This window comes from Paenibacillus sp. J22R160 (assembly GCF_059692135.1).
Window position 1 is genome coordinate 56,966 of sequence record NZ_JCAUAU010000004.1, and the last position, 115,343, is coordinate 172,308.

Sequence of the window (115,343 nt, forward strand, 5' to 3'; positions counted from 1 at the left end):
CAGCAAACCAATATATGTGATGAGCAGCGTTCGTAAATGTGGTGGACAGCTCAGCTCCTTCACTTCACTGAATCTTGGATCATTCGGTCGACTAGCAGCAAACTGCAGATCCCCTGTTCTAATCAGCTTTTCATGCAGGACCTTTTCCTGATCTTCATGGTCTAATGCGAATAAGAGTGGAACAAATCCTCTTGATTTACCGATAGCTAAAATCGATTCTGTTCGTTCCCGGTCAAGAAAGTAACCGTCTAACACGTGTTCATGCACAGGGTCGAATAGTAAGGCCCCATTGTAAAGTACAAGCGGGTATCGCCAAGGAATTTGAGAAACAACGGCCGTTGAGCTTTGATAACTCCTTGCTGTTGCGTAGCTGATGACCGTTCCAGCATCTAATGCTTCAGTGATGACACGGACACTGTAGCCGGATATGGTGGCATTTGAGCGAAGCAAAGTTCCGTCTAAGTCAGTCAAATAATAATCCATGTTCATCATACCTCCTCAAATAGACTTTCTTGACACGTCACCCATTGAATTGATAACCTACTCAGCGAGAGGTGATGGATCGTGAAAGCTTTCAAACGCCACTGGTGGAAAGGTGGGTTAGCCCTGCTTGTCATTCTGGCGGGATTAATCTACTGGTATTTGAGACCCTACCAACCTAGTCTTACTGCTTTGTCTGCCATGCAATCGACGGGCGAGATAACGGTCAGTGATGAGGTACAGGTTATACGTTTTGAACCCAAAGTACCTGTGCAACCCAGCATCATTTATTATCCCGGCGGTCTCGTGAAGCCCGAGAGCTATGCAACCTATGCCCAAGCATTTGCGCAAGCAGGTCATCGTGTTTATATTGTGAAAATGCCAATGAATCTGGCGATTTTCGGCGGAGACCGCGCTCAGCCGATTATTGACTCGAAGCATGCGGATGAGACTTTTCTGCTTGGCGGGCACTCCCTTGGCGGCGTGATGGCCGCTCGATATGCCGCTGCGCATGCCAGCGAATTAGAAGGCGTGTTTTTACTTGCTTCCTATCCTGATCCAAAAGGAAGCTTAGTTTCGTCGAATTTGCCTGTGTTCTCCATCGTTGGTTCCAATGATGGAGCTGTTAATATGGCTGCGTTAACAAAAGCAAAAAGCGATTTACCCAGTACGGCTGAATATCATACGATCCGAGGCGGGAATCATTCGCAATTTGGCAGCTATGGCTTTCAAAAAGGAGATCATCCTGCAGACATTTCTGCGGAACAACAATTGGATGAGACCATCAAGCTGCTGCTGGATTGGGAAAAAACGGCTGTTCATCCTGCCCAGCGATCACAATAATAGGAATGTACCGTATAAAAAAGGGGTTGTCCATCAGGTTGTCATAACCTTATGAGACACCCCTATTTTTTTCGCTATTTACGAGATGTTCACCATACGTTAGGCTTGTCTTAGGAATTACTACCATAATGTATTATACTTTGGTCAAATACGAAAACAGGAGACAAGCAATGATGGAAACTCTCCCACCAACTAATTATGAAATCGCTCAAGTTTGTTTGCTCGCCGGTAAAATTATGCTCGAAAATGGCGGAGAAACCTATCGTGTTGAAGATACCATGACCCACGTTGCAGAAGGCTTTGGCATCCCTAACTCGCATAGCTTCGTCACACCCACCGGCATCATCTTCTCTATCGATGGGCCTGCGCAAACGACAAGACTGATTCGAATTTCGACGCGATCAACCGATCTTCATAAAGTAACCGTCGTGAATGCCATCTCCAGACGCATCAGCAAAGGAGATTTAACGCCTCAAGAAGCCTATCGCCTGCTTTCAGAGATCGATGCAGCCAATACCAGCTTTCCGACTTGGGTGAAAATACTTGCCGCCGCGATTGCGAGTGGTTGCTTCTTAATCATGTTCAAAGGGATGTGGCATGACTTCCTGCCGGCATTTGTTACAGGAGGGGTAGGTTTAACCTTCCTCGGTTATTTTAATCGCTTAGTTCGGATTAAATTTTTTGCTGAATTCCTGGCCTCATTATTCATAGGAGCGTTGGCTTTTTTATTCGTACACATAGGGTTTGGCCATGATTTGGATACGATCATTATCGGCTCAGTGATGCCGCTAGTTCCAGGGCTTCTCATTACGAATGCGGTGCGGGATTTAATGGCAGGGCACTTTGTGTCAGGCGTTTCCAAGGGGGCTGAGGCTTTTTTAACGGCTTTTGCCATCGGGGCAGGCATCGCCTTCGTATTATCCTTTTACAACGGGGAGGGCATGGTGTGAATATGCTTGGACAGCTCGTCACTAGCTTCATCTCAACGGCAGCATTTGCCATCTTATTCAACGTGCCAAGAAGTACTATTATACAATGCGGATTCATAGGAATGGTTGGTTGGATGATGTACATCTCTTCACAATTGATTCCAATAGATCCAATTTTGGCAACTCTTATAGCGTCTTTCTTGGTCACTGTCATTAGTCAGTTTTTCGCGAGACTATACAAAACTCCGGTCATTGTGTTCAGTGTCGCGGGCATTATTCCCTTAGTACCAGGCGGCCTAGCCTATGACGCGATGAAAAATGCCGTCCTCAATCATTACGATCTTGCCGTGCAGCTGGCTGCCAAAGCCTTCATGCTCTCTGGCGCAATCGCGATCGGACTTGTCTTCTCCGAAGTGTTGAATCAGCTTTTTCGCCGCCGGGCAAAATAACCCATTTCTGACCTATCACAATAGGTCGCAGAACCTTCATAGGTGTAACCTATAAAGATGATCGGATTTATATCTTAGATTTTTCCTTCTTTTCCCTATAAAATAGTCCCAAGAAGCAAGTACCGCCAAACAATGATACGGAGATGATCCCCATGATTGAGAGAAGCAATGACCAGCTGATAACGAAGTTCGATGAGATCGCCGAGAAATATGACGGCCAACGAAGGAAGCTCATTCCCTGCTTTGATGATTTTTACAGGACAGCCACTTCACTTGTTCAGCCGCAAGCTGCTTCACCGCGTATTCTAGATCTTGGCGCTGGAACGGGACTCTTCTCCTCTTTTATCCTGGACAATTATCCGGATGCAAATCTAACGTTAATTGATCTCTCCCAAGGGATGCTAGACATCGCAAAGCTGCGATTTGGTGAAATGAGCGCAAATTTGACGATCCAAGCAGGAGATTATACCGCTTTTGATTCGGATGAACCTTTTGACTGTGTCGTATCGGCCTTGTCCATTCATCACCTGGAGGATCGCGCCAAACAGAACCTATATGAGAGGATTTTTAAGCTGCTCAAACCTGGGGGCATCTTCGTAAATGCGGACCAAATCCAAGGGGGATCTCCTTTTCTTGATCACTTGTACCGCGCGGATTGGGAAGCGAAAATAGAGGCCACTGACTTAACACCCGAAGCGCTTCAAGCTGCCTACGAAAGAACCAAGCTGGATAAAATGGCACCTCTTGATCAGCAGCTTGCTTGGCTTAAAGCCTGCGGCTTCGCAGATGTAGACTGTGTCTATAAATATTACAATTTTGTCGTCATGTTTGCTCGGAAACCAGAGGCTTAACCTTACCAAAACGAAGGTTTCGCCACCATGAACCACATCATCGACAGCGTAATGATCACATACCAGATTAACGCGCTGCGTAATTGGTTCACCAATACATTCCGATCATCATGTGGTGCACGAAGCTTTCGCAGCAGCGGTGAAAATGCCCGCGCAATAAAATACAAGGAAGCAACCATGATAAGCACCGTGAAAACGATCCATGATGTTTTCCATGTCCATGCGGTTAGCCAAGTAAGCAATATTCCGGTTGCTACCAATACATGTCCAGCATGTTTCGTCAGCCGTACCGTAATGCGGAAGGGCTCCAAAAACTCAGGCAGGAGCTCAAACGGCGCTGATCTTATTTTAGCCAATAACGGAAATAACACAAAATAAGGGCCAATGCTGAGTACAACACTAAAAATATGAATATATAAAAGCAATATGTACCAGGACAACTCCATCATCCATTCTGTCGAAAAATTCAATAAAACAGTGTAGATTCTACGATCCACACTGTTTTTTTCATCTCTTATTCGGCTTTTTGAAATTCGTGTACCCAAACTTTCATTTGCGGCAGCCAAGGCATACCGGGATGAATGGATAAGATACTGTCGCGATATTCGTCAATGGTTTCATGTCCTTCAGCTTTAGCATCTTCCACTGTCAGATCGCCAAGCGATTGCTGGTAGACCTTTGTTACAGTAAAAGAAGTACCTTGCAGGTCCATCGTTTCACCGATGTCAGCATAACGTCCGTTGCGTCTGCAAGCCGTTTTTTGGCCGGCTAATACTTTGCCAACCTCAGCTTCTTTGGTCACAAGGCGGTCAATGGTACAAGTTTTTGGCGGTAATGTTTCGTTCATCGTTGTTTCCCTCCTTTTTCCAGTACTCATTATAACGAATGAGATCCGATTTGTCGAACGACCCGGATTCCTACTCTACTCCCTGAGTGCTTCCTTAAGTTTCGTAGACATGCTGTCCATCGATCCGGCTGTGTGCCGTTTAACTCCGCGAAGCTTGGTTATTTCCTGCTTAAGCTTCTCGTTCTCCAATTTCAATCGTTCATTTTCTGCGATTAATTGTTCTTTTTCCATGATGTTCACCTGAGCTTTCGATAAAAATGCCCCCTCCCCGCTAGCAGAGCATCACGCCTGATTCTCTCCATGCGTCAAAAGGGGGCTGACTTATTGCCTTATTTCTTCAATTCAATCGTATAAAGGCGGGCTGACTCGCTCCAAACTTCGCCCGGCTCCAGACTCACTAGACCAATTTGATCAGCTGGCAAGTCGATATTAGGAGCATTAACCAAATTCATTTGTGGCTCCGGACAGAAGAAGCCTTCTGTAGCGCCATTATTCCAGATCATCCATTGTTTATAGGTTGTGCCCACGTCATACACAAGTTTGACGCCTTCGCGAGCGTCTGTCAATTCCATGTAGTTACGTCCATTTTGTGGAGCTGTCGTGTAGTGATTGTCCATCGACTCGAAGAATGGGGATAAGCCCCCGACTTTCATCTTCGCTTCCTCACTGGATAGCGGTTGATACTCGCCAGTCGGCAGCATTCTCTCGCTCATTTCCCAACGGTTGCCGATGGTCATTTTGAAGCTGTAATCCGATGCTTGCGAATTCGGCGCAAAAGGCGCATTGATCGTCGTATGGTAAGCAATTAGGCAAGGCATCGCTTCTTGACCTTCATTATGGACAGAAATATGCTGTTGCAAACCGAATTGATTCAGCACATAAGTCAGGCGGATCGTGAACTCGAACGGTAAATACGTGTATACGGAATGTCCTTCTCTTACTTTAAGCGCTAAAGTGACGCTGCTGTCGCTTTCATTAGCGCCAAATCTCTCCACTTCCCAAGGGATATCATGGACAAAACCATGCAGATGATTGCCCGTTTTCGGCTCGTTGACTGGAAATTGAAAAACGTTTCCCTTCCAAGGGAACTTCCCGTCTTCGTAACGGTTTGGCGGAAATAAAACAGGAATACCATGTATAATAGGACGTGCTTTAAACGCTTCCATTTCATCTTGGGATGGCTCACGCAGAAAGCGGTATTCCTTCTCATTGTCTCTAAAAGCAATCAGGTTCGCGCCAATTTCCGGCAAAACGGCTGCTTCATAACGGCCCGCTTGCAGCCAAACCGCTTTCTCACCTTGGAATGTTCCTTCGTAGGCTTTCGTTGTCATCTGTGTAATCCTCCTAATGCGATGCCCATAATTTGGACAGGCTCATATGATTTTACTTTAAAGCATGAGAAACAAGGAAGTCAATGGATGAAAATTGTATCGATATCGACAAAAGTGACTTCTTTATTCAGGCGGAAAAAGAAAACCGTCTTCCCTCAGGGGAAGAACGGTCCTCATTGTACGTACATTTGAACGGCTTGTTAGCCTAGCGCTTCCAAGCCGCTTCGCCCCAACGCAGTTCGTTCCGGAACTGCATCGCGGATGTGTTTTTATTAATAATCACAACTTCAATACCAACCAATTCCGCCCAATCTACAAGCTGCTCCGTACTTACCTGATAGGAGAAAACGGTGTGATGAGCCCCGCCTGCATAGATCCACGCTTCTGCTGAATCACGAAGGGACGGCTGCGGTTTCCAAAGAACGCGCGCCACTGGCAGCTTAGGCATCGCTTTCACTGGTTGTACGGCATCCACTTCGTTTATTAACAACCGGAAACGGTTGCCCATATCGATGAGGGATGCATTCAGCGCTGGACCGGAAGCTCCGTCGAAGACAAGGCGCGCTGGATCTGCTTTCCCGCCGATGCCAAGCGGATGTACTTCGATTGTTGGACGTGTCGCCGCAATCGTCGGACAAATTTCCAACATATGAGCGCCAAGTACAAGCTCCGCACCAGGCTCCATATGATAGGTGTAATCCTCCATGAAGGAAGTCCCTTTATTGCCTGCGATAATCTTCATGACACGAGTGAGCGCTGCTGTTTTCCAGTCGCCTTCGCCGCCGAAACCGTAGCCTTGCGCCATCAACCGCTGAACAGCAAGCCCAGGCAGCTGCTTCAGACCGTGAAGATCCTCGAACGATGTCGTAAACGCACCGAATCCGCCCTCTTGCAAAAAGCTTTTCATACCAAGCTCAATGCGCGCTTGCTCACGTATCGCCTCACGCACTGGCCCTGCCGAACGTCCCTCGGGTGTAATATCATAAGCTTCATTGTATTCATCCATTAATTGATCCACTTCTGATTCGGAAATGTCTCTTACGCGCTGAACCAGATCGCCGACGCCATAACCATTGATAGACCAGCCAAATTTAATCTGCGCTTCGACTTTATCCCCTTCCGTCACAGCCACTTCGCGCATGTTATCGCCAAAACGAGCTACTTTCAAGCTGCGGCCTTCAACAAAAGCAACCGCTGTGCGCATCCATCCCGCAACACGGGAGAGGACGGCTGGATCTTCCCAGTAACCAACAACAACTTTACGGGAAATGCCCATACGAGCTCCAATAAAGCCATACTCGCGATCGCCGTGCGCCGCTTGATTGAGGTTCATGAAATCCATATCAATCGTTTCCCATGGGATATCACGGTTGAATTGGGTATGTAAGTGGAGCAGCGGCTTGCGGTACTCAGCAAGGCCGGCTATCCACATTTTCGCTGGAGAAAATGTATGCATCCAAGTAATGATACCTGCACAGTTGTCATCCGCATTGGCATCCAAACACAGTCTGCGAATCGCATCCGGCGTCGTCAAAACTTGTTTGAACAAAAGCTTACTAGGTATCGAGGGATCACGGTCAATTCCTTCCGTAATCTGTTTCGAATGATCCTCTACTTGAAGTAATGTTTCAGGTCCGTATAAGTGTTGACTTCCGGTTACAAACCAAAACACCTTTTCTGCTGAAGCTTTCATGGCAATTTGCCTCCTTGGATAATGGGATGGATGAATGTGAATTAGTGCCGAGCTTCCTCACGGATTGCACGAAGGCGCTTCATGACATCGTTCTCTCCGCGTCCGAAATAATCGTGCAGCTTGCTGTACTCTTGGTAAAGCTTCTCGTAAACTACGACATTTTCTGGGATAGGTTTAAATGTATCTGTACGTACACGCGCCATTTTTTGTGCGGCATCGACGATATTATCGTAACCGCCCTTAGCTGCGCCTGCGGCAACGGCACCGAACATCGCAGCTCCTAGCGCCGGCGTTTGTTTGGAATCTGCGACTTTGATCTCGCGATTCGTTACGTCCGCATAGATTTGCATCAGCAAGCGATTTTTTTGCGGTAGCCCGCCGCATGCGTACAATTCCTGTACCTCAACCCCATTATTGTGAAAAGCGTCGACAATTTTACGAGTTCCATAAGCTGTAGCCTCAAGCAGCGAACGATAAACCTCTTCCGGCTTTGTCAAAAGCGAGTAACCAAGAATAAGGCCATTAAGCTCCGTATCTACCAGCACGGATCGATTTCCATTCCACCAATCCAACGCAAGCAAACCTGTTTCACCTGGTTTGTAAGCGGATGCATGACGTTCCAGCCATTCATGCACATTCGTTCCTTCTTGCTCAACCGCAGCTTGCACATAAGCAGGTACTCCCTGTTCCACGTACCAGGCAAAAATATCACCAACAGCTGACTGCCCAGCTTCATAACCCAAATACCCCGGGATGATGCCGTCTTCAACAACACCGCACATGCCTTCAACTTCCCGCTCCTCTGTCCCAAGAAGCATATGGCAAATCGAAGTTCCCATCGCCATCACTAATTTTCCCGGCGTTACAACACCAACACCCGGTACAGCCGCGTGGGCATCGACATTCCCTACAGCAATGGCGATGCCTGGCTGCAAGCCCATCATTTTAGCCATCGCTTCTGTTAATTCACCGGCTTTGGTGCCAAGTGCTACAACCTCGCCGCGCAGCTTCGTCTCTGTTACATTTTCCAAACGCGGGTCCAACGATTTGAAGAACTCGTTGCTTGGAAAGCCCTTCTTCTTATGCCAAATTGCTTTATAACCAGCCGTGCAGCTGTTACGCACAATATCCGAAGCGCCTGTCATTTGCGATACAACCCAGTCTGTCGCTTCTAAGAAACGATCCGTCTGCTCATAAATGTCAGGAGCTTCATTTAATATTTGCCAAACCTTCGCAATCATCCACTCCGATGAAATTTTCCCGCCGTACCGAGGTAGGAAATCTTCGCCTCTGCGCTCAGCTATTTCATTAATCAGGTTCGCCTCGTCTTGAGCGGCATGATGTTTCCACAGCTTCACCCAGCTATGCGGATTTTTCGTCAACTCAGGATTGAAGCAAAGCGGCTGACCTTGTGTATCCACAGGAAGCATCGTGCATGCTGTGAAATCAATGCCAAGACCGATGATATCGGCTGAATCTACACCGGAAGCTTGCACAACCGCAGGTACTGATCGCGTAAGCACATCCAGATAATCTTGCGGATGCTGAAGCGCCCAGTCATATTCAAGTTTAATGCCGGAAATCGGCAGTTTCTCGTCAATCACATTGTGCGGATAGGGCGTAACATGATCTGCAACCTCTGTGCCGTCACTCAAATCAACGAGAACGGCGCGTCCGGATTCCGTTCCGTAGTCAACGCCAATTGCATACTTCTTAGACATAGAGAACCTCCTTTGATTTTCCAATCTCTATGTCCAGTATAGCACTTGTACGTACAAGTTGACTAGATTAATTTTCTCCTCCACGAAGGCGGATCGTAGACTCCCTGACAATGAGTTCGGGCTTATAAATTTTGCCTGTCTCTCCGCCCGTTACTCGCTTATTTTCAATCATATCAATCAAAAGCTCAGCAGCATCTGTGCCTAACTCGGTTTTGGGATGCGAGAGTGTCGTTAACTTCACCTCGGTCGCCATCGCTAAAGATGAATCGTCAAAGCCCACTAACGAGACATCTTGAGGAACTTGAAGCCCTAACGTACGTACAGCTTCAAGTAAATGCACAGCGAGCTCATCGTTATAGCAGACGAAAGCTGTTGGACGCTCGTCCTCATGAGCTAGCAACGCGAGTGCATGCTCGTAAGGCTTCTGCCTTTTTTCTTCTGTTGTGTAGTGGGTGACGAGTTCCGGTAATAATGGGATCTGGTAGTGGTGGTGGGCGCGAATAAATCCTTTTAGGCGATTGACCCCTTGCAAATCATCCGTCTTGAAAAACCCGGCAATCTTGCGATGTCCCAGCTCAATCAGATGCTGCGCCGCCTTGAAGCCGCCCTCTTCATCGTCAACTACCAAAGACGGACAGTTCATCTCAGGATAGCGTTCATTGATCATCAAATACGGAATATGCTGATAGTCGAGCGAAAGATAATAGTTGATATTCGGGTTGCCTTCCGCGCTTTTGGTAGGCTCTATAATCAGACCGCTTAGGGGCTGGCTTAACATCATAGTTAAGCTTTCCTTTTCCTTGTCCTTATCATTGTCTGTTGACGACAAGACGAGTCTGTAGCCTCTTGCACGTAAAGCCGATTCTGCCCCTCTCACAATATGAGGAAAAATATAATCGGATATGTATGTGGTCAGGATGCCGATTGTCTGTACATCACGACCTTTTTGCGTTTGGGGCGTAGATACGAACGTTCCTTTTCCCTGCATCCGGTACAACCAGCCCTCTTGCTCAAGTTCGCCAAACGTCTGGCGCACCGTTTGGCGGCTCATCTGAAACTGTTCAGCAATTTCGTTTTCCGAGGGCATTTGATCGTTCGGCTTCAGTTTCCCCGTGTGAAGCCACGTTAAAATTTCCTGTTTAAGCTGCAAGTATTTCGGCATTTGCTTTTCTTTCATGGTTCCGTTTCACCTCAGGCGTTTGATTCTGAACGTATTATAACACTCGCTTAACTTGTATGTACATATTGTGAGGATGTGTAAATGCATGACTGGCATGACGGATTAAACCCCATCATAGGGTGTTAGCTACTTTCACATGGATGTAGCCTCAGCCTAAATTAGAGGGAAAATACGGCGTTAATCGGAGGAACTTCGATCCTGGGAATGATATAGCGGGAGAAACTACCTTTAAATTGTCGCTAGTGGACGAAATTCTTTGGAGAAAGTTGAAATTAACTGGAGAATGTACAGCTAACTGGGATAAAGTGGATAATTTAAAGGAAATAGCTGGAGTAATCGGCGTTAATCAGAATGACAACTACAAGTACAATGACAAGTACCATCCACTCAACAAAAAACCCGTGAAATCACGGGTTGAGTTGCTTGCTCTTCGCGATGATCGATTGGTAATCGGGCTGCAGATCCGGCATCCGGAGCACGTTGAAGCGCTCAATATCGAACACCTCACTCACTTTCTGCTGAATATGCTCATCCTCATAAAAAGCGAAAAACCTATGTGGACTGTAAGAGTCGTCCTCCCAGATCCCTTCGCTTTCGTACCCTCCATAGAGTCCCAAATAGAAGAAACCGTCAGGCTTGAGCACGCCTTCTACGTTCCTGAGTACTTGCAGAAGGTTATCTTTCGGTACATGCAGCAGGGTATTCATTGACCAAACCGCATCAAACGACGCAGGCTGCAGTTCCAAGGCGAAGAAATCCATCACGTACGCTTCGAGTCCTTTTTCACGACAAATGACAATCATCTCTTCAGACAAATCGATGCACACCACCTCGCAGCCGTGTTCCCGCAAATAGTCAGCTTGATGACCCGGACCGCTGCCAAGATCTAACACACGCTTGCTGCTGCCACCAGCCTTTTCCAATCTTGCTAGGAACCCGTCAAGCTCGTCTATTTTCCAATACGACATCGTCTCCCCGTTGCGCCTTCTAGCCTGCTGGTCATAACTTGCCTTCAGCACCAGTTTGACTCCAGAATCAATCGATGAATCCAAGCTCATCATCCCCTCATGTCTGAGTCTCGCATGCCAACTATTTTTCTAAAACCTGAAGTCCCGTATTCACGAGCAGATCGAACCACTCGTCTTCTTCCAAAAGCTCTTCTACTGCTTCAATATCCTCTTCTTTACCGGATTCACTCAAAAAGTTCAGCGCGTAACTCCAATCGTCCTTGTTGCGCATGCTTTGCAGCGTAATTTCATAAGGATGCTCGTGCCCTTCTACGCTGAACTGAACATGGCCAAGGTATCCCTCCGCTTTGCTGTGTTCCATGTTTGCTTTTAAAATAGTAATCATCTTAATTTTCATCTTCCTTTTCTATAAAGTGTTCCTGCCTTTGTGTCAACCACGACCAAATTGAATCAATTGTCGTTTGCAGATTCGTTGTATCCTGCCATATGTAGGGATTGTGATCTCTAAAATAATCAGCATGTCCGCCAATCATTGGCAAGGTTTTCCTGTGAATGGGTGCATGCTTCAAGCGATGCCAGCGTAATACGCCAAAACGAGACTTGATCCAGCCTCCCCACGTACCCAGCCGCGGAATTGGGTCCACCTTATGGTCCATTTGATTGACTCCGTTTACATATAACACCCGATCTTTCAATTCGGGAGGAATCGCACATTTCGGCGATCCGATTTGGATCACCCCAAGAACTGGGATGCCTGCCTTCATCAAAGCTTCTGCTGCCTGGACAGACGCCACAGCACCTGCACTGTGTCCAACAAAAAGCAAGGTCTGACCTGGGCGCAAGTGGCCTGTGATCAACTTTGTTAAGCTTTTGCCGCCATATCGCGAAGGCTTCTTGTGAGCATTATTCCACAGATCACTCATAATTTCGCGAAGCTGCTTTTGGCGTTGCCGACTCCAATCCCCATACGGAAAATGAATGACAACACGGGCACGCGCACCCGCCTTTTCAAAGCAAGCCGCGAGAGCCGCGCCAAACCTGTCCAAAAAATCAGGAGCCGTAGCAAAGCCGGCCGTTATATAGATGACGATTTCCTCCGATTCGGAGTGAACGGTCATGGATCACTCAGTTCCCTTCAAGGCACAATGTGTGCCAAATAAGTCAAACTCGCGGTTTCGCCCGATTGGTCGGCATAGCGGCCATCGGATCGTCCGGCCAATAATGCTTGGGATAACGGCCTTTGAGATCTTTTTTCACCTCAAAATAGGCCTCGCGCCAAAAGCTCGCCAAATCCTTCGTCACCTGAACGGGACGCTGTGCCGGCGATAATAGATGCAAGGTAAGCGGCACCCGTCCTTTTGCAACTCGCGGGGTGTCAGCCAAACCGAACATTTCTTGCAGACGCACGGATAAAGTCGGCGATTCTGCTACGCTATAATCAACGGGAATGCGCGAACCGCTAGGTACCTGAATGTGCGTTGGCGCCCAATCATCCAACCATCGCCGCTGCTCCCATGTTAGCATTTCTTCTAATATAGTTGTCAAGTTAAGCCGCCCAAGAGCTCCCTTACTTGTCATCCCGTATAGATTCGGCGCCAACCAATCTTCTAATGCCTCGAGCAGCGCTTCTTCGCGCATATCCGGCCATTCGCCTGCATGACTATGATGCAGAAAAACAACTCGCTCCTGCAGCTGACGCGCACTGCGACTCCATGGCAGCAGCCCGAGCGACTCCGCCCGAATGCCTGTAATCAAAGCTTGTACGAGCAGATCAGGATTAGGCTCCTGCAAGGGCTTCTCTTTAAGAATTATTGCGCCTAACCGAAGGCGTTGTCTGGCTTTAACGGCTCCAGCCGCTGAATCCCAAAGTACTTCCTGTTCCTGCAAGAGGCGATCTCCGAAGGCTTGCAGCAGATCTTCCTCTTGCACGGGGGCGGCTAAAAAAATGCGGCTTTCCGCCCCGTTGTCATCCAGCTCGGCCGCGACGAGATATCGCTCATTCGAGAGCTCCTGCAGCTCAGGCAGCACGGCGCCACGCCCGCTGCTGAGCAAGAACCGCCCGGTCGATCGCCGCTGCGCGACGCGATCGGGGTAGGCGAAGGCGAGCAGCAAGCCGCTCGCCGATACCCGCTGCTCGCCCCTCCGTATGCCGAGCAACTGCATCAAACCTTTGGCCTCCGCCGTTATCCGGCGGCATAAGCCAAAGTCAACGTCCGCGCGCTGCTCGCCCTGCGCAGCGCGCCAAAGCACTTCGATGCGGGTGCGTACATCCGCATCACGGCCCCGAGCGCCCGCCAGGATGTCGCGCTCGCTCAGCATCACAGCGAGCTCGCACGCCTGCGCGCCGAGCTCAAGCGGCATGGCTTGCAGCACCATGTGCGCAAGCCTCGGGTGCAGGCCTAACGCCGCCACACGCTTCCCGTGCGGTGTTAGGCCGCCGTCCTCGTGCAGCGCGCCGAGCTGCACGAGCAGTTCCCGCGCCTGCTGATAAGCGGCAGCAGGCGGCATGTCCAGCCAGACCAGCTCCGCTGGGTCTGTCACGCCCCAGGCGGCCAGCTCGAGCGCAAGCGGCGCCAGATCCGCTTCGCGGATCTCTGGCGTGGAGCTTGGCGCCAGCTGCCGCTGCTCGGTCTCGGTCCACAGGCGGTAGCACACGCCTGGACCGAGACGGCCGGCCCGGCCTCTGCGCTGATCCGCAGAGGCTGCGGACACGGGCACCGTCGTTAGGCGAGTCATGCCGGTGCGCGGTGAGAAGCGCGGCACCCGCATGAGACCGCTGTCGATCACAACCGTGACCCCTTCGACGGTTAAGGAGGTCTCGGCGATCGAGGTCGCGAGCACGACCTTTCGGTGCCCTGGAAGACTTGGCGTCAGGGCACGATCCTGCGCTTCCTGTGCCAGATTCCCGTAAAGAGGTGCGATTTCCACCTCTTTACCTAGCTGCAGCGCCGCAAGACTGCCAGCCACTCGATGGATTTCTGCTGCGCCCGGGAGAAATACGAGCAGGCTGCCTTCATCCATTTGTAAAGCTTGGCGAATACTTTTGACCACCGTGATTTCTAATTTTTCCTCTTGTTTCGTATGCAAGTAATGCGTTGTAACGGGATAAGCGCGCCCTTCACTTTCAATAATCGGAGCCTGATCCAGCATCTCCGCTACAGGCTCTGCTTCAATTGTCGCCGACATGATGAGAATTCGCAGATCTTCCCGCAGAAGCGTTTGGGATTGCCGGCTAAGCGCCAAGCCCAAATCTGCATGCAGGCTTCGCTCATGGAACTCATCAAAAATGACAATCCCTACCCCTTCCAGGGCAGGGTCTGTTTGAAGCATGCGGGTAAGGACTCCCTCCGTGATGACTTCAATCCGTGTGTTCGGACCGACACAGGTATCATTTTTCACGCGATATCCAATGGTCTGTCCAGCAGCTTCACCCAATAGTCTCGCCATATAACGCGCCGCAGCGCGGGCTGCCAATCTCCTAGGCTCCAGCATTAAGATCTTCTGGTTATGCAGCCATGCTTCTTGCAGAAGGGCCAGCGGTACTTGCGTTGTTTTCCCTGCACCCGGCTGAGCAACCAGCACTGCGCACGCATGGGTTCGCAATGCCTCTTTCAATTGCGGCAGCACCGATTCTATCGGTAATGTCATCATTTCCTTCACTCCGAGCTGTCAATAAGTCTTAAAATCGCTTGCTCTGCACGCTTTTATTTGTTTCCAAGTCCATCTCTCCAAAATGTCTGGATATTGTCGAATATTATTCGAAATTACGCTTGTAAAAACTGTTCCTGACCCACTCAATCGTGTATACTGTAGGAATATCTGGTCACGAAAAGGAGAACTTGAAGATGAATGTACACGAAGCAATAACCAAACATTCGACTGCACAGCATCTGCACCTTGTGCGCTTTGCAGAACTGGATGCGCAGCGCGAAAGTGCGATTGATGCAGCTGTTGAACTGTGCAAAAGCGGACAGCCGTTTACCGTTGATGCGATCAATGCGGTTACGGCTCTAATCATCGCCCATGCCAAAGAAGGTATTTCTCCTCTGCGTTCTTATGTAACCGAGGACATGGTACGTGATTACGTAAACAAAGGGTAGGGAGATAAAGATCGATGGGAATTCTCACATTTATTGCAATGCTAGTTATAGGATCGGCCTTTAGTGCCGGATTCTTGCTTTTGTTTAAACGTAAAATCGCGTTTGGAATTGTTTGTTTCGGGCTCTCCATCGCAGGTTATATCGTTTACTCCTACATAGCGCATAAATACTTCGTCTAAATCGTTTTGGAGAACCGGTCGGCTTAACCGATCCGGTTCTTTTTCATAGGAACAGCTCGTTTTTCTTTAACGTTTGAAAAACAAGATCATAATAAGCGGCTGGATGTGGGACCAAATCCTTCAGAGACACGAGCAAACTCGCTTCTTCAAGCTGTCCGTTTCGTCCTGTTTGATAACCTGCAGCTTCTAATTGCCCGATTTCCCCATGCACCAAACGCTCTAACCCCGCTGCACTCACTTTAAATAAACCCGTTACCTCATCCGCTTGTAAAACATAATTGTCCAGAGATTGGTCGCAGCGATAGATAAAAACATGGCAAAACTCACGATCAATGAGATGCTCGGACATCAGATCTTCTTCCGCAAACAGCCCGCAGGGTATCAGCTCATTGAACTCCACAGTCAAGCCCAGCTCTTCCTTCAGCTCGCGAGCGCCATCTTCTACGGTTTCCCCCGCTGCCAGATGTCCAGCGCAGGAAATGTCTAGCAGATTCGGAAACAAATCCTTATCTGGATGTCTTAGCTGAAGCAGCAGCGCTGGATCTTCGTTTTCCAAACTTATAATCCAACATTGAAAAGTAGCATGCCATAAACCTTTCGCATGAACTTCGGAACGTGCCGCTTGTCCAAGCCAATTCATTTTCTCATCATAAATATCAAACGTTTCTTCTGACTTATTCAACGTGCTCCGTTCCTCCTCAGACCAACATGACAAACACGCTATCTGCGCGTTTTTTTCGAGATTTTCATCGCGTACAGATCGTCTTCCAATACACTCATTCTATCCAATAAGGTTTTGCTAGCATCTTCTATCGCCTGATTATAAATTGGTGCCGCCAATTGTTGGATCATATAATCTAACAATTGTTCAGCCGCTAAATTTCCCATAGTAACACCGTGATCCGCTTCCATGTGTTCCTGCAAATCACTGATCAGCATGTCTTTCTCTTCCTTCGGTAATTTCAATGATTTCATTGTGAAGTTCAGCTCCTTACTCAAATAAGGTTAAATCAATTTCTTGAAAACGGCTGACTTCTTTTACCCAACGCTCTGCCACATATTTCGTATGTACGGGATGAACATTGTACGCGTCATAGGCCGCTTGATCTGCAAATACCATTGAAAATCCAAAATCGTAATCTGTCCTGGCACTCACTTGACGAAATACTTCAAATTGCTCCACGCCAGGAATTGCCGCAAGCTCTAGCGCGCTTCCTCTGAGAAATTGCTCCGCTTCCGGAGTGTCCTTGCCAACTTGCAAATTAAAAACAACCATATGTTTAATACGCTTTGAATTCATCGTCTCATGTCTCCTTTTTTATCCAACTTCACTTATTATAGCGGATTTTGCTGGAGCGAACTACTCAACCCTGAGATCAGCTTTCATGGACAGCTCCAGAGAGTTTTTTCGCATCGCTTCCTCATTATGGGGAATAAAATAACCCGCAAGTGTACACGTTAAGGCTGAACGTTAATCTGACGCAGAAAGGGTGACAATCGGTGGAAAATAAAAAACATACAGGCAACTACAAAGGAACAACGAATATGAATGCTAAAAATCAGGACATGGAGTTCGTGAATGACACGTTAGAAAATGCACCTAGCATAACCCCCGTCAATCTAGCTAAAGACGATATTAGCGAAAGCGATGAGGGGCACCAATTGAATCAAAAGTAAGTCAGGCAGCTTAAATGAAGAGCAGAGTGCTTTTCCGAAACTTATTCGGTCAGCACTCTGCTCTATTTTGCTTGCCCGAACTTGGCATCCCCCTCAGCTTGCGATACTATAGGATGAGTGAAATGCTAAGAGGAGGTTGTCATACTTTGGAACAAGTTATCGTCATTGGGGCAGGGCCTTGCGGATTGTCCGCCGCTGTCGCTTTGCAGCGCGAAGGGCTTTCCCCTTTATTGATAGAAAAAAGCTGCATCGTGAACGCCATCTATTTATATCCTACGTATTTACAGTTTTTCAGCACGCCGGAACTGCTCGAAATTGGTGGCTACCCTTTCTCCACCCCTCACGAAAAGCCATATCGCCAAGAAGCATTGGTTTACTATAGAGAGGTCGCCAGAAGAGAACAGCTGCGCATTAATTCCTATGAGGAAGTTGTTTCTATTGAACAAGTAGAGACAGGATTTAGCGTCCTTACAGCAGATCAATTTGGCAAAAAGAAGGTCTATACGGCTAAGAAAGTTGTTATAGCTACTGGCTATTTTGATCATCCTAATATGCTCGGAATTCCGGGTGAGGATCTGCCGAAAACGACGCCCTATTACAAAGAAGCTCATCCCTATTCGGGTGCCAAGGTAGCCATAATCGGCGGAAACAACTCCGCTGTCGATGCCGCTATGGATTTACTCCGCGTAGGCGCTGAGGTCACGGTTATTTATCGGTGGAAAGATTTCTCAGCCAATATCAAACCATGGGTCCGCCCTATTTTTGAAGGTATGGTGAAGAAAGGCAGAATCCAGATGTGGTTTGATTCCCAGGTTGAACGTATTGAAGAGCATTCGATCCTGGTGCGAAAAGTAAACGACCGAGTCACGCTTGATAATGACTTCGTTCTTGCCCTTACCGGCTTCCGACCTGATCGAGGGCTGCTGACTTCGCTAGGCGTCGGTTTTCACGAAGAAACGAATGCTCCGATTGTTAATCCCGAAACGATGGAAACGAGTATTCCTGGCTTGTATGTTGCGGGTGTGGTGGCTTCATCCAAATACGATGCGAACGAAATTTTCATTGAAACAGGCCGCATGCATGGTTTAGCGATTACTAAACATATCATGTCCACAAGAAACCTTCAATCTAGCTGATTGAAGGTTTTTTTCTATGAAAATATTTCCTGTTTTTCAGAGATTCCTCTTCCAATGCGAACATTTGTTTGTTATAATGAAAGCAAGAACAAATGTTCCATTTAGATGAGGAGGTAGTTACATGATGAACGCCAGTCACAATTTCCGGTTTATTGAGAGAGATTATTGGTACCATAAGGCATTGTGTGACACTGACCATCTTCTCCCTGGACAGATTGACGCCATGCTGGATGAAGCACATTCTCACTATGCCGATTACACGTTCAAGTTTTATGACGACGGCTCCGTGATTATCATAGACAACGACACGAATAATCGCATCAAACCAAGAGAATTAACCGGTGCCGTTTATGATTTTTATGTGCGCAAACGGATCTATTTAATTAAACATAATTTGATGGAGAAGCAACTTCAATATGCCTGAGTGAAGCACACAAAAGGCCATCAGCTAGGGACTTTGGTCCTTAACCGATGGCCTTCTCCTTTTAATTCACGCCGTGATACCGGAAGCACTTTTGGTTATGATCGTTCACCATGCCAACGGCTTGCATGTATGCATAGCAAATCGTCGAACCTACGAACTTGAATCCACGTTTCTTCAAATCCTTGCTCATGGCATCTGAAATCTCCGATGTAGCCGGCACATGACTCATATCCGTCCAGTGATTCATAATCGGTTGGCCGCCAACAAATCCCCAAATATATGCGTCGAAAGATCCGAATTCTTGCTGCACTTTCAGGAAAGCTTTCGCATTCTGGACCACAGCTGCGATTTTCAATCGATTGCGCACGATCCCAGGATGCAGCAGTAGCTCAGCCAGTTTCTTGTCATCATACTGAATGATGATTTCCGGATCAAATCCGTCAAATGCTTCGCGATAGCCTTCGCGCTTCTTCAATATCGTGTACCAGCTTAAACCAGCTTGTGCCCCTTCCAGATTCAGCATCTCGAACAATTTTCGATCATCATGGATTGGAACTCCCCATTCATGATCATGGTAATTGACATATAACGGATCCTCATTGACCCAAGAGCATCTGACCGTCATTTTATATATTCACCTCATCTAGAAATCGAACATTTGTTCTATTTTATTATAAAACCAATGCGAACAGATGTCCAGCTTCAATTAACCATAGGTAAGGAGGCTGTAAAATTGTTTCGTATTATGCAAGATCGTTTCAGCCACGATGTCTGCCTCCACATCGTGCAGAATCGAAATTTGCTCAATGACAGCATGAATCATTCGCGGATGCGTCTCTTGCCCCTTGAAGATTCCCACGAACGGCCAAGGTCCGTCTGTTTCGACCATAAGCAGCTCAAGTGGATAGCTTCGAACGAGCTCACGGATTTCTTCTTCATAGAGAACATCCAGTGTGATAGAAATATAATATCCAGCCCGAATCATACGCTGTACAGTCTGAGGCGACCCTTTAAACCAGTGAAAATGCGCCTTCTGAATACCATGCTTCTGAAGAAGATCGCAAACAATATCAGCATCTTCATATACCGCATGCAGGACGACAGGTTTTGCTAACTTCGCTGCGAGTTCCAAGAAGCGCTCGAGAAGTTGAACATAAGGGGTATAATCAAGTTGTTCCCCTCTTTCTTCCGCTTCGAGCTTCCGATAGTATGGCAAGCCGATCTCACCAACTGCGACCATGGCATTCGCGCGCTCGCTTATCCATCCTAACAGTTCCTGCAGCTCAGTCTCACGCGGAATCTCTTGCTCGGGATGAAAGCCATAAGCCGCGTAAACCTGCTTGGGCGATTGTAAGCTCAGCTTTTCCGTTGCCAAACAGGAGGTAAAATGTCTGGATACCGCAATCAGCGCCTCGACTTGAGAGTGATCTAACTCCGATATGATTTTCTGAGCTTCAACTTCTTCATACATATCAAGATGAATATGTGCATCAATGGCTTTATTATTGTTCATGATAGGATCTCCTGACGCAATAAGCCCTGAATATGCTGGCGCAGCTCATGAAATTTCGGGTCCATCATCACTTTTTCGTGCCGTGGCCGCTCAAATGGTACAACAAACTCCTCGATCACTTGTGCAGGTTTATTGGAGAGAACATAGATGCGGTCTGATAGGAATATCGCCTCTTCAATACTGTGAGTCACAAATAGAATGGACCGTTTGTTTTGTTCCCAGATATTCAGCAGCCATGTCTGCATCGCTTGCCTTGTTAGTGCGTCCAAAGAGCCGAACGGCTCATCAAGGCACATTACTTCTTGCGGGCTCAACAATGCCCGTAAGAACGAGACGCGCTGCTGCATGCCACCTGACAACACATGCGGCAGTTCGTGCTCATAGCCCCCTAATCCAACCTTAGGCAGCCAATCTCTAGCTTTTTCCAAAGCGGCAGCACGCGATACTCCTGCAACCTCCTGCGAGAGTGCTACATTCGCTTCAATTGAGCGCCAAGGGAATAACGCTGACTGCTGCGGCATGTAGCTGATAAGCCCTTTGGTTCCGGTCACATTGGCCCCATCTAGCCAAACCTCGCCTCCGGAAGGAGCGATGAGCCCGCCAATGATGTGAAACAGTGTGCTTTTCCCGCTTCCGGATGGACCGATAATGGACACGAACTCGCCCTCTTTGACATGCAGCGAGACATTAGTCAGCACGGGGACACGCTGTTTTTTGCCAGCGAACGTGTGATGTATCGCTTTTAGCTCTAATTTGCTCAAGTTCTTCTCTCCCCTTCCTTAAGACGACCGTTTCGCGTTCCACCGGACAACGAGCTTTTCAAGCCCGGCAATAAGCCAAAAGAACAACAAACTAAGCACAACAATGATAATAATAGCGACAAATTCGCGATCTGCGCGAAAGCCCGATTTCTGCAAAATCATATAATACCCTAGGCCGACACCACCGCCCAGCCATTCTGCGATAACAGCGCCCATTACGCTGTATGTAGCGGAAATTTTGAGCCCAGTAAAGAGAAAGGGGAGTGCATGCGGCAGCTCTAATTTATAAAATATCTGACGCCTGCTAGCGCCAATCATTTGCATATAGTTGTACATGTTTCGGTCTGTCTGCATAAATCCGTCCAATGTCGACATGGTGACAGGAAAGAAACAAACAAGCGCGATTAAGATGATTTTAGGTAAAATGCCGAAACCAAATAAAATAATCAGCAGCGGCCCCAGCGCGATAACCGGGACATTTTGCGACAGAATGAGTAGCGGATAAAATCCAGCCTTTAGGAAGGGCACACGATGCAAGCAGCTTGCTACGATAACGCCTCCCGTTACACCAACAATAAACCCTATTAGCATTAAACGTACTGTAGCAAACGTATGCATCCATACTCGTGCCATGTCCGTAGTGCCGTCCTGCCAGATCTTGAGCGGACTCGGAAGCAGCCAGCTTGCCGCTCCTCCCCAAGTCACCGCAAGCTGCCAAATAAGCAAGAGAAGGATGACCACAACAATCGGTGGCCACCCTGCTTTCAATCCGTTCTTCAGTTTCATTATCTGTATTTCTCCGTCAGCTTGTCCATCGATGCGCCAGACGGGTTAAAATATATTTTCACTTGCGAGATAACGTTAGGACTGCCCATCTCAATCATCGCTGCATTCATATCTTGAATGATGAGCATAAGCTGATCTAATTCCCCTTCCATCGTCGTCTCAAGCGGGGAAACAAAATATTTCACGCCTGACTTAGCGATGACTTCAATTGCGCGATCCACATACGGGATAACATCTTCATTGTTTTTTGTTTTAGGAATAATTTGAATACTTACAAGTGCGTTAGCCATCGTAAATGCCCCTTTCGAATAATAAAGTTATTTCGTGCTTGCAGGTAAGAAATTGTTGGTAAACGCTGCGTCTACTTCGAGATTCTTCTCTAAAAGCTTATGCTCCAACATCCAGTTCGCATAATTTTCCCATACTTGACGCTTTTGTTCGCCCCAACGAGGTGCATCATCTTGATAACGCGGACTTAGCCATTTTTGACTTGCCATGACGAGTTTTGCATCCAAATCAGGAACAGCTTTAATCAAAATATTTGCGGCATCCTCCGGCTTGCTGATTGCGAATTGATAACCCTTGGCTGCTGCGGCCGTGAATGCTTTAACTAGTTCTGGCTTCTCTTTGATCAGCTTTTCATTCGTAGCCAAAACGGGTGTATAGTAATCCAGTTTATCCGAATATTTGTTCAAATAAATCATGTTCAGCGGTTCTCCACGAAGCTCGGCATCCACACCTGTCCAAGCATAGTAGATCCACGCGAAGTCGATATCTCTTTTGACCGCTGTGAAGTAATCGGCATCACCGATATTCACAATGTTCACTTTGCTAGGATCGGCTTTCTCAGATTGCATCAGAGAGTCGATCATTGCACTTTCAGCAGGTGCTCCCCAGCCACCGTACGTTTTTCCTTGGAAATCCTTAGGTGTCTTAATATTTTTTGCCACTGGAGAAGCAAAACCGGATGTATTATGCTGAATAACTGCAGCAATGGAAACCAGTGGTACGCCTTGGATGCGTCCTTGTGTGATGCTTTCTTGGTAGGAGACGCCGAATTCAGCCGCCCCCGAAGCAATCATCGCATCCGCTCCGGCTTCTCCAGGCGCAATGATTTGTACATTCAGTCCTTCTTGTTCAAAAAAACCTTGGTCTTTCGCTACATACAGACCCGTATGGTTGGTGTTCGGCGTCCAGTCCAGGACAACCTTCACATCCGTAAGCGGTTTGGCCGAAGTAGCCGGGCTAGCAGGATTGGCTGGTGTAGCCTCTTGTTTCCCGCATCCTGCTGCAAGAACAGTCAAGCTCACGAGCATGAGTGGTGCAATTTTTTTCCAGTTCATTTCTTGTTTCCCTCTCCCTTATTTCTATGTAACCACAAGAAAAAGCTCCCGTTATCCGGGAGCGCCATTGGTAGAAAAATGATAAACCCATACAAAATAAAAAATGGACAGGTATTTTGTGTGAATTCTCTACGCTGGCATTACCCAGATCAGATTAACGGTTAGTGACATTTCGGTCACAATCTCAGCCTGACTACTCAAGCTCCCGTGGGTTCTTATTGGTTTGATATTACCATACCGCATGTTCGCTATGAATGCAAACAAAAACCGCTATTCCATATCACGGAAATCTCGGTAGTTGACAACAACCGGTTACTTTTTCAGCAAATTTAATTGCCAGGACACACGCCAAACCGGTCTCCTAATCAACCGAATCTCTCACTAAATGGATAAGCGGTAAGTGGCATGTATCCCTCGGTCAATTAACAAGCCAGTCTTTCAATTGCGAGCCCATCCGCTTCGCATCCTGATAGCCAAGTTCATGTAATTCTTCGAGCTTCTTAGGATTCTTCTCCATCCGTCCTACGAGTACTTTGGACGAAGGACGAATCACGATCGCGCTGCCATTGGATTCCATTTCCCTAACGAGTTCTAGCGTACCATTATATATTTCACTGCGATTAACTAACACATTTACGAGGCCATCGTACTGCGGGTAAAAGCTCTTAGCTAACCAGCGTTGTTTAAAAGGGGTCTTGCGATAGCCCATTTCTTTGGTTAACACGATGATATGTTTTCTGTTTCCATCTGCGACTGATTTCTTCACAGGAATAGGATCTACCAAGCCGCCATCAAATAATGTACGGCCGTCATAATGAATAGGTTGCGCTACGAACGGCAGCGAACTTGATGCTTGAACGATCGGCATCGTTTGTTGGTCGAGCTGATGCTTCGTATAATAGACCGGTTCTCCTGTATGCGCATCGGTAGTTCCGATGGCGAATTGCTGAGGTGAACGATAGAACGCGTCGTAATCAAATGGCACTAACTTATTAGGGAGCTCATTGAAAATAAAATCCATTCCAAATATGCTCTTATGGCGCAATAAATTGCGATAACTTAAATATCGATGATCCCCAATATAGTCAATGGTTACTTTCTTATTACGACCAGGCTGTTTGGAAATATATGAAACCGCATTGCAGGCCCCCGCTGATACACCAACCACATACGGGAAATACAAATCTTGCTCCATAAAGTATTCCAAGACTCCCGCGGTATATACGCCTCGCATACCCCCGCCTTCCAGTACGAGTCCAATTCCTTCCATGGTGACACCTTCTTTCTGTCTGTCTCTAGCCCCCTTTTAGCATACAGGAAATGTCAATTAAAAGAAATGCTCCTCCATCTCCGAAAAGGAGACAAAGAAGCAGGTTCATGGCATTTTTTTATACGGATTCGGGAATTACACCAGATAATCCGCGTTTTTGACGAATTTTCCGAACGATTACTCCATTTATTGGGGATAAAAGGAAGGCTAGGACAAACATGGCACCAGCTACACTTATCATGCAACCTGCAATCGAAGCATCAAGCAAGTAGGCAACGTAATAACCAACCACCGAACTGATAATGCCAACCGTCATACTGAGTATAATCATAACGCTAAGCTTCTCAGTCAACAGATATGCCGTTGCCGCCGGCACAATCAACATGCCTACAACAAGAATCGCTCCAACACTTTCAAAGGAAGCTACTGTTGTAATCGAGACTAAGCCCATTAAGAGATAGTGGAATAATAGAACAGGAATTCCAACTGCAGCTGCAAGAGCCGGATCAAATGAACATAATTTGAACTGTTTATAGAAAAGCCCGATAACAAGACCACTAAGCATAAGGGCAAAGCCTACTGCCCAAACTGCTTTAGGCCCAATACTAATGCCACCGATCTCAATCGTGTTCCAAGGTACATAGGCAATTTCACCATATAGGACACAATCTAAATCAAGATCAATTTGCCTTGTATACAAAGAAACAAGAACGACCCCGATAGAGAACATGGCAGTGAACACCACACCGATGGAAGCATCAGATTGCAAGCCGCTCTGTTGAAACAACTGAATTAAGAACACCGTAATGAGACCAATAACCGCAGCCCCGATCAGCATAAAGATAGAACCTCTAGAACCGCTAATCAGAAAAGCAATCACGATTCCAGGAAGTACGGAATGACTGATAGCGTCGCCGATCATGGCCATTTTGCGCAGGACGAGGAAACAACCAACCAACGAACAGGCTGCTGCAACAAGAGCCGCGGTTATGATAATCCAAAGATCATTCAACTTGGCTCACCCCTTTGGCTTTGATATAAGGCTCCGAATCCTTGAGTACCTGCTGTTTCATTGAAGTTTGGCGGAACATTTTAATAAGAAGCCCGCGTTTTGGCGCAAACATGAGAGAGAAGACGAATAACCCCGTTGCTGCCAAAACACTTAGTGGTCCCGTTGGCAAATTGCTACCCATCGTGCTTAAATACGTACCTACGAAGCCGCTGAACGCCCCGAACACACCTGACAAAATGACCATCAAACCGAGCTTTTCCGTCCAGTATCTCGCAGCCACAGCCGGGGTAATTAGCAAGGCTGCCATCAGAACGACTCCAACGGCTTGAATGCCGACAACGACGGCAACTACGATCAGAAACATTATAAAATGATCTAAGATCGCTACCGGAAAGCCGAGTCCCCTGGCATACCCAGGGTCAAAACTGAGTAGTTTAAACTCTTTGAAGAATAATGTACATATACCGACAAGGAAAAAAGAAATGATAGCCATGGTAATGACATCGGAATGCACCATGGATGCCGCTTGCCCAAACAGAAATTTATCTAGACCACTTTGATTGCCACTGGAGCTATGCTGGATTTGCGTTAACAATACAATACCTACTCCGAAAAAAACAGACAAAACAATGCCTAAAGCTGAGTCCTGCTTGATTTTGGAATGCCTCGTTATCCAGCCGATGCTAAGTGTGGCAAGCAAACCCGCGACGGCAGCACCAATGAGGAAGAATAGTATAGACTTAGAGCCCGTGATCATAAAGGCTACGCACACCCCTGGGAGCGCTGCATGTGACAAAGCATCGCCCATCAACGATTGCTTGCGCAAGTATGCGAAACTTCCTAATACACCGCTGCTTAAGCCGAGCAGCGAGCATCCAAGTAATATCCATCGTGCATTCGGATCCAGCCATAAGTGAAGCAAGGAGTCCAACATGTTGATCACCTCATCCTATTCGCGTGTTGGAATCTTCCCGATCCCAGATCGCCAGTTTACCGCCGTAAGTTTGCTGTAATTTTTCCTTGGTAAATACTTCACGCGTCGGACCAATATCCACGATCCCTACATTGAGCAGGATAACCCAATCAAAATATTCTTGGACCGTGGATAAATCATGATGGACCACTAGAACCGTCTTCCCTTGCTTCTTTAGCTCACTAAGCAAAGTAATAATAGCTTTCTCCGTTGCGGCATCAACGCCGACGAAGGGTTCATCCATAAAATATAAGCTGGCATCCTGAGCAAGCGCTCTTGCTAGAAATATACGCTGCTGCTGTCCCCCAGATAGCTGGCTGATTTGGCGCTCGGCGAAATCAGCCATCCCCACTTTCTCTAAACAAGACATGGCCATTTGTTTTTCTTTATTTCCTGGTCTGCGGAACCAACCCAAGTGACCGTAGCGCCCCATGGTGACAACATCCAGCGCATTCGTCGGAAAATCCCAATCGACGGATTCCCTCTGGGGTACATAACCAACTAGCTTGCGCTGTTCTTTATAGGGCTTGCCGTATATTGTCACTTCTCCGGATAAGCTTGGAATTAGACCCAGTGAAGCTTTAATTAAAGTAGATTTCCCTGCGCCGTTCGGGCCTATAATCCCGATCAGCTTGCCTTCCGGTATCGTTAAGGTTATTTGTTCTAGTACAGGTTTCTTATGATAAGCTACCGTCATATTTTGAATGGACAGCGGTGCTTCTGAATGTTTCATATTGATTCCTCCTTAATGTTCCTTATTAAATCGAACCGGCTGCTATGTGTTTTCTATTTCAACGCCTTCACAATCGTATCCACGTTGTGACGAACCATCCCTACATAAGTTCCTTCTACCGTTCCCGTTGCTCCCATCGCATCTGAAAATAATTCTCCGCCAATTTGGATGTCATGGCCTTTTTCCTTCGCACCTTGGATGACGGCTTCAATCGACTTTTTCGGAACACTGGACTCCACGAATACAGCTTTGATCTTTTTCTCAACTAAAAAATCACGAAGCTGACTCACGTCCTTAGAACCATATTCGGAAGCGGTGCTGATCCCTTGAAGACCTTTTACTTGGATCTGATAGGCATCTCCGAAATAACCGAATGCATCGTGCGCAGTAACAAGTACACGTGTTGCCTCTGGAATTAAAGCAATTTGCTCACGCGCATAACGATCTAATTCTTCGAGCTTCACTAAATAAGCTGCTGCATTTGTACGGTAGTCTTCTTTGTGAACAGGATCCAATTCGCTCAAAGAGTCACGTACTTGCTCCGTCGCCTTCATCCAATGCTTCACATTAAACCAGATATGCGGATCAAATTCCGTTTCCATTTCCGCACCGGACCGCAATGACTTACGATCAATTTTGTCCGACACAGCAACTGTTGGTTTTTCATTCCCCATCTTTTCCAGAATCTCAACCATCTTGCCTTCCAAGTGCAGACCATTATAGAAAATGATTTGCGCATCATCCAGCTTCTTAATATCACCCTGTGAAGCTTTATATAAATGCGGGTCAACTCCAGCGTTCATAAGTCCAGTTACCTTGACATGGGTGGAACCCACATTCTGAACGATGTCCGTTATCATCCCAATCGTCGTTGTTACTTTAATTTCCTTCCCCGTCGCAGATGCAGGTATTTTCTCTGTTTTCCCGCAGGCAGTTATGGTCAACATGATGCCTAGTAAGGCCATCGCGGCAGCCTTCTTCCAAATCCCTCTTCTCGTCTTTACCTTCATACGTTTAATCCTCCCCGATTGGTTCACCTTTAAATTTTGTACAAGCCCACATTTGTTTGCTCAGGGAAACATATTCCCAAGTACATTATTGCCCAAAATCGGAAAAGTTGCAATAAGGAAAAATATTTTCCTTGATACATTATTTTTATCCGAATCCACAAAATATGAACGAACTTCGATCAAGCTGTACATGCACACAAATAAGACTATCCTCAAGTAGATTATCTACTTGAGGATAGTCTTAAGAACGATCCTTAATGCCATTAACGTTGCTCTCTGTAGAACTCCTTAATCACCAGAAACTCGTCCAAGTGCTCCAGGAAAAGATCCACGACCACAGGATCAAAATGGCGGCCGCGTTCTGTTTTCAATAAATCCAACACGCGATCCAGCTCCCATGCTTTTTTGTAGACACGATCGCTGCAAAGTGCGTCAAAAACGTCTGCTAGCGCCGTTATACGCCCATAGAGATGAATATCCTCGCCGCGAAGTCCATGGGGATACCCCGAACCATCGAACCGCTCGTGGTGCTGCTGCGCAATGATTGCCGCAGCGTTCAACACTTGCTTATTCGAATGCTTCAGCATTTCGTATCCCAAATTCGAGTGGGTTTTCATAATTTCGAATTCGTCCTGTGTCAGTGGGCCTGGTTTATTCAGAATCGCATCCGGTATCCCGACTTTTCCCACATCGTGCATAGGGGAGGCTAGACGAATAACCTCTGCTTCTTGCTCCGATAGCCCGTATTTTATCGCCAGCAAGCGCGAATACTCCGCTACTCTTTTCACGTGGTGTCCCGTTTCCCGGGACCTTGTTTCCGTGATTTCACCCATTGTATAAATGATTTCTTGCTGCGTACTTTCCAACTCTTCGTTCAAATATATATTCTCAAAAGCAACTGAAACGTTCGTGCAGTAGATATCAATCAAATACCGCTCCCATTCGCTGAGCGCTTTGAAACCGTTCATATATATGACATTTTCCATACCCATCTTGCTTTGAAAATAAATCACGAAACGGTCTGAGGCGAAGGAGCTTTTTTTCGTTAAAAAAGCTTGCTCAATCTCACCGAGAACCTGCTCGGGTACAACATCACGCGCTCTTTCGTCCTGATTGGACGCATAGTCGCCGCTTGCCGCCAAAATATAAATATCCTCAACGCCCTTTGTTACTGCGAAACTGCAATGAATGGCATTTTTATGCAAATTAACAATAGAGGTCATTTGTGTTAAAACACCTGAGGCAAATTTCTTCATAGACTGAAGCTCAAACAGCGTTGCCGAAGATTTAATGATTTCCTCCAAGCCTGTTCTGCTCTTCTCAATCGTCTTCAAATCCCGATACGAGCGCAGCGCGGTAACGACGGTCGTGAATAGTTTCTGAGTCGTTAGCTCGGTTTTCTCTTTATAATCATTAATGTCATAATCCATGATGACTGTACGCTCTGGAGCTTGACCCGGCTGGCCTGTACGCAAAATAATTCGTATCGCTGTATTTTTTAATTCCTCGCGTATGTATCTTACAATTTGAAGCCCAGCATCTTCCTGCTCCATAACAACATCGAGCAAAACTAATGCCGCATTAGGCTGCTGCAGTAGGACTTGTTTAGCTTCAGCAGCGGAAAAAGCACCGTGAAACTCCAACTTCCTGCCATCAAACTCAAAATCCTGCAAAACCATCTTCGTCACTTGATGAATCTGTTTCTCGTCATCGACAATTAAGATAATCCATGGATCCTGTTCCATCACTACATCATTTGTGGGAACGTTCTCTTCCTCATCGGCAAAAAGAAGCTCATCCAGGTCCATTAACCCATCCTGTCTCGTCATAGCTCTGACTCCTCCTCTATCGGAATCGTGATCATAAACAAACTACCCTGTCCCAGCGTACTAAAGCACTGGATGCCGCCATTCAGCGATTGCGTGACCAGATTATAAACGATATTCATCCCTAAACCGGTACCGCCTTTGCCGCGGCTCGTTGTAAAGAATGGATCAAAGATATGATCCAGCACCTCTTGCGTCATTCCCTTCCCATCATCGGAATAAGCGAGCAGAATATGATCATGGTGCTCTGTGACACGAATGCTTAAACTGCCTTCATCTTCTGGCATATAGGCATGATTCAATGAGTTCATTACTAAATTCGTAAGAATTTGCGATAAAGCTCCGGGATATGTATATAGATTAAGACGATTATCACAATAGATGTCTACACGCAGTCTTGTTTTCTTCAGTGATGGCTTTAAGCTGGCAACGATTCCTTCTAAATAATCCTTCAATTGAAAAGTACGTTTCACTTCCACGCTCTGGTCGACGGAAATTTGCTTAAAGCTGCGCACTAACGAAGAGGCTCGTTCCAAATTCGTCTGTACCATAGCATTCGTCTCTCCGATAATGGAAAGAAACTGTTCCAAGTCAGATTTTTTCATTTTACCCGTTTCATACAAGCTACGGAAATCCTTGTTCTTTTGATCCAAATAGGTGATTGCGGTAATACCGATGCCAATTGGTGTATTGATTTCATGCGAGACACCCGCAACAAGGTTCCCCAAGGCTCCCATTTTCTCGGATTGAACCAGTTGATCCTGCGTAATCTGCAGCGTGTTCAGCACCTGCTGGAGTTCCTGATAACGCTCATCGAGATTTTTAACCATATCATTAAAGGCTTCGGATACCTCTGTAATTTCGGGAGAAGTCTGAAATTGCAGAATCGGAAGCTCCCCTCCCTGCTTGACAATCACAGCGGCTTCGCGAAGCTTGCTTAACGGACGAATAACAATTGTACGTAAGATGAGCCAAAGCAAGACAGATAAGATGATAGCAATGCTAATGCCTACAGCTAATATGAGTTTCGTACGCTTTTTAAGCAGCATGGTCTCCTCAGATGAGTCGAAAATGACTTCCACCGCCCCAACAACTACCCCATCTTCCTGCAGCGGCGCAATCAAACGGACAACCGGTTTCTCGCTTTGGGCCATAGGTAATCGATCTACAATCGTTTTGTCCTGCTTTGGAATAATGATGTTTGCCGCATTTAGACGTTTACCGACTTCCTCGCGATCAGAAGCGGCCAGAATAGCACCGTCCTTGCTATAAAGCTTCATTTCAAGAACCCGATTATTCTTATACTGAATATAGTCAAAAATTTGCTGTACATCCGAAATCGAGCGGGACTCTTCGTAACGCCCATTAATGGCGATGGTCATGCCGCTAATTTGGCTCACATAAGCTTCCTTGATCGATTGATTTAGACTCATCGTGTCGAACACCATCATCGTCGAAATCATAATGACCGTCACGGATGTAATCAGAAATACGATTCGTTTCTGTAAACTGAGCTTCATTCGCGGTATTGACATATGCATGTGGCTCCTATTTCACATCAAACGTTATCGTTTTGCTAACGTCGTAAGGCGTATGATCGTTGTTATGTAAGGAAACTTTGACTTCATGTGGCCCTTTGGTTAAATGGTCTAGCACTTTTTGCTTGTCTGTCACGACAATTTTCTCGCCTTTATCGAGCGAAATATGCACATGCCCTTCACCTTCAACACGTTGTTGATCATAATGCTCTTTGGAAATCTTCAAATCCGTCGTCATCTGCAGCGTAACAGCATCCCCATTAACTACCGCGCTGACCTCTAAAGTTGGCGTATATGCATTTGCCGGCGCCGTGCTCTTTTTTGCTGACCCACATCCGGAAATCAAGATGGCCATTGCAGCTGCCAGACACATACTTTTACAAATTTTCATCTTTTCATCCCCTATTTAATCGCTAATTGTCTATTCATGTCAAAAAAAGCCATCCTCCTTAGCTTATGAATATTCATAAGGTTTGTCCACTTATATTTTGGAAACAAAACCCTTTATCCGCGCACTATTCTATGTATTCTTAATTTTCAGAATTCTTATGTCGAATAATCATGAGAACGCTCACATTTTGCGCTTACCCAGGAAATAATTTCATTTCCCGAATCAAGAATGATTTCCCCAGCTTTGGAGCAATGTAGTAAAGTCACTGTTCATTTTAAAATAACTCGATCCTTAGGAGGCTCTCCCCTATGTCCGACACCCGTGAGTTTTCGATGCAGGTCCAACATGCCATTGACGCAGCAGATCAAGCCATACGACTGGCTTCAGATGCTGAGTATAAACTGCAAAGAGCCATTATGCAGGCTCACCCTCAAGATATACAATCCGCTCAAGCCGCTCTCACACAAGCCAAGCACAAAGTCAGAGATGCGCATGCGCAGCTTCAAACCTACAATAATGAGCAGTATGGGCAGCAAATCCAGCAAACGATGGAGCAGTTGATCCAAGCTTCTCAGGACGTCGACGCCAATCAGGTGAAATTTCACACCCCTAAGCAAATTCGATAAACGTCGGTTCTATGTAAAAAGTGATCGAAATTCGATCGCTTTTTCTTTTTATATAGACAATATGTTAAACTACTGGGGAAGGTTTTCATGTTATTTGGGGAGGCACTACATTTCATGCTCGTTATCGGAATTGCCGGAGGTACCGGTTCAGGAAAAACTACAGTAGCCAGATCGATCATTAACAAGCTTGGATCCACGAACGTGACATTAATTTCACAAGATAATTACTATCTTCATCATAGTGGTCTTACTTTTGAAGAGCGGGAACGCATTAACTACGATCACCCGCGAGCGTTTGAGAACGAGCTGCTGCTTAAGCATCTTAATGAATTGAAGAACGGAAACGCGGTCAATATCCCCGTCTATGATTTCTCAAAGCACGCTCGTTCGCAAGAAACGATCCGAATTGAAGTCAAACCAATTGTATTGCTAGAGGGCATCCATGTATTAACCGATGAAGATCTTCGCAGCGCGTTGAATATCAAAGTGTTTGTCGATACAGATCCGGATGTACGTATCCTTCGTCGTCTTTCCCGGGACATTAATGAACGGGGTCGCACGCTGCAATCGGTCTTCGACCAGTATTTGACGACAGTGAAGCCGATGCACGATGCTTTCATCGAACCTTCCAAGAAATATGCAGACATTATTATTCCTGAAGGCGGAGAAAACCAGATCGGTATCTCCATGCTGACGATTCTGACGGAACGCTATATGACGGATCAGGCTGCCGATTACGAAATAGGCTAATTAAAGAAAGACACTCTTTGCCATTCACAGGCAAGAGTTTCTTATTTTATACCGTAGTTTCACGACGAAACATAAGGCCAGAGAGTGCGAATATAACATAAATGAGGCTGAGCACATAAAAAATACTTGCCACGTTCGAATAACGAATGGCCATGCCTCCGATTAAAGGGCCAGCTATGCTCCCTACACTATACTGAATAGAGGCCAGTACGTTGGCCGTAGGAAGCAGATGTCTGGGTAATATATCGGCCGCGTAGGCAAGTCCAAGCGAAAAAAACGATCCGACCATACCTCCGGCAATGCCGAATAATAAGCCAATCAACCACAAATTTGTGCCCGCAAACGGGATACAAACAAAGACAATGGCACCTATAAGTCCGGATGCAATAAGGATCTTCTTCCGCCCGATGCGGTCACTCCAAATGCCCAGCGGCAGCTGCATGATGAGACCGCCAACCCCCATGACAGGCAGCAGAACTCCGATACTAGCCTCTGACAGACCAATGCGTAAACCGTAGAGTGGAAAGTTGCTGTTCATAGAGGCTTCCATATACCCATATAGCAGCGAAGTAATTAGCGGGAACCATGCCATGGCTGCCACTTTAGACGCACGCTTATGTACAGCTTCCACGCGTTCGCCACGTTCAGGACGCTCATTTTTCAGCCTTGTCAAAAGCAGCAGAATGAGAAGAAAAAAACTACCTGTGGTCAAAAAAGGCCCCCAAATCCCCACTTTTAAAAGCGTAATCCCGACTGGCCCTAAACTAAATCCGATGCCGTATGCCATACCATACAAAGTGATATTACGTCCTCTGCGCTCTTTGGGGCTGGACGTTACAATCCATAGCTGCGTGGCATAATGAAGAGCGCTATCTCCTATTCCAACCAACAAACGAAGTACAAACCAAAATCCAATTTGCTGCCATGCAGGGAATAAGCAGTTTGCCATGATGACCAGTCCCATCCCAACCATAATGACCGGCTTATAGCCAAATCGCCTGACAGGCTTTTCGATGAAGAACATCGTCGAAAAGATGCCGATGTACAGCGCAGCAGCGTTCAGGCCATTGGCATCCGTAGATACCCCCGAGCGATCCAGCAAAATCGTTAACAGCGGCAGAAGCATGCCTTGACTCATACCTGCTACGACGATCACCATAATTAATATGGTTAATTTCTTGGGGGCAAGTCCCTCTTTAAGAGCCCTTTCCAAAACGAACGGTTTCCCATCTTTGAGCGTATTCGTTCAGCTTGCCATGGAGTGGGACATGGAACTGCTCATTAATATAAAGTCTTAGATTTTTAATCCATTCCTTGAATGACGGATAAGTAACGAACAGGTTGGCATAACGATCGCTTAGGCATAAAAAATAAGGACCTGATGATTTCTCCGTTAAAAAATGCAAGGAAGTGTCCATAGGCGTATACTTCTTGCGCTTTCCCTCCCATGTGTCAACGTCCAGTTGAACCGTGGTGTTCACTTGTTTCACTAAGCTCTCCAAATGCTTCACTCTGGCATAATAGGGCATGCTGCTCGAAATGTCCATTCTACGAAGCGTTTCTTCATGCTGCGGATAAAAGATGGCTCTGACGAATTTCTTCTCTTCTGCCCATGCGGTAAATGCATGCATGTCGGACTCTGTCCAGTCCTCAAAGGTTTCGAACACAAAAACCGTGCCTTTGTGGGTCTGTGCAGGCTGTTCATACCCGAAAGGCACTTTGATCTGCTCTCTTGCCATGCGTGTCCTCCTCTTGTTGTTATGATTGCTCAAGCATCTCTTGTTCTTCACAATTCTCTATTGTAGCATACCCTTTAAAATTCTATGAAATGAGGTCTCAATTGGCTTTAAAGCTTCCATTGCGATATACTTTCTAAGTAATAATTTTCAATTAAGGGAGACCTACAGAATGAGAGATCCGCGACTTCAAACATTTGCCCGCAACATTATCCGCTATTCGGTTAGTCTTCAACCCGGAGAGAACATTTTGATCGAGATGATTGGCGTCAAAGATCCTGAGCTCGCCAAGTGCTTCATCGAAGAAGTATATGCCGTAGGCGGCAAGCCATTCATTGAGCTGCGTGATCCTATGATCATGAGAAGTTTACAGATGAAAGGCACGCAAGAGCAGTTCAGCGAATGGGCTGATTTCGAGCTTGCCCGCATGAAACAGATGGATGCTTATGTAGCCGTTCGCAGCGGAGATAACATCACAGAATCGTCTGATGTGCCAGATGAGCAAATGCGCCTTTACTTGAAATATTTCCAACGTCCGCTCTTTGACGAGCGCATTAACAATACCAAGTGGTGCGTCATGCGCTACCCGAATCCTTCTATGGCCCAGTTAGCTGGCAAAAGCACCGAGGAATTCGAAAACTTCTACTTTGATGTATGCAACCTCGATTACAGCAAAATGGCGACAGCTATGGAATCGTTAGTAGACCTAATGAAGCGAACAGATAAAGTTCGTCTTGTTGCCAAAGGTACGGACATCTCCTTCTCCATCAAAAATATTGGCGCAGTTCCTTGCTCCGGGCTGAGGAATATTCCGGATGGCGAAGTGTACACAGCGCCAGTGAAAGACTCTGTCAACGGTGTAATCAGCTATAATACACCAACGATCTACTCGGGCACTTCCTTCGAAAACATCGTGCTTCGTTTCGAAAACGGCCATATTGTGGAAGCGACCAGCAATGACACCAAGAAATTGAACGATATCCTGGATACGGATGACGGCGCGCGTTATATCGGTGAATTCGCCATAGGCGTGAATCCTTATATTCAGCATCCAATGAAGGACATTTTATTCGATGAGAAGATTGACGGCAGCATCCACTTTACACCAGGTCAAGCCTATGAAACCGCGGATAACACAAACCGGTCATCCGTTCACTGGGATATGGTCCTGATCCAACGTCCTGAATACGGCGGCGGAGAAATTTACTTTGACGATGTGCTTATTCGCAAAGACGGACGTTTCGTCCTAACGGAGCTTGAGAAGCTTAATCCGGAAAACTTAATGTAATCAAATAAGCAGTTGAGGCATCCATTAAGAATCGGATAGCTTCAGCTGCTTTTTTATGTAATGGCATTAAGTTCTGCATAATGACTTAACCAAGCCAGTGGAATATGACGCCTTCTGGCGATTCATCTAATGCTGGCCGCGTGAGAGGGATAAGTAGATTTGTGTTCTTCACCTGCTCACGGCTTGCCGCCGTCCATGTTGAGGCCTGGATCTGCACTTCTGCGCCCTTAGGTACAAATGGAAACAGCTCCTGCACGTCCCCATTCGTTAATCGTACACATCCAAGCGACTTGTCTGATCCGATGGAGCTCTCATCGTAAGTGCCGTGAAGCGCAATTGCTCCCAGCCCCAAGCCGGCTTCTCCGTAACTTTGCGTACGGCTTCCCTGAGGATTTTGCACGCGGTCCTTTACGAGGAATTGACCTTGCGGTGTACGATCATTCGCACCAAGGCCGATTTCTTTATCCCATAAAATATAATCTCCGCTTACGAGTTTGAGTTGATGCTCCTCTTTATTGATCTCGATATGAACCGGTTCGTACGGAATATCCTGTACATCCGTGGAATTTGCATAGAACATCTGCACCGGGTTCGTCGCATCTGGCGCATAAACCCAGCCACCTTTCCCCGTGAAAGCCTCAGAAATGCCATTTGAGCCCGTTGTCGCTTCCAGAGGGATAAAGCTTAAATAGTTGTTCGGATAATCCTGCAGCAGCGCATCTAGACGGGCTGGTGGGCTGCCATTGTCTTTGGTGTATGCCGCAAGTGCGGTGCGAACTAAATTAGCACCAATCGCACTAAGCGGTTGGTGCTTTCCAAATTCGGTATTCAAGAAACGGATTTTGACAACTTCATCTGTCGCGGGATGATATTGTGCGACGACCATAGCGCTCTTCGTCAGCTCCTCATCCCTGAGCAGCATGGTTTTCCCCTGATTAGCGTTATCCTGCGAAATAACTCCGTAAATCAGGATGTTCGCCTTCGGCATTTCCTTAGCGAGTTCTAGCGCCTGTTTGTGCAAGGCTGTTTCAATCGCTTCATTCTCCGTCTCAGGCGCAATGTACATCACGAAAGGGGCATCAACTGTTTCGTAGGTGACGTCGCTTCCAGCGCCCCACACCTTCATCGTAGAAATTGTTTTGTACAGAGGATTACTCCCTGCAAATAAAACAATTAATAAGAGATTAAGGACGAGTAGAACGATAAGCATCGTTTTCATAAATTGCGGCAATATTCCCTTCGCTTCCTCCGGGAAAGCATGCTGCAAGTTCATCGCATGTGCGGCTTTCTCCTCTTCCATGTCACGAATCGCTCGATTCGCGGCGGAATAGAACGGCGATGGGTAGGTGCGTAGAACTTCCTTGTAATGAAAAATAGCTCGCTTGAAATTCCCTCTTCTTTGAAATTTTTGCCCGATCTTATAATGAGCTTCCGGTGAGGTAGCGTCTAGATACCGGATGACCTTCTCATAGTACATAGGATCGGATGGAGAAATGAAGAGGTTTTTGTGCAAATGAATGAGATTGTCATCGAGATGGTTACGAAATCGCTGGTTACGGCGTATCATTCGGCTCCTCTCCATTCAATAAATTAGCTTGTCTATACGCGATGTCCGATACGTTTAGTATCTCTGATACATAATGTATCACGATAATCATCCTGATGACAACCCTTTTCTTGCTTCCTGAAAGCACCAGCATGAACCCTCCCCATTTAGCAAAAGCTGAATCTCGGAGGTGATAAAGATGAGTGGGAGAAACAGCAAACCGAAAAACAATGGACCATCCGGCAGCCCTTCTCGCCTGGATCAATTTGGAGATAAAGCCGTCCAACAAGATAAACGTGAAATGAAAGAGCGCAACAAAAAATCGTCTTGCTAAGCCGATGATACGAAAAGACGCCCCTTCCCGCCAGTTCGCGCGGTTTTGAGCGTCTTTTCGTTTAAACCTTTAGATTAATGAGCCACTTGGTTGTAAGTCATGATCCAAATGGAACCGCCAACGATGGTCACCAGGATAATGAGACCAAAAATCAGCGTCATAATGTTCCAACGCGCATTCTCGCCTTCTTTCACATGCATGAAGAAGAACAATTGCACCGCAAACTGAAGGACAGCCATGATGAGAATCAAAACCAGTGTTCCTGTCTTATTCATCATGTGATTCATAACGACAACCAGCGGAATGATGGTTAGGATGATGGAGAGCGCGAAACCGATGATATAAGATTTTAACGACCCATGTGCATGGTTATCATGAGAACCTGTATGGTGTTGACTCATCTTACATCACCCCCATCAAATAAACGATTGTAAAGACGAAGATCCAAACGACATCAAGGAAATGCCAGTAAAGAGAAATAATTTCCACTTTGCGCTTTGTCACAGCTGTAATGCCTCTTCGTTTAAGCTGCAGAATTAATCCGATCATCCAGATCAATCCCACTGAAACGTGAAGCCCGTGTGTCCCAACCAGTGCAAAGAAGCCAGACAAGAAAGCACTTGTACTTATGGATGCTCCCTCATGGTTAACCATGCTAACGAATTCAGTTACCTCAAGCCCGACGAACGAAGCCCCTAGAATCACTGTAACGATAAGCCAGCCAATCAACTGCTTCATGTTCCCCTTGTTCATGCCTAGCACGGCTAGACCGCTCGTGAAGGAGCTGGTAAGCAGAATGAAGGTCTCGGCGATGATACCCGGCATTTTGAAAAGCTCTTCCGGTGTAGGTCCCCCATTCGTATTCTGATGGAGAACCATATAGGTGGCGAATAAAGATCCGAACAAAATGACATCCGTGATTAGAAAAATCCAGAATCCAAAGGTCTTGAGCGATTCGTGATCATGTTCATGGTCGTGTGCATGAGCGTGATGCTCACCATTAGCGGCTGCATGTGCCATTAGACTTTCGCTCCTTTCAATGCGGCTTCTGTCCGTTTAATTTCATCAACCGGAATATAATAGTCTGTGTCATAAGTAAACGAACGGGCTATCATACAAATTCCGACACCGATCAGCGCTGGAATCGTAAGCCACATCCAATCCCAGACGAAGCCAAATCCTGCGAAGAACCACAGCGCAGACTTCAGGAAAGGAATGGCCGAATTTTTAGGCATATGAATCGGTTCATAGACGACTGGTGCCGCTGCTGCCGGTTTAGCATGGTTACCTTGCTTAAGCTTCTGCTTCGTCTCCCACCATGCATCGATCGTAGACACTTCTGGAAGGACAGCAAAGTTGTAAATTGGCGCCGGTGAAGGAATAGACCACTCAAGCGTACGGCCATCCCACGGATCCCCAGTCACATCCGGCTCTCTGAACTTAATGGAGTGCGCAATTTGCCATACTTGGAATAGGAATCCGATCCCCATCAAGAAACCGCCGATTGTGGATACCATGTTAAGCGGTCCCCAACCCATATCGAAATCGTACGTATACGTACGGCGAGTCATGCCGTCTAAGCCTAAGAAATATTGCGGCATGAAACACACATAGAAACCAATGTTCCACAGCCAGAATGCCCATTTCCCTAAGTGCTCGTTAAGCTTGAAGCCGAACATTTTCGGCCACCAGTAGTACAGACCTGCGAAGTATCCAAATGCTACACCCCCAATTAAAACTTGATGGAAATGCGCGATCAGAAAGTAGCTGTTATGGAACTGGAAGTCAGCAGGTGCAACGGAGAGCAAGACCCCTGTCATTCCCCCTACGACGAAACATGGTATGAACGCAATCGTCCACATCATAGGCGTCGAGAAACGAATTTTCCCTCTGAACATAGTGAATAACCAGTTAAAGACTTTGACCCCGGTAGGAATCGCGATCAACATCGTTGTGAGTGCGAAGAAAGCATTCACATCCGCGCCTGAACCCATCGTGAAGAAGTGATGCGCCCATGTGAAGAAGGACAACAAGCTAATGATGAACATGGCGAAAACCATGGATTTATAACCAAACAATTTCTTCTTAGAGAACGTTGCAACAATTTCAGAGAAAATTCCGAATGCCGGAAGGACAACAATGTAAACCTCAGGATGTCCCCACATCCATATCAAGTTGATATACATCATCGGATTCCCGCCGCCATCCAAGGTGAAGAAATGCGCACCTAAGAAACGGTCCAAGAATAACAGCGCTAAAGTAACGGTTAGAATTGGGAAAGCAAAGATAATCGTGACGCAGCTGGAAAATACAGACCAGGTAAACATCGGCATTTTCATCAGAGTCATGCCAGGCGCACGCATTTTGATAATCGTTACGATAAAATTAATCCCTGTCGCCAAACTACCGATACCTGAGATTTGAATCCCCCAAATATAAAAGTTCTGTCCGACGCCCGGGCTATGGGAAAGCTCTGAAAGCGGCGGATAGCTAAGCCATCCTGCATCTGGCGATCCGCCGATGACGAACGACACGTTGAACAGCATCGCGCCCCAGAAGAACAACCAGAAACTAAGTGAGTTCAAGAATGGATATGCGACGTCCCTCGCACCAATTTGCAGAGGAACAACGATATTAAATAAACCGAACATGAGCGGCATCGCCATAAATAAAATCATAATAACGCCATGCGTTGTGAAAATTGCGTTATAATGATCGGCTTGTAAAAACTCCATATTTGGCAATGCGAGCTGTAAACGCATCATTAGCGCATCAACACCGCCGCGGAAAAGCATCAGGATGGAACAAATAATATACATGATCCCGATCCGCTTATGGTCAACACTTGTTAACCACTCCCGCCAGAGCCAGCCCCATTTCCTGAAATAACTGAGCACGAAAACCATGGCAATCATCGAGAGTCCGATACTTACCTGAGCACCCAGAATAATCGGGTCGCCCGTTACGAAAAACTCTGATGCGAACTCTTTAATACGATCCAACATGAGCATGACTTCCTTTCGTGAAAACTTCGTTCTATCATTTTGACATATTCATTTGACTATGATCCATTTGACTATGATCCATTTGCTTATGATCTTTCGCTTCACTTTTCTCTGACGATGAAGATTTCATCGCATCATGATTCATTTCTGAAGCACCATGACCACTGTGAGCGGATTGACCGTTCATATATTTCGTTACAACCTTTTGGAAGAGTCCATCTGGAATTGCGGAGTAATACTGAACGCCTTTCAATTGACCAGGCTTTGCCAGTTCTTCATAGCTTTCCATGGTCAGTTTAGTTGGTGATTGCTTTGTTTTTGCTACAAACGCATCGAAATCCGCTTGTGAAGTCGCATTCACGTCGAATGTCATATCTGCGAAATGGGATCCGCTGAAGTTAGCTCCTGTTCCGAAATAATGACCAATCTCATCGGCCTGCAAATACAAGGTCATTGCCATTCCAGACATCGTATAAATCTGTCCACCTAATTGTGGAACCCAGAAGGAGTTCATCGGCGCGTCGGAGGTAAGTTCAAACTTGATCGGTGTATCCTCTGGAATTTGCACATAGTTTAGTGTTCCTATGCCTAACTCCGGATAAGTGAACAGCCATTTCCAATCCAGTGAAGTCACTTGGATCGTGACGGGAGCTTTCTCCGACTTAATCGGTTTAGACGGCTCCAAGGCATACGTATATTTAACCGTGATCACAGCCAACGCCGCAATCATGATAATCGGTATTGACCACCATACAGCTTCTAGTGTTGTGTTGTGTGCCCAGTTCGGTTTATAAGAAGCTTTACTTCCTTCTCGATCCCGATACCGCCATACAATCCATGCCGTTAGTGCCAAAACCGGAACAAGAATGACCAAACACATTACCGTGGAAATGTACATCAAATCTTTTTGCGTTTCAGCAATAGGTCCTTTCGGGTCCAATACCATTGCTTGATCGCTGCAGCCTGCCAATAACACGACAATGGCAATCATCATCAAGGGCAGCAATGCTTGTACGAGTTTTCTCTTCTTCATCCAACTAACCTCCTAATCCACAATCTACAAAGTGCTGTTTCTAAGTATTTATTAACATGCGCTTTTTTATCTAATACTAAGATAACAAATTGCATTTAAAAGTACACGGGCACTAGAAGGACTTAACAAATACGTCAAAGGATCGACGTTTTACTGTAAAACAAATGTCACACAACGTTTGTTGACTATTATGTAAAAGTATGAAAATCCATGAAAATCAAAAAGCCCTTCAAGTTATTCACCTGAAAGGCTAAATTTATTCATGTTTTTTGTTCTCAATCCGTCTTCGATACGGCACGTGAATGGACCAGATGAATAGCTGTGCGAATCACATAAACAAAAACGCTGCCTACCATGAAACCGATACCAACCATTAAGGTCGTATTTTGATCGCTGAAATGATCCAAACTGAGCAAACTTAAAACCAAACCTATGCCAAGCAAAGCCCATGCCGCGATAGTCATTAATTTCACCAATGGTACCACATCACGTTCACTGCGTTCATTACTAACCGTTACTGTTTTAACAGCCATCATCATCACTCCAAACTCAGAAGTAAAAGTCTAATACAATTATTATAACACAAAAAACAAAAAAATGTTCATATTTTATTCACACGTTGATCAAAATTTGGACAAAAGTATAAATTGGATTTTCACAAAAATAACTATTGACATTTGACTAAATATGTGATATAATTAAATATTTTGTTGACATCGTCTCATCCATGGCGGTATGATAGGTTCATTCTTTACTATCACTTTGGAGGGAAGAGATTAAGATGCAAATCGCAAACGGAATTCATATGTTGGAGTTGGAAGTTCTCATCATGGGACATACAAACGTTATTCATCCTATCCTATTGAGCGATAACGACAGTGCAGTATTAATCGATACCGGTTACCCAGGAAATTACCCTCTCATTTGTAAAGCATTCGAAAATCATCATGTCCCTCTAGACCAACTAAAAACGATTATTATTTCCCATCAGGACATTGATCATATCGGCAGCTTGCCTACGCTTTTATCTGAAATGCCAGGAAAACTAACTGTACTTGCTAGTCAGCTTGAGAAGCCTTATATCGAAGGCGAGAAAATGTTGATCAAGGTCACGCCGGAAGCCATTGAGCGCGCTGTCGCTAGTTTGCCAGCGGATATTTCGCCAGAATGGAGGAAAGCTTTTCGAATGAATTTAGAAAACCCCCCTAAAGGACAAGTCCACGGCATCCTGGAAGATGGCCAGATACTAACGATCTCCGGCGGTCTTCAAGTCATATTGACTCCTGGGCATACCCCGGGGCATCTAAGCTTTTATCACATACCAAGTAAAATGTTGATTGCCGCAGACGCAATGGTTGTTGCGGAAGGACAGCTTATGGGTCCTATTCCAGCTCTATGCTCAGATTATGAGTTGGCGAAGCAGTCGCTTAAGAAGTTCACTGACTATGACATCGAGACGGTCATCTGTTATCATGGCGGGCTGTTCAATAATAACCCTAACGCGCGGATTGCTGAACTAGCAGCTGAGCTTTGATAAAAAAAAGCTGGCTGCCCTAGAGGCAACCTGCTTTCCTTTATGCACGTCAAACTACTTTAACAGCGTGTATGCACCGATCACCGGCAGCGGTTTGACTTGACCTTGAGCGGCTGCAACAATGCCTAGGACGGCGAAGATGACAAGCGCCAGGTTCGCGAGCGGCAGAAGAATCCAACCGATAATCGGAATGATTCCCAAGACCACGTTCAGTATGACGCAGCAGAGGAATAACGTTAGCCCCTGATTCGCGTGATACATAGCAAACTTGGAATCTTTAGCAGCAATCAACGGAACGAAAAACAAGATATACGCAATAATAGCCATTCCTTTATTACTTTGAATATCCGTGGAATCATACATGGACAGCACCTCTTTTCTCAAAGTATACTATTCCATTATATTCGGAGTTTTCCATCTATTCTATTGATTTTCACACAATTCAAAAAATATTTTTCGACCATATCCGCAAGAGTTCTTCTTCACGAACAGGATCCATCCCGGCCGCACGCGGCGTAGTCAAAGAACGACTTTGATCCCATGCCAACGTATCTTGAACAATTTCAATCAACGGTCTTATTTTCAATCCGTTTGCAAAAGCCTTCGTATTATCTATGGAGAACATACCGACTAGACTATCGCTTCGTATCCAAAGCGGAAGTTCCATCCATTCCCCAACTCCGTTTGCCATTAAGAACTCTTCTGTCACCCACGTACAGATAACTTCATTAGGACATATTTGTTTGCAAGCTTGGACGACCTCTTCCATTGTATAATCGCTTCCGCTTGCATGAAGGGTCCCTACTATTTCTTGCTCCACTAGACGGATGATCCATGCAGACAAGTCACGAACATCAATAAATTGCAGTTTCCGTTCTTTCGGCAAAGGCACCAATACTTCGCCTCCACGGTGAAAACGAGATGGCCAATACGTGAAACGGTCGGATACATCGTAAGGTCCAACAATGAGGCCAGGACGTATAACTAGCGTATGACTGGGGAACTCCTGCTGCACAGCTTGTTCACAAAGAGCTTTCTTTGCTCCGTATTTCCGCCCAGGATCCATCTGCTCTGTCAACTCAGCAACAGGCGCTGATTCACTACTATTCGTTTTCTTAAGATCATCGTAGACGGAAATCGTAGAAATGAACGTGTAATGTTTCACTTGATCCTTTAGCTGCTTCGCGGCGGCTGAGACAGCCTCAGGTTCGTACCCGCTGGTATCAATCACTGCATCCCATTCACGCCCTTGCAGGCGTTCTAGATCAACATGCCGATCACCAATGATATGCTGAACATGTGAAAAGGCATTAGCATCATGCAAACCGCGATGAAATAAGGTAACTTCATGCCCATTCGCTAACGCCGCTTCCGTAAGGGCTCTTCCAAGAAACTTAGTACCACCAAGAATGAGTATTTTCATAAATAGCCTCCTAGGATTGAGTTCCGCTCGCTTCAATTAATAATTGCTTCGCTTTTCTCACCTTGTCCTTGTCAACAGCTTCTTTCACACTAGAATTCTTTCTTACGCCAGTCCCCAAATGAACAATAGGCACTTGCGCACTTCGCACAAATTCCGTCAAGCTGTCTAATGTGAGCCCACCACCTGCCATGACCTGCAGACCCTGTCCTCGTGTGAGTGAGGTGAGCTTTTGCAGTCGCTCAGTGGCTTGAAGCGCGCTTGCGGCACCACCGGAAGTAAGTACGGAATGTATTTGCTCGTAGTCCAGCAAAATCTTCAGCGCTTCCTCCTGATCATGAATGTCATCAAATGCCCGGTGGAAGGTTACGGGCAAAGACGATGCTTCCAAAAGCAATTCAAGCGCTTGTCTATCCATTGTTTTCTCCTTCGTCAAGACACCCCAAACCAAAGCAGCAGCCCCAGCCTGCTCAGCAGCCTTGCAGTCACGCAGCATCGTTTGAAAATCTGTCTCCTGCATATGAAACGTCCGGCTATGCGGCCGAATCATGACGTGTACAGGAATAGATATGGCCGATGTAATCTCTCTCACTAACGCCAACTTTGGCGTTAATCCGCCTTCCTGCAAGTCAGCAACAAGCTCAATACGGTCAGCACCGCCAGCTTCTGCTTGTAAAGCATCCTCCAATGTCGTTGCTATTACTTCTAATCGTATCATTTTAACCACTCCTTACGGTCCCATTCTGATATGCGATAACCAAGCAACCAATGCAGCTGCTTTATTTTGAAGGAATCAGGAAATAACCTAATCATTAGATCACGTGCTTTTATCGTTATCGGGTTATTCATTTGTACCATTCGAGCCATGCGCCTCGACTGCCGTACAACACGATTAGCTCGAGGGATTCGAATCGCCCCGTAGGACTCGAAAGCACTTTTGATACGATGTGACGAAACATCTGCGGCTTCCTCAAGGCACTTGGCAAGCACATAGGCATCCTCCATCGCTTGCGCCCCGCCTTGTCCCATATTCGGCAGCATCGGATGCGCCGCGTCACCAAGCAGTACCACTCTGCCGTTGCTCCAGGAATGAAGCGGCGCTCGATCATAAATATCATGCTTGAGAATCGCCTGTTCATCTGTCGCCTGTAACACCTGCTCAATTGGCGCATGCCAGCCTTGTAATTGCTGAAGAACATGCTCTTTCTTTCTCTGTACTTCTTGTCCTTCAGGGGCATTGATCGCAACAAACCAATAAATTTGACCCTCGCCTAGCTGTGAGAACCCAAATCGCCGTCCGCTGCCCCATGCTTCAAAGCCTCCGCCAACCTCTAGCGTGTACGCAGGGTCAACGAATGCTGCTATGCCGCGAAAAGCCGTAAAACCGGAATACTGCAGTGGACCTGGCTCAAACAAAAGCCTAGCCACATCGGAGTGTAGCCCGTCAGAACCGATCAAAATATCGCCATTGTCTTCCGTACCATCTTCAAAGCGAACGATAACACCATGCTCATTTTGTTGAATTGAAATCATCTTTTTCCGATCGTGAAGTGTTGCATCATCACTCAGATGCTCTGCCAAAATGGCTTGCAGCTTTGCACGATGAATAAGATAGCTATATGTACCATAAAGCGCTGCTTGTTTGGCTACTGGAACCGAAGTGATGGCTTTGCCATCCCAAGAGCGAATGTCCGCCTGACCAACTTTAGCGCCTGCTCGCTTTACCTTTTCGGCCACTCCGAGATTCATTAAAATATCCAGTGCATTCGCGGCGATGACGATCCCTGCTCCGAATTCAGCGCGTGTCTCCTTTTTCTCATAAATGACTGTTTCCCAGCCGTTTTTTTGTAAAAATAGAGCTGTTGTGAGGCCGCCAATGCCTGCCCCAATGATAATAGCTTTCTTCCTAGGTGCAACAGACTTCATGCCATCCTCCCAGATCCAGTCATTTCCATCTACTTTATCATATTCCGAGAAAGACAAATACTCCTTAATCCAAAGAATAAGGAGTATCGCGATCACGCATCTAAATTGTTATTAAACGATCAGTTAGCAACTTTTTCTTGCTGCACTTCAATGAGCTCCAAGTTGGAGAAAAAAAGGCTTAGCTTTTGCATTTTCTCAGAGGCAGCCAGTTTTGGCAGAGGAGGGCACATAGGCTTCCCGTTGTAACATACGATAAATAACAAATTCATCACCAATCCTTTATGAATTTTTGCGCAGCCTTCTTGTATTTTCCGACAAATAAAGCGAGACACCGTCAATATTCGATATGTATATGCAACTGCACGGGGCAATATGCTAACTATTTTAAACTTTTCAACCCAGTATATAATTCGAAAGACCCCCTCTGATTAGAGGGGGTCTTCTGTATTAAACGATCGCTAATTCAGAAAGCTTAGCTCGTACTTGATCGACTAATTCCCGTGCATCTTCGGGACGGTTAACAACATCTACTAGGTCCATATCCACAATAAACACTTCAGAAGCATGATAATGATTCATCACCCAGTCATCATACCCCGACCAGAGCTGCCGGTAGTAATCAACCAAAGATTGATCTTGCTCGAAGCTGCGTCCTCTTAAGCCGATGCGGTGCATCACTGTATCAAAGGAGGCTTTCAGATATACCATCAGGTCTGGCGCTTTTTTCGGAAGCTCAGCAAGCTCAGACATCATATTGTCAGCAAGACCTTCGTATACATCGAATTCGAGTTGAGAGATTCGTCCAAGCTCTCTATTAACTTTGGCAAAGTACCAATCCTCATAAATACTTCTATCAAGTACATTTCGATTATGTACCAGCGCTTGTTTAATCGCCTTAAATCTTGTATTCAGGAAGTGCAATTGAAGCAAAAACGGATATCGCTTCTTCTCAATCTCTTCCGGAGATGCCGTGTAAAACAATGGTAAAATCGGATTATCATCTACACTTTCATAGAAAACACTTGAATTCAGTTCTTTTCCAAGCAAAGTGGATACTGATGTTTTACCGAGACCGATCATTCCCCCAACCACAATCACAGCCATTGACCCCTTTCTCCTTCTACCCAATCATAATTTACCTATTGTCAATTTTCGCAAAGCTTTCCTATTATACAAGGAATTTATTGTCCTGCAAACAATATTTTTTGCCTTTTGACGTATAGCTCCCCCTGTCTAGCGATGTGAACCTTAAGATTCCAGCATGGATTGCACATATTCTACAAATTTCAGGAAATCCTCAAAATAACACGCATGCGAGCGATTTCGGTTCAAAATCACATTTCAAGATAAACACAAATAGGGTCATCACAAAAAATGTTCCTGTGTTTTCGTGATTGTTTAATTGTTCATACTGTCACTAATAATAAGTGCAAGTTCATAAAAAAATAAGACAGAGGTGTGTCGATGATTTACGGAACCAAACTGCTGGATACAGATATAGAGATTTTTATTGCAGCCTTGACCAAAACACCTGTCTATGTTTGGTCGTTAGATCCATTAGGTGTTTATTATCAAGTCAGCTCAGGAATTATTGTCAAATATACGCCTGATGAAGTGCGAATCCACAATGAGCAAGACCCATCTATGTCAAAATGGTATTCACGCGAATCCAATGAGTTCAGTATCAGTTTCTAAGTAATGAGAAAACCGCCCTTCTCCATGAGAGGAAAGACGGTTTTTTCAGGCGAAATCATGTCCATTCCTTGATGTTTTGTCCACTTGTCAACATTGGTAAACACACATCAATGACCGTTCCTTCTCCTAAATGGCTCTGGATGGTCATTGTCCCTTTATGAGCCTCGACAATTTTAAAACACATCATCAACCCGAGACCTGTCCCCTTTTCTTTAGTCGTGTAGAAAGGCTCCCCTAATTGCTTTAATCGATCTTCCGGAATACCGCAGCCGTTGTCCTCTGTCCGAACTCTAATCAAATCGTCTCCTTGCATGGACACAGTAAGTTTGATTAGCCCATCTTTCGCAATGGCTTCCATCGCATTCTTGACCAAATTAATAAACAATTGCTTCAAATGCATTTCCGAACAAAAAAGCTTTGTACTTTCAGTTTTAAATTCTAACACAAGCTCAACATCGCATAATACAGCTTGCGTTTCGAGCAGCGCAGTAACCGATTGAAGAATATCCTTCAGATCGCTTTTTTTGTAATGAATCGCCTCCGGCTTGGCAATCACAAGAAATTCACTAACAATAAAATTGATTCGATCTAATTCCGAGAGCATGATGTCAAAATAGTGCTGTTTCCCCTTTACATCATTCTGCAGCAGCTGCAAGAAGCCGCGTAGTGAAGTAAGGGGGTTTCTTATTTCGTGGGCTAACCCTGCGGCTAACTGTCCTGCGACAGATAGCTTATCTGATTTACGTAACAATTCCTCCGTTCGATTCCTTTCTGTTATGTCCCGAGAGATGCCAGCAAAACCAATGATTTCGCCTTTCTCATTTTTAATCGGCGTTTTCGTCACACTTACATGTACAAGCTGTCCATCCTTCCGCAGTCTGACGGTCTCAAGGCCTGATATTTGCTTGCCTGCCTTCAGCATATCGTAGATTTCTTTGCGCTGTTCCTCCAAGAAATCAGGATAAATGGGCAGCGGCTTATTCAATAATTCGTCTTGATGCCAGCCAAATATTTGCTCGTAAGCCCCATTGACCGAAATGACTCTGGCACGTAAATCAAGCACACAAATGGCATCTGTCGTATTGCTGATGAACGACTCAAGAAGCTCCTTCGTCTCCCTAAGCTCTGTTTCCATTCGTTTGCGTTCTGTAATATCCACGCAAGATCCGATAACTTCGACCACGCGGCCATTTTCAAAAATCGGGCGCAATGAAGTTAAATAAGTAATCCCTCGAAAGGTCGCTTCATATATAACATTTTCTTCACCGTTCCACGCCCTGCGGTAAAACGAATCCATATTAACAGCCATCGAATACGGCCAAATTTCATAGAGGTGATTGCCAAGGATATTCGAAGGTTGAAAACCCAGCCGATACAGAAGCTCGCCATCACATAATGTGTGAATGAATTTGCTTCGCATTTGCCTGAACTTCATCGTCATACCTTGCTGTCTGCGTACAGTGTCGTGTAGATCCTGTTGAGCTACTCGAAGTGATTCTCGGTCTTTGTTATGCTGTGTAATGTCTCTGGCAATCACATAAATGCCTTCATTCATTCCATCAACGATTATGGGCACGTTTTTCAAGCCTAACTCAATCTGCTCACCGTTTTTATGTTTAACTCGGAGCATATAGTTATCTGACTTTGAGACAATACTTTCGATGCCATTATCTGTGAGATCCTCCTGCTTCCAGAGGCGATTAATGGATTGACCGACCATCTCTCCCTCTGTATACCCTAAGATCCGTTCCATGGCGGGATTCAGACTTTTAACCATTCCCATAAGATCACAGGTGAGAATACCAGCAGGATTATGTTCAATTAATGATTTGTACCGCTGCTCACTCTCTGCAAGCTTCCGTTCCATTTCCGTTTTCTGTGAGAGATAATTGATTTGAGACATATAATATAACGGTTCATCCTGTGAATTTCTCATTAAAGAGAATCTGAATTCAACCCAGGCAATGCTCCCATCTTTGCGAATCAATTTTTTCTCAAGTTGAATGAAGCTTATATTTCCAGAGAGCATTTGTTCGAAATAAACATCTAATTCTTCGCATTCATCTGTTGAAAAGATCGCATGTAATTCCCTATCGACTAACTCTTCCTCCGTAAAACCGGTTAAAGTGCATAAACTAGTGTTCACTCTTAACCATAACCCGTTCAGCGAAATAATGGCCATACCCATCGTAGTGAATTCGAAAACTGCGGCAAAAGACGGTTCTGTGCTCGAAAACAAACCCTGAATATTGTCAGGATCTGCACGGTTTGAGTGATCCAGCGGATTATTGACCCTATTCATACGTTATCTCCTATCATAGATATGCTTTGGATGACTTCCAGTACCGATCGTTTTTTGAATTCGACGACTTGCATATTATTCCTTCTTTAGAAGCTGTTGGAACACAAATAGTTCGCGATATGTGACCTTGCTATCTATTGTTATGTTAGAATGTAAGGGGTCTCACTATATTTTAACGGGTTGTACGAAGGAGGATTCACAGCATGCCAAACATCTGGACTCATCTCATATTCGGCCAAGAATTGATGACGCAACTGGGTCATGCCCAAATGCTGAATGACAGACAAATGCGACAAATCTTCTCCCTTGGTTGTCAAGGACCGGATTTCTTGTTCTACCATCATTTCCTGCCTTGGAAAAAGGATAAAACACTGAATCATTTAGGAAGTCTTATGCATTCTAAAAATTGCGGTCCATTCCTTGAGGATTTACTACGTCAGGTGCAAGGCCGAGGTCTGTATAATCCGGCTGTTGTTTATGTGCTTGGATTCATCACGCATCATATTTTGGATCGTACTATGCATCCTTATGTTTTTTATAAATCAGGTTTCAAAAAATGGGATCATCAACGTTTTGAAATTATTATGGATACACTTATCTTAAAGAACAAGCGTGGAATTCAGACATGGAAAACACCGGTTTGGAAAGAAATTTATGTGGGTGAAAAACTGCCGCTTGGTGTTGTACCTGCTCTAACCCAAGCAACGGCAAACAACTACCCGGACATCGCTACGAACATTACGGAGAAAGATTGGAATGACGCTTATTTCGATATGATTAAGGCACAGCGTCTTTTTCACGATCCTAAAGGAATCAAGAGGGTATTAACCTTTGGTAAAATTGCGCCGCTGGTCTATAAAAAGCGTGTGGCTCCGCTTGATTATTTAAACGAAGCCCACACCATTTGGAACTGTCCGACATCGCTTGAAGAGACCTATACGCACAGCATCTGGGATTTATGGCATATCGCAATGGCAGACGGTGAAATCGTCCTACAAACAGCAATTCAAGTTTTACTTAGAGGCTCATCTGCCGACCTACAAGCCTTTACTGCCGTACTAGGAAATCGCTCTTACGAAACGGGGAAAGACTGTGATAGCGGTCTAGAAATCACACATGTGAAGCCAATGCTTTAAAGGTTCGAATCGTCGACTTGGTCCAACCAATTCTCGATTTGACCAATCACAGAAGCTACGCAGCCATCTTGAAAAGGTGAAATCAAGTTAGCAACTTGAACGAGCTCCGTGAAGCTTTGGCTTCCACCTTGCTGGCATAGTCTTAAGTAATCTTCCCAGGCCAAATCCCTATTTTCATTAGCCCGTTTCCAGAACTGAAACGCACACACCTGAGCAAGCGTGTAGTCGATGTAGTAGAACGGGCTTTTGTAAATGTGTGGCTGCTGCTGCCAGAAGCCTCCTCTTTCCAAAAAGTCGTTATCCTCATACACACGATGCGGTAAATATTTGCGCTCGATCTCACGCCAAACGAGTTTACGCTCCACAGGCGTCAGCTCCGGCTGCTCATAGACGCGATGTTGGAATTCATCGACCGCTACGCCATAAGGAATAAACAAGAGGGATTCACTCAAATGTTTAAATTTATACTTATCCGTTTCTTCTTCGAAAAATAGCGACATCCATGGCCAAGCCAGGAACTCCATGCTCATAGAATGAATTTCACAAGCCTCTAGGGTTGGAAAAACATATTCAGGCACTTGGAACTCTCTGGAGCTATAGCCTTGAAAAGCGTGGCCAACTTCATGCGTTAGGACATCGATGTCTCCTGATGTACCGTTAAAATTAGAGAAAATGTAAGGTGCTTGGTATGTACTAATATAAGAGCAGTAGCCCCCAACTCGTTTCCCCTTTTTAGCCACCAGATCCATCAAACCATTATCGATCATAAAGGTAAAGAATTCATCTGTTTCCGGCGACAGCTCTGCATACATCTTCTGTGCTTGCTCGACAATCCAATCGGCATTGCCTTTGGGAGTCGCATTTCCGGATGGGAAGCCAAACTTGTCATCGTAATAATGAAGGGCATCAACGCCGATTCTAGCCTTCTGCCGTTCCTTCAACTTCGTAGCTGCGGGCACAATATGCTCCAGTACTTGATTGCGGAACGCTTCCACGTCTTTGGCATTATAATCTGAGCGGTTCATGCGCGCATAAGCTAGTTCCACAAAATTGCTGTAGCCAAGCTTCTTAGCAATATCCGTTCGAACCTTTACCAGTTGATCATACAGTTCGTCCAATTTCGCTTCGTTTTCGATAAAAAAGTTATATTTTACATCATTCGATTCTTTACGAACATTTCGGTCTGTGGATAGTTGAAAAGGGATTAGCTGTGATAAATTTCGTTCTTCCCCTGCATACACCAGCTTTGCCGAAGCAAGCAGCTTGGAATATTCGCTGGCCAGCTTGTTTTCCTGGACGAGATCTTCAACGATTTCAGGTGAGAAAGTTTTGAGTGATAACGTAGCAATTCGGAACAATTGTTTGCCCCATTTGGCTTCCAGCTCAGCACGATAGTCAGAGCTGATCAGCGCTTTGTAGAATTCTGTAATCGAGCCTTGATATAAAGGTTCAATTTCATCAAAATACTCTTGCTCCGCTTTATAAAATTCATCCGTTGTATCCACGCTGTGCCGAATTCGTGCAATAGACTCCATGGACTCTTGTTCACTACGAAGCTTTACAATGGCTTCCATCGCTTGGTCTTGCTCTCCAAAGGAAGCTGCCTGTTTAAACTGTTCTAATAGCTCTTTAAACGCCGCTTCAAAAGTGCTAAATTCGGGTCTTACATACTTAAAGTCTTGGAATTTCATTGACTTCTCTCCCTCGCATTTTATTCAATATAACGGCCTCATCTTCATTATCCTCATAAATTGGGAATTTGCCAATCAATTTCCTGACTGCCAAGCCCGTTAAGCAGTTCATTTACCTGCGAAAATGGCTTGCTGCCAAAAAATCCGCGATAGGAAGAAAGCGGACTCGGATGGACCGACTTCAGGATGTAGTGCCGATTCGTATCAATAAGTCGCTGCTTGGCTTGGGCATGACTTCCCCAAAGCACAAAGATAACCGGCTGCTCCCGAGTATTCAATGCTTCAATCACTTTGTCCGTAAAGCGCTCCCACCCCTTCCCTTTATGGGAATTAGGTGTGTCCGCGCGTACAGTTAACACTGTGTTTAGTAGAAGTACACCTTGCTCGGCCCATTTCACTAAGCAGCCGTTATTGGGAATGAAGCAGTCCAGATCGGACTGCAATTCTTTGTACATATTCTGTAAAGACGGCGGCGGCGTGATGCCCGGTTTAACGGAAAAACTGAGGCCATGAGCTTGGCCACTTCCGTGGTAAGGATCTTGTCCCAATATGACAACTTTCGTAGCTTCGAAGGATGTTAGATGCAGAGCATTCAAAACATCATCTTGTTCCGGATAAATCGTATTGGCTTGGTATTCTTCTTCGAGAAAGTCACGTAATGCTTGAAAATAAGACTCTTCAAACTCGGAGCCCACTACTTTAGCCCAATCGTTCGTTAAATAAAACACTCTCGATCCTCCATTACACTGTCTCCGTGCCAAGCTCCCCCGTATCCATATTTTTCAATACAATACGTCCGTCTGCTGCAGTCCCGTCAGGGAGCACGAGCTTCAGTTTGGTCGTTTTCCCTTTATTCACAAGTGCTTGCACCTGAGTATCGGTCAAATTCCGTCCAAAACTTTCCTTCCAGATAACAAATTTGCAGCCTTCCTTATAATGAGAACATCCATACCCTTTACGCCCCATAAAAAGAGATCCGCCGCAGCCTGGCCGTGGACAAGTAGCCAGAAATGTGCTTGCACCGTCTGATGGGCTGTTCTTGGCTTCGGCTGATTTCTTAGGCGCTGTTTTCGTTTTGGTGCTGCCTGAAGAAGCTGATGAATCCGCACGTGTCGCCGATCCTCGCTTATTCCCCCCGGCAACTGGCGTTTCACCTTCGAAAGCTGTTTTGGAAGCTCTTGGCTGCACGCGTACTTTGTCAACGATCAAGGTTGCAAACCTTTTGACATTATGCATAAACTGCTCGTCCGACGCTGTGCCGCGGGAGATTTCATTCAGCCTGCGCTCCCATTGCCCCGTCATTTCGGGCGATGTGAGCAGCTCGATGCCGGCTCCGCGAATTAATTCGACGGCCATTCTGCCTTTTTGGGTAAGGACAATCTTCTTACCCTGCATGTCGATATAGCCTACCTTCTTCAACCGTTCAATCGTCGCTGCGCGTGTCGCTGGCGTCCCGAGACCAGAATCTTTCATCGCATCGCGAAGCTCCTCGTCCTCAATCTGCTTGCCTGCGCTTTCCATCGCCTTAAGCAGCGTGCCCTCATTGAAATGCTTTGGCGGCTGCGTATCTTTCTCTTTGACGACAGCGTCGCTGCAGACCACTTGCCCTTGAGCATCTATTGAAAAAGGCTCGCTGACTTCTACCTCTTCGTCTTCTTCCTCTTCCTTCTCCTTGCCCTTCGAGCTTTTGGGCTTTTCTTTTTTCTGATCGGCATAAATAACCTTCCAGCCCAAATGGAGAAGTTCTTTGACAGTCGTCTTGAACATCTCTTGCTCAACCTCGGTCATCACCGTGTGAACCTTATATTCGGCAGGTGGATAAAATTGCGATAAAAAACGTCTCACAATCAAATCGTACAATTTCTGCTCGTCCGGCGTAAGTCCAGAAGCTTTACGATTTGTAGGAAGAATCGCATGATGATCTTCAACCTTGGACGGGTTGCAAATGTTTTTATTGTTTTTGTGCACCAGATTACGGTTTGCTCCCTGCACAAGGTCATGATAAGCGGTGCCTTGCAAAGCCGATAGCGACTTATGCATTTCCGGAATATTTTGCTCCGTGACATAGTTGGAATTCGTTCTTGGATACGAAATGACCTTATGCTTTTCGTAAAGCGCTTGAGCGGTATCCAGCGTCTTCTTGGCCGAGAAGGCATATTTCCCATTCGCCTCGCGCTGCAGCAGCGTCAAATCATATAATTTAAAGGGGTATTCCTTCGTCTCTTTTACTTCATATGAAATAATGCGTGCCGGTTTCCCCTTCACTTTGGCCGCTAATGCTTCCACTTTCGGTTGGTCTGTCAAGCGTTCGCCCTGCCACATGCCTCGATATGTGGTCTCGCCTTGTGTGAAGTACCCCACCAGCTCGTAAAACTTGAGTGAGGAAAAGGCTTCAATTTGTTTCTGGCGATCATAAATGAGGGCAAGGACTGGCGTCTGAACGCGACCAACAGAGAGCAGAACATTATGCTTCGTTGTAAAAGCACGTGAGCCATTCATGCCGATTAACCAATCTGCTTCACTTCGGGAGCGTGCAGCCCGAGTCAGGTTCTCATATTCGGATCCGTCTTTCAAAGTTGCAAAACCATTGCGAATCGTTTCGGATGTTAAGTCAGAAATCCAAAGACGCTTCACCGGCTGCTTTAGCCCCAAATGCCTCTGGATCAATGAGAAAATATGCTGCCCCTCTCGCCCCGCATCGCAGGCATTGACGAGCTGATCACATTTTTTGGCAAGTTCATCAATCACCTTCAGTTGATCATACGTCCGCGGATTGGGAATCAGCTTAAATTCTTCCGGAATGATCGGCAGATGGCTTATGTTCCATTTTATATATTTGTCATCATATTGATCGGGTTCAGCCAACTCGATTAAATGTCCGATTGCCCAGGTAATAATGTATTGCTCACCCTCTAGGTAGGACCTAAGATTTTTGGCTTTAGGTTCTATTGCGGCGGCTATATTTCGCCCCATGTCCGGTTTTTCCGCAATAATTAGTGTCTTCAAAAGAGTATCGCTCCTTACTCATACTTTCTAAATGGATCTCATCTATCGACTCAGTGTATCCCACTTTATAAACGTCTGCAATAAGGCAAAGGTCGAATTTATGAATTCTACAGATCAGGAAGACGTCCCCTAATATCATTATTAGCTAAGTCAAATGATATTTATGGTCGCTCCCGGAAGTGACGTTATGGAACATTTGGTTCATCACTAGTTAATTCCAATTTGTTCAAGTTATATTTTTTTTTTACAATAATAGAAAAAGCCAATTTACTCATGGCACTGACCCCGTAACGCAAAAGATTTCATGCCCGCAAGGTTGGATCGATGAAATGATCATCGTGGACACGGGTTCATCGGACAGCACTGTGTAGATTGCCCGTTCTATGCGGGCTTCGGCCCTTACCTACGAATGGAACAACCATTTTGCCGATGCCAGAAATTATGGACTAACGCACGATCATGCTTTTTATTATCTAGGTCTATGCTAGGTCTAGTCAATGCATGTAACCAACACGAAAGCCACTCTCGGTATCCCAAGAATGTAATTTCGTGCTGTCGTTATTTCAACAAAAATTTCGCGTACTTCAGAGGAGTTTCATAGGTTTGATAAAAAGTTGCGTTCATTTTCGCTTTTCTGAAGGAGTAGCGCTGATCTCTTCCGTTCACTTCGATTAACTTGATGCCTCCACTTTGATCAACACCTACATCAAGTCCAAGATCAGCCATGTGGGGCAGACTACTGCCTAGATACTTTGCTATTGCTAGCGATGCTTGATGTAATTCCTCCGTAAGCTGCGAAGCATGAAACCCGCTCGACTTAAAAAGTTCCTCACATCGCTTCACTTGACCACCTTTCGCCACATTGGTTACATGACGGCCTCTAGCTGCGACTTTGCCAACGATGCCAGTGATCTGCCATTGCCCGCTTTCATCTCGCTGCACAGACACCCTTATGTCATAAGGCCTGCCCTTGTATGTCGCAAGTGGAATGGCTTCCTGAATCATATACCTTTGATAACGAACTTTTTTATTTATTAAAAGTATAGCTCGACTCAGGGACACAAGCTTAGGCTTTCTGAAAACACCATGCAGCTTCCAAGCTCCGTTTTTTTGCTTTGAAGCTTTCATGATGCCGTTCCCCACACTGCTATTCGTCGGTTTGATAAAGAGTGATGTGTACTTAGACATAGCTGATTCCAATTGCTTTCTCGTGTATTTCGTCGACACCGGCAAATACTTGCGAAGATGTACATTCTTATGGATGAGTTGATGAATGCGATGTTTATCATAGCGATTTTGCCTGTTAAAAACATTACTGTAACGTGTTAGCAGATTTAACTTTTTTTTCAAATATGGCGTTAGAGTTATAGCACGGTTGTGTGTAACACGAGGAATGCTCTTACGGACAAGCTTATATCTATGATTGGAGTAAAAATAACCCAAAGCTGATTTCCTGTTCACATACTTTAAACACATATAGAAAGGCTTGAGTCCGTGCTTATTAGCTGCTTTATCATACAAAGCTATATGTTCATTCCCCGTTCTTCCCTTTGTAATCCCCTTATACGTTTCTAAATCTAGTAAGACGCCTACCGTCGTTTGCACCTACTTACCACCACCATCCGCAATTTAGAACATTGTCAGTGTATGTATCTCTATTAGCGGTTAACACGGTAAATACCTAAGCTTGAACGAAAAGCGAGAAGGAATTATTTAACATTCGTCGAATGTAGGCTAAGAGGAATCAATGAGGAGGGAAACGATGGCTAAGCGAGTTCAATTGCTAGTGGGTACCAATAAAGGCGTTTTTATTTATACGTCTACGACGGAGAGACGAAGTTGGTCATTGCAAGGACCATTCCTACCAGGTTGGGAAGCCTACAGTGTTCTTGGTGACACGCGAAAAGGGAATCGACTTTATGTCGGCACCTCGCACGCCGCTTATGGCGCCACGCTTCGTATTTCAGACAATGGAGGCGAAACATGGGAACAAATCGAGGAAAGTCCTTCGTATTCAAATGAAAGCGGTTTCTCTTTGAATCGGATATGGCAAATTGTCCAAGGCCACGCTACTCAGCCCGAAACCCTCTTCGCGGGTGTCGAAGAAGCCGGTATTTTCGTAAGCCGCGATAGCGGACTTTCCTGGCAGGAATTAGATGCTTTAACGAAGCACCCTACGCGCCCTGATTGGTTCCCCGGAGCTGGCGGTATGTGTTTGCATACTATCCTTGTCGACCCTCGGAATGCCCAGCGAATGTGGGTTGGCATTTCGGCAGTAGGTGTCTTCCGAACGCTTGATGGCGGGTCTAGCTGGCATCCTTGCAATAACGGTCTGAACCGCGTCCCGACAGGTCAGCCGGATGAGCGTGTGGGCTATTGTGTACACAAAATGGTGCTCCATCCGCAAAATTCAGATGTCCTGTATATGCAGGAGCATAGCGGTGTATTCCAATCGCTCGATGGCGGCGACACCTGGTTCCCGATCGAAGAAGGACTGACGCTGCGAGAAGGCGACATGCCCTTCGGTTTCCCTGTTGCCATATCGCCAACTGGTGACTTGTTCCTGATTCCACTGGAAAGCAGCGAACAGCGCTCGATGCGAGACGGCAAGCTGATTGTCTACCGCATGGCATCTGGCGAACACAGCTGGAAGCCTATTGGTGATGTGCTGCCGGAAGAGGAACGCCATGTAAGTGTACTTCGCGACGCCATGACTGTTGATAATTTAGATCCATATGGTCTTTACTTTGGCACTACTTCTGGTGAAGTGTTCTGCTCGTTAGATCGCGGAGAAAACTGGGAGCGCCTTCCCGGCCAGTTTTCTCGTATTCTCACGGTGAAAACGTTAATTTTGGAGGACTAGTATGCAAATTAAGGTCAGTCTCCCCTCCTTGCTGCGCGATTGCACGGGCGGCCGCGTGAAGTTTGAATTGGATGCACTCACGCTACAAGAGGCACTTAATCAGCTCCTATTAAGCTACCCTAAGCTGCGAGTCCACCTTTGGACGGAAACAGGACAAGTCCGAAAGCATGTCCTGCTGTATTACAATGATACGAATATCGCATGGCTGGATGATCTAGATATTCCACTTCAGCTCGGAGATCGACTCACTATTTTCCAAGCGGTCTCCGGCGGGTAATCCTGAGCTTTTCATAAGGGCTAAGCTTTACTCTCATAATAATAATGCTGAGCTCTAATACGATCGCCCAATACGATGATGCCATATGAATATTGAGGCTGCCTTCTTTTATCCGTTGGCGACCCCGGGTTGAACATCAGTATCCCGTCAATCGTTTGACTATATGGAATATGGGAATGCCCGAAAATGACGATATCCGGCTGTTCTTCCCGGAACGCATCCCGGGCTCTTTCCTCTGTCGTCTTACGGAAGCCGTCACCGTGAATAAGACCGATACGATACTTCCCGGCGGTCACGATTTTTTTCAAACCAAACCGCTCTACGATCTCATGACCGTCATTATTCCCAGCTACAGCTTCGCACGGAGCAATTTGTTCAACGAGATCGACCACATGCTCACTCACCCAATCTCCTGCGTGCAGAATCAGATCAACACCTTTTAATCCCGCTACCAAGGTATCTGGCAGCTTATGTACCCTCGCAGATAGATGCGTATCGGAAATGACACCAATTCGCATAAAATCACTCCTTTTTTCCACATATGCCCCTATTTTCTCATTCGCCAGAAGGAACTGCAAATACAAAGCAGAATAATGAGCAGACTAAGGTGTTTGACTCCTTAAACGGATGTCCTGAAAATTCGATGTTTGCAGCGCAGTTTGATACAATAATGCTGAAGTATACGCCAAGGGGGACAACCATGATGAAAGATCCCATCGTCATACAGAACAAGTTAAGAGAAGCTATGGGGCATCTCGAGAAAAGGTTCATGGAGCGGGAAGAGCTCATCCGAGTCTTGCTTCTTGCCATCATGAGCGGGGAACATGTCCTTTTGGTCGGACCTCCCGGTTCTGCGAAATCGCAGCTGGCTCGCGCCACAGCAGAATTATTCGGCAATGAGCCCTATTACGACTATTTATTGACTCGCTTCACTACACCGGACGAGCTATTCGGCCCAGTCTCCTTGCAAAAATTAAAACAAGATGAGTATAGTCGCCTCACGGAAGGCTATCTGCCTAGCGCGCGATTCGCCTTCCTTGATGAAATATTCAAAGCAAACAGCGCAATTCTTAACTCACTCTTATCGATATTAAATGAGCGCGTTTTCTTCAATGGGCGTCTAAAGCAGCCGTCACCACTATTATTTTTAATGGCAGCCTCCAATGAATTACCTGAAGATAATGAGCAGCTAGCTGCACTTTACGATCGCTTTTTGTTCCGGTTTGAGGTCGAATATGTCAAGCAAATTTCCAGTTTCGAGCTGATGTTTCAGGCGCCAAGATCGCCTCTTCCCACTTTGCTTTCAACTGAGCACATTACTCAATTGAGATCACAAGCTATGGATGTACAATTGCCGGATGCTTTAATCTACATGCTCTTCCAATTGAAAACTGCCCTTCAAGAGAAAGAATACGTGCTCTCCGATCGTCGTTGGAATAAGATTGGACACACTTGGAAAATTTCGGCCGCTATTCATGGGCGTAAAGCAGTTGGCGTTTGGGACACTGTTCTCACTCCGCACATGTTGTGGGATTTTCCAGAAGATTTAACGGAAGTTAAAGCCGTCTTTGATACGTTATTTCAGGATATGCTCAAACGCGAGATGGAACAGGAGCTTCCTCTGCAACAGTACAACTTAACAGTTAAAAAGTGGTTGGACAAGGAAGATGAGCTCCATGCCTTCCAATTTAAAAAAGAAATCGGCGGCTCCTTATCCAAAGACGCCGCTGAACGTCTAAAGGGCAGCTTGGAAGAGTGCCGCACCGAACTTGAGGATACAGCACGCAGTTTGCGAGGCAGACTTGTCACCTGGCAGGAGAAAGAAAAGAAACTGCCCGAATGGATTGCCTCGCAGTCCATTTTTTTGCAGCATCCCGAGCAGTATGCTGTTAAATTCACTCACCTTCGCATCCAGGGTGAACGCATTTTACAATCCATTCAAGGCTTATATCGCACATTGTTTGACCGTGAAATTCCGGGAATTGTGTACGACTATACCCTTTAAGAGGTTACTCTATGATCATACGATGCACACGGGTCGATCGGTATGTGTTTGAGGGCTACGTTCATTCTTCCCGCGTCGCTCAGGAGTGGATGCGCGAAGCGGTGCGGCAAGCTCCTTGGTTTTCACTTGAATTGTTTGCCGATTTCTTTATGTGCTTTTATTTAACGAAACCTGAGATCGATGCTGCCTTTGAGGAGACACCTTTTCATCGCTGGATGGTGCTTACCTTAACCAAACAATACTTCTATGTTTCCATTCATCCGCGCACAATCGGACAAGTGAACGCTTCCTTCAAGACAGCGCTCAAAGCACTGATGTGGCTGACGGAGTCGTACGAGAAAGAAGTGAAGAAACGACAGAAGGAACAGCAGCAAACCGGTATCGGTTTGGAGAAAAAACAGCAGATGAGCGGCCAAGAGGACAAAAGCGTCAGCGAACGGCTCACCGACAAGCAAATCGAGAAGCTGAGGCTTGTTGGCTATACCCTGCAGCAAGGAAAACGCGCTGTAGAGGACAAGCAAGAGACCTCCGATTCTCGGCCGCTGGTTGCTGAAGAGATACGCGCGCTGAAGCAGCGTATTTTGGAATTGCAAGGCGAGCTGCGTACGGAGTTCATGAAACGCGAGAAGCTGAAAGCGAAGCTGCGCAAGGCGGAAGAGGAACTCGAGCGCCGGAAGCGGCAGATGGACCGCATGAGCGCCCGCGACCTCGCCGCGATGTTGGAGCTTGAGTCCGAGCTGGGCGACTGGCTCGGGCGGTCTTTGAAAGAGACGCTGTCCCTCGAAGAAGTGGACAGCTTTAATGTGCACGAGCTCGTGCAGGCGAGTCAGCGGCTCGCTAACCGGCGCTGGGGCAGCGAGCTTGGGAAGCTGCGCAGGCAGACGTTCGAGCACTACGTGCAGTGGATTGAAAAGCTGAAGCGCAGCAAGGATTTGGTCGCTTTCTTGCAGGAGGTGGGCCGCAACATCCATCACCTGCGGGTGCAACGGAAGAAGATGCGCTCGCCGTATGTACCTGAGTCCTACGATGATTTGCGGCACTCCGGAGACATTGCGCATTTGCTGCCCAGCGAAGCCAGTCTGCTTGCGGACGAAGATTTCGAGCCCTATTTTCTCGTCAAATGGATGGAAAATAAGCTCATGACGTATAATTACAGCGGTTCCTCACCCGAACCGCAAAAAGGGTCCGTGATCTGCATGCTCGACACATCGCACTCGATGCGCGGCAGCAAACTTCGGCTTGCCCAGCTGTTTACCGCGACCTTCGCCTCCTTCGCGCTTCTCGAGCGGCGGGACTTCGTCCTGCTGCTGTTCGGCGCCAAAGGCGAGCTTGTCGAGCACATCCTGTCCTATAAGCGTCCCGACTGGGATCGCTTCTATGGCCTTGCGCAGCTTGCCTTCGGCGGCGGCACGAACTTCGATGCCCCGCTCAGCAGAGGCATGGACATCGTGCAGCATCAGCCGCAGTTTCACGATGCTGACTTCGTGATGGTTACCGATGGCGTTGGCCAGATCTCCAAAGCAACCCAGCAGCAGCTTGCGCTGCTGGGCCAAAAAAAGCAGTTGCGGCTGCATTCCCTGATCATCGGCTCCGCCCGCCAGCATCTCACGCAAAAATACGAGATTATCGGCGTCTCGCATCAGGTGCGTTTTGCGACAGCTTGGGATATGCAGGATCCCGTTAAGGATGAGCTGCTGTTAGATGTGTTTGCGAAGCGATGATTATTCGCAGAATCCAGACAAATCAAACAATCCCCCGAGTGCCCTTCATGGGCTTTCGGGGGATATTTACGTCATCATTAATTATAATGAGGACCCCTTTCGGAGTCCTCATTGACGGTGAATAGATTTATGGTACTATGCTTTGAACCTTACTCAGCTCGGTCTCTACCTCATCAACACTATTGCAGTACCTGACCACATTAATGATTTCTGCGGCACATCTCCTCGCTTCTATACGGATTCAACAACAACTTCCCTTGGTGTAAATGTAAATTGTCTTTGACACGACACCTCTCTGCTTTCACCGTCAAAGATAGTATGTCCGCTCACTTCTGTTTTATGAATTTTTTTAAAAATTTCTTGCCGTAGCGGACGTTCTCCACCGCGCCAAACTGACCACTATTTTGTTCTCCAGCATCGCTATTGGGGAACTACAGTACGCTATTTCACTGGAAAGCCACATTTTCAACCTGCAATGGGAACTACGGTCTGCTATTTGGCCAATTTCACCAGAAAATCATGCCCTGGAGGTTAAATTAGACCCTGTAGTTCCCCCATTCGCGAGGAAGCGCCGTTTTCCTCCAAATAGCGGACTCCAGTTCCTTCATTGCAAAGCCTTCGAGGAATTTTCGTTAGCTAGACCCCATTACAGCAACTCACCGCGCGGCTATCACTCTGCTATCGCGAGCACTCTTCCGTTCTCACTCATTGATCTGGATCAAATCTTTGATTGTCTTAAGCGATACGCCCGTCTCGTGATAGACCTCAATCAGTGTGGCACCCGGATGGCTCCGAACAAAGTCTTTGACCTTATGCGACTCGATAATGAGCTGCTGCGTACATGATTTACAACGTTTTTCAAATTTCGTTATGAATACTTTCCCGCATGCTTCACAGTTGCAAAGTGACATTTCTCCACACCTTCCAGAGCCGACTCCTGTCAGGCTATTTCTACTAGAAATAGACTTCGAAACGAGGCGCTTCTTTCTGGGGGTAGCTCGGCAATCGCATATAAAATTAAAGATGAATCTCGATATGATCTCCTGGCTTTATTTCGCCGGGACGTTCAACATAGGCTACAATGCCTCTGCTCTTCTGCGCTTTTTTGATAAAAAGCTGAGTCAGACTTTTATCGTTATAGTGTGTAGCGATCACTCTACCAGGTCCGCCGCACGGCTCATTTTCTCCCTCGCATACTAACCCGCCGCCGCTTGAAAGCATCATTCGAATACCCATGGGAAGCATGGTTAATTCAGGCGCACCGCTCACGACGATGTTCGCTCCCAACCACTCAGGTCGAATCGTTTCTACCCCTAGCCGCTCTGCGATTCCTTGAAGCTCCTCGACCGACACAAGGCTTAGCTGCCGACGATTCATGATTTCGGTGCCTCTCTTGTACATAGGCTGCCTGACGTCAGCTTTGGCGAATAGACCAAAATGTCGATCGCCTTCTATACCGCCAAACTTCAGCTCTACGCTCTCAATTTCTCTCGTTACAAATGTAGCTGGATTATCAGCGATAAGCACTGCTTCAACCTTAATGATCATGCTCAATTTACGCCCACCCGTCTTGTCCAAAATTTCGCAACTTACTTATCATTATGCACTAACGGCATTTGTTGTTAATTAAGATTTGAACCATGGCAGCCTAATGTTTTCCTGCCATGACAGGCCACATAACACCATCTTCCCAGCCAAGTACAAAAGCTTCCCATCTTCGCGCCTCTGGAAATACCTCAACATCGCCAAAATATTTGGCAATGGCCACGTGCTGGGTCGCATGAGCTTTCAAAGCAGCTGCTTTGACTGACCATCCCGATTCCGTATCAACTACAATGGATGGCTCGTGCCCTCGCTCCCGAGTAATGCCAGAAGCCGCGTAGTAAAGCCTGCGAACACTTGGACATTTTCCACTTAAAACCACAGCTGTCGCAGCTTTGGAAATCGTAACATGATCCGGATGACCATTCCCGCCATCTTCTGCGAAGCTGAACACATTCTCCACTTCATAACGCTGAATAAATGAAATAACTCCTGCGACTAGTTCATCGAAATCAATATTCGCCAATTGACCGTCCGGGAAGCCCAAATGTTCCACAATTGAAATTCCTAACACTTCCGCGGCTGCGTTCATTTCTTCTTCCCTCAGCCTAGCAAGCTCCGACTTATCCGCGGCTCTCTCTAGCCCCTGCCGGCCTGCGTCTCCCCGCGTTGCTAGCAGCAAAGCAGGTCCGTTGCCTTCATCCGCATACTTGCGAATTAAACATCCACTTAGAAATGTCTCATCGTCAGGATGCGCATAAATAAAACCATATTGAATTCCCATCTTCCTCTTCACTCCGTTTTCTTTTATGTAAAATTTGCGGGCGGATATACTTTCTCAATCACATAAATCGCTCGCTCCCAAGGCATACTCACTTCAATGTGTTCTTGCAAATCCATCAAGCTGACTTCATTGTCCGAAATCCCGTCATCACTTAACGAAATGACAAAGCGCGCGCCAAACTCATTTGCTATATGTTTCCCAGAATCGAAAGTCAGACATTCCATCCTTACCCCAATGCCAACCAGTTGCAGTTCGTTCGTTAGTTCACTGATCCGTTCGTTCACTTTCCTTGAAAATTTAGGCGCTAACAGGATTACTCTGGTTTTGGCTTGTTCAAGGTGATTCATGAACCGACTCTCATCTTGCGGACTCTCATACCTTTGATTACTGTTTCCCATACCTTCACCTATTCCCTTCTCCCGAGATAAAAAAACGCGCCGGACCTATGGTCCTGCGCGAATTGCTATCTCGCAGGGAGGCCAACGCGAAATGCGTTAGCCCACCCTGATAAGTTCAGGTATGTGCTAACGCCTATAAAAATAATGAAATTGTACGAACCAAGTTGTCTTCTTCATATGGATTCGACTCCTTCACTTTCAATGATTATTACTGATTATAGCGAGGGGTTGTCAGCATTGCAACAACTTTTTTCTTAAGTAGGTTACGCTATAACTGCTTCTATATCTGCTGCAATATCAGAAGGTTCAGTTCTCGCGCTGTACTGTTTGATTACATTTCCGTTTGCATCTACAAGGAATTTCACGAAGTTCCATTCAATATCGCCAGTACGATAAGGTTCTGGCGTGTGGCTTAGCAAATAGGTAAATAAAGGATGAGCGTTTTCACCTTTCACATCAATTTTAGCAAACATCGGGAAAGTAACATTGTAATTCAGCTCGCAAAAGCTTTGAATCTCTTCATTGGTTCCTGGCTCTTGCTCGGCAAATTGATTACAAGGGAATCCTAAAACAACGAGACCTTGTTCTTGGTACTGCTCATATAAACTCTGCAAACCTTTGTAATGGGGCGTAAGGCCACATGCGCTTGCTGTATTCACAATGAGTAATGCTTTGCCTTTGTACTCAGAAAGTGACTTCGTTTCTCCCGTAATGGTCTGAACCTCAATATCATAAATGGACACAGCGATCTACTCCTTCATGGATAGAATAACTACTTGTCCATTATAGCATTGTTTCCCAGCACCCCCAAATGTCATAACGTTACACGGTTTAGCTTCCCATATCCTGACAGGTGTGTTATATTGTTTACCTGTTTATTCGCAAAATAGACACAACATCTGATCTTAGGAGGTAACTGATCTTGGACACAAAGACTCAAAGTGCCTATCAAGAAGAACTGCAACGACTCGAAGAAACGAATGTCGAAATAGACAAGCAGCTGGCTAGGCTTAGAGCAACGCCTGTATATTACGGACCTGATTTAACCGAGCAAGCGCTAGAGGTCGCGCGTGAAAATGGGCGAAACAATTTGGTCAAAGCGGTTGATGAGCCCTATTTTGGCCGTTTAGACTTCCAAGAGTCAGGCACAACTTCTTCTCAGCCGCTATATATTGGCAAATCAGGCGTAGAAGACGAACGTACCGGTCAACTGCTTGTTATTGACTGGCGCGCACCGGTTGCCAGCTTGTTCTACTCATTCACCGGCGGACTTGATGCTGCTTCCTACGACTCACCGGACGGTCTCATCGAAGGTCTCGTCTATTTGAAGCGAAATCTTGTTGTCCGCAAGCAAATCCTTCAACGGGTCGTAGATACCTATGACCGCAATGAAGACTCATTAGCTGTTGGCGACGAATTTTTGCTCTATCGGTTAGGGGAAAATAAAGACAACAAGCTTCGCGATATCGTTTCCACAATCCAAGCGGAGCAAGATCGTATCATCCGTGCAGCCAAAAATACGGCGCTCATTATCCAAGGGGTCGCAGGTAGCGGTAAAACAACGGTTGCCCTGCATCGTCTCGCATTTTTACTTTATCAATACCGTGAACAGGTTCGTGCAGAGCGAATGATTATTTTCGCACCGAACTCCATGTTCCTCGATTACATATCAGGTGTGCTGCCTGAACTGGGTGTTGGGAATATTCAGCAAAGCACTTATACAGATTGGGCACTCGATGTGCTCGACCAAGAAGTTAAGTTAGCGGATCAAGCGCTCACCCTACAAACATGGTTCTCTCTAGGGAGCAAGAGACCACCAGTCGACGATAATGCGCCAGGTAGATATAAAGGTTCGATTGACTTTAAACAATATATGGATGACTGCTTAACGAAGTTCGAGTCCTCCTATGTTCCTACAGCGGATTTCATCCCCTGGGAAGGGGCTAAGCTGCCGCTAGCTAACATACGCGAATGGTTCTTCGTGGAGAACAAGCATTATCCCCTCGTCAAACGTCGCGAACGCGTCGTAGCCCGTATCAAGCGTTGGATGGAAATGCAGCTCGACAAAATCTGGGAGCAAACCCGGAAGAAAGATCTGAAAAAGAAATCCGCGCAGCGGTTGCGGACCTATTTGACCAGTTGGCCGGAGCATACGGCATTCAGCTTCTACAAAATGCTGTTCGCTGAAAACAATCGCCCAGACAGCTTGCCTGCTGAGCTTCTGCATAAGCTCCCTGAGCCCATAGTCAGCGCATCGCTTAAGCTTTTCAAGAAAAAAGAAGTGCAGCTTGAAGATCTTGCTCCACTCCTTTATATCCATACGCGTCTATATGGCATTCCGTCAGACCAGTTGTTCGATCATGTCGTCATTGACGAAGCCCAAGATTTTTCACCTTTTCAGGTGGCCGTTCTTGATAGCTATACACGCAACAGTTCCTTTACGATTCTAGGTGATTTGTCACAAGGCATTCATGCCTATCAAGGCATCAAGGGCTGGAAGGAATTCTCAAGTCTCTTTCAAGAAGATCAAGGTGGCTACTTCGAGCTTGAGCGTAGCTACAGGTCGACAATGGAGATCATCCAGTTCGCCAATCTGGTGCTGCAACGAGGCGTCGAGAACCCGCTCCTTGCTGTCCCTGTGTTCCGCAGCGGGAACAAAGTCCGGGTCTTGCAGACAGACCTCAAAGGAAGAATTCCGCTGCTGCAACAGGCCATCGCGGCTTTACAGCAAGGAGCATCCAGCACGATTGCGGTTGTTGCTCGAACGGAGAAGCAGGCGGAAGAATTGCATGATGTCCTGACGAAAGCCGGAATTGAAACAAATCTCATCACATCCAAACAGCGTGTGTATCGCGGGGGAATCTCGGTCGTGCCGGTCTATTTGACCAAAGGTCTGGAGTTTGACGCCGTTCTGCTGATGGATGTAACCGCTGGACATTACGAAGCAACGCTCATGGATGCCAAGCTGCTATATGTAGGCTGTACGCGCGCGCTTCATGAGTTGTGGTTGATGGCCCCTGGCGAATTATCACCACTTGTCTCCACAGATGATCCCGAGATTGTAACAACGGAATCACCCTAATAAAATAAGACACCTGATTCTTCTATGGCATAGAGCTACAGAAATCAATCAGGTGTCTTTCTTATTCTTTTAATATGCGATCAGCACGCCGCCTTCTCCAGCATACGTACCTATGACGGTCCCCATGTTCGCGAATAACACATTGCGGAACGGATGCTTCTGGAGGAGTTGGTTCAAAACCTCACGAGCTCTCTCCTCACAATTGCTGTGCGCGACGGCAATCACATCTTTTTCGTAGTCATGAACCGCCTCGCCTACTTTGGCGATCATCCGCTTCAACGCTTGCTGCGTACCGCGAATTTTATCCATTACCTCGATCGAGCCTTCTTCGCTGGCTTTCATGACAAGTTTAATATTCAAAACGGAAGCAACAGCCCCTCGGACCCGATCAAGCCGTCCACCTTTAATGACATTTTCCAATGTATCTAAGAAAAACAACGTCCCCGAAGAAGTAATCGAACATCTTATCGTCTCTACGATTTGCTCAAAAGGAACATGATTCTCCGCCATTTTGGCGGCTTTAAATGCTAGCACACCTAGTCCTAATGAAGCTGTTTTCGAATCAATGACTTCAATACGTCCTTGATAACCTTCCTCAGCAAGCATCTCTTTGGCCATAAGTGCATGATTGTACGTACTGCTTAGAGCAGAAGATAGACAAATCACAAGAATATCCTGATTGACCTCAGCTTTTTTCTGATAATCAGTGAGAAAATGCAGCGGTGAGGGACTAGATGTCTTAGGCAGTTCTCTCTCCGTTTTCATTCTCGCATAAAATTCACAAAGCTCCATATGAGGGGGCATGCACTCCTCTCCGAAATGTACGGACAAAGGCACAATTGTAATCCCTAGTTCGTCCACAATTTGTTTGGGGAGGTCGCAGCTGCTGTCAGTGATAATCTTGATAGTCGTCATATGGTGTACACTCATTTCTTATTTTTTGGCGAAAACGATTCCAACCGTACGAGGTCCGCAGTGACTGGATACCACACAGCCGGTTTCGGTGATATAGACTTGCTTAATATTGGTTTGTTGTTCAATCTGTTCTTTGACATACGCAGCTTCCTCAGCCGCCATGGCATGAGTAATGAACAGAAACTCTCTATCCATGTTGCCTTTGAGCGCAAGCGCATTATCCAGCAGCTGTTGAAGCGCTTTCTCCCGCTTCCCTCTTACTTTGTCCGTCAATGTCATAGCCCCATCAATCACTTTCACAACAGGTCTAATTTTCAAAAGACTTCCGAGGAAATGCTGGACGCTCGAACATCTTCCGCCTTTATGCAAATATTCCAAAGTATCAATGATGAACTCTACTTCAATATGGGATCGAAACGACTCGATCATGGTTTTAATTTCCGAGCTGCTCTTACCTTCCTCGGCCAAATGCGCTGCTTTCAGCACTAGCAAACCAATCCCAGTCGATAGAGTCCTAGAATCTATTACGGTAACTCTATTATCTGGAAAATTTGCTGCCGCTATAGATGCATTTTGAATCGTCGAAGACAATTCCGAAGAAAGTCCGATATAGACGACATCATCTCCAGCCTGCACGACCCCTTCAAACGCTCGCTCAAAATCTATCGGAGAAGGCGCTGCTGTTTTGGGCAGTTTCCCGCTTTCATCTACAAGCTCAAAAAGCCGGCTAGGCTTGATTGAAACGCCATCTTTTAACGATTGATCATCAAAAATAACATAAAGAGGCACAACTTCAATGTGATATTTTCGAATGAGGTCATCACTTAAATCACATGTGCTGTCTGTAAAAATACGCACCCGGGACATTACTTTCTACCACCCTATCCTTATGTATATCTTTCTTTCTATCCGTCTACAAACTAAAAACCACATTAAATCTATGGATTGTTGTGTGTTCAGTATATCGGATATGTGACGAAAGCTCAATCATACAAAATGAAGTAACTATATATTAGAAACCATAGATCGTCATACCGCCGTCTACGAACAACGTCTGACCCGTCACATAGTTCGCTGCATCGGAAGCAAAGAAAACCGCAGGACCTACCAGCTCTTCCAACTCACCAACCCGTTGCAGTGGTGTGCGTGCAATAATCTCAGCTAAATAATCAGGATTAGCCAATATTTTCTCCGTAAGCGGCGTTTTAAAATACCAAGGACCAATGCTATTCACGTTAATTCCGAATTTTCCCCACTCTAGCGCAAGCACCTTCGTCATTTGAATCATGGCTGCTTTGGTAGCTGCGTATACAACGCCTGTGCGTAGGGCAACCTGTCCGGCAACAGAGGCAATATTGATGATCCTGCCATATTTCTGCTCTTTCATATGACGGCCAACAATTTGGGCGCACAAAAAGGCGGATTTGAGATTCGTCTGCATAATGGTATCCCATTCTTCATCGGTTACAGCGAGGGCTTGACTGCGAATATTCATACCGGCGTTGTTGATCAGAATGTCCAATCTACCTGCCTTTTGGATGATTTGTCCTACAGCCGTTTCAATTTGATCTCTACTCGTGACATCCACTTGGAAAGGATAAGCTTGTCTGCCTAGTGCACGAATTTCGGCTGCAACTTCTTCAATATCGCTTGATGTACGCGCAAAAAGGGCAACATCAGCACCAGCCTCAGCAAACCCGATCGCCAGCGCTCTGCCGATCCCTCTGCCCGCTCCTGTAACCAAGGCAATTTTATTTTCTAGTTGAAATGAAGGTAATAACATGTTCTCATCGTCCAATCTATTAGGTAGTTGTTGTAGCTAATAAAGAAAGAAGGTTATTGACATGGACTATTCCGTTCAAGAAGAGAAAGCAAATGCCATCAGCCACGGGATTGGCGTCCTCTTAAGCATCGCAGCGCTTATCCTGCTTGTTATTCAGGCTTGTCTGCATGGCGATGCGTGGCATATTGTGAGCTTTAGCGTGTTTGGTGTAGCGCTCGTAACGTTGTACACCTGCTCAACCCTGCTGCACAGCGTCAGACATCCCCGCTTGAAAGATATTTTCGAGGTGCTTGATCATTCCGCTATTTATGTCTTAATTGCTGGCACCTATACCCCCTATTTACTTGTGACGCTGCGCGGTCCTTTGGGGTGGACATTCTTTGGCGTGATTTGGGGGCTTGCCTTAGCCGGTATCGTTCTCAAAATATTTTTTGTGAAGCGATTTATCCTCGTCTCCACGCTATGCTATATTCTCATGGGTTGGCTCATTGTTATTGCCTTTAAGCCGCTTTACGTGAACCTGCCTTTCGGAGGCATCGTCTGGCTTGTCGTTGGCGGACTGCTGTACACTTTCGGTTCCATTTTTTATGTATGGAGGCGCATCCCCTATCACCATGCGATTTGGCATATTTTCGTACTCGCCGGTAGCGCCTGTCATTTCGTTTCCATCTTCGGATATGTCATCCTGTCTTAGTTAAGACATCAGCCGCTGCAGCTGCTGAAGCGAGACGACGCTCTCCACCTGACGCGCCAGCTCATCATAACCATCCTCATTCGGATGAATGGCATCCTCGGATAGGTAGCGGGTATCCTGCCCCACAAAGGCATCGTACACCTGAACGATATGAATATGCGGTTGCTCTAATTTACGTAAAAATATGTTAAAACGCTGCACCCAATAAGCCGATTCAGGTACCTGCGGTAAAGGATTATACAATCCAATCAAAGCAATTACGTATGGGGTTTCGATACCTTGCCGCAGCGTTTCTATTTGCACCATGATCTCTTTGTAATTCGATTCGTAGGTTTGAAGAGCTGACTTTAGAAAGGCAGGGTCATTTTGATAAAAGAAAGGAATTGCCGCTTGGATTAAATCATTACCGCCAGCTGTAATCGTTATGATATCCGCTTCTTGGATATCCTTCTGAATTTGCGGATCGGACTCCAGCGTTTGGAGCAATTCGCTAGTCGTAGCACCGTTCGTGCCCGATTGGATTAATTGAACAGGAACGTTAAGCCACTGTTCTACCTTCGTCTTAAAGCTGTATACGAATCCGCGGCCATCTGGTGCACCAAAACCAACGGTTAGTGAATCGCCAAATGCCAAATAGTTAATCTTCTTTTCCATGCTATCCTCTCCCTAAAGCCTGACGTAAGATAGTATATGCGTCAGCGCCCAGTTTGGGAAGGGACACTCCCACCAGATGTGCGGCAAGTTTTTTTATACGTTTACATGCCCCTGAACAAAATTATCGATTTGCGCTTTTTCCGCGTACGTGAATTGAAACTCGCAGTCGCAGCCCTCGTCATGAAGCACAATTTGAACAATGTCCCCATCCAAATTACAAATGACAAGAATAGATGGATCGATGAGATCCTCTGGAAACGTTTCGCCGGCCTCAAGCTGCATCCTTAGGTAAATGTCGCGCCATTGTCCGCGCACCTCAGAATCCATAAAAGATAAGGTAAATTTGTGTTCGACGTGCTCTGCGCCATATTTCATCATCAGTTAATTCCCCCACAACATTATTTTCTCTTCAAGCTGATCTTTTCTATGCGAACTTCGTTCACTTATTGTAACCCAGAGCTCCTTAAAGTGGTAGTTTGCGCTCCTTTATACTACAATAAAAGGAAGTACCACAAGGATAAACGACTCCGTCGTCCTTAGGACGAGCGCATTTGTCAAGGTAGTGCGAAGCACAAGTAAAAAACATATACTTTCTTATCTACAGATAAAGGAGCCTTCTCACTTATGAAATCAACTATCACACAAACCATTGACAATAACGCGGACAGATTCAAAGCAATTTCCAGCTTTATCGGTGCGAATCCGGAGCTTGGACATGAAGAGTTCCAGGCTTCCGCTCGCTTAACGGAAGAGCTGGAACATCACGGCTTTAGGGTTGAACGCGGTGTATTAGATATTCCAACTGCTTTTATCGCCACCTATGATTCCGGGAAAGCAGGACCTGTCGTTGGCTTTCTAGCGGAGTATGACGCTTTGCCGGATCTGGGTCATGCCTGCGGACATCATTTAATCTGCATGATGAGCTTAGGCGCAGCCATCGGGCTTAAGTCTGTTCTTGCAGAAACAGGCGGCAGTATTCGTGTCTACGGGACTCCAGCAGAGGAAACCAAAGGTGCAAAAGTGCCCATGGCCGAAGCAGGACTTTTCCGCGACGTGGATATCGCCTTGATGGCGCATCCTTATTACACCTACGAGAAATCGGGTGAATCCCTGGCAATGGATGCGATTCAGTATGAATTTTTCGGCCGTTCTGCGCATGCTGCTGCGCAGCCGTATGAAGGTGTTAACGCGCTCGACGCCGTACTCCAGCTATTCAATTCCATCAACGCGCTGCGCCAACAAGTCAAATCCGATGCGCGTATTCACGGCATTATTAGCGAAGGCGGCAAGGCCCCTAACATTATCCCTGACTACGCCGTCGCTCAGTTCTATGTCCGATCAGCGACTCGCACCTATACGGATGAGCTCGTTCAGAAAGTGCTCCACTGCGCGGAGGGCGCTGCTTTACAAACAGGCTGCACACTCAAAACGTCCTTCTACGAATTTTCGTATGACGAGCTGCGCACAAACGAAACGTTGTCCCAGGTATTCTCGGATCAACTTAACGAGATGGGAATCGATCCGAAGGACATAGAAATCGGCAAGGACCACGGCTCGCTGGATCTAGGTAACGTATCGATTCAATGTCCAACGATTCATCCCTTCGTCAAGGTCGTTGGCGAGAAGCACATGCTGCACACCAAGGAGTTCCGCGATCTAGCGCTGCAAGAGCCTGCTCTGGAAGCTATGATTTTCACAGCCAAAGCGCTAGCTAACACAGCTTACGAAGTCCTTAGCAGCCCAGAGCTGCTGCAGAGAATCAAAGCTGAGTTTGCCGTAGCAACGAAATAAGACAGTAAAAAGGGGTTGTCACAACAAGACTTGAAAGTCCTGGGGGACAGCCCCTTTTTTTGTGTGCTATCAGCTTTTAATTGTCTTTCCATCCACTCCGTACCCAGCCAGTGCCAGCGGGATGTTCCCTTTTAGCCACCTCAGCTGAAATAGGTGGAATAACTACCGCTATTCTGAGTTGCTAAGTGGCAGGGAATGAAATAACGGTAGAAACTCCAGCTAAATCGTCGGTAGCTACTAGAAATCTGCTAGAATTGGTGGTTTTAGCAGTATAAATTCCAGTTACTTCAAATAAACCGGGGTTATGAAACAAAATAGCAGGAGGAATCGGCGCTAATTACAAGTAATCCATCCAATCAGTACCCAGCCAGTACCAGCGAGAAGCTCCCTTTTAGCCTGAAATAGATGGTTTAAGCCGTGACGCCAGAAGCCGATGCTGCAGCAGTTGCCGTTGCCTCCCTGTGACTCTTCTCCGCCTTTTCTTTACGCTCTTCGAGCTGAGCCAGAATGGCGTAGAACATGCCCATACCAATGACTCCGCTAATCCCTATGAGCGTTGCCATCAACCAAGATGGCATCCAGCCGCCAAGGATCACACCAAAACCGCCAAGCAGCGTTGCTCCTTTGTACACCATCCCGAAGAGAGCCATATACGAGCTTCTTGCATGGTCAGGGGCAATATTACCCAAGTAAGCTTGCTTAATCGGCACATACATCAGTTCGCCAACAGTTGCAATGAACATCGAGAGCAGCAGCAGCCCTGGCTGATTGCTATAAGCTAAATAGCTATAACCCAAAATGTAACAAGCATAGCCTATAAACAGCACTTTGCTATCTGCGAACCGCCGCATCAAAACACCCATGAGTACCGAAAGTACAACTACGAGCACTGTATTTTCTGTGCGGATAAAACCTAACATTTTGAGCCCATCTACGGTCCAGGATGACGCCATCCAAGGAATGAACGGAGCCGATACCATTTCTTTTTCCAATCGGACACCGACATAATTACCTAGATGAAACTCAACTGAGACCAACAATAATGAAGCGAGTGTGAAGATCATGAATGTTTTATCGTACAGCACAAGCTTGTAATTGGACCATATGGACGTCTTTCCTTGAAGGCTGCCCCCAACTCCTCCTCCACGATCAGATAGCGGCTTCGGCTGGTAGACCTCATGAATAAAGAAATAGGTGATAATTAGCGATATCAAACCAATTACCGATAAGCCAATGAACAGCTCAAATAGGTAAGATTTGAATAGGAATGCCCCTGCTATCCCAGCAATCGCAAAAGATAAGTTGTTCATCCAGTACATAATGGCATACATGTATTTGCGAATATCAGGAGCTGTAACGTCAAGCAGCATCGCATCATTGGCGGGTCCATGAACACCCCAGAACATGCTTACGCAAATCATCAGAACAAACGTCATCCAAGGTGACGACAACCATGGCGAATTCGACAAAGCCATACCCATAAAGCAGAACATCCAACCGATTTCTGCGGTAAGCATCAGCTTTTTTCGACCAATTCGATCAGCATAATAGCCGCCTACAATACCCGCGATGACACCCGCTAGAATACCGAGGATGACAACAAGTCCAGCGCTCGTATCACCTAATTTTCCAGAGAAGTAAATGGACATGAAGGGAAGCACCATATTATTCGCGGTACCAGAAAGGAAAGAAAGGCCGATTCTTAATTTAACATTACGATGAAAATCCCGAAATCTCACGTTATCCCTCCAAGTGGAAAAACAAATCTGCCGAGCCTCGTATTTCACCTTCGTTTAATTAATGCCTATTAAAACTACTGCTTCTCGTTGCTGCGCAAGAACAAGCCTACTCCAACTAACAACAGACATCCCGCCAATAGCTGGATGGTGGTAATCTTTTCGCCAAGTAAAAAATAAGCCAGTATAGACGCGCCCAGCGGCTCACCCAAGACAGTCATCGACACGGATGAAGCTTTCATGTACTTGAGCAGCCAGTTAAAAACATAGTGACCGAAGACCGTTGGGATGATTGCAAGCAGCAAAAACACGCCCCACTCTTTCGCAGGATAAGCTGTGAATGAGGTTCCCGTAATCATATTCGTGACAGCAAGTACAAGCCCCGCGAACAGGAAAACAAAGAAGCTGTACACGAAAGCGGAGATCCGATCTCTCAGGCTTTTGCCCCAGAGCATGTGTAGTGCAACCGCCACAGTTCCGATGAGGGATAAAAAGTCGCCCTTCAATGCTGCACCTGAAAATTGAAAATCCCCCCACCCAATACAAATGGCGCCTACGATAGCTACACACATCGCCATAACAGCCGCGCGGCTTGTTCGTTGCCCATAGAGCAGAAACGCTCCAACTAGGACAAAGATCGGCTCTAACGTGAGAATCGCCGTCGAGCTTGCAACCGTCGTAAATCGAAGGGAATCCATCCAGAATAAAAAATGCAAGCCCAGCGCGATGCCGGACGCCGCCGTTCGCAGCCAGTCTCTCAAACGAATTCTAGTAATCTCTGACCGATAACTCCATAGAAAAGGCAGCATAAGGACATTCGTCATCAACAAACGATACATAGCCGTGACTCCAGCAGGTGCATCAGACCATCTAACAAAAATAGCCGAAAACGAGATAGCAATAATACCGATAAACAAAAAAACAGGAATTGGAACTTTCGTTTTATTCATTGCATTCATCTTGCAAAACTCCTTACTGCTTAGTTACCTTGTTGTTGCCAAATACCAAATCATTATATAGGAGGATGCCTGGATTGCCAATCTTTTTTAGACATTGTTCAATTATTGTCACCATTAGAAAAAGCCCTATGGCGTCCGCCTAAGTATGAATAGGCAGCCACCATGGGCTTTGCGATTATTGCACTATTTTAGTCTAAAACAGCCGTAATATGTTTATTTGTAACAGACCAGTGCGATGTATTCCAGATGGATTCTTTATTTTTAAAATAAAGAATTTGCGGCGAAGCGTGCTTGATTCCTAGATCCTCCGCAATTTGGTTAGAAACTGGACGAGACTCGATTACCTTAACTAAGTAATAATCTACATCCCCGTTCGGCTTCCCCGACAAATATTGTTCATATTCATCAAGCGCGCTTGCGCTTACTGGACAAGTTGTACTGTGTTTCAGAACGACCACCGGTTTATCGGAGGAACGGTCCAGTACTTCCTGCCACTGATCAACCGTTGTGAGCTCTTTCCATGCTGACATTTCAATCTCTCCCTTCCTTTACATTAAAATTAGTATAAATTAAGCAAGCTGCTTATGCAACTTCGCCAAACCTCGTAAGATTCGCAAACGCTGCACGCTTATTGCTATAATCAAGATATATAATGAGCTTTGGAACTAGGAGGAACATGATGCAATCACCACCACCCGTGACACGACGTACTTTTCTCAAAAAAGGCGCTCTGCTTGCAGGTTCTCTACTGGCTTCCGGAGGTCTTGTTGGCAGTTATTCCAGCTTCATAGAGACAAAATGGTATGATTTCACTAGAATCAAGCTGTCATTTGAGCGGCTCCCCAATTCGTTTCATGGTCTTAAACTTGTACAGTTCAGCGATATACATATTGGTCATCATTTTAATTTGAAGGATTTAGAACGCGTCGTTGCCCTTATTAATAAAGAAAAAGCAGATCTTCTAACGTTCACGGGGGATTTATTCGATGCCCGGATTACGGAAGACGAAACGTTAACAAGTAAACTGCTCGCTAGCATGGAAGCGCCTCTCGGCAAATGGGCCGTACTTGGCAACCATGATAAATGGCTTGATAAAAACTATACCTTGCCGATCCTCCAAAATGGCGGGTTTCAAACGCTGATGAATGCTTGTAAGAAGATTACCTATAAAGGTCAGTCCATTCAAATTGCAGGCGTTGAAGATAGACTTACCGGCTCCCCCGATATCGTCAAAACCCTCCAGGGCACCAATGCTCAAATGTTCACGCTCCTGCTTTCACATTGCCCCGATTTCGCTAATCAAGTAATCGGACAACCCGTTGATCTACAACTATCCGGCCACTCGCATGGAGGGCAAGTTCGCTTGCCTGTTGTAGGTGCTCTCTTTACGCCGCTTCAAGGTAAAAAATACGTGATGGGGCTTTACGAAGTGCCTGACTCCAATCTGCTTGTCTATACCAATCGGGGGATCGGCACAACGTTTCTTCCACTCCGTTTCCTTTGTAGACCTGAAATTACCGTGATCACGCTAGAAAAACGAAAACCCTGAGCGCCTGTACAGCGACTCAGGGTTTAGGAATTATTGTCTGACATGCAAGAACTGACGGAATAAGAAGACAGCTTTCAGCTTCAAAAGATCATTAACTTTCTTGAAATCGACTTGCAGAAGATCACTAATCTTCTCTAAACGGTAGGTGACCGTGTTTCTATGTATGAATAATTGCTTGGCCGCTTCGCTAACTTGACCGTCGTTACGAATAAAGACCTCTAAAGTTCGAATCATTTCTTGCGAATATTCGGCATCCTTCTCCAAGAGCGGACGCAGTACTTTGGCACAGTAGTCTTCCATCATGTTGACCGACACATGCTGGAACAGATGAGCGAACTCTATCGTTTCGTAGTGAACCACGCGATCCGACAACTCGAGCTTATTGGCCATTCGCTGAGTCTCCATACATTCCATGTACGCTTCTCTTAATGCTGTCGGCTTGGCTTTCATGGCACTTGCATAGAACACCATCTCACCTGCTTCCTCCCGACAGCCTGAATCCCCTGCATACTTGACCAGAAGCTGTGCCAGCTCATCCTCTGGAAAGCCCTCTGCTTGATTCGAGGAATAAATGGAGAACATGAGATCCTTGAGTATAAAATGATTTGCTCGCAAGTGGTTAGATTTGGGATGCAGCTCCATGTAGTCTTTCAGCCGCTTCATTCTCCCTTGGTGTTGTTCGTCTAGCTGAGCTTCAGGTTTGCTCTTGCTAATCACACATTGGTAAGAACCTGTAAAGAGTGTTAACCCCCTACCCTCCGCCTGCTCCAGAAACTCCTCAAGCGACGTCCCTTTCTCCAAATAGCGATAAAGCGAGTTCTGCAAATCACGCTCCGCCGATGCCTCCACATGTGATCGGAACGTATAGTTCATATGAAAGGTTAGGATGTCAGCCGCTTGCTGGAATAAGCCTTCCTCAACATTGGCTAGCAGAACGGCATCCGGCATGATCAGCAAATGTCCCAGGAGCTCATCGTCTTGATGGTAGAGCCCTACGCGGTACGCACGGTCTTTGTTCGCATACACCCAACCGCACTTTCTCTTAGGCCAGTTTTGAGCTAACTGATCTTGTTTCCACGCGCTTGTATTATATAAAATTTGCCCTCTGGCCCCAACTACAGCCATGGGATAACCAAGAATATTACTGAGTAATTGGAACATTGAAGCCATATTGTCCTGTTTCAAGCCAAACTGCATCAACTTCGTCTGTTTCTCCAGCACAGATTGCAGCAGCTTCGTGTTGCGGCGGTATTCCGCATTGAACAAGGCATTCATTTGATCAGAAAAAGTAAACTGGAAGGGCATTTCAATAATCGGAAAATGCAGCCGATCCGCTTCCTCGACAACAACCTGTGGCAGCTCCGTCCAAAAACGACCCAGCTTGATCCCTAGTCCAGCAGCGCCGCGATCATTTAATTTACGAAGTAAATTGACCGTTTCCTGCGGACTATCCTTCATGGCGAAAGCGGTGGTGAAGAGCATCTCGCCGGATTTCGTCCAATCCGCAATATCTGGCGCGTCCATAACATTGACAGATTTAACGATGCGGGATTCCCCTTGCTTGCCAGCTACAAGCTTCGCTTCCGTTAATGGATAAATGGCTAATGCTTCACGAATGGTAAGATGCATCGTGCTTCCCCCCTTATGCCTTTTAACAGATTATAGGATGACAAGGACCAAACAGTCAATGCATTTGTGTTAGATTATATGACATTGGATAAATTTTTTTGAACAATTTATGTCTATATCGCGCAACGATGTTATTTAATATAACATGTTACACAAAAAAGAGAGACATGCTTGCACATGCCCCTCGTCCCAAATGCTTTAAACCACTAAATCACACGAAACGTTCCCGTTCCCATTGTGCCTAAGTTCCCTTCAAGATCCATTACTCGTCCTTGCGTCGTAATCATTTTACGGGATTGATGAACAAGCTCAGCCGTTACCATCAGCCGCCCCTCGTAGAGCGGAGCGACGAAGTGAACGTTCAAATTCGTTGTTACAACCTTATCCTCCGGTCTTGCCGTCATGACGACAATGCCCATCGCATTATCCAGCAAAGAGGATAAAACACCGCCATGGACAATGCCAATCGGATTCAAATGATGAGGCTTTGCCTCTAAAGCAATCGTAATGATGCCGTCTTTCATATCCACGAATTCACAACCAAGAAACCCCCAAAACGTAGGTTCCGCCGCTGCTGCTAACTGCTGCAGTCGTCTATTCACTCGTTCGTGAGCATTATCCATAGGATCCCCCTCCACTCTCCTTGTAAAGGGCTAACCCTTATTAGAATAAACAAGAAGAGACGCTCAAGTTTTATTCTCTTCTTCTAATAATTGCCTGCGCAGTACTTTCCCAATCATCGTCTTGGGCAGAGACTGCCGGAACTCCACTTTCCTCGGAACTTTAAAAGCGGCTAACCGCTCACGGCACCACAGTTCGAGCTCTTTCTCCGTTAATGTCGTTCCGGGTTTCAGCACAACAAATGCTTTCACGGTTTCCCCCCGGTATTCATCCGGCACGCCGACAATCGTCGCTTCCAAAATAGCAGGATGCTCAAAGAGCACTTCCTCAATTTCACGGGGATAAATATTGAAGCCTCCGGCAATGATTAAATCCTTCTTACGGTCGACAATGGAGAAAAAACCGTCCTCATCCATACGTCCCATGTCCCCTGTGTAGAGCCAACCATCTCGAATCGTCATCGCCGTTTCGTGCTCTCGCTGCCAATACCCTTTCATCACCTGTGGGCCCTTGATCAGCAATTCACCAATTTCCCCGATCGGTAATTCTTGACCGGAATTCACATCAACGACTTTGGCAGACGTATCCGGTAAAGGAACACCAATCGAACCAATTTTACGGTAGCCCCAAATGGGATTAGAATGCGTAACCGGGGAAGTTTCCGTTAACCCGTATCCTTCAATCAGCTTGCCTCCAGTCAAAGCTTCAAAACGCTCTTGAACCTCCAACGGGAGTGGCGCTGAACCGCTTACACAAACATTAATGGAAGAGAGATCAACTTCTTTTATCCGTTTATGATTAATAATTGCAATGTACATCGTAGGCGCTCCAGGAAAAATCGTGGGCTTCATCTTGTTGATCGTATCTAAGATCAAGTCGATATCGAATTTTGGGATCAGAATCAGCATACCTGCCTGCATCATCGATTGATTCAGCAGCACTGTCAAACCAAACACATGGAAGATGGGAATCGCTCCAAGGAATCGTTCCCCCCCTATTTGAATCCGATAGCACCATTTCGTCGTTTGGTACGTGTTGGCAATCAAATTGGTGTGGGTCAGCATAACCCCCTTCGAAACCCCCGTTGTACCTCCTGTGTACTGAAGCAAGGCAATATCCGTATCCGCATCTGCCTCCACACAAATAGGTTTCGATGTAGCGGCCCGAAGCAATTTCTTGAAAGCGTACACGCCTTCGCCATAAGCAACGTCCAGCTTTGCGCCGTCTTTTTTCATTTTAATCGGATATAAGACATTTTTCGGAAAAGGCAAGTAATCCTTAATCGATGTCACAATGACATGTCGAATTGAGGTCTGCGCCTTTGCCTTCTGCACACGATTAAATAATAAATCCAGCGTAACAATGACCTCTGCCCCGGAATCGGAGAGCTGGTGAACCAGCTCTCTTTCCATATAGAGCGGATTCGTCATGACGACGATCCCGCCCATCATGAGCGTGCCGAAGTAGGCGATAATGGCGGATGGACAATTAGGCAGCATGATCGATACACGATCCCCTTGGCACACACCAAGTTCCTTTAGAACATTTGCAAAGCGATAAGACGCATCAAGCACCTCATGATAACGCATCGTTTTACCAAGGAAATACAAGGCAGGTCGGTCCGGAAACTTATGCGCGGAATCTACCAACAAACGTGCAAGATTATGCTTAGGGTACTCGTACGTCGGCGCCACTTCCTCTGGATAATGACGCAGCCAAGGCTTTGCCTCACTCATACAAACCATCCCCTTCAGGTTCTTCACACGGATGACTAGACGATGAATTTCTCACCCTGAATAACACGTGCGGCGATGTCGCGCTTCAGCTGGGTCGTATTGACAGTACTGCGTCTTGTCAGCTTTTTCAAAATGGATAACTGAGTCCGAAGAACATCTCCTTCTTCCATCGTACTGAGCGCTTCCTTCGCGTATGCCTCAATTTTGTCAAAAGCTTCATGAACGAAAACCGTTGTCACTTGAATCGCATTTTTCGCCTTCTCTTCACCGCTCTTGGCAATCAGTTTTTGGGTCCGAAGAAGTCCGCTCTCTCCAGCAAAAATCTGAATCATGATATCAGCTAGATTGCTTAATACCTCCTGATTTTTCTCCAGGGCCATTCCATACTTCTGCACGGCAAGTCCGCCAACCATTAAAAAGATTTTCTTCGCCATCGAAATCAGATGCGTCTCTTCAGCCAGCGTGCCTTCAAAAGTTTGGCCTGGGATGATCGACAGTAATTCTCCTTGCAGCGCTTGCGCTTTTTGCATCAAAGGCAGCTCGCCCTTCATTGCTTTCTTCACTAAAGTACCCGGAATCAGCAGCCGGTTAATCTCATTCGTTCCTTCGAAAATGCGATTAATCCGCGAATCACGATAAATGCGCTCTACTTTATACTCCTGAATGTAGCCGTATCCGCCATGAATTTGCACGCCTTCATCTGCCACAAAATCCAATACTTCCGATGCAAACACCTTATTGATCGAGCATTCCAGCGCGTATTCCGAAATGCCTTTCGCCGAATGCTTGCCTGCATCCAAACTTGTATGATCAATATCTTTAAGAATGTGATCCATCAGCCCTGTCGTTCTATAAACCATGCTCTCGAGCATATATGTTTGAATATTCATTTCGGCCAGCTTCTTTCCGATCAACGGAAATTTGGAGATTGGCGTGTTGAACTGTTGGCGGGTATTCGCATATTTGGCCGACAATTCGATCGTTTCCTTCGATGCGCCCAGACAGCCTGTAGCCAATTTATAACGGCCGATATTCAAAATGTTAAAAGCAATCAGGTGGCCCTTCCCAATTTCACCAAGCAAATTCTCCACTGGCACTTTGACATCTTCAAAAAAGAGCGGTCTAGTCGACGAGCCTTTAATCCCCATCTTCTTCTCTTCCGGTCCCATCGTAAAGCCAGGATCGCCTTTCTCCACGATAAACGCCGTGAAATCCGTTCCGTTAATTTTGGCATACACAATGAAAATGTCGGCAAAGCCCGCATTCGTAATATATAGTTTGGACCCATTTAACAGATAATGTTTGCCATCGCTAGAAAGCCGCGCAGTCGTTCTTGCACCCAGAGCATCTGAGCCTGACGTTGGCTCGGTTAAGCAGTATGCTGCAATTTTTGCGCCTGTGGCGAGGTCTGGCAAATATTTTTTCTTCTGCTCGGGAGTCCCGAAGAATACAATCGGCAGCGTCCCAATCCCGACATGCGCTCCAATCGATAAAGCAAAAGCAGAGGCTTGTGCCAAATTTTCACTAATGATTGTGGAGCTTACCTTATCAAGTCCAAGACCGCCATAAATCTCCGGCACGTCAGCTCCGAGCAAACCAAGCTCACCGGCGCTTCTCATCAGTTTAACCGTCAAATCGTAATTGAGTTTCTCGATATGCTCATCATTGGGCAACACTTCGCCTGCGACAAAATCACGTGTCGTCTCTGCGATCATGCGATGCTCCTCTGTAAAATCCTCCGGGGTCACGATATTGTGGAAATCAATATCTGAAATGACAAAACTGCCGCCTACGACTTTATCTGACATGGTTCATCTCTCCTCAGAATGAATTGGACAAGGGTTAATAAGTGGGTGTACGAGCTGGATAGATGTTATAGCTGGAACGGGTGCTGTAGCTGGACAGATGCGAATGCTGGAACTGGTGCTGTAGCTGAAACAGGCGCAAGAACGGAATAGATGCAAGAGTTGGAACGGATGTGAAAAGTGAATAGATGCAAGTGCTGGAACAGATGCAAAAGCTGGAACGGATCCAGAAGCTAGACAGATGCAAGTGCTGAAACAGCTGCAAAAATTGTTTACCACCAGCGTTTAACTGGAATTTCTACCGCTATTTCAGCGGAATCCAGCAGAAAAAGGTATATAGATTGAGAACCTCCCGCTAATTCAACCCGAACGTTTCAATTGAAGCGATTTGATGGCCAATAGCGGGAGAAATTCCATTTAATTGGATGAGCAGTCCATCATGAAGAAGGATTAACAGGATTTTTTCCAGTTAGTTACACTCCACTACAGTCAAGCATGCACCTGGAACACACCAGCAGCACCCATCCCACCGCCAATGCACATCGAAACTACACCATAACCGCCACCGCGACGCTGCAGTTCATGAATTAATGAGGTCGTCAACTTCGCGCCGGTACATCCAAGCGGATGCCCGAGGGCAATCGCGCCGCCGTTCACATTCACGAGCTCCTCGTTCAATCCGAGCTCGCGAATAATATGCACGCATTGCGAAGCGAATGCTTCGTTGATTTCAAACAGATCCACCTGATCCTGGGTGATCCCCGCCATCTGCAGCGCCTTCGGAATCGCCTTCACCGGGCCAACCCCCATAATTTCCGGCTCCACACCGGAAAGCGCAAAAGCCTTGAACGTCGCCAGCGGCTTCAACCCGAGCGCCTCCGCGCGCTCGCGGCTCATCAGCACGGCCGCCGCTGCGCCGTCCGACGTCTGTGACGCGTTGCCCGCCGTCACAGTGCCGTTCAAGCTGAACGCAGGCTTCAGCTTGGCAAGCCCTTCCACGGATGTATCGGGGCGAACGCCCTCATCCGCTGCAAACACGAACGAACGCTCAAACGCTTTGCCGCGTTCGTCTATGCCCTTCACGAACGTAGCTACCGGCACGATCTCATCCACAAACTTGCCGGCTGCAATCGATGCAGCCGCCAGGCGATGGCTCCGCGTTGCGAAGCCATCCTGCGCTTCGCGCGAGATGCCGAAGCGCTGCGCCACCGCTTCGGCCGTATGGCCCATGCCCATGTACACCTCGGGCATGGTCTCAACCAGCCGCGGATGCGGCGAGAGCTTGAAGCCCGTCATCGGGACGTGGCTCATGCTCTCTACGCCTCCGGCGATGATTACCTCCGCGTGGCCCAGCATAATGCGCTCCGCCGCATAAGCGATGGCCTGCAGCCCGGAGGAGCAGAAGCGATTGACCGTGATCGCCGGCACGGTCACCGGAAAGCCCGCATAAAGCGCCATCGTGCGGGCGAAGTTAAGCCCTTGCTCGCCTTCTGGCATGGCGCAGCCGATAATGATGTCGTCAACGTCGCCTTTGTCCAGGCCAGGAGCCCTCCGCACGACTTCCTCCAAGACGGCTTTGCCTAGATCCTCCGCTCTTGTTTGAGCGAAGCTGCCTTTCTTTGCGCGTCCGACTGCGGTCCGCGTAATTGATACAATGACTGCTTCCTTCATCATTTCTCACCTCAATTAGAGTAGTCAGGCGTGCTTTTTCACTTATTTCTGTTCATATTTCTGTTCATATTTCGGTTCGTATTCCTATTCATTTTTCTGCACATATTTCCGCTCGTATTCCCGTTCACATTTCCCTTCGCATTTCCATTCATATCTCCGCTCACATTCACCGTTAGTTACGCAGCGGTTTTCCTTTGGAAAGCATATACTGCATACGCTGTTGTGTTTTCAGTTCCCCGCACAGACTGAGGAAAGCTTCTCTTTCCAGATCGAGCAAATACTGCTCAGTGACCAGTGTGCCAGCTGGGACATTCCCACCAGCAAGCACATGCGCTAACTTGTTAGCGATAAGCACATCGTGATCGCTAATATAGCCGCCTTGCTTCATGGAGTAAGCGCCAACCTGCATGACCGCTTTGCCATTTTCGCCGACAACACGGATTTTCTCTTGTACAGCCGGGGTATAACCGGCCGCATCCATGCGCAGCACGGCTTGTTTGGCCTCATAGATCCGATGATCCGGATTAATGACAACCGTATCTTGAGGCCGCATATAGCCGAGCCGTTTCGTATCATGCCCGCTCGTCGACACCTTGGCCATCGCCACAGTCTCAAAGCTTGCATTGATCCAAGGCTGAAGATCTACTTCTGGATCACGCACTAGCGAGCTCGCCTTGAGCGCCAATTCCTTACAACCTCCGCCAGCTGGGATTAAACCAACACCAACTTCTACGAGTCCATAATACGTCTCCGATGAGAAAATAATTTGATCCGCCGGCATACAAGCTTCAACACCGCCGCCGAGCGTCATTTTATGAGGCGCAGCAACTACGGGTTTATCCAAGCCTTTGAGCTTCATCATGGAATTCTGAAATAGACGGATAATGCCGTCCACTTCATCCCACTCGCCGTCTTGCGCCTCCATGAGCAGCAGCATTAAGTTGGCGCCGACACAGAAGTTTTTCCCTTCATTTGCGACGACAAGCCCGCGGTAATTGCTGCGAACTTCGTCCACACTCTGTTGAATCATGGTGAGAATATCTCCGCCTATGGCATTGTTTGGAGATTGAAACTCCAGGCAGGCAACGCCGTCACCAATATCAATCAAATTCGCGCCGCTATTCGAACGAATAATTTTATTTTGCTGCTTTAAAGCTGACAGAGAGATAAGCTCAGGCCTTGTTTCAACGCCTTGGTACTCATTTTTTAAATAGTAAAAGCTTTGCCCTTCCTTACTTGTGTAGAAGCTGTCGTTGCCCGCAGCAATCCAAGCTTTAACCCAATCTGGCACCTCGCTGCCTTCCGCTTCCATTCGCTCCACGGAACGCTTAAGTCCAATGGCATCCCACGTTTCAAATGGCCCCAAATCCCAATTAAATCCCCATTTGAGCGCATTATCGATCTCGACGATGGAGTCTGCGATTTCATCCAATTTTGCAGCGGAGTACAGGAGCACTGGCTTCAGAATGTTCCACGCGAGCTCGGAGTATCGATCTTTGGCGCCTAGCAACGCCTTAAGCTTTCCGCTTGTGCCTTTGGTTTGTTTGGCAGCTTCCAAGGAGGCTGAGCTAATTTTGCGGCTTGCCGCATACGTCATGCTGTTTAAATCTAGCGATTGGATTTCTTTTCCAGTTTCATTTTTTACTTTTTTATAAAAACCCTGGCCTGTCTTTTCCCCGATCCAACCCTTCTCCACCATGGTCTGTAAAATTACCGGCGTGTCGAAAACAGCCTTCTCACTCGGATCATCCACAAGACCAAACACATTATTCGCGACATGAACAAAAGTGTCCAGACCAACCAAATCCAACGTTCGGAACGTTGCGCTTTTCGGGCGGCCCATTGCAGGACCTGTCACTGCGTCGACTTCTTCAACGGAATACCCGTTTGTGAGCATTTCGCGCAGCGTAACTAGAAGCCCATAAGTGCCAATCCGATTAGCAATAAAATTCGGTGTATCCTTTGCTTGCACGACGCCCTTCCCAAGTTTCTTCTCACAAAACTCAGTCATTAAAGAAATAATCGCCGGGTCTGTGTGTTTACTTGGGATGACTTCCAAAAGCTTCATATAGCGAGGCGGATTAAAGAAATGAGTGCCTAAAAAATGCTTTTTAAATTCATCGCTTGTGTTTTCAATCATCGCATGAATGGAAATACCGGACGTGTTAGATGTAACGATCGTTCCCGGCTTCCAAACCTGTTCAATACGGCTAAATAACTGCTGCTTTGCCTGTAAATTTTCCACGATAACTTCAATGATCCAATCCACATGGCCGAGCTTTGCCAAATCATCTTCCAAGTTACCCGGCGTAATTCGATCGATGAAGGCCTCGCTGTAAAGGGGGGCCGGGTTCGTCTTTTTAAGCTTATCCATCGCGTTAACCGCTAGACGGTTCCGTACTTTCGGATGCTCCAGTGTTAATCCTGCGGCTTCTTCTTGCGGCAGCAATTGGGCGGGCACCATATCGAGTAATAAGACAGGAATACCTACATTTGCTAAATGGGCTGCTATGCCGGAGCCCATCACACCGGAGCCGATAACGGCAGCAGTACGAATCTTTGTCATATGGAAATATCCTCCTACATGAAATTTTCAGTCTGTCTTAAGCTGTTCCAAATACAGACATAGCTAGAATTTCAGCGATATCTCGCGCTTTGACTCGTTCCTCGACCTCCTTCAGCTTGGTTCCATCCTCCACCATCGTTAAACAATAAGGACAGGCCGAAGAGATGACCGTCGGATTCACACTCAATAGCTGCTCCGTGCGCGCTACATTAACGCGTGTGCCAGCGGTTTCTTCCATCCACATCATGCCGCCTCCGGCACCGCAGCACATACTGTTCTCACGGGAACGCGGTTGCTCCACCAATACGGCCCCTGGAATCGCACGCAATATGCTGCGTGGTTCCTCATACACCTCGTTGTAACGGCCCAGGTAACAGGAATCGTGATACGTGATGCGCTCTTGCACCTCATATTGCGGTTTCAAACGCCCTTCTTTCACCCAAATATCCAACAGTTCTGTGTGATGAAAAATATCGGCCTCCAGGCCAAATTCGGGGTACTCATTTTTGAATATATGATAGGTGTGCGGGCAGGTCGTTACGATTTTCCGAACCTTATACTTCTGAAAAGTCGCAATATTGTCGGCACACAACTGTTGGAAAAGAAATTCATTCCCCATACGGCGGGGGGTATCGCCCGAATTTTTCTCCTCATTCCCAAGAATGGCAAAGGAGACACCAGCTTCGTTCATCAGCTTCACAAAAGCATGCGTAATTTTACGGCTGCGGTTATCATAAGCCCCCATTGAGCCTAGGAAGAATAGATACTCAAAATCGGGATTTTCCTTCACCGTACGAACGTTCAGCTCGTTACTCGGATCTACTTCCTTGACCCATTTCACACGATCATTCCGGCTGATACCCCACGGATTCCCTTGACGCTCAATGTTCTGCAGGGCACGCTGGCCGTCATGCGGCATGCTGCCTTGCGTCAGTACCAGATGTCTACGCAGATCTACAATTTTGTCTACATGCTCATTGCCGACAGGACATTGATCCTCACAATTTCGGCAGGTCGTGCAAGCCCAGAGCTCTTCCTCGGTAATCACACCGCCGATAAGTTCCACCTCTAACGGGTTATGCCCGCTGTGTGCAGCGAATGCTGCCGCCGGAACCCACGGCGATTTGGATGTGATCGCAGCGCCTTTTTCTGTCAAATGATCACGCAGCTTCGTAATCAGATGCATCGGTGAGAGCAGCTTGCCAGTCGTATTAGCAGGGCATACATTCGTGCAGCGCCCGCACTCCACACAAGAGTAGAAATCGAGCATCTGCTTTTGCGTAAAATCCTCAATTTTGCCGACACCGAACGATTCTGCCTCTTCATCCTCCAAATCAAGGGAAGCCAGCTTGCCGGTAGGCTCCGTGCGTCGGAGCAGGATATTAAGAGGCGCCGTAATAATATGAAAATGCTTCGATTGCGGAACATAGATTAGAAAAGACAGCAAAATCAGCAAATGCATCCACCAGCTGACATAGAACCCTATGGTCGCCCCTGTATGCGAAAGACCGCTAAACATCCCGGCGAAGACGGATGAAATCGGCGCATAACCTGAAGCTCCAAGCCCCTCTCTTACCCGCTCAAAACCTCCGCTGACTACGACAGAGAACATCAGGAAAAAGATGAAGAACACGACAATACTTGGCTTCCAGCCCCGCTTCAGACGTTTAAGCTTTTCAATATAACGTCGATAAGTCGCGTAACCCATTGCCAGCAGAATCAGCGCAACCGTCACTTCCTGGATGAAAGTAAAATAATCGTAACCAGGAACCGGTAAGCCACGGCCAATCAATCCCTTTACAATCAGATCAAGCGCTCCTAACTGTAAAATAAGAAAACCATAGAAGATGACGATGTGCATGATGCCGCTTTTCTTATCCTTCAGCAGCTTCGTCTGGCCGAACACTTGAATGGCAAACTCCTTCAACCGAGCTTTTGCTTCTTTCTTCAGATTCACTGACTTTCCTAACTGGATGTACAGATACCGGTGGTAGACAATTCGGCCAAATAAATACACCGCATATCCGGTAACCGCTAGAAACAATACAAACTGAATGAGTGAACCAATCATGGAGGACCTCCTTACATAAGAAAAGACAGCGCTTACATTGAAGGATCGTAAAAAAGCAAGTTCCATTTGCCCCTATTTCCAGAGTAGAAAAATGCTTGATTGCTTGTGTAAGCCGGCTAACTTTCTTACTTGCTTCATGAGCTGAATAAGTCGTTGACAAGGCGTACTACGTATTTTATGATGAGATTACAAAAATGAATGAGTATTCATTCACCGATATCTGTATCTTAACACCGAGGTGATCTCCTTGACAAGTAGCAAAAAACCAGACAAGTATTATGCAATTCTCGAAGGCGCTCTGAAAGTATTTGCAGAGAACGGCTTTCACAAATCCCAAGTATCCCGAATTGCCAAGGAAGCCGGAGTGGCTGACGGAACCATCTATTTATATTTCAAAAAGAAGGAGGATATCTTGACCAGTCTGTTTCAAGAGAAACTAGGCGAGCTTGTAGAGAAGTTCAACACTGGCGTCAATGAACAATTGACTGCGAAGCAAGCCCTTTATAAAGTTTGTGAAATTCATTTCAGCGAGCTTGAAGGGAATGTCAATCTTGCTTTTCTCACGCAAATCGAGCTTAGACAAAGCGATTTGGAGCTTCGCAAAGAGATTGGCCTTGCTCTTAAGAGATATATTATCCTCATTGAAAATATATTAGAAAGAGGCAAACAAGACGGGAGCTTCCACGCTGATTTTGATGTCAAACTCGTAAGGCTTCTCATCTTTGGCGGGATGGATGAAGTTGTGACCTCTTGGCTTATCTCCGGGCAAAAGTATTCCTTAACCGCTCAAGTCGGCCCTACGGTTAACTTTTTCATGAAAGGCATCGAGGCTTAAGGGTCTGTATAACATGTATATTCAGGAAGGAGCTTGGCTATGGACATTTTTGTATTATTGAAGCAAACGTTTGATACAGAGGAGAAAGTCGTTCTGCAAGCGGGCAGTGTTCAAGAGGATGGCGCCAAATTCGTCATAAATCCTTATGATGAATATGCCGTGGAGCAAGCCATTCAGCTGCGGGATGAATTTGGGGGCAAAGTCACTTTGCTCTCCGTAGGACCAGACAGGACGGCTGAAGCACTGCGCACTGCACTGGCTATGGGCGCAGATGAGGCTATTCTCATCACCGATGAGCGGATTCAAGGCGATGAATGCGAGGTTGCTGAAATTTTAGCCCAATTCCTGCGCAGTCAGTCTTTCGATCTCGTGTTGGGCGGTAATTTCTCTGTAGACAATGGAGCCGGGCAAGTAGCCATTCGCCTAGCCTCTCTTCTTGATATCCCACATGCTGCATCCATTACAAAACTTGAAATCTCCGGTGGCGGGGCGGTTGCTCACCGAGATGCTGAGGGGGACATCGAAGTCATTGAGGTTCCGCTCCCTGCTCTCTTCACCGCACAGCAAGGTTTGAATGAACCTCGCTACCCTTCCCTGCCAGGCATCATGAAAGCGAAGAAAAAGCCTTTCCAGCACTTAACTCTTGATGACATTGAAGGCGCTAGCTCAGCTTCCGCCAAAACGACAAGACTTGAATTAACGCTGCCGCCTGAACGCCAAGCTGGCCGCATTCTCAAAGGCGAAATCGCTCAACAGGTGACTGAGCTTGTCCAAGCACTACGCAATGAATCCAAAGTGATTTAACGAAGGGGAGGCTACGATCATGGCTAAAACATTTCTCGTTGTCGCCGAAGCTCGCGGAGGCAAGCTGCGTCAAGTATCCTTTGAAGCCTTACGCGCTGCGCAATTATCTGCTGCGGAAGGTGATAGCGTTCACGCTGTACTCATTGGCGGAAGCGGCACGAAAGCTCTAGCAAGCGAGCTGGCTGCTTACGGCGCAGAATCCATCCATGTTGTTGAAGATGCTAATCTTGATCATTACAACTCAGAAGCCTATTTGAGCGCACTGTTAGCCGTAACTGGCGTTGTGAAGCCAAGTGCACTGTACTTCGGCCACACGGCTGCCGGCCGAGATCTGGCACCGCTGGCCGCAGCAAAGCTTGGCGCCGGCCAGCTGTCGGATGTGACGGCGATCTCGCGCAGCGGTGATCGCGTAGCGTTCACTCGGCCGCTTTACGCTGGCAAAGCCGTTGAGAAGAAAGCGTTTACCGACCCGGATGGTACATGGGTCGTCACGATAAGACCGAACAACATCGCCCCCCAAGAGCCAGACGCTGCGCGTCAGGCTTCGATCATCGATGTTGCTTACCCTGCCCCCTCCCTGCGCAGCATCATTCGGGAGGTGGTCAAAAAAACGTCCGGCACCATCGACTTGGCAGAAGCCAAGATCGTTGTCTCCGGCGGACGGGGCGTGCGCAGCGCCGAAGGCTTCCAGCCGCTCGAAGAGCTGGCTGCCGTCTTGGGCGGCGCTGTTGGGGCGTCCCGCGGAGCCTGCGACGCGGGCTACTGCGAATACGCGATGCAAATCGGCCAAACCGGCAAGGTGGTGACGCCGGAGATCTACATCGCGTGCGGCATTAGCGGCGCCATCCAGCACCTTGCGGGGATGAGCTCCTCGCGCGTTATCATCGCGATTAACAAGGATGCTGAGGCGCCAATCTTTAAAGTAGCCGACTACGGTATTGTCGGCGATCTGTTCGAGGTCGTGCCGCTGCTGACCGAGGAGTTCCGGCAGCTGCTGAAGTAGCCGCTCTGACAATACGCGTTACCCGTGTTGGAACTATGGTCCGCTAATAGCGGCAGAAACAGCCAATGTGTCGATCTTAGGGAACTATGAGCCGCTATTCCTCCGTTTCAGGGAGAAATGGCGCGTTCTCAGGGCAAATGAAGCCCTGCAGTTCCCCTCGATCTCGCATATCGCTGTTTTAGCCTAAATAGCGCCCTCCAGTTCCTTTTGTCTGCGCTCTCCTGAAATTCTTCACTTGAAATCCTCACGCTATTCCAGTAAACTCATCCTAAATTTAAGTTCGTTAGGAGTCCTAATCATGTCAATGACCCCATCCGAAGTTGTTCAACAATTTTTCGATAAAGTTCGCTCCGGCTTGCAGCCTGACTCCGCTCATGATTACATGGCTGATCGCGTCCTGGCCCATCAAATGACGGCCGAAAACGAAACTACCGTTCACCGCACACCTTCCAATTATGCTAACCACCTAAGAGAAATGATTGCCGCCTATGGTGATTTTCAACTAGTCATTCAAGAAATGATTGCGCAGAACGATCGCGTCTACGTACGTTGGAAGCAAACCGGCACACATATCGGCGAGGTAGACGGCTTTGCTCCTACAGGCAAAACGATTGTCGAGATTGCAAGCGCAGTTTATCGGATAGCAAACGGACGAATCGTCGAGTACTGGATTCAAATCGACCGCGAAGGCATCCGTTTGCAGCTTCAGCGAAATGCTGAGCCTCTGAGCGGCTGATCTCACCCTCTACGCCTACGATTTTTTTCAACCTGCTCATCCAGCCATGCTCCCAAATCAGCCATGACTTCCTCACGGTTCACTTCATTCAACATTTCATGCCGGCCTCCCGGATAAAGCTTGCTGCTGACGTTTCGAAGCCCAAGCTCCTCATACATGCGTATGAGCTTCCGCACCCCTTTTCCGTGTCCGCCAACAGGATCTTCTTCTCCCGAAAAAATAAAGACAGGAATCTCCTTCGGTATCCGCTGAAGATGATCTGGACGATGAATCTCCTTCAGTCCTCTGAAGAAATCCCTAAAAAACCCTGAGGTAAACACCACGCCACAGTAAGGATCAGCCACGTATTTATCTACTTCCGCTGTATCCGTGCTTAACCAGTCGAAAGACGTTCGATTAGGTGTGAATTTCTTATTATATGTACCAAAAGACAACGACGTCAGTAGTGAACTCCGGTGATGGTCTCCCCGAATCGCTGCTTCGGCAGCCGCTAGCGTGATTCCTGCGCCCAGAGCAGCTCCCTCACTCCCATTCGATCCAGACAATATAATCCCTTGTACTTGGCTTGGAAATTGGATGAGGTAGGTACCCATGTAAGATTGAGTCAAAAAGGAGCCCATGCTATGTCCCATCACGAACAAGGGCAGCTGCTCCTGATGCCGTTTCCGTATTTGCCCAGTAATTTGGCCCATATTTTCCACCATGCGCCGAAAGCTATTCTTCCCAAACTTGCCTACAGCGTCCGGCGATCCGGCTGTTCGCCCATGTCCCAAATGATCGTTCGCGTAAACGGCAAAACCTCTTTTCGTCAACACCTCAGCTAGTCTCTCATATCTCGCAGCAGTTTCTGCCATGCCGTGTGCTATCTGCACAATCCCCTTAATTGTAACCGCTTCCTCAGGAAGCCATTCGTAGACATAATGATTCACACCTTGATCGTCCCGCCAAATAAAATGCTGTTTTAGCATAAGTTTCAGCATCCCCCTTACTACTTTATCTGCTTACATTCTCTTCAGTATACTGCTCTTTCCACATGAAAACAGCCCCTTTCCGAAGAAAGCGGGCTGATCGGCAAAATACGTATAATGGCTAAACTTTACTCGTTTGTTTGACTGATTTCACTGCTTGCAACTGAGACTGCGATTGCGGAGATGTGTCAAATCGTTTTCTCTCTGTCTTATCAATTTGTGCAATTTTCCCATCGTGTACCACAATTTGTACCGATCCATATTCTAACCCATTCAACATTTGCTTTATTCTCTCCACCCAAATGTCGTCTAACTCCAATGGTTTCGCCATCTCATTTTCCTCCGCTTCTTAATCAGATCGTCCAGTCATTCCAATCGTTTTTCTGTTTATGAATAAAGGATAGCCAGTTGCTTGTTTTCTCTAATAGTTCTTTGGTCGCTCCAGAAGTCGAATATGTGTGATCAGCCTGATAGACCAAATCCAGATCGCACTGCCCTTCATTTCGCAGCCAGAACATCTTTTGATATAAAGGGGCATAATCAACAGGGATAATTTCGTCTGCTGTTCCGTGTATGACGAGCACATCGCCATTAAATTTACGCAGTTGTTCAAAAGGCTGATGCTGCGCTAACGTATCAAAAAAACGGCTGGTAAGAGAATAACCATGATGATCGATGGTGCCACCAAGTGGCAATTTCTCGTATTCATTTCTGCCAACTATTCGAACGATATCATTATGCGGATGGGCTACTGCTGACCACAGCACAAGTGTTTTCACACGAGAATCTTTCGCTGCTGTCAGAACCGCTGTAGCTCCGCCCAAACTATGTCCAACCAATATCACTCGGCTCAAATCTACGCAATCAATTGTCATTGCATAATCAATCACTCTGCGTGTTTGTTCAATGAGAATATCCAGCCCGCCTGCACCATAATCCCCTGTGCTATCGCCGCAGCCACCGTAATCAAATCGCAAAACCAAATAGCCTTTCGAGCTAAACTCACGCGCTGCCTTCACAAACAACCGATCCACCCCGATCCGGCTGCCGATGAAACCATGACAGATGATAATCAACGGCCAGCGCTGACAGTCAACTTGTGCAGCTCCTGTTTGATTCGTTGGGTAATGCAGTGTAGCGGCCAATTCGATATCGTCGCTTTGTATAGTGATGGCATGCTCCATGATGTTTTACTCCCTTTCGTATAATTCCGATAAGATTAGTATGAATTAACTATATACCAATATTAGCATCCGCGTACGAGGGTGTCAATCCTGTTTTTAACATATTTTCGGTAAAAATAGGTTGATTATGAAAAGACCCTCACTAAAGTTATCCCCAAGTGAGAGTCTTTCCATATTTGCCATTCATTAACCGCGTTAGAATGGCTGTCTTCTTACAAACTGTTTATACTGGAAATAAATCGTGCAGCCTACGCAATAACCAAGAAGTGCTGCTCCAGCCGCAAGCAGTAATAATCCCGTAAAGAGAAACCCCGTAAAAGTCCAACCGACAGCAAAAGCTAATAAAGAAAGGGTAAGAAATATGACAGCCAAAGTGTTGTTAAACCTGGCCAACTCAAAAGCTTGCGTTTTTGTCGCGTTTCTGGGAAAAAATCGCCTTAAGGCCGCTACGAACACATTCCATTTCGGACCTCCAACTAACCCAATCACCTGTATAAGCCATAATAAAGCAACCAACCAAGGCCATTGGAACGTTAACGCCAGTAGAACAAAGACAACAATTCCTGTTTGATTCGCCTTCACAACGGAAATGGGGATCACTCTCATCAGTCTCACTCCTAATTCGCCAACCAATCCTTAATCGCATAATCCTTCTTAACTAAGCCTTGTTCGACCAAAAATTTCTTCGTTTCTTCGATCAGTTTGAGTCCATCAGGCTGAGCTGCTTCTACAGGCCACTGCTCAATTTTGAAAGATGCTTTCACAACATCCAGCGGATAGCCCGATGCTTCAGCATAAAATTTGAAATATTCTTCGTTGTTCTGGCGTATCTCTTTGACAGCTCTGGTGCGCAGATCATTCCACAGCGTAGGAAATTGCGGGCTTTTGGCCAAATAATCCTCCGTTACAACGGTCAGGCTAGAGCCTTGCAGAAGCGGATGATTAGCAGCCTCATCAATCGCCACATACCCTTTTTTCAGCAGCAAAGGTCCGAAGCCAGTCGGGTAAGCATAAGCGGCAATGTCCCCGCGAGATAAAGCGGCTTCTGCATCAGCAGGCAATAAGTGCAGGATCTTCACATCTTTATCAAGCCCTTTCTCTTTTAAAAGGCTGGTTAAATACCGGCTCATATAAGAGCCTTGTGAGGTAGCCACCTTTTTACCTTTGAGATCATCCAACGACTTTGAACCGTCCGCTTTCGCAACCAGCCAAGCATTCATATTTACTTGTGTGATGTTGATTAACCGCGTCTTCAAACCCGCCGCTCTCCCATTGATAGCTGGCGTGTCGCCATAGATGCCAACATCAAGTGTTCCTGCCGAAATCGCCTCGTTTAAGTTAGGCCCGTTAGGAAAAGAGAAGTATTTGAACTCTTTCACACCGTATTTCTTTAATTCACTTTCTAAGTATCCTTTCGATTGCGCCCAACCTTCGGGTCCAGTAATCGTTTTATTGTTGTTAGCTGAAATAAATCCGATACGCAGCGTTTCAGGAAGTGTTGTTTTTGCATCTGAGGCAGCATTTGGGGCAGCCTGAGCCGATGTTTTCTCTGTTTTCGCCCCGCAAGCTGCTAGTAGAAAGGTAAATAAAGATAAGATGAGTGCAAGGCTGATCACCTTCACAGTACTCTGTTTCATATGTCTTGACCCCCAGTAAATGAAATGTGTGTTAAACGCATTAATGCGATGCGTGCATACGTTGGAAAATGATATACGAACCGTCGGAAGAGGCGGTAGAAACTCTGCCTTTGCCCCAGCCTACATGCTGTTTGTAGCTGCCCATTAAGCCATCTTGAACTAACTCTGTTTCGTCGACCTTTATTTTTTCTTCAGCCACCGGAGATACGTACAAGGCGTCTGTCGGGCAATATAACTCGCACATAAAGCAGCTTTGGCAATCCGATTGTCTGGCGATGACAGGAATATCTCCTTGGACCGCCTCAAACACATTCGTCGGGCAAACGGAAACACACTGGTTGCAGCTTATGCAGCGATCTTTACTTAACAGTTCTATCATTACACAACAGCCTCCTTAATCACCCTTGGCTGGGCTCCATCCACTAAAGGCTTTGCCCATGTTTTATCCAAACCACCGCTCTTAATGCGGTATTTTTGGTTTTCATCAATACGCGGGAAATCCTCCCTGCGATGCATGCCTCGCGTTTCTTTGCGCTCTAGCCCGTTGGTATACATCCATCTCGCCGTAGCTGTCATGGCTGCCGCTTCACGAACGCGAACGACGTTGCCATCTCTAGCTTGCATGCCCTGTTTCAGTTCATTCCACAGGCTATCCAAGCGGCCTAGAGAGCTCTGCAAACCTTCCCCAGTACGGAACCAGTTGCGGTCATACGGGAATACTTCATCTTGTACCGCTTTGATAATTTCTTGCGTATCAAGAGCCCCGGCTCTCGTCGTTGCCAGTTTCGGCACGCCGGTCGCTTCTGATAAACCTTTGGCCTTGCGATCCGATGCACTTACGCCTAATTTAAGCGCGTATTTAGCCGCAGCTTCACCCGAGAAATACCCCGATGACATCGCCCAGGCCGCGTTGTGGCTGCCGCCGCCGGTAAATCCGCCGCAAATGAGCTCCCTTGTCGCAGCATCTCCCGCCGCATAAAGTCCCGGCACTTCCGTCGCGCAGGTTTCATCGATAATGTGAATGCCGCCGGTTCCCCTCACGGTCCCTTCAAATCTCAGCGTCACCGGAAACTTCTGTGTAAACGGGTCGATGCCCAAACGATCAAAGGATAAAAAGAAGTTAGGCTGAGCCTGCCGCATCGCCCTTTTGACAATTTCATCAGCCTTATCTATGCGTGCGAAAACAGGTTGAGTCAGCAGCGTTTTGGCAATGATTGAACGCCCTCTCTGCGAGCCAGCCCCTTCGATTACCGTGCCATCTTCGTAGTAAAACGTTGCCCAAGTATAGAAGGCTGATTTCGTTACTGGAGAAAATGCTGGGGCTAACGAATACGCGGTGGAGAACTCCATCCCGGATAAGCTGGCTCCAGCTTCTGCGGCAAGTAAGTACCCGTCGCCGGTTAATACATTCGTGCCAAGCGCTTTACTCAGGAACGCGCAGCCGCCGGTTGCAATAACGACCGATGCAGCATCAACACGCCAGGTGTCTTTGGTTTGATTGTTCACTCCGGTCGCTCCTGCCACACCATGCTCATCAGCAAGCAACTCTAGCGCGGGACTGTGGTCGAGAATGCGCACACCCGCTCTCTGCACTTGTTTGCGCATTAAACGCATGTACTCGGGTCCTTGCAGACTTTTCCGATGCGAAGTCCCTGTTTCATCAAGCGGGAATGGATATCCCCAAGCTGCAATTTGATTCGTATTGCTGTATGTCTGGTCTAGTACCCTCTTCATCCAGCCGCGATCCGCGAGATAGCCGCCAAGCGCCTCTCTGCTCTTCATTGCTGCTTCACGCTCTTCGGCTGTTGGATTGACATACCACAAACCTGTTCCTGATGGCGCCGTTGCACCGCTTGTGCCGCAATATCCTTTATCTACGAGTACCACCTTAGCTCCTTCTTTGGCAGCTGTAATGGCCGCCCATGCGCCGGAAGGCCCGCCGCCGATAATGAGTACATCCGCCTGTAATTGCAAATCAAATTGAGCCATCTTAGAAACCCTCCCTTATCTCCTCATTCTTTACTTCCCTATATCGAAAAAGCTTCCGCAGCTGTTTTCGCTGTTTCATAAGTCTGTTTCACGAGTAATCGATCTAAAATCACTTTCTCAAAATAGGCAAAACCGCTATCATGCTCTCGTGGTCTGGCAAGCGAAATTTTCAAATCCAGCCCAATCTTCCCATCTTCGATAACAATGACTCTGTCCGCCAACGCTACTGCTTCACTTACATCATGCGTGACAAGCAAGACTGTGAATTGCTTCTCCAGCCAAAGCTGCTCAATGAGCTGCTGCATCTCAATGCGGGTTAACGCATCCAATGCACCTAGCGGCTCATCTAAAAGCAGCAGCCTAGGATTACCTGCAAGCGCCCTAGCAAGTGCAACTCTTTGTCGTTGACCCCCTGACAGAACTGCCGGCCAGTCATCCTTCTTATGTTCAAGGCCAACTTGCTGAAGCGCTTTTAGAGCAATCTCCTTATCACCGGATTTGATCCCAATTCGAACATTATCGATGTTCTTTTTCCAAGGAAGAAGCCGATGTTCTTGAAAAAGCACACGCGTATCCTTGTGAACGCCTTGAATGCCTTGAGCATCCAGCATGATTGCTCCGCTCGTTGCTTCATCCAAGCCTGCAATAAGGCGGAGCAGCGTACTCTTGCCGCATCCGCTGCGGCCCACTATCGCAACAAATTCTCCTTGCTTAATGTTTAAATCGATACCTGAGAGCACGCGTGTCGCGCCAAATGATTTGTTCACGTTTCGAATATGAAGCTGAATACCTCCAACCTTACTCATAGGAAATCCCTCCTTTTAAGCTTTTTGAATATAATTGTGATGCCATTTCAACCAGCGATTTTCGAAAAATTTGGCAATTAAATCCGAAAGTTTCCCTAATACGGCATAGAGAATGACACATAACACGACGACATCCATCTGCATAAATTCTCTGGCGTGCGTCGCCATATAGCCAATGCCGGAATCAGCGGCAATCGTTTCGGCAACAATTAGGCTCAGCCACATGATCCCTAACGAAAAGCGGATGCCGAGCAAGATGTTCGCCAGCGCTCCTGGTAAAATGACTTTGGTAAATAGCGAGAACCCTCTGAGCCCATACACTTTACCCATTTCGATTAAACCCGGATCAACGGAGCGGATGCCGTGGAAGGTATTCAAGTAGATGGGAAAGGCGACACCGAGAGAAACCAGAAATAATTTGGAGGTCTCACCAATTCCAAACCACATAATGACCAGCGGAATCATTGCAAGATGCGGAATGGTTCGAACCATTTGTACCGAAGAATCAATATATCTTTCCGCGATAGGAAAAACCCCGTTTAGCAGTCCAATGACAAAAGCAATACTGCCGCCAATGAGAAAGCCTAGAAACGCCCGTTTCGTACTGACCGCTACATATTCAAAAATAGTACCGTCTTTAATGACACTGTACAGGGCTTTCACGACCTCCCAAGGCGTTGGTAAAATCCGCTGCGATAACCATCCCGTTAATCCGAGCACCTGCCACAGCAGCAAAACGAGAATCGGTATGACCCAGGGTTGCCATACCTTGGATTGGGCCAGTGGGGCTGTTCGATTAGCTAACATGTGAATCCCTCTTTCTTTTCATAAAGTGAAAAGGCGTTTGAAAACAAAAAGACTCCCAGCCCCTGCTTGTAAAATACGAAGCAAGGACGGGAGTCTCCAGTTATCTGGTCGACTTTCGTTAAACTTATAATTCTTATTTGTTTACTCGGATATTGATTGATGCTTATGTTACCACCGGCCTTTAGCTTCGTCAATGCTTTTTTCAAAGGCTAGTCCACTAGTTGAACTGCATTCCCCGTATTCTTTCATCTAATGTAAAAATCAGAGTCTTGTACCTTTATGACATTCATAAATTTTTTTGAATAATTCCATAAATATCGGAAATAGGCATATTGACAAATTAGACCACACGCTGTTATAGTCAATTTAATATTCCGAGTAAAGCACTATGATTAATATTAATGGGTGGTGTAACGTGATTAACAAGGTATTTAAAGCTACAGTTCGATCTGTGCTTATAGGCTATCTGATTGTGCTTCTGCTTATCCCGATTGGCTCCATCTATTTCAAAGGTTTTTCCTTAGGTTGGGAGCCCTTTTGGCAAGAAGTAACAGGACCACTAGCCTGGAAGTCCATTCTACTTACAGTCAAACTCAGTATTGTATCAACAATTATTCAAGCCATTGTAGGCACCATCATCGCTTATGTTCTTGTAAGATATACATTCCGAGGCAAGAGCATTTTGAACAGTATGGTCGACCTTCCCTTCTCCCTGCCAACCTCAGTGGCAGGACTCATGTTCCTAACCTTACTTGGACCGTCTAGTCCGCTAGGCGCCTGGCTCGATCACGCTGGCATTAAGCTGCTCTACAATCAGACAGCAATTGTGATCGGCTTAGTATTCGTGACATTCCCATTCGTGATTCGAACCGTTCAACCTCTGCTTGAACAAATCGATCCCGCTGAAGAACAAGCCAGCTTTACACTGGGAGCTAGCAGATTCTATACCTTCTGCCGAATTGTTTTTCCAGCTATTGTTCCGGGTATTCTTGCCGGCAGCATGCTTGCCTTTTCTCGATCACTAGCCGAGTTTGGCGCCATCTCCCTTATCTCCGGTAATTTGCCAGGTAAAACGATGGTTGCTTCGGTCTATATATACGGTGAAACGCAGAACTATAACCCCGAAGGCGCAGCCGCTATTTCTCTTGTGCTCCTTACATTGTCACTCCTGATTCTATGGATCATCAATGTATTGACACGCGGAAAGGGGCGCCTGGCATGAGAAAAATTTTAATTAGCATATCGTTTCTCGTCATATTTCTATTGATTATGCTGCCGTTCCTTGGCATTACCTTTGGCGCTTTTGAAGAAGGTCCACAAGCCTTTATCGATGCACTTGTAAGACCCGAAGCACTGCATGCTTTGAAGATCTCATTTATTATCGTCCTTATCGTTACTTTACTTAATACAATCGTCGGTGTTTACATTTCACTAGAAATCGTAAGAGGTTCCTGGATCTCTCGCTGGCTGAAACCAGTGATCAATGCTCTGATTGATTTACCTTTTGCGGTATCGCCAGTCATCGTCGGTTTAATGGTCATCTTGATCTTCGGACCCAATACGGCGCTTGGCGCATTCTTGGAAGATCATAACATGAAAATTGTGTACGCCATTCCCGGTATGATTCTTGCTACGATGTTCATTACTTTCCCTCTTATGGTTCGTGAAGTCGTTCCCTTACTCGAAGAGATCGGCACACAATCCGAAGAAGCTTCGGCTACGCTTGGCGCTGGTCCATGGCGGACCTTCTTTCAAATCACATGGCCGGGCATCCGTTGGGGCGTTGTGTACGGACTCATTTTAACCATCGCAAGATCGCTTGGTGAATTCGGCTCTATCTTAGTTGTCTCAGGCAATATCATCAACCAAACGCAGACGGCTACTACACTCGTGTATCAAGATGCTGAGCAGTTCCAGCTCGTTGCAGCGAACAGTGTCGCATTTGTGCTCGGACTCATCTCCATTACTATTTTATTAACACTCGAGTGGTTGAAAAGAAGAAGCGAAAAATTAAGCAGTCATTAAGGAGGAACCCTGTATGCATATCGAAGTTAAAAATCTAAATAAAAATTTCGGAGCTTTTCATGCCATCAAAGATGTTAATTTCAGCATTACGAAAGGGCATCTCGTTGGTTTAATCGGTCCCAGCGGCGGCGGTAAAACGTCCATTCTGCGCATGTTGTCTGGCCTTGAAAGTCCGTCGACTGGGGACATTTATTTCGATGGGAAGCTTGCTACACATCTCCCTGTTCAAGAAAGAGGAATAGGCTTCGTTTTTCAAAGCTATGCCCTCTTTAAACATATGACCGTTTTTGACAATGTCGCTTACGGCCTCAAGGTTCTCAAGAAGCCGAAGGAAGTCATCCATGACCGAGTCACCTATCTGCTGAACCTAATGGGACTTGCCGGCAATGAGCGCAAATACCCGCACCAGCTTTCGGGGGGACAGCGCCAACGGGTTGCTTTCGCTAGAGCATTGGCTCCTGAGCCACAATTGTTGCTGCTGGATGAACCTTTTGCTGCGATCGACGCCAAAATCCGTAAAGAACTTCGCCTTTGGCTGCGCAACCTGATCGATGAATTTAAAGTCACGACCCTCTTCGTCACCCATGACCAAGATGAAGCCATCGAAGTTGCTGATGAAATCATTCTCGTGCAAGGCGGGAAAATCGAACAGCAAGGCAGTCCTTGGGAAATTTATACGAAGCCGGCATCCTCATTCGTGGCATCTTTCATTGGCGAGTCCAATGTGATCTCACAATATACGCCGCTGGTTGGGTTCCCCTACTTAAAAGAGATTCAGCAGGACGGCAATTGGCTGCCGGATGTGAACGTGCTGATTCGACCGGAATCCATTGAGGTTCGCCCGCATGACGTAAGCCATCTGGCGACAGCTGGAGAGAAAGGAAAAGTGACGCATGTCCATTTCCGCGGGGACTCCTGGTATTTAGAAATCGATACAGGCGCAATAAAACTATTCGCTTATCAATCCGTAAAAGAAAAAATTTATCAGCCAGGTGATGAAGTGAATATTTTGATCCATCAAATTTCCGTCTTCACCAAAACCGAGAACATCGTCATTGAAAATCAGGCTAAACAAGATCCGCTGCCTGTTTTTATATAAAAATAAGCTTAGAAATGAAGGGGAGTTGTAAACCATGAAAAAATTTAAATCACTAGGCCTTATCACTGCTGCATTATTCACTGCAAGTATCACACTTACGGCTTGCGGAACAGGTACAAAATCGGCGAGCACACCTGCACCTTCTGCGGCTGCAACAGCTGCAGCTACAACAGCGGCAAGTTCGGCTCCTAAAGCTGAAAAAGTAACCATCACGATAGGCGCATATTCCATTCTTAAAGACTCTTTTGATGTCATTTTGCCTAAGTTTAAAGAAGAGTGGAAAAAGAAAACCGGCCAAACCGTAGAATTCCAAGAATCCTATGTGGCATCCGGTTCACAAGCTACCGCGATTATCCAAGGCTTTGAAGCAGATATCGCCCCTCTTTCCCTAGAAGGAGATATCCAAAAAATCGTCGAAAAAGGCTTGATCACACACGATTGGAAAAATAATCCTTATAAAGGCAACATTACATCATCCATCGCGGCAATCGGTGTTCGTGAAGGCAATCCCAAAGGCATTAAAGACTGGACTGACTTAACAAAACCAGGCGTGGAAGTATTGATCCCGAACCCAAGCACTTCCGGTGGAGCCAAATGGGACATTAATGCGATTTATGGCGCTGGGCTGAAAACTTCTGAAGCTGCCGGCAAAAAAGATCCTGCCTTCGCCAAAGATTATTTGGCTAAAGTCTACAAAAACATCAAAGTACTTGATAAAAGCGGTGCCGATTCCCTGGCTACCTTCGATAAAGGCGTAGGCGATGCCATCGTCACTTATGAAAATGAACTTATTTCCCGGATTCAATCCGGCAAAAAATATGTGGAAGTTATCCCGCAATACACAACTACCATCGAAAACCCAGTTGCACTCATTGATAAAAACGTAGATAAACATGGAAATCGTGAAGCTGTTCAAGCATTCCTTGAATACCTATGGAGCCCTGATGCTCAAAAAGTATTCGCAGACAAAGGCTTCCGCTCCGTACTGCCGGAAGTTGCTAAGCAATACGAGAAAAACTACACAACACCTGCCGGCGTATTCAACATCGAATATCTTGGCGGTTGGGATAAAGTCAACAAAGAACTGTATGGCAAAGGCGCAATCTGGGAGACAATCCTCGCAGAAGGCGGATCCAAATAAGACAGCCCAAAAAAGCCCGGAGCGAATGTGAAATTCGCTGCCGGGCTTTCTTCATGCTGACGTATGAACCTATCTTCCGTCCCCATCGAGTAAATTACCTAAACCGCCTAAGATGCTTCCCTCTTCTTTCCTGCCGCCTGCTCTTGATGCCGATGCCATACGATCTGCCAGCCTGCTGAACGGCAAGGATTGAATCCACACACGACCTGGACCGCGAAGCGTTGCGAAGAATAAGCCTTCACCGCCAAATAATGCTGTTTTCACACCTTTTACCATCTCGATGTCATAATCCACATCTTGCGTCATGGCCACCAAGCAGCCCGTATCTACACGAATGACTTCACCTGGACGAAGCACACGCTCGCATATCGATCCACCAGCATGTACGAAGGCAAGGCCATCGCCTTCAATTTTCTGCATAATAAAGCCTTCTCCACCGAAGAAACCTGCACCTAATTTACGCTGAAACGCAATGCCAACGGAAACACCTTTCGCTGCGCAGAGGAAAGAATCTTTTTGACAAATCAGTCGTCCTCCAAGCATCGACAAGTCCATCGGGATAATTTTACCGGGATAAGGCGCTGCAAAATTCACTTGCTCCTTACCGCTGCCGCTTTGGTTCGTGAATACCGTCATAAACAAGCTCTCGCCAGTTAACAAACGTTTGCCCGCTCCTAGAAGCTTACCCATGAACCCTTTGTTATCACTGCTGCCGTCTCCAAAAACCGTCTCCATCTGGATGTTCTGATCCATCATCATCATGCTCCCAGCTTCCGCTACGACGCTTTCACCCGGATCCAGCTCAATTTCGACATACTGCATTTCATTGCCTAAAATACGATAATCAATTTCATGTGCATTCATTGTGAGATTACCTCCGAATAGTTTAAGTTGAAAATAAAACCGATTTATTTCAATACGATGTTCGTGGTGGTAGGTTTCAAGGGTTTCTTATTTTCTTCGTAATATAGCTTCCGGACAAATATGTAACGACACCGATAACCATAATGCTCACAATTTCAATTATGACTTCAGCATGATCAGCTTTAATTCCGAACGCAACTTTATTGCTTCCAAAGTTACTTGCAGAATACGAGTCACGGATGTCCGGCACGTATTTCAAAGTGGTATAGAAGCCCAGAAACACTTGAGAGGCATAGTACACAACAACTAAAGTAATTGCGAAGATCAAAGATTGAATTATCCTTCTTCTCATGAAGAGCTCCTTTCTGCTTTGAATATGCTTATATTTTCCATAATAATCCTTTTCTCGTGATTTCTCCACTTTACTACCCGCTAGGATGCTGAACGGGAACTATGGTCCGCTATTTTCTATAAAAACAAGTTCTTAGCCGTTGAGCGGGAACCATGATCCGCTATCTGACCAGTTTTAGTTAAGAACAAACATTTTATCATGAAATAACGCCCTGTAGTTCCTCTGCGGCACTTATTTCACGCAATATCATCAAAATAGAGGCTCATAGTTCCGCTAAACCAAAGGAAGAAGAGCTGCATAGGGTCTCGAGCATGAAAAAAGCAGACCCCACATGGGATCTGCTCGATGTTGACTACAAATGTAAATTTCGCTCCTCTTTCCGAAGCTTGCGTGCGGCATATCGCATCTCAGCCGTTTCGAAAAGTCGTTTCTCCTCTTCCGTCTCGGGGATAATGCCCGGAACCGCAACAGGCTGGCCATATTCATCTAAGGCGACGAAAGTTAAATAGGAATTGGCTGTGCGTTTCTTCTCGCCGGTCAACAGGTTTTCCGATTCGATTTTCACGAATACTTCCATTGAACTTCGGTGCGTCCAAGTGACGAACGCCTCCAGTTGAATAGCTTCACCAAGCTTAACAGGCGCATAAAAGTCCAAGCTGTCGCTAGAAGCGGTGACAACCCCCCTGCGCGAATGACGCATGGAAGCGATCGTTGCAACTTTGTCGATGTACTGCATCACACGTCCGCCAAACACGGTATTGTGATAATTCGTGTCAGCAGGCAAAATAATTTCGGTCAACACGGTTCGGGAGAGTCTTGCTGGTTTAGCTTCCATGTCGTTTCCTCCTGATGATGACGATAGGCTGTGCGTAAATTACTTCTTATTCGTAGTTTAACTGAAGCTTGCCTGCGGCTTGTTTCGCCAAACTGCGTGCTTCCTCGGTAGTTTCCCCGGTGCTGAGCGCAACCGCCATACGGCGGCCGACTTTCGTCTCCGGCTTGCCAAAGACGCGAACTTGCGTATCCGGAACGGACAACGCTTCTTCTAGACCGCTGATTGTATATTCCACTTGCTCGCGTTCTGCTTTGAGCGTGTAGCTTGCACCCGGTGTTAAAAGTCGAATGCCCGTGATCGGCAGCCCAAGAATTGCTCTTGCATGCAGAGCAAATTCGCTCAAATCCTGCGTCGCCATGGTAACCATGCCCGTATCATGCGGACGAGGCGAAACTTCACTGAAGTACACGCCATCTTTGGTCAAAAACAGCTCAACACCATAGATGCCATAGCCGCCAAGCGCGTCTGTAATCGTTTTGGCCATATGCTGCGCATCAAGAATTTGCTGCTCTGTCATTGCGTGCGGCTGCCAGGATTCGATGTAGTCCCCGTCTTTTTGGATGTGGCCGATTGGCTCACAATAGGTCGTTCCGGAAACAGAACGAACAGTCAACAGCGTTATTTCAGACTCGAAATGAATAAATTCTTCAACAATGACGCGAGCGTTTTTGGCACGTCCGCCCTCCATTGCGATGTTCCACGATTGTTCCACATTCTCAGGCGTCCGGCACACACTTTGGCCTTTGCCGGAGGAGCTCATGATCGGCTTAATAACACACGGCGTACCAATTTCCGCAACAGCAGCATGCAGCTCTTCCAGGCTGTTAGCAAAAGCATACTTGGCCGTTCTCAGCTCCAATGTTTCGGATGCAAGTCGGCGAATGCCTTCCCGGTCCATCGTCAAACGAGAGGCTGTTGCTGTTGGAATGACACGGTAGCCCTCTTGCTCAAGTTCTACAAGAATCGGAGTCGCAATAGCTTCAATTTCAGGTACGATAAGATCCGGCCGCTCTTGCTCGATCAACGCTCTAAGCTGCTCCCCATCTAACATATTGATTACATGGCTGCGATGCGCAACTTGCATAGCTGGAGCATGCGCATAACGATCCACAGCAATGGTCTCGATCCCTAGGCGCTGTGCTTCGATGACGACTTCCTTCCCGAGCTCTCCTGATCCCAGCAACATGATTTTCTTCGCTTTGTTTGATAATGGTGCACCGTACATGAAATGATTTCCCCCTTAATGTTTTCCAAACGGAAGTAAACTTATAACCAACAAATGGATATGTATGTAAATAAACATAACAAAAATGGCATAAACAGGGTAATTCGCCAGTTCTCCTGCACAAATACCCTGATCTATTGTAAAGGATTTCGACATTAAAAGATAGATTTCAGCAAAAGTTTGCGTAAAATCGGTACGAGCTGTTCGGTTAATTCCTCCACTCGCGGCACAACGATGCTGCTTCGCCCATACATGTTGCGCATCGAAGCCCGTTCTGTTTCATGCACGGTACCGCCGCTCGCCAAAAAGATGGAGATAACCTCGATGTCCAGCCTGCGCGCTCTCATTACAGCTTCGTAGGTATCAAGAATGCCTACGTCGTTGTAATTCGCTGCGGACGGTTCTCCATCCGAGAAGACCAAGAGGATGCGCTGCCGCTCAGCACGCCGCAGCAAGCGCTCTGTCATGCAGCGAATCGCGAAGCCGTCGCGGTTATCCTGCTGCGGCTCCAGCTGCATCAGAGCCGCACCGCTGCCAGGAGCAAGCGAAGAGCCGAAGTCCACAGCAACCTGGAACAGATTAGGCGCTTCGTGCTCGGTGACGCGGTCCGCGTCCTCCCAGAATCCCACAATTTCATGGGGGATTCGCAAAGACTGGAGGGTCTCGTGAAACAGCACGAGACCCAACTTGGTTTCGTCCATTTTGTCATACATGGACGCAGAGCAGTCGACGAGCAGCGCGAACGCCGCGTCGAGCTGCGGAACCGGCGCGCGCTTCTTATAGAAGAGGCGCGGCATCTCTTGCGTGAAGGCTCGCGTCAGCCGCTTATCGAGCCGCCCAAACAGGCGATCGCCGCGCGGGGCGATCCGCTTCTGCTCCAGCGTGCGCCGTATCGCACGCTGCAAGGGCTTCGCGAGCGGCGCTGCGCGCTCGCTCAGGCGCCTGAAGGCGGCCTCCTGCGCAGCAGTTGGCCGCCCAGGCGCCAGCCAAGTCGCCGTCGCGAACGCGGCGACATCGCCCTCCCCGTGCCCCGCGGCAGCGGGCACGGCAGCCTGCCCGCGCCGCTCGCCGGAGGCGGCGCCGGTGCGCTGGGCGCGCAGCGAGCGCCCCTGGACGATGGCGAGCGCCTGATCGGCAGCGTCGCCCTCGCGGGGCGCAGAGCCAAGCGCGGCTGTGCGTGAGCCGCGCTCCAGCTCGAACCGCAGCAACCCCGGGCTGCGGTCGCTGCTTTCGCGGTGCCAGGTCGGCAGGCGCTCCTGGTCCGGCAATTGACGCTCCCCCTCCTGCTCGGGGAGCACATCTTCATTGGCGAGCCGCTTAGCGCGCTTCAGCTCGCCTTTATATCCCCCGGGCAGCGGCTCTGCCACGCCGCCCCCCGGCTGCATCCAGAAATATGCGGTGCTCGCATCTCTGTCCAGCCAATAGGCCAACGCTTCCACCATTTCCTCGCAGCTAGAGGCTACCTGCGCCGTATGTTCAGCTTCCTCGATACCCTCTAGAATCGGATATAATGGCGTTAGCCGCGCCGTCAAACCAACACCTTCAGCTGCGCTCCACTCCGCTCCGGTAAACCAGCCGTAGATCAGTAAAATTACGGCATCAGCAAGTTCACCCTTGCTCAGATGGGTACGCAGCTTATGCCCGAAATAAGCCCCATAAATGCGGTGTCGTTGCGCAAATACTCGCGCAGTCCCAGGTCTGCGGGCACGACAAATGCGTTCCAGCCGCATATCTTCACACAAGGCAAACAATGAGTTCGCCAGCTTGGGAAGTGAGGATTGCTGACTTGCTTTGAGGTAGGACTTCACCGCTTCTGCGCTGGTAAACCATGCTGTTCCAATGCCGCGGAGATAGACATCGCTTTTCATCCCTGAAGCTTTATCCTGTGGGGGATAATCCCACCAGAACTGGCTAACGGTCATAAGCGCCGTGCTTTCTTCATAATCAGCGTGAAACGCGGCTTCGACTTCAACTTCCTTCCGTTTCGTAAACATGCGAGCCAAATCCACCAACTGCATTTGCAGCATTGCGTCGATGTTATCTTCAAGCATACTGATTTTCCCTACAAACATTGGCTTAGAATAACGTTTCCGCCGCGTTGATCACGGCTGCACGTTCCCTTTCGTCCTCCAATTTATCGGCAATCGCTCGCGCCACGGCTCGCATCGGAGGAATATAAGCTGTGAGATCACAGGCATCGAGCAACGCTCGAATTGAGCCTGCTTCATCAGGCAGCTGCCCCATTTCGATTAGGGTTAACAGATCAGCCGACAGCTGCACATAAGTTCTCAACTGCTTGTCGTCACGCAAAACAGACTTGCTTTTCAACAGCTTGTACAAAGCTTCCCCTTGCAAATAAGGAATATCAACCGTCACAAACCTATTTTTCAATGCTTCGTTCAAAGGGACTGTTCCCATATACCCTTCATTAATCGCAGCTACGACTCTGAAATCAGGATGAGCGGTGATGACATCGCCGGTAAATGGATTCGTAATCGATCTCCGATAATCCAGCACACCATTGATGAGGGACAACGTCTCTGGTTTCGCCATATTAATTTCGTCTATGTATAAAAAATGTCCCTTCGTCATCGCTTTCATGATCGGTCCAGGGATAAAGACAATCTGTGAACGCCCCTGCTCATCATGGGATAAAGTTTTGAACCCGAGTAAAGCTTCGGCATCCAAATCGGTTGAGCAATTCACGGCATGCATCGGTTGATTAAAAATCGCCGAAACATGCTCAGCGAGCTTCGTTTTCCCCGAACCTGTCGGGCCTTTGAGCAGCAGATTTTTACCCAAAAAAAGCGCAATAATGCTATCGATCAAAATGTCTTCCCGAGGTGCCTCAAAAGCAGCTGTCCCGATTAATTTCGCATCCTCAGTGGTAGCATTCGTCTGTGCTCTCTTTTGTTCCAGTTGCTCGCGGATCTCTTGCGGTATGGCTTCTGTTAACATATCCTCTGATGTTCCTCTCCTGATTCCTTTGTTCTCTTACTATTTATCAGGAAAGCTAGCATTGTCAAGCCTTTCAAGGCAGCCATGGTACTTCGATAACCGAATGAGCGTAGAAAGCCATCGCTTCTCCACATTTGGGGCAGTCTGGCTTGGAAGACGACTCGTTGTACAACTGAGCCAATGCATAGGAGGTTTCGCCATTTATTGCTTGAATGACATCATCGGGATGTACGTAATCACATTGGCGTGAGCTGCAATAGGCTCTAACTTTAAATTTATTGCTCATTTTTGTGCTCTGACGCGTCATGTCTATAGATCACACCTTTACGTTGAAACATGGCCATACTCCTTTTTTCTAACGGGATAATCCGAATCCTATGACAAAACCCCCAGCAGGAGGCTGAGGGAGATATGTGAACCTTGTGCACTTAATCTTCTCTTAAGGCAGCACGTTTCTTTGACCTGTGGAATAGCTTGGGAAAGCATACTGGATCATCGTGTTAAATTCGTTGAGATACGTATCCATGTGTTTATTGTTTTGCTGTTGACCATCGTAATACATCATCCGATTCACGAAATGCGGGTTCGTAGAAATGAAAATATTCGCTTCCGGGTAAATCCGAGTCAGTAAATTCCTTATGGCGTTCGCGCTTTCTGCCGGCAAAGGCTTGGTGGAGAGCCAATCCATCTGAGCTCCTACTCCCGAACCGAATAAACCTGCCCCATTTTCAGGGTCGTTTGTTTTACTAAGTATTTTCATGCTGTCGTTACCGGCACCCATGGCTTGCATCCCGCCCATATCTACAGCCACATAAATGTTATTATCCGTAATCGCAACAGCCGTGTTCCCAAGATGCGCTGCTTGGATGACGCCATCTGCTAAATCCCGGTTCATCGTCAGATGTGTATTCGTGTGTGCCTTAACGTTATCAATCGTAGACGGTTGCATCGATGGCAGCGGTGAGTGATTAACACTTTTAGCACCTAGTGTAGGATTCTCATTGTTCCTGAGACTAGTATCCCATGAACCCGCATTCGGGTTAGAAGAACTTGCTCCTGCATGGTTGTTCGGGCTTGCGGCTGTACATCCAGCGGCTGTGCTTACTAGCACAATCGAGAGTGTAATTTGAATCAACATTTTTTTCATAAAAAGCTCCCCCTTTTCTCTTTACTTCTTGTTGCCTTCCTGCGTTTCTGGTGTGTAAGCAATCAAGGAGACTTCGTAACCCAATTGTTCCCTCATCCGGGCTTCAAGCCTGCGGAGATCTTCCAGCAGATCCTGGTGCGCGCCTAGATTAGCGAATTGATAATCATCTATACTCATAAATTTGTCCTCCTTCCTGTTAAATAACGATTAGCTTTAATATGGTCATTTATCCCCATTTTTACTAATAGCTTCAACAAAATCATCGCATCGAACTTACGCTATCCTTCAAACACTTAAACATGAGAACTACAGGGCGCTATTTTAATAAATTCAGCTTATTACATAGCTCATGGGAACTACGGTCCCTTATTTGAATGAAATTCATCCGTTTTTGGGAAAAAGTGAGAAATAGCGTACTGTAGATCCCACTCATATTGGAAATCGCTTAATTTAGGCGAAATAGCGTACCAAAGTTCCCATAGACCCGGGCATACAAAAAAAGCCCACCGCCAATTCATTGGCAAGCAGGCTTTTCAACTTCCTAGTCTTCTTTCTTACGCGTTTTATCCAATTCTTCAAGCAATTTACGAACCGCATCCGGATCGGCTGAGCCGCTTTCTTTAAACGCTCTCAGTTTATTTAACAAATCTGCTGCGATAGCTTCATCCTCAGACTGCTCCGCTTCATGAGCGGGATCGAACCAGATGTAGAAGCCTTCAGGCCCGTTGCGTAAAAAGGCTTTACGCCAAAACTCCGGATACGCATAGCCCTGCTCCCCAAAAATCATTCCGAGCACATCATCACTGTCAATTGGCAGCAAATAATGAAATGACTCCGGCTCTCCGGTATTCGTAAAATCACGGTGCATGTAAGCATAATGAAGGTAATGCTCGCCTGTCTCTGTATCTTTGGAAACTTCGTACAGATCCAATTCCGTTTGAAGCAATTCTTTGACAGGAATAATCCGTGAGGCAATCGTTTCAGCGGAAATCTTTTGATGATGAATGAAAGATGCGTCTAGTTCCATTAAAACTCACCTCTTTCCTTACCTCGACTATTTGACAATTTGTCTAGTTACCTAACA

Annotated in this window: 117 protein-coding genes and 2 pseudogenes (1 of these 119 cut by a window edge); 31 read left to right on the forward strand and 88 right to left on the reverse strand. The window is 46.8% G+C overall.

Annotated features, from left to right (window positions below):
• On the reverse strand, positions 1-483 hold the 5' portion of the coding sequence (locus AC58UW_RS10900) for an HAD family hydrolase (protein WP_497420696.1). It extends 357 nt beyond the left edge of the window; only the first 483 of its 840 coding nucleotides appear in the window; the start codon lies at positions 481-483; the stop codon falls past the left edge of the window.
• Between the two features lie 81 nt (positions 484-564).
• On the opposite strand from AC58UW_RS10900, the gene AC58UW_RS10905 reads away from it, so the two are divergent.
• From AC58UW_RS10905 to AC58UW_RS10920, 4 genes are all read left to right on the forward strand, one after another.
• Positions 565-1,323 (forward strand): alpha/beta hydrolase, encoded by a 759-nt coding sequence (locus AC58UW_RS10905; RefSeq protein WP_497420697.1) that lies wholly within the window; start codon positions 565-567, stop codon positions 1,321-1,323.
• A 173-nt stretch (positions 1,324-1,496) separates the two neighbouring features.
• On the forward strand, positions 1,497-2,273 hold the full coding sequence (locus AC58UW_RS10910; RefSeq protein WP_497420698.1) for a threonine/serine exporter family protein: 777 nt from the start codon (positions 1,497-1,499) through the stop codon (positions 2,271-2,273).
• Between the two features lie 2 nt (positions 2,274-2,275).
• On the forward strand, positions 2,276-2,701 hold the full coding sequence (locus AC58UW_RS10915) for a threonine/serine exporter family protein (RefSeq protein WP_497421183.1): 426 nt from the start codon (positions 2,276-2,278) through the stop codon (positions 2,699-2,701).
• A gap of 152 nt (positions 2,702-2,853) precedes the next feature.
• Positions 2,854-3,552, forward strand: coding sequence for a class I SAM-dependent methyltransferase (locus AC58UW_RS10920; protein WP_497420699.1), 699 nt, complete (start codon positions 2,854-2,856; stop codon positions 3,550-3,552).
• Positions 3,553-3,554: 2 nt separating this feature from the next.
• Here AC58UW_RS10920 and AC58UW_RS10925 read toward each other — a convergent pair whose 3' ends face one another.
• From AC58UW_RS10925 to hrpB, 11 genes are all read right to left on the reverse strand, one after another.
• Positions 3,555-3,908 (reverse strand): hypothetical protein, encoded by a 354-nt coding sequence (locus AC58UW_RS10925; RefSeq protein WP_497420700.1) that lies wholly within the window; start codon positions 3,906-3,908, stop codon positions 3,555-3,557.
• A gap of 158 nt (positions 3,909-4,066) precedes the next feature.
• Positions 4,067-4,399: an ASCH domain-containing protein gene (locus tag AC58UW_RS10930; protein ID WP_497420701.1), complete on the reverse strand. Its 333-nt coding sequence runs from the start codon at positions 4,397-4,399 to the stop codon at positions 4,067-4,069.
• 75 nt (positions 4,400-4,474) lie between these two features.
• Positions 4,475-4,630, reverse strand: a complete 156-nt coding sequence (locus tag AC58UW_RS10935; protein ID WP_497420702.1) for a hypothetical protein — start codon at positions 4,628-4,630, stop codon at positions 4,475-4,477.
• Positions 4,631-4,728: 98 nt separating this feature from the next.
• Positions 4,729-5,730, reverse strand: a complete 1,002-nt coding sequence (locus tag AC58UW_RS10940; protein ID WP_497420703.1) for an aldose 1-epimerase — start codon at positions 5,728-5,730, stop codon at positions 4,729-4,731.
• A 205-nt stretch (positions 5,731-5,935) separates the two neighbouring features.
• The gene (araA, locus tag AC58UW_RS10945; protein ID WP_497420704.1) at positions 5,936-7,423 is read right to left on the reverse strand and encodes an L-arabinose isomerase; all 1,488 of its coding nucleotides are present in this window, start codon (positions 7,421-7,423) and stop codon (positions 5,936-5,938) included.
• 41 nt (positions 7,424-7,464) lie between these two features.
• Complete coding sequence (locus tag AC58UW_RS10950) at positions 7,465-9,144, reverse strand: ribulokinase (protein WP_497420705.1); 1,680 nt, start codon at positions 9,142-9,144, stop codon at positions 7,465-7,467.
• Between the two features lie 67 nt (positions 9,145-9,211).
• Complete coding sequence (locus tag AC58UW_RS10955) at positions 9,212-10,321, reverse strand: GntR family transcriptional regulator (RefSeq protein ID WP_497420706.1); 1,110 nt, start codon at positions 10,319-10,321, stop codon at positions 9,212-9,214.
• Positions 10,322-10,731: 410 nt separating this feature from the next.
• Positions 10,732-11,376, reverse strand: coding sequence for a class I SAM-dependent methyltransferase (locus AC58UW_RS10960; RefSeq protein ID WP_497420707.1), 645 nt, complete (start codon positions 11,374-11,376; stop codon positions 10,732-10,734).
• A gap of 37 nt (positions 11,377-11,413) precedes the next feature.
• Entirely contained in the window at positions 11,414-11,677 is a 264-nt protein-coding gene (locus AC58UW_RS10965; protein WP_497420708.1) for a hypothetical protein, read from the reverse strand.
• A 1-nt stretch (position 11,678) separates the two neighbouring features.
• Positions 11,679-12,410 carry a hypothetical protein gene (locus AC58UW_RS10970; RefSeq protein WP_497420709.1) on the reverse strand — a complete coding sequence of 244 codons (732 nt, stop codon included), beginning with the start codon at positions 12,408-12,410 and terminating at the stop codon, positions 11,679-11,681.
• Between the two features lie 43 nt (positions 12,411-12,453).
• A complete protein-coding gene (gene hrpB, locus AC58UW_RS10975) occupies positions 12,454-14,943 on the reverse strand; it encodes an ATP-dependent helicase HrpB (RefSeq protein ID WP_497420710.1) in 2,490 nt (829 codons plus the stop codon).
• Between the two features lie 194 nt (positions 14,944-15,137).
• On the opposite strand from hrpB, the gene AC58UW_RS10980 reads away from it, so the two are divergent.
• The gene (locus AC58UW_RS10980; protein WP_497420711.1) at positions 15,138-15,392 is read left to right on the forward strand and encodes a YpbS family protein; all 255 of its coding nucleotides are present in this window, start codon (positions 15,138-15,140) and stop codon (positions 15,390-15,392) included.
• A 222-nt stretch (positions 15,393-15,614) separates the two neighbouring features.
• Here the strand turns inward: AC58UW_RS10980 and AC58UW_RS10985 are convergent, their stop codons facing one another.
• The 3 genes from AC58UW_RS10985 to AC58UW_RS10995 are packed head-to-tail and all read right to left on the reverse strand — an operon-like array spanning position 15,615 to position 16,871.
• A complete protein-coding gene (locus tag AC58UW_RS10985) occupies positions 15,615-16,253 on the reverse strand; it encodes an NUDIX hydrolase (protein ID WP_497420712.1) in 639 nt (212 codons plus the stop codon).
• A 38-nt stretch (positions 16,254-16,291) separates the two neighbouring features.
• On the reverse strand, positions 16,292-16,546 hold the full coding sequence (locus AC58UW_RS10990; protein WP_497420713.1) for a DUF2164 domain-containing protein: 255 nt from the start codon (positions 16,544-16,546) through the stop codon (positions 16,292-16,294).
• Between the two features lie 16 nt (positions 16,547-16,562).
• Entirely contained in the window at positions 16,563-16,871 is a 309-nt protein-coding gene (locus AC58UW_RS10995) for a Dabb family protein (RefSeq protein WP_497420714.1), read from the reverse strand.
• A gap of 200 nt (positions 16,872-17,071) precedes the next feature.
• Here AC58UW_RS10995 and AC58UW_RS11000 point away from each other — a divergent pair, with 200 nt between their 5' ends.
• The 3 genes from AC58UW_RS11000 (at position 17,072) to AC58UW_RS11010 (ending at position 18,808) form a co-directional block, all read left to right on the forward strand.
• On the forward strand, positions 17,072-17,248 hold the full coding sequence (locus tag AC58UW_RS11000; protein ID WP_164819703.1) for a hypothetical protein: 177 nt from the start codon (positions 17,072-17,074) through the stop codon (positions 17,246-17,248).
• A gap of 146 nt (positions 17,249-17,394) precedes the next feature.
• A complete protein-coding gene (locus AC58UW_RS11005) occupies positions 17,395-18,384 on the forward strand; it encodes a YpdA family putative bacillithiol disulfide reductase (RefSeq protein WP_497420715.1) in 990 nt (329 codons plus the stop codon).
• Positions 18,385-18,505: 121 nt separating this feature from the next.
• Entirely contained in the window at positions 18,506-18,808 is a 303-nt protein-coding gene (locus AC58UW_RS11010) for a hypothetical protein (RefSeq protein ID WP_497420716.1), read from the forward strand.
• A 61-nt stretch (positions 18,809-18,869) separates the two neighbouring features.
• Here AC58UW_RS11010 and AC58UW_RS11015 read toward each other — a convergent pair whose 3' ends face one another.
• The 14 genes from AC58UW_RS11015 to AC58UW_RS11080 form a co-directional block, all read right to left on the reverse strand.
• Positions 18,870-19,433 (reverse strand): DNA-3-methyladenine glycosylase I, encoded by a 564-nt coding sequence (locus AC58UW_RS11015; RefSeq protein ID WP_497420717.1) that lies wholly within the window; start codon positions 19,431-19,433, stop codon positions 18,870-18,872.
• Positions 19,434-19,514: 81 nt separating this feature from the next.
• Complete coding sequence (locus tag AC58UW_RS11020) at positions 19,515-20,321, reverse strand: TatD family hydrolase (RefSeq protein ID WP_497420718.1); 807 nt, start codon at positions 20,319-20,321, stop codon at positions 19,515-19,517.
• Entirely contained in the window at positions 20,318-21,082 is a 765-nt protein-coding gene (locus AC58UW_RS11025) for an ABC transporter ATP-binding protein (RefSeq protein WP_497420719.1), read from the reverse strand. Before AC58UW_RS11025 ends, AC58UW_RS11020 begins: the two co-directional genes overlap by 4 nt.
• 18 nt (positions 21,083-21,100) lie before the next feature.
• Positions 21,101-21,868: an ABC transporter permease gene (locus AC58UW_RS11030; protein ID WP_497420720.1), complete on the reverse strand. Its 768-nt coding sequence runs from the start codon at positions 21,866-21,868 to the stop codon at positions 21,101-21,103.
• Complete coding sequence (locus AC58UW_RS11035) at positions 21,868-22,158, reverse strand: thiamine-binding protein (protein ID WP_167054316.1); 291 nt, start codon at positions 22,156-22,158, stop codon at positions 21,868-21,870. The genes AC58UW_RS11030 and AC58UW_RS11035 overlap by 1 nt, the downstream gene beginning before the upstream one ends.
• 27 nt (positions 22,159-22,185) lie before the next feature.
• Positions 22,186-23,211, reverse strand: a complete 1,026-nt coding sequence (locus AC58UW_RS11040) for an ABC transporter substrate-binding protein (RefSeq protein ID WP_497420721.1) — start codon at positions 23,209-23,211, stop codon at positions 22,186-22,188.
• A 418-nt stretch (positions 23,212-23,629) separates the two neighbouring features.
• A complete protein-coding gene (locus tag AC58UW_RS11045; protein WP_497420722.1) occupies positions 23,630-24,481 on the reverse strand; it encodes a patatin-like phospholipase family protein in 852 nt (283 codons plus the stop codon).
• Positions 24,482-24,599: 118 nt separating this feature from the next.
• Positions 24,600-25,493 carry a metal ABC transporter permease gene (locus AC58UW_RS11050; RefSeq protein WP_497420723.1) on the reverse strand — a complete coding sequence of 298 codons (894 nt, stop codon included), beginning with the start codon at positions 25,491-25,493 and terminating at the stop codon, positions 24,600-24,602.
• Positions 25,486-26,427, reverse strand: coding sequence for a metal ABC transporter permease (locus AC58UW_RS11055; RefSeq protein WP_497420724.1), 942 nt, complete (start codon positions 26,425-26,427; stop codon positions 25,486-25,488). The genes AC58UW_RS11050 and AC58UW_RS11055 overlap by 8 nt, the downstream gene beginning before the upstream one ends.
• Before the next feature lie 10 nt (positions 26,428-26,437).
• Positions 26,438-27,199, reverse strand: coding sequence for a metal ABC transporter ATP-binding protein (locus tag AC58UW_RS11060; protein ID WP_497420725.1), 762 nt, complete (start codon positions 27,197-27,199; stop codon positions 26,438-26,440).
• A gap of 53 nt (positions 27,200-27,252) precedes the next feature.
• Positions 27,253-28,209: a metal ABC transporter solute-binding protein, Zn/Mn family gene (locus tag AC58UW_RS11065; protein WP_497420726.1), complete on the reverse strand. Its 957-nt coding sequence runs from the start codon at positions 28,207-28,209 to the stop codon at positions 27,253-27,255.
• Positions 28,210-28,472: 263 nt separating this feature from the next.
• Positions 28,473-30,038, reverse strand: coding sequence for a DUF3369 domain-containing protein (locus AC58UW_RS11070; protein WP_497420727.1), 1,566 nt, complete (start codon positions 30,036-30,038; stop codon positions 28,473-28,475).
• On the reverse strand, positions 30,035-31,570 hold the full coding sequence (locus AC58UW_RS11075; protein ID WP_497420728.1) for a sensor histidine kinase: 1,536 nt from the start codon (positions 31,568-31,570) through the stop codon (positions 30,035-30,037). Before AC58UW_RS11075 ends, AC58UW_RS11070 begins: the two co-directional genes overlap by 4 nt.
• Positions 31,571-31,583: 13 nt before the next feature.
• Entirely contained in the window at positions 31,584-31,964 is a 381-nt protein-coding gene (locus AC58UW_RS11080; protein WP_497420729.1) for a hypothetical protein, read from the reverse strand.
• A gap of 308 nt (positions 31,965-32,272) precedes the next feature.
• On the opposite strand from AC58UW_RS11080, the gene AC58UW_RS11085 reads away from it, so the two are divergent.
• Both AC58UW_RS11085 and udk read left to right on the forward strand, forming a co-directional pair.
• The gene (locus AC58UW_RS11085) at positions 32,273-32,590 is read left to right on the forward strand and encodes a hypothetical protein (protein WP_497420730.1); all 318 of its coding nucleotides are present in this window, start codon (positions 32,273-32,275) and stop codon (positions 32,588-32,590) included.
• A gap of 114 nt (positions 32,591-32,704) precedes the next feature.
• Positions 32,705-33,340 carry a uridine kinase gene (gene udk / locus AC58UW_RS11090; RefSeq protein WP_497420731.1) on the forward strand — a complete coding sequence of 212 codons (636 nt, stop codon included), beginning with the start codon at positions 32,705-32,707 and terminating at the stop codon, positions 33,338-33,340.
• Between the two features lie 46 nt (positions 33,341-33,386).
• Here udk and AC58UW_RS11095 read toward each other — a convergent pair whose 3' ends face one another.
• Together AC58UW_RS11095 and AC58UW_RS11100 are read right to left on the reverse strand one after the other, a co-directional pair.
• Positions 33,387-34,553, reverse strand: a complete 1,167-nt coding sequence (locus AC58UW_RS11095; RefSeq protein ID WP_497420732.1) for an MFS transporter — start codon at positions 34,551-34,553, stop codon at positions 33,387-33,389.
• Entirely contained in the window at positions 34,537-35,079 is a 543-nt protein-coding gene (locus AC58UW_RS11100; RefSeq protein WP_497420733.1) for a hypothetical protein, read from the reverse strand. The genes AC58UW_RS11095 and AC58UW_RS11100 overlap by 17 nt, the downstream gene beginning before the upstream one ends.
• A gap of 169 nt (positions 35,080-35,248) precedes the next feature.
• Between AC58UW_RS11100 and AC58UW_RS11105 the strand changes: the two genes are divergently transcribed.
• Positions 35,249-36,364: an aminopeptidase gene (locus AC58UW_RS11105; protein WP_497420734.1), complete on the forward strand. Its 1,116-nt coding sequence runs from the start codon at positions 35,249-35,251 to the stop codon at positions 36,362-36,364.
• 85 nt (positions 36,365-36,449) lie between these two features.
• On the opposite strand, the gene AC58UW_RS11110 is transcribed toward AC58UW_RS11105, so the two are convergent.
• Positions 36,450-37,931: a L,D-transpeptidase family protein gene (locus AC58UW_RS11110; RefSeq protein ID WP_497420735.1), complete on the reverse strand. Its 1,482-nt coding sequence runs from the start codon at positions 37,929-37,931 to the stop codon at positions 36,450-36,452.
• Between the two features lie 178 nt (positions 37,932-38,109).
• On the opposite strand from AC58UW_RS11110, the gene AC58UW_RS11115 reads away from it, so the two are divergent.
• Entirely contained in the window at positions 38,110-38,244 is a 135-nt protein-coding gene (locus tag AC58UW_RS11115) for a hypothetical protein (protein WP_268894421.1), read from the forward strand.
• 74 nt (positions 38,245-38,318) lie between these two features.
• Here AC58UW_RS11115 and cyoD read toward each other — a convergent pair whose 3' ends face one another.
• From cyoD to AC58UW_RS11140, 5 genes are all read right to left on the reverse strand, one after another.
• The gene (cyoD, locus tag AC58UW_RS11120) at positions 38,319-38,645 is read right to left on the reverse strand and encodes a cytochrome o ubiquinol oxidase subunit IV (RefSeq protein ID WP_497420736.1); all 327 of its coding nucleotides are present in this window, start codon (positions 38,643-38,645) and stop codon (positions 38,319-38,321) included.
• 1 nt (position 38,646) lies between these two features.
• The gene (gene cyoC / locus AC58UW_RS11125; RefSeq protein ID WP_497420737.1) at positions 38,647-39,264 is read right to left on the reverse strand and encodes a cytochrome o ubiquinol oxidase subunit III; all 618 of its coding nucleotides are present in this window, start codon (positions 39,262-39,264) and stop codon (positions 38,647-38,649) included.
• The gene (locus tag AC58UW_RS11130) at positions 39,264-41,249 is read right to left on the reverse strand and encodes a cbb3-type cytochrome c oxidase subunit I (RefSeq protein ID WP_497420738.1); all 1,986 of its coding nucleotides are present in this window, start codon (positions 41,247-41,249) and stop codon (positions 39,264-39,266) included. The genes cyoC and AC58UW_RS11130 overlap by 1 nt, the downstream gene beginning before the upstream one ends.
• Before the next feature lie 34 nt (positions 41,250-41,283).
• Positions 41,284-42,282, reverse strand: coding sequence for a ubiquinol oxidase subunit II (gene cyoA / locus AC58UW_RS11135; RefSeq protein ID WP_497420739.1), 999 nt, complete (start codon positions 42,280-42,282; stop codon positions 41,284-41,286).
• Between the two features lie 275 nt (positions 42,283-42,557).
• Positions 42,558-42,815 carry a hypothetical protein gene (locus AC58UW_RS11140; protein WP_497420740.1) on the reverse strand — a complete coding sequence of 86 codons (258 nt, stop codon included), beginning with the start codon at positions 42,813-42,815 and terminating at the stop codon, positions 42,558-42,560.
• A gap of 248 nt (positions 42,816-43,063) precedes the next feature.
• Between AC58UW_RS11140 and AC58UW_RS11145 the strand changes: the two genes are divergently transcribed.
• Positions 43,064-43,816 carry an MBL fold metallo-hydrolase gene (locus tag AC58UW_RS11145; RefSeq protein WP_497420741.1) on the forward strand — a complete coding sequence of 251 codons (753 nt, stop codon included), beginning with the start codon at positions 43,064-43,066 and terminating at the stop codon, positions 43,814-43,816.
• Between the two features lie 54 nt (positions 43,817-43,870).
• Here the strand turns inward: AC58UW_RS11145 and AC58UW_RS11150 are convergent, their stop codons facing one another.
• The 6 genes and pseudogenes from AC58UW_RS11150 to AC58UW_RS11175 all read right to left on the reverse strand — a co-directional run.
• Positions 43,871-44,179 carry a DUF4870 domain-containing protein gene (locus AC58UW_RS11150; RefSeq protein WP_477501653.1) on the reverse strand — a complete coding sequence of 103 codons (309 nt, stop codon included), beginning with the start codon at positions 44,177-44,179 and terminating at the stop codon, positions 43,871-43,873.
• 79 nt (positions 44,180-44,258) lie between these two features.
• A complete protein-coding gene (locus AC58UW_RS11155; RefSeq protein WP_497420742.1) occupies positions 44,259-45,239 on the reverse strand; it encodes an NAD-dependent epimerase/dehydratase family protein in 981 nt (326 codons plus the stop codon).
• A 10-nt stretch (positions 45,240-45,249) separates the two neighbouring features.
• On the reverse strand, positions 45,250-45,954 hold the full coding sequence (locus AC58UW_RS11160; RefSeq protein WP_497420743.1) for a copper homeostasis protein CutC: 705 nt from the start codon (positions 45,952-45,954) through the stop codon (positions 45,250-45,252).
• Entirely contained in the window at positions 45,951-47,162 is a 1,212-nt protein-coding gene (locus AC58UW_RS11165) for an FAD-dependent monooxygenase (protein WP_497420744.1), read from the reverse strand. Before AC58UW_RS11165 ends, AC58UW_RS11160 begins: the two co-directional genes overlap by 4 nt.
• 447 nt (positions 47,163-47,609) lie before the next feature.
• The gene (locus tag AC58UW_RS11170) at positions 47,610-48,266 is read right to left on the reverse strand and encodes a deoxynucleoside kinase (RefSeq protein ID WP_497420745.1); all 657 of its coding nucleotides are present in this window, start codon (positions 48,264-48,266) and stop codon (positions 47,610-47,612) included.
• Positions 48,267-48,416: 150 nt separating this feature from the next.
• Positions 48,417-48,519 (reverse strand): annotated as a pseudogene (locus AC58UW_RS11175) (DUF3900 domain-containing protein); the annotation flags it as partial.
• A gap of 107 nt (positions 48,520-48,626) precedes the next feature.
• On the opposite strand from AC58UW_RS11175, the gene AC58UW_RS11180 reads away from it, so the two are divergent.
• The gene (locus AC58UW_RS11180; protein ID WP_497420746.1) at positions 48,627-48,857 is read left to right on the forward strand and encodes a hypothetical protein; all 231 of its coding nucleotides are present in this window, start codon (positions 48,627-48,629) and stop codon (positions 48,855-48,857) included.
• A gap of 55 nt (positions 48,858-48,912) precedes the next feature.
• Here the strand turns inward: AC58UW_RS11180 and AC58UW_RS11185 are convergent, their stop codons facing one another.
• A complete protein-coding gene (locus tag AC58UW_RS11185; protein WP_497420747.1) occupies positions 48,913-51,159 on the reverse strand; it encodes a PAS domain S-box protein in 2,247 nt (748 codons plus the stop codon).
• Between the two features lie 203 nt (positions 51,160-51,362).
• On the opposite strand from AC58UW_RS11185, the gene AC58UW_RS11190 reads away from it, so the two are divergent.
• On the forward strand, positions 51,363-52,295 hold the full coding sequence (locus AC58UW_RS11190; RefSeq protein ID WP_497420748.1) for a zinc dependent phospholipase C family protein: 933 nt from the start codon (positions 51,363-51,365) through the stop codon (positions 52,293-52,295).
• Here AC58UW_RS11190 and AC58UW_RS11195 read toward each other — a convergent pair.
• The 4 genes from AC58UW_RS11195 to AC58UW_RS11210 form a co-directional block, all read right to left on the reverse strand.
• The gene (locus tag AC58UW_RS11195; protein ID WP_497420749.1) at positions 52,292-53,986 is read right to left on the reverse strand and encodes a M3 family oligoendopeptidase; all 1,695 of its coding nucleotides are present in this window, start codon (positions 53,984-53,986) and stop codon (positions 52,292-52,294) included. The two genes, AC58UW_RS11190 and AC58UW_RS11195, sit on opposite strands and share 4 nt — an antisense overlap.
• A 53-nt stretch (positions 53,987-54,039) precedes the next feature.
• A complete protein-coding gene (locus tag AC58UW_RS11200; RefSeq protein ID WP_497420750.1) occupies positions 54,040-54,714 on the reverse strand; it encodes a uracil-DNA glycosylase in 675 nt (224 codons plus the stop codon).
• Positions 54,715-54,727: 13 nt separating this feature from the next.
• Positions 54,728-56,992 (reverse strand): type IA DNA topoisomerase, encoded by a 2,265-nt coding sequence (locus tag AC58UW_RS11205; protein ID WP_497420751.1) that lies wholly within the window; start codon positions 56,990-56,992, stop codon positions 54,728-54,730.
• Positions 56,993-57,550: 558 nt separating this feature from the next.
• Positions 57,551-58,597, reverse strand: coding sequence for a YheC/YheD family endospore coat-associated protein (locus AC58UW_RS11210; protein ID WP_497420752.1), 1,047 nt, complete (start codon positions 58,595-58,597; stop codon positions 57,551-57,553).
• 157 nt (positions 58,598-58,754) lie between these two features.
• On the opposite strand from AC58UW_RS11210, the gene AC58UW_RS11215 reads away from it, so the two are divergent.
• Positions 58,755-59,855: a WD40/YVTN/BNR-like repeat-containing protein gene (locus tag AC58UW_RS11215; protein ID WP_497420753.1), complete on the forward strand. Its 1,101-nt coding sequence runs from the start codon at positions 58,755-58,757 to the stop codon at positions 59,853-59,855.
• Between the two features lies 1 nt (position 59,856).
• Positions 59,857-60,132 carry a MoaD/ThiS family protein gene (locus AC58UW_RS11220; RefSeq protein ID WP_497420754.1) on the forward strand — a complete coding sequence of 92 codons (276 nt, stop codon included), beginning with the start codon at positions 59,857-59,859 and terminating at the stop codon, positions 60,130-60,132.
• A 20-nt stretch (positions 60,133-60,152) separates the two neighbouring features.
• Here the strand turns inward: AC58UW_RS11220 and AC58UW_RS11225 are convergent, their stop codons facing one another.
• Positions 60,153-60,650 (reverse strand): metallophosphoesterase family protein, encoded by a 498-nt coding sequence (locus tag AC58UW_RS11225; protein WP_497420755.1) that lies wholly within the window; start codon positions 60,648-60,650, stop codon positions 60,153-60,155.
• A gap of 185 nt (positions 60,651-60,835) precedes the next feature.
• Between AC58UW_RS11225 and AC58UW_RS11230 the strand changes: the two genes are divergently transcribed.
• Positions 60,836-62,137, forward strand: coding sequence for an AAA family ATPase (locus tag AC58UW_RS11230; protein WP_497421184.1), 1,302 nt, complete (start codon positions 60,836-60,838; stop codon positions 62,135-62,137).
• An 11-nt stretch (positions 62,138-62,148) separates the two neighbouring features.
• Entirely contained in the window at positions 62,149-63,858 is a 1,710-nt protein-coding gene (locus tag AC58UW_RS11235; protein ID WP_497420756.1) for a vWA domain-containing protein, read from the forward strand.
• A gap of 701 nt (positions 63,859-64,559) precedes the next feature.
• Here the strand turns inward: AC58UW_RS11235 and AC58UW_RS11240 are convergent.
• From AC58UW_RS11240 to AC58UW_RS11260, 5 genes are all read right to left on the reverse strand, one after another.
• Complete coding sequence (locus tag AC58UW_RS11240) at positions 64,560-64,769, reverse strand: hypothetical protein (RefSeq protein WP_497420757.1); 210 nt, start codon at positions 64,767-64,769, stop codon at positions 64,560-64,562.
• A 106-nt stretch (positions 64,770-64,875) separates the two neighbouring features.
• The gene (locus AC58UW_RS11245; protein WP_497421185.1) at positions 64,876-65,406 is read right to left on the reverse strand and encodes an MOSC domain-containing protein; all 531 of its coding nucleotides are present in this window, start codon (positions 65,404-65,406) and stop codon (positions 64,876-64,878) included.
• Positions 65,407-65,506: 100 nt separating this feature from the next.
• A complete protein-coding gene (locus tag AC58UW_RS11250) occupies positions 65,507-66,184 on the reverse strand; it encodes a PIG-L deacetylase family protein (protein WP_497420758.1) in 678 nt (225 codons plus the stop codon).
• 23 nt (positions 66,185-66,207) lie between these two features.
• Positions 66,208-66,531, reverse strand: a complete 324-nt coding sequence (locus AC58UW_RS11255; RefSeq protein ID WP_497420759.1) for a hypothetical protein — start codon at positions 66,529-66,531, stop codon at positions 66,208-66,210.
• Positions 66,532-66,845: 314 nt separating this feature from the next.
• Entirely contained in the window at positions 66,846-67,325 is a 480-nt protein-coding gene (locus AC58UW_RS11260) for a glutathione peroxidase (protein WP_497420760.1), read from the reverse strand.
• A gap of 179 nt (positions 67,326-67,504) precedes the next feature.
• Between AC58UW_RS11260 and AC58UW_RS11265 the strand changes: the two genes are divergently transcribed.
• On the forward strand, positions 67,505-69,664 hold the full coding sequence (locus tag AC58UW_RS11265; protein WP_497420761.1) for a HelD family protein: 2,160 nt from the start codon (positions 67,505-67,507) through the stop codon (positions 69,662-69,664).
• A 69-nt stretch (positions 69,665-69,733) separates the two neighbouring features.
• On the opposite strand, the gene AC58UW_RS11270 is transcribed toward AC58UW_RS11265, so the two are convergent.
• The 3 genes from AC58UW_RS11270 to AC58UW_RS11280 form a co-directional block, all read right to left on the reverse strand.
• Positions 69,734-70,579, reverse strand: a complete 846-nt coding sequence (locus AC58UW_RS11270; protein ID WP_497420762.1) for a DegV family protein — start codon at positions 70,577-70,579, stop codon at positions 69,734-69,736.
• A gap of 18 nt (positions 70,580-70,597) precedes the next feature.
• Positions 70,598-71,446 carry a DegV family protein gene (locus tag AC58UW_RS11275; RefSeq protein WP_497420763.1) on the reverse strand — a complete coding sequence of 283 codons (849 nt, stop codon included), beginning with the start codon at positions 71,444-71,446 and terminating at the stop codon, positions 70,598-70,600.
• Positions 71,447-71,591: 145 nt separating this feature from the next.
• Complete coding sequence (locus AC58UW_RS11280) at positions 71,592-72,362, reverse strand: SDR family NAD(P)-dependent oxidoreductase (RefSeq protein ID WP_497420764.1); 771 nt, start codon at positions 72,360-72,362, stop codon at positions 71,592-71,594.
• A gap of 61 nt (positions 72,363-72,423) precedes the next feature.
• Here AC58UW_RS11280 and trhA point away from each other — a divergent pair, with 61 nt between their 5' ends.
• Positions 72,424-73,056, forward strand: coding sequence for a PAQR family membrane homeostasis protein TrhA (gene trhA, locus AC58UW_RS11285; RefSeq protein ID WP_497420765.1), 633 nt, complete (start codon positions 72,424-72,426; stop codon positions 73,054-73,056).
• On the opposite strand, the gene AC58UW_RS11290 is transcribed toward trhA, so the two are convergent.
• Together AC58UW_RS11290 and AC58UW_RS11295 are read right to left on the reverse strand one after the other, a co-directional pair.
• A complete protein-coding gene (locus AC58UW_RS11290; protein WP_497420766.1) occupies positions 73,057-73,710 on the reverse strand; it encodes a GDSL-type esterase/lipase family protein in 654 nt (217 codons plus the stop codon).
• Between the two features lie 93 nt (positions 73,711-73,803).
• Positions 73,804-74,088: a hypothetical protein gene (locus AC58UW_RS11295; RefSeq protein ID WP_497420767.1), complete on the reverse strand. Its 285-nt coding sequence runs from the start codon at positions 74,086-74,088 to the stop codon at positions 73,804-73,806.
• A 246-nt stretch (positions 74,089-74,334) separates the two neighbouring features.
• On the opposite strand from AC58UW_RS11295, the gene AC58UW_RS11300 reads away from it, so the two are divergent.
• Positions 74,335-75,501, forward strand: a complete 1,167-nt coding sequence (locus AC58UW_RS11300) for a M20 family metallopeptidase (protein WP_497420768.1) — start codon at positions 74,335-74,337, stop codon at positions 75,499-75,501.
• A gap of 410 nt (positions 75,502-75,911) precedes the next feature.
• On the opposite strand, the gene AC58UW_RS11305 is transcribed toward AC58UW_RS11300, so the two are convergent.
• The 3 genes from AC58UW_RS11305 to ytxJ all read right to left on the reverse strand — a co-directional run bounded on the left by AC58UW_RS11305 (position 75,912) and on the right by ytxJ (position 78,726).
• The gene (locus AC58UW_RS11305; protein ID WP_497420769.1) at positions 75,912-77,240 is read right to left on the reverse strand and encodes an MFS transporter; all 1,329 of its coding nucleotides are present in this window, start codon (positions 77,238-77,240) and stop codon (positions 75,912-75,914) included.
• A 74-nt stretch (positions 77,241-77,314) separates the two neighbouring features.
• Complete coding sequence (locus AC58UW_RS11310) at positions 77,315-78,196, reverse strand: DMT family transporter (protein ID WP_497420770.1); 882 nt, start codon at positions 78,194-78,196, stop codon at positions 77,315-77,317.
• Between the two features lie 188 nt (positions 78,197-78,384).
• Positions 78,385-78,726: a bacillithiol system redox-active protein YtxJ gene (gene ytxJ, locus AC58UW_RS11315; protein WP_497420771.1), complete on the reverse strand. Its 342-nt coding sequence runs from the start codon at positions 78,724-78,726 to the stop codon at positions 78,385-78,387.
• 149 nt (positions 78,727-78,875) lie between these two features.
• Here ytxJ and AC58UW_RS11320 point away from each other — a divergent pair, with 149 nt between their 5' ends.
• The gene (locus AC58UW_RS11320) at positions 78,876-79,745 is read left to right on the forward strand and encodes a metallophosphoesterase (RefSeq protein ID WP_497420772.1); all 870 of its coding nucleotides are present in this window, start codon (positions 78,876-78,878) and stop codon (positions 79,743-79,745) included.
• A gap of 30 nt (positions 79,746-79,775) precedes the next feature.
• Here the strand turns inward: AC58UW_RS11320 and AC58UW_RS11325 are convergent, their stop codons facing one another.
• The 7 genes from AC58UW_RS11325 to AC58UW_RS11355 all read right to left on the reverse strand — a co-directional run bounded on the left by AC58UW_RS11325 (position 79,776) and on the right by AC58UW_RS11355 (position 91,844).
• Entirely contained in the window at positions 79,776-81,374 is a 1,599-nt protein-coding gene (locus AC58UW_RS11325) for a PucR family transcriptional regulator (protein ID WP_497420773.1), read from the reverse strand.
• Between the two features lie 206 nt (positions 81,375-81,580).
• Positions 81,581-81,997, reverse strand: a complete 417-nt coding sequence (locus tag AC58UW_RS11330) for a PaaI family thioesterase (RefSeq protein ID WP_497420774.1) — start codon at positions 81,995-81,997, stop codon at positions 81,581-81,583.
• Between the two features lie 63 nt (positions 81,998-82,060).
• Positions 82,061-83,731 (reverse strand): long-chain-fatty-acid--CoA ligase, encoded by a 1,671-nt coding sequence (locus AC58UW_RS11335; protein ID WP_497420775.1) that lies wholly within the window; start codon positions 83,729-83,731, stop codon positions 82,061-82,063.
• 35 nt (positions 83,732-83,766) lie between these two features.
• The gene (locus AC58UW_RS11340; RefSeq protein ID WP_497420776.1) at positions 83,767-85,539 is read right to left on the reverse strand and encodes an acyl-CoA dehydrogenase FadE; all 1,773 of its coding nucleotides are present in this window, start codon (positions 85,537-85,539) and stop codon (positions 83,767-83,769) included.
• A 486-nt stretch (positions 85,540-86,025) separates the two neighbouring features.
• Positions 86,026-87,207 (reverse strand): acetyl-CoA C-acyltransferase, encoded by a 1,182-nt coding sequence (locus AC58UW_RS11345; protein WP_497420777.1) that lies wholly within the window; start codon positions 87,205-87,207, stop codon positions 86,026-86,028.
• Between the two features lie 172 nt (positions 87,208-87,379).
• Positions 87,380-89,773, reverse strand: a complete 2,394-nt coding sequence (locus tag AC58UW_RS11350; protein ID WP_497420778.1) for a 3-hydroxyacyl-CoA dehydrogenase/enoyl-CoA hydratase family protein — start codon at positions 89,771-89,773, stop codon at positions 87,380-87,382.
• Between the two features lie 37 nt (positions 89,774-89,810).
• Positions 89,811-91,844, reverse strand: a complete 2,034-nt coding sequence (locus tag AC58UW_RS11355) for a (Fe-S)-binding protein (RefSeq protein ID WP_497420779.1) — start codon at positions 91,842-91,844, stop codon at positions 89,811-89,813.
• Between the two features lie 247 nt (positions 91,845-92,091).
• Between AC58UW_RS11355 and fadR the strand changes: the two genes are divergently transcribed.
• The 4 genes from fadR to AC58UW_RS11375 all read left to right on the forward strand — a co-directional run bounded on the left by fadR (position 92,092) and on the right by AC58UW_RS11375 (position 95,222).
• Entirely contained in the window at positions 92,092-92,679 is a 588-nt protein-coding gene (gene fadR / locus AC58UW_RS11360) for a fatty acid metabolism transcriptional regulator FadR (protein ID WP_497420780.1), read from the forward strand.
• 39 nt (positions 92,680-92,718) lie between these two features.
• On the forward strand, positions 92,719-93,483 hold the full coding sequence (locus AC58UW_RS11365) for an electron transfer flavoprotein subunit beta/FixA family protein (RefSeq protein WP_497420781.1): 765 nt from the start codon (positions 92,719-92,721) through the stop codon (positions 93,481-93,483).
• A gap of 19 nt (positions 93,484-93,502) precedes the next feature.
• Positions 93,503-94,486: an electron transfer flavoprotein subunit alpha/FixB family protein gene (locus AC58UW_RS11370; protein WP_497420782.1), complete on the forward strand. Its 984-nt coding sequence runs from the start codon at positions 93,503-93,505 to the stop codon at positions 94,484-94,486.
• 304 nt (positions 94,487-94,790) lie between these two features.
• Positions 94,791-95,222 (forward strand): ester cyclase, encoded by a 432-nt coding sequence (locus tag AC58UW_RS11375; protein ID WP_497421186.1) that lies wholly within the window; start codon positions 94,791-94,793, stop codon positions 95,220-95,222.
• A gap of 2 nt (positions 95,223-95,224) precedes the next feature.
• Here the strand turns inward: AC58UW_RS11375 and AC58UW_RS11380 are convergent, their stop codons facing one another.
• The 9 genes and pseudogenes from AC58UW_RS11380 to AC58UW_RS11420 form a co-directional block, all read right to left on the reverse strand.
• Complete coding sequence (locus AC58UW_RS11380) at positions 95,225-96,190, reverse strand: alpha/beta hydrolase (RefSeq protein ID WP_497420783.1); 966 nt, start codon at positions 96,188-96,190, stop codon at positions 95,225-95,227.
• 121 nt (positions 96,191-96,311) lie between these two features.
• On the reverse strand, positions 96,312-96,521 hold the full coding sequence (locus AC58UW_RS11385; RefSeq protein ID WP_497420784.1) for a YezD family protein: 210 nt from the start codon (positions 96,519-96,521) through the stop codon (positions 96,312-96,314).
• A 22-nt stretch (positions 96,522-96,543) separates the two neighbouring features.
• Complete coding sequence (locus AC58UW_RS11390; protein ID WP_497420785.1) at positions 96,544-97,374, reverse strand: alpha/beta hydrolase family protein; 831 nt, start codon at positions 97,372-97,374, stop codon at positions 96,544-96,546.
• Between the two features lie 195 nt (positions 97,375-97,569).
• On the reverse strand, positions 97,570-97,980 hold the full coding sequence (locus AC58UW_RS11395) for a DUF4395 family protein (RefSeq protein WP_497420786.1): 411 nt from the start codon (positions 97,978-97,980) through the stop codon (positions 97,570-97,572).
• 11 nt (positions 97,981-97,991) lie between these two features.
• Positions 97,992-99,011, reverse strand: a complete 1,020-nt coding sequence (locus tag AC58UW_RS11400; protein WP_497420787.1) for an ABC transporter substrate-binding protein — start codon at positions 99,009-99,011, stop codon at positions 97,992-97,994.
• A 40-nt stretch (positions 99,012-99,051) separates the two neighbouring features.
• Positions 99,052-99,390, reverse strand: coding sequence for a 4Fe-4S binding protein (locus AC58UW_RS11405; RefSeq protein ID WP_497420788.1), 339 nt, complete (start codon positions 99,388-99,390; stop codon positions 99,052-99,054).
• Complete coding sequence (locus tag AC58UW_RS11410; protein ID WP_497420789.1) at positions 99,390-101,000, reverse strand: FAD-dependent oxidoreductase; 1,611 nt, start codon at positions 100,998-101,000, stop codon at positions 99,390-99,392. Before AC58UW_RS11410 ends, AC58UW_RS11405 begins: the two co-directional genes overlap by 1 nt.
• 38 nt (positions 101,001-101,038) lie before the next feature.
• Positions 101,039-101,707, reverse strand: a pseudogene (locus tag AC58UW_RS11415) (ATP-binding cassette domain-containing protein); the annotation flags it as partial.
• Between the two features lie 114 nt (positions 101,708-101,821).
• Complete coding sequence (locus tag AC58UW_RS11420; protein ID WP_497420790.1) at positions 101,822-102,613, reverse strand: ABC transporter permease subunit; 792 nt, start codon at positions 102,611-102,613, stop codon at positions 101,822-101,824.
• Between the two features lie 415 nt (positions 102,614-103,028).
• Here AC58UW_RS11420 and cysT point away from each other — a divergent pair, with 415 nt between their 5' ends.
• Genes cysT through AC58UW_RS11440 form a run of 4 tightly spaced genes read left to right on the forward strand, consistent with a single transcriptional unit; the run spans position 103,029 to position 106,878 of the window.
• Entirely contained in the window at positions 103,029-103,835 is an 807-nt protein-coding gene (gene cysT / locus AC58UW_RS11425; protein ID WP_497420791.1) for a sulfate ABC transporter permease subunit CysT, read from the forward strand.
• The gene (locus AC58UW_RS11430) at positions 103,832-104,638 is read left to right on the forward strand and encodes a sulfate ABC transporter permease subunit (protein ID WP_497420792.1); all 807 of its coding nucleotides are present in this window, start codon (positions 103,832-103,834) and stop codon (positions 104,636-104,638) included. The genes cysT and AC58UW_RS11430 overlap by 4 nt, the downstream gene beginning before the upstream one ends.
• A 13-nt stretch (positions 104,639-104,651) precedes the next feature.
• Complete coding sequence (locus AC58UW_RS11435) at positions 104,652-105,737, forward strand: ABC transporter ATP-binding protein (protein WP_497420793.1); 1,086 nt, start codon at positions 104,652-104,654, stop codon at positions 105,735-105,737.
• A gap of 34 nt (positions 105,738-105,771) precedes the next feature.
• Positions 105,772-106,878 carry a sulfate ABC transporter substrate-binding protein gene (locus AC58UW_RS11440; RefSeq protein ID WP_497420794.1) on the forward strand — a complete coding sequence of 369 codons (1,107 nt, stop codon included), beginning with the start codon at positions 105,772-105,774 and terminating at the stop codon, positions 106,876-106,878.
• Between the two features lie 69 nt (positions 106,879-106,947).
• Here AC58UW_RS11440 and AC58UW_RS11445 read toward each other — a convergent pair whose 3' ends face one another.
• From AC58UW_RS11445 to AC58UW_RS11490, 10 genes are all read right to left on the reverse strand, one after another.
• Entirely contained in the window at positions 106,948-107,742 is a 795-nt protein-coding gene (locus AC58UW_RS11445; protein ID WP_497367095.1) for a TIGR00266 family protein, read from the reverse strand.
• A 76-nt stretch (positions 107,743-107,818) separates the two neighbouring features.
• Positions 107,819-108,094: a hypothetical protein gene (locus tag AC58UW_RS11450; RefSeq protein WP_497420795.1), complete on the reverse strand. Its 276-nt coding sequence runs from the start codon at positions 108,092-108,094 to the stop codon at positions 107,819-107,821.
• Positions 108,095-108,446: 352 nt separating this feature from the next.
• Positions 108,447-108,929 (reverse strand): acyl-CoA thioesterase, encoded by a 483-nt coding sequence (locus AC58UW_RS11455; RefSeq protein ID WP_161411917.1) that lies wholly within the window; start codon positions 108,927-108,929, stop codon positions 108,447-108,449.
• Between the two features lie 46 nt (positions 108,930-108,975).
• Complete coding sequence (gene purT, locus AC58UW_RS11460) at positions 108,976-110,154, reverse strand: formate-dependent phosphoribosylglycinamide formyltransferase (RefSeq protein ID WP_497420796.1); 1,179 nt, start codon at positions 110,152-110,154, stop codon at positions 108,976-108,978.
• 155 nt (positions 110,155-110,309) lie between these two features.
• The gene (locus AC58UW_RS11465; RefSeq protein ID WP_497420797.1) at positions 110,310-112,205 is read right to left on the reverse strand and encodes a nitric oxide reductase activation protein NorD; all 1,896 of its coding nucleotides are present in this window, start codon (positions 112,203-112,205) and stop codon (positions 110,310-110,312) included.
• A gap of 25 nt (positions 112,206-112,230) precedes the next feature.
• Complete coding sequence (locus AC58UW_RS11470; protein ID WP_497420798.1) at positions 112,231-113,112, reverse strand: ATP-binding protein; 882 nt, start codon at positions 113,110-113,112, stop codon at positions 112,231-112,233.
• Positions 113,113-113,185: 73 nt separating this feature from the next.
• On the reverse strand, positions 113,186-113,398 hold the full coding sequence (locus AC58UW_RS11475) for a hypothetical protein (protein ID WP_497420799.1): 213 nt from the start codon (positions 113,396-113,398) through the stop codon (positions 113,186-113,188).
• Between the two features lie 153 nt (positions 113,399-113,551).
• On the reverse strand, positions 113,552-114,259 hold the full coding sequence (locus tag AC58UW_RS11480; protein ID WP_497420800.1) for a hypothetical protein: 708 nt from the start codon (positions 114,257-114,259) through the stop codon (positions 113,552-113,554).
• A 21-nt stretch (positions 114,260-114,280) separates the two neighbouring features.
• Positions 114,281-114,436 carry a hypothetical protein gene (locus AC58UW_RS11485; protein WP_497420801.1) on the reverse strand — a complete coding sequence of 52 codons (156 nt, stop codon included), beginning with the start codon at positions 114,434-114,436 and terminating at the stop codon, positions 114,281-114,283.
• A 364-nt stretch (positions 114,437-114,800) separates the two neighbouring features.
• Positions 114,801-115,286 carry a hypothetical protein gene (locus AC58UW_RS11490; protein WP_497420802.1) on the reverse strand — a complete coding sequence of 162 codons (486 nt, stop codon included), beginning with the start codon at positions 115,284-115,286 and terminating at the stop codon, positions 114,801-114,803.
• Positions 115,287-115,343 lie beyond the last annotated feature (57 nt).

Coding starts and splice junctions, on each gene's coding strand:
- AC58UW_RS11160 (WP_497420743.1), bottom strand. CDS start 45,954: ATGATACGATTAGAAGTAATAGCAACGACATTGGAGGATGCTTTACAA.
- AC58UW_RS11270 (WP_497420762.1), bottom strand. CDS start 70,579: ATGACGACTATCAAGATTATCACTGACAGCAGCTGCGACCTCCCCAAA.
- AC58UW_RS11060 (WP_497420725.1), bottom strand. CDS start 27,199: ATGAAACATTCAGAAGCACCGCTGTCCATTCAAAATATGACGGTAGCT.
- AC58UW_RS11300 (WP_497420768.1), top strand. CDS start 74,335: ATGAAATCAACTATCACACAAACCATTGACAATAACGCGGACAGATTC.
- AC58UW_RS10935 (WP_497420702.1), bottom strand. CDS start 4,630: ATGGAAAAAGAACAATTAATCGCAGAAAATGAACGATTGAAATTGGAG.
- purT (WP_497420796.1), bottom strand. CDS start 110,154: ATGTACGGTGCACCATTATCAAACAAAGCGAAGAAAATCATGTTGCTG.
- AC58UW_RS11475 (WP_497420799.1), bottom strand. CDS start 113,398: ATGAGCAATAAATTTAAAGTTAGAGCCTATTGCAGCTCACGCCAATGT.
- AC58UW_RS11370 (WP_497420782.1), top strand. CDS start 93,503: ATGGCTAAAACATTTCTCGTTGTCGCCGAAGCTCGCGGAGGCAAGCTG.
- AC58UW_RS11380 (WP_497420783.1), bottom strand. CDS start 96,190: ATGCTAAAACAGCATTTTATTTGGCGGGACGATCAAGGTGTGAATCAT.
- AC58UW_RS11075 (WP_497420728.1), bottom strand. CDS start 31,570: ATGTCAATACCGCGAATGAAGCTCAGTTTACAGAAACGAATCGTATTT.
- AC58UW_RS11445 (WP_497367095.1), bottom strand. CDS start 107,742: ATGAATGCACATGAAATTGATTATCGTATTTTAGGCAATGAAATGCAG.
- AC58UW_RS11020 (WP_497420718.1), bottom strand. CDS start 20,321: ATGAACAATAATAAAGCCATTGATGCACATATTCATCTTGATATGTAT.
- AC58UW_RS11155 (WP_497420742.1), bottom strand. CDS start 45,239: ATGAAAATACTCATTCTTGGTGGTACTAAGTTTCTTGGAAGAGCCCTT.
- AC58UW_RS11325 (WP_497420773.1), bottom strand. CDS start 81,374: ATGCATCTTACCATTCGTGAAGCATTAGCCATTTATCCATTAACGGAA.
- cyoA (WP_497420739.1), bottom strand. CDS start 42,282: ATGAAGAAGAGAAAACTCGTACAAGCATTGCTGCCCTTGATGATGATT.
- AC58UW_RS11375 (WP_497421186.1), top strand. CDS start 94,791: ATGACCCCATCCGAAGTTGTTCAACAATTTTTCGATAAAGTTCGCTCC.
- AC58UW_RS11180 (WP_497420746.1), top strand. CDS start 48,627: ATGATTTACGGAACCAAACTGCTGGATACAGATATAGAGATTTTTATT.
- AC58UW_RS11080 (WP_497420729.1), bottom strand. CDS start 31,964: ATGAAAATTTGTAAAAGTATGTGTCTGGCAGCTGCAATGGCCATCTTG.
- AC58UW_RS11320 (WP_497420772.1), top strand. CDS start 78,876: ATGCAATCACCACCACCCGTGACACGACGTACTTTTCTCAAAAAAGGC.
- AC58UW_RS11395 (WP_497420786.1), bottom strand. CDS start 97,980: ATGAGAGTGATCCCCATTTCCGTTGTGAAGGCGAATCAAACAGGAATT.
- AC58UW_RS11450 (WP_497420795.1), bottom strand. CDS start 108,094: ATGAGAAGAAGGATAATTCAATCTTTGATCTTCGCAATTACTTTAGTT.
- AC58UW_RS11040 (WP_497420721.1), bottom strand. CDS start 23,211: ATGAACTGGAAAAAAATTGCACCACTCATGCTCGTGAGCTTGACTGTT.
- AC58UW_RS11490 (WP_497420802.1), bottom strand. CDS start 115,286: ATGGAACTAGACGCATCTTTCATTCATCATCAAAAGATTTCCGCTGAA.
- AC58UW_RS11045 (WP_497420722.1), bottom strand. CDS start 24,481: ATGGAAGGAATTGGACTCGTACTGGAAGGCGGGGGTATGCGAGGCGTA.
- ytxJ (WP_497420771.1), bottom strand. CDS start 78,726: ATGTCAGCATGGAAAGAGCTCACAACGGTTGATCAGTGGCAGGAAGTA.
- AC58UW_RS11115 (WP_268894421.1), top strand. CDS start 38,110: ATGAGTGGGAGAAACAGCAAACCGAAAAACAATGGACCATCCGGCAGC.
- AC58UW_RS10970 (WP_497420709.1), bottom strand. CDS start 12,410: ATGACCGTTCACTCCGAATCGGAGGAAATCGTCATCTATATAACGGCC.
- AC58UW_RS11085 (WP_497420730.1), top strand. CDS start 32,273: ATGTCCGACACCCGTGAGTTTTCGATGCAGGTCCAACATGCCATTGAC.
- AC58UW_RS11280 (WP_497420764.1), bottom strand. CDS start 72,362: ATGTTATTACCTTCATTTCAACTAGAAAATAAAATTGCCTTGGTTACA.
- AC58UW_RS11230 (WP_497421184.1), top strand. CDS start 60,836: ATGAAAGATCCCATCGTCATACAGAACAAGTTAAGAGAAGCTATGGGG.
- AC58UW_RS10995 (WP_497420714.1), bottom strand. CDS start 16,871: ATGAATTCAAAGCGTATTAAACATATGGTTGTTTTTAATTTGCAAGTT.
- AC58UW_RS10950 (WP_497420705.1), bottom strand. CDS start 9,144: ATGTCTAAGAAGTATGCAATTGGCGTTGACTACGGAACGGAATCCGGA.
- AC58UW_RS11275 (WP_497420763.1), bottom strand. CDS start 71,446: ATGTCCCGGGTGCGTATTTTTACAGACAGCACATGTGATTTAAGTGAT.
- AC58UW_RS11010 (WP_497420716.1), top strand. CDS start 18,506: ATGATGAACGCCAGTCACAATTTCCGGTTTATTGAGAGAGATTATTGG.
- AC58UW_RS10915 (WP_497421183.1), top strand. CDS start 2,276: ATGCTTGGACAGCTCGTCACTAGCTTCATCTCAACGGCAGCATTTGCC.
- AC58UW_RS11295 (WP_497420767.1), bottom strand. CDS start 74,088: ATGATGAAATATGGCGCAGAGCACGTCGAACACAAATTTACCTTATCT.
- AC58UW_RS11030 (WP_497420720.1), bottom strand. CDS start 21,868: ATGAAACTGAAGAACGGATTGAAAGCAGGGTGGCCACCGATTGTTGTG.
- AC58UW_RS11440 (WP_497420794.1), top strand. CDS start 105,772: ATGAAAAAATTTAAATCACTAGGCCTTATCACTGCTGCATTATTCACT.
- AC58UW_RS11385 (WP_497420784.1), bottom strand. CDS start 96,521: ATGGCGAAACCATTGGAGTTAGACGACATTTGGGTGGAGAGAATAAAG.
- AC58UW_RS11100 (WP_497420733.1), bottom strand. CDS start 35,079: ATGGCAAGAGAGCAGATCAAAGTGCCTTTCGGGTATGAACAGCCTGCA.
- AC58UW_RS11215 (WP_497420753.1), top strand. CDS start 58,755: ATGGCTAAGCGAGTTCAATTGCTAGTGGGTACCAATAAAGGCGTTTTT.
- AC58UW_RS11455 (WP_161411917.1), bottom strand. CDS start 108,929: ATGGAAGCTAAACCAGCAAGACTCTCCCGAACCGTGTTGACCGAAATT.
- araA (WP_497420704.1), bottom strand. CDS start 7,423: ATGAAAGCTTCAGCAGAAAAGGTGTTTTGGTTTGTAACCGGAAGTCAA.
- AC58UW_RS10910 (WP_497420698.1), top strand. CDS start 1,497: ATGGAAACTCTCCCACCAACTAATTATGAAATCGCTCAAGTTTGTTTG.
- AC58UW_RS11480 (WP_497420800.1), bottom strand. CDS start 114,259: ATGAAAAAAATGTTGATTCAAATTACACTCTCGATTGTGCTAGTAAGC.
- AC58UW_RS11165 (WP_497420744.1), bottom strand. CDS start 47,162: ATGAAGTCTGTTGCACCTAGGAAGAAAGCTATTATCATTGGGGCAGGC.
- AC58UW_RS11035 (WP_167054316.1), bottom strand. CDS start 22,158: ATGGCTAACGCACTTGTAAGTATTCAAATTATTCCTAAAACAAAAAAC.
- AC58UW_RS11195 (WP_497420749.1), bottom strand. CDS start 53,986: ATGAAATTCCAAGACTTTAAGTATGTAAGACCCGAATTTAGCACTTTT.
- AC58UW_RS11140 (WP_497420740.1), bottom strand. CDS start 42,815: ATGGCTGTTAAAACAGTAACGGTTAGTAATGAACGCAGTGAACGTGAT.
- AC58UW_RS11130 (WP_497420738.1), bottom strand. CDS start 41,249: ATGTTGGATCGTATTAAAGAGTTCGCATCAGAGTTTTTCGTAACGGGC.
- AC58UW_RS11065 (WP_497420726.1), bottom strand. CDS start 28,209: ATGAAGGTAAAGACGAGAAGAGGGATTTGGAAGAAGGCTGCCGCGATG.
- AC58UW_RS11170 (WP_497420745.1), bottom strand. CDS start 48,266: ATGGCTGTGATTGTGGTTGGGGGAATGATCGGTCTCGGTAAAACATCA.
- AC58UW_RS11350 (WP_497420778.1), bottom strand. CDS start 89,773: ATGACAAAGATTCGTACTGCTGCCGTTATCGGCTCCGGTGTGATGGGC.
- AC58UW_RS11110 (WP_497420735.1), bottom strand. CDS start 37,931: ATGATACGCCGTAACCAGCGATTTCGTAACCATCTCGATGACAATCTC.
- AC58UW_RS10980 (WP_497420711.1), top strand. CDS start 15,138: ATGAATGTACACGAAGCAATAACCAAACATTCGACTGCACAGCATCTG.
- AC58UW_RS11105 (WP_497420734.1), top strand. CDS start 35,249: ATGAGAGATCCGCGACTTCAAACATTTGCCCGCAACATTATCCGCTAT.
- AC58UW_RS11330 (WP_497420774.1), bottom strand. CDS start 81,997: ATGGATAATGCTCACGAACGAGTGAATAGACGACTGCAGCAGTTAGCA.
- AC58UW_RS11185 (WP_497420747.1), bottom strand. CDS start 51,159: ATGAATAGGGTCAATAATCCGCTGGATCACTCAAACCGTGCAGATCCT.
- hrpB (WP_497420710.1), bottom strand. CDS start 14,943: ATGATGACATTACCGATAGAATCGGTGCTGCCGCAATTGAAAGAGGCA.
- AC58UW_RS11290 (WP_497420766.1), bottom strand. CDS start 73,710: ATGGAAAAGAAGATTAACTATTTGGCATTTGGCGATTCACTAACCGTT.
- AC58UW_RS11340 (WP_497420776.1), bottom strand. CDS start 85,539: ATGTCAGATAAAGTCGTAGGCGGCAGTTTTGTCATTTCAGATATTGAT.
- udk (WP_497420731.1), top strand. CDS start 32,705: ATGCTCGTTATCGGAATTGCCGGAGGTACCGGTTCAGGAAAAACTACA.
- AC58UW_RS11365 (WP_497420781.1), top strand. CDS start 92,719: ATGGACATTTTTGTATTATTGAAGCAAACGTTTGATACAGAGGAGAAA.
- AC58UW_RS10955 (WP_497420706.1), bottom strand. CDS start 10,321: ATGAAAGAAAAGCAAATGCCGAAATACTTGCAGCTTAAACAGGAAATT.
- AC58UW_RS11400 (WP_497420787.1), bottom strand. CDS start 99,011: ATGAAACAGAGTACTGTGAAGGTGATCAGCCTTGCACTCATCTTATCT.
- AC58UW_RS11435 (WP_497420793.1), top strand. CDS start 104,652: ATGCATATCGAAGTTAAAAATCTAAATAAAAATTTCGGAGCTTTTCAT.
- AC58UW_RS10990 (WP_497420713.1), bottom strand. CDS start 16,546: ATGAAATCATTGAAATTACCGAAGGAAGAGAAAGACATGCTGATCAGT.
- AC58UW_RS11220 (WP_497420754.1), top strand. CDS start 59,857: ATGCAAATTAAGGTCAGTCTCCCCTCCTTGCTGCGCGATTGCACGGGC.
- AC58UW_RS11310 (WP_497420770.1), bottom strand. CDS start 78,196: ATGAATGCAATGAATAAAACGAAAGTTCCAATTCCTGTTTTTTTGTTT.
- AC58UW_RS10965 (WP_497420708.1), bottom strand. CDS start 11,677: ATGATTACTATTTTAAAAGCAAACATGGAACACAGCAAAGCGGAGGGA.
- AC58UW_RS11150 (WP_477501653.1), bottom strand. CDS start 44,179: ATGTATGATTCCACGGATATTCAAAGTAATAAAGGAATGGCTATTATT.
- AC58UW_RS11430 (WP_497420792.1), top strand. CDS start 103,832: ATGAGAAAAATTTTAATTAGCATATCGTTTCTCGTCATATTTCTATTG.
- AC58UW_RS11355 (WP_497420779.1), bottom strand. CDS start 91,844: ATGATTGGTTCACTCATTCAGTTTGTATTGTTTCTAGCGGTTACCGGA.
- AC58UW_RS11190 (WP_497420748.1), top strand. CDS start 51,363: ATGCCAAACATCTGGACTCATCTCATATTCGGCCAAGAATTGATGACG.
- trhA (WP_497420765.1), top strand. CDS start 72,424: ATGGACTATTCCGTTCAAGAAGAGAAAGCAAATGCCATCAGCCACGGG.
- AC58UW_RS11255 (WP_497420759.1), bottom strand. CDS start 66,531: ATGAATCACCTTGAACAAGCCAAAACCAGAGTAATCCTGTTAGCGCCT.
- AC58UW_RS11470 (WP_497420798.1), bottom strand. CDS start 113,112: ATGTTAACAGAAGCCATACCGCAAGAGATCCGCGAGCAACTGGAACAA.
- AC58UW_RS11345 (WP_497420777.1), bottom strand. CDS start 87,207: ATGAAGGAAGCAGTCATTGTATCAATTACGCGGACCGCAGTCGGACGC.
- AC58UW_RS11055 (WP_497420724.1), bottom strand. CDS start 26,427: ATGTTGGACTCCTTGCTTCACTTATGGCTGGATCCGAATGCACGATGG.
- AC58UW_RS11225 (WP_497420755.1), bottom strand. CDS start 60,650: ATGCGAATTGGTGTCATTTCCGATACGCATCTATCTGCGAGGGTACAT.
- cyoC (WP_497420737.1), bottom strand. CDS start 39,264: ATGGCACATGCAGCCGCTAATGGTGAGCATCACGCTCATGCACACGAC.
- AC58UW_RS10930 (WP_497420701.1), bottom strand. CDS start 4,399: ATGAACGAAACATTACCGCCAAAAACTTGTACCATTGACCGCCTTGTG.
- AC58UW_RS11465 (WP_497420797.1), bottom strand. CDS start 112,205: ATGCTTGAAGATAACATCGACGCAATGCTGCAAATGCAGTTGGTGGAT.
- AC58UW_RS11485 (WP_497420801.1), bottom strand. CDS start 114,436: ATGAGTATAGATGATTATCAATTCGCTAATCTAGGCGCGCACCAGGAT.
- AC58UW_RS11245 (WP_497421185.1), bottom strand. CDS start 65,406: ATGATCATTAAGGTTGAAGCAGTGCTTATCGCTGATAATCCAGCTACA.
- cyoD (WP_497420736.1), bottom strand. CDS start 38,645: ATGAGTCAACACCATACAGGTTCTCATGATAACCATGCACATGGGTCG.
- AC58UW_RS11235 (WP_497420756.1), top strand. CDS start 62,149: ATGATCATACGATGCACACGGGTCGATCGGTATGTGTTTGAGGGCTAC.
- AC58UW_RS11015 (WP_497420717.1), bottom strand. CDS start 19,433: ATGACGGTCAGATGCTCTTGGGTCAATGAGGATCCGTTATATGTCAAT.
- AC58UW_RS11240 (WP_497420757.1), bottom strand. CDS start 64,769: ATGTCACTTTGCAACTGTGAAGCATGCGGGAAAGTATTCATAACGAAA.
- AC58UW_RS10920 (WP_497420699.1), top strand. CDS start 2,854: ATGATTGAGAGAAGCAATGACCAGCTGATAACGAAGTTCGATGAGATC.
- AC58UW_RS11405 (WP_497420788.1), bottom strand. CDS start 99,390: ATGATAGAACTGTTAAGTAAAGATCGCTGCATAAGCTGCAACCAGTGT.
- AC58UW_RS11145 (WP_497420741.1), top strand. CDS start 43,064: ATGCAAATCGCAAACGGAATTCATATGTTGGAGTTGGAAGTTCTCATC.
- AC58UW_RS11390 (WP_497420785.1), bottom strand. CDS start 97,374: ATGGAGCATGCCATCACTATACAAAGCGACGATATCGAATTGGCCGCT.
- AC58UW_RS11250 (WP_497420758.1), bottom strand. CDS start 66,184: ATGGGAATTCAATATGGTTTTATTTATGCGCATCCTGACGATGAGACA.
- AC58UW_RS11410 (WP_497420789.1), bottom strand. CDS start 101,000: ATGGCTCAATTTGATTTGCAATTACAGGCGGATGTACTCATTATCGGC.
- AC58UW_RS11420 (WP_497420790.1), bottom strand. CDS start 102,613: ATGTTAGCTAATCGAACAGCCCCACTGGCCCAATCCAAGGTATGGCAA.
- AC58UW_RS10940 (WP_497420703.1), bottom strand. CDS start 5,730: ATGACAACGAAAGCCTACGAAGGAACATTCCAAGGTGAGAAAGCGGTT.
- AC58UW_RS11070 (WP_497420727.1), bottom strand. CDS start 30,038: ATGACGAGACAGGATGGGTTAATGGACCTGGATGAGCTTCTTTTTGCC.
- AC58UW_RS11335 (WP_497420775.1), bottom strand. CDS start 83,731: ATGAGTGAGGCAAAGCCTTGGCTGCGTCATTATCCAGAGGAAGTGGCG.